We start from the raw sequence: 115,343 nt of genomic DNA on the forward strand, positions 1-115,343 counted from the left end.
TCTATATATGTCCCTTCTCCCTGTTTCGTTCTTAAAATAAACTGCCCACCTATTTCTTCACTTCTTTCACGCATCGTTTTCAAGCCATAGGAAGTTTGTTTTTGATCAGCCAAATCCCAATCAAAACCTTTGCCATTATCAGCTAGGTGGACAAATATATGCTGTGCTTCTTGCAAGAGTAGAATCTTTACTTTAGTCGCATTAGCATGACGCAATATATTTGACAATCCTTCTTGTATAATGCGAAATAAATGTTCTTCAGTAAACTTAGGTAAATGCTCAATATCATCCATCTTCATATTAAATTCAATCGCACATTTGGTTTTAAGTTCAGCAATTAAATTTGATATCCCATCGCGCAAAGACTGATCGGATAAATGGATGGGGCGTAAATGTAATAACAATGCGCGCATTTCTGTTTGGGCTTTCATTGCTGACTCGGCCACTTCCACCATCTGAGCGCGTGCCTTTTCAGGATTTTTCTCTAATGTTCTTAACACCGCTTTAGACATCATTGTTAATGCAAAAAGCTGTTGACTAACGGAATCATGCAAATCCCTTGCTAAACGCTGTCTTTCCTCTATCGTTGCCATTTTATGAGCCGATTCAGCAAAAGCTGCTTTTTCATCAGCTAAACGTTGCAAATAACGGACTTGATCATCAAGTTTTTTTGCTAAATCATTTAGCTCAGTACCAATCCGAGCAATTTCACCGTCTGTTTCATAATTAAAGCGCGAACGATAATTGCCACGTGACAACTGCATAATCATAACAGATAAATCATCAATTTCTGATTTCAAATGACCACTTGATCGAAAGCCAATCAAAACAGCAATCAATGACCCAAGAAAGAAATACGTCCCGGAAAGTAAGACGATATTTAGCTGACTCAGCCAAATCGGATTAAAGATAACATCTATGATTGTTAGAATGACAAGCATAACTAATGAAGTGAATAATATCGTGTAAAGCTGTGCTTGAATAAATCGATAGCGGATTGAATTGAGCTTATAGTACAAAATAAGCGCCCCCCTCTAAATTCGATCGATTCGTATCGACCCAGCCTTTAATTTTAAATCAAACGTTAATTTCCTAGTGGCCTCATCATATCCTGGTGTACTGTGCGATAATATTCGATTAATCCCCTCTGATCCATTATCAAGAACAGAAATATTTCCCGCCTTAACCGATGCTTTAACATAAAAATCTACGTGGTCAGGAATAATAATCTTAATATCACCTGCTAGACCATGGATCGTAATCGGTGTGTCTTGATCGGGAATAAAAGCCTTGGTAAAGTCCAATGTATAATCACCGACGGCATTCCACAGCTGAATGGGTTCAACTTTCCAATTCGGTGTATCATAACTATACTCACCGACGATAAACTTACTATATTTAGGCTTTTGATCATCCTCTTCACGGGAATGCGAATCATAAACAAATTTAAATGGCTTTTTATGCTTACGGGGCCACCCTAAAAAACGCAAACCGACAAAAATGAGAATGAGGGGCCATAATTTATAAACATCCCAAAAGCCAAATGTTAGATAAGTAAATTGATCTAATAATAGTAAACTACCAAAAATAACAAGAAAAACAGGGGTGCCAAATCCATTTAACCCCTTAAACGCTTGGTATATCCATTTAACTCCAAGTAATATGAAAAAGCTTGGATAAATATAATGCCACCAATCTCTCAACGACCACGTTAGTACGCCTATATTAACAAAAACTAAAAAAATCCCCAGCAGAATAATACTTATTGCAAAGACATTACGAAAGAAACGTTGTCTCATCTTCACTCAACCTTTCATCAATCGATATTTATTTAAATAACGCTTTATTAGTTTCTACTCTTCTTATTATACTCATTATACCACTAACCGTAACGACCGTAAGCATGGTTTCCTCTCCGCCTTAAGTTGGATATGTGCTATAATAGTCATATTAATCAAAGGAGGAAGTCGATATGTGGCAACAATTATTTAAGGAAGTTGATCAACACTATGATGAGATGGTAGCGATGAGACGACACCTCCATCAACATCCCGAACTATCTTTTCAAGAATATGAAACAGCAACATATATCGCATCATATTATGATCAATTAAACATCCCATACCAAAAGAACGTTGGTGGAACAGGAATAGTGGCAACACTTGAGGGGAAGAAACCAGGAAAAACCATAGCGCTCAGAGCCGATTTTGACGCCTTGCCGATCCAAGACCAAAAAGATGTCCCTTATAAATCTAAACGCCAAGGTGTTATGCATGCTTGTGGGCACGACGGACATACATCGATTTTGTTAACCGTCGCTAAACTATTAAAAGAAATAGAAAATGATTTATCAGGTACAATCGTATTCATTCATCAACATGCAGAAGAGTTAACGCCTGGAGGAGCGAAATCAATGATCGAAGCTGGTGCGTTAGCAAACGTTGATGTCGTCTTTGGTACACACCTGTGGTCAAGTACACCACTAGGTACGGTGCAAACATCACCAGCAGCGTTTATGGCAGGTGCAGACAAATTTACGATAACCGTTAAGGGGCAAGGTGGACATGGTGCAATGCCTCACGAAACAAAAGATGCGGTAGTTATCGGCTCGCAACTTGTTAATAACCTACAACAAATTATTAGCAGACGAATAAATCCACTTCATACATCTGTTTTAACGATCGGTAAATTTCAAGCTGGTGATTCCTTCAATATCATTGCCGACCAAGCCATCCTTGATGGGACCGTTAGAATATTTGATGCCGAACTTCAAGACCAAATCATTAACGAAATGGAACAAATAATCAAAGGGACCTGTCACGGTTATCAAGCGGATTATCAATTTGATTATATTAAAGGCTATCCACCAGTTGTTAATCATCAACACGAAGCAAATCTCGTTCTTGAAGCGGCTAATAAAGTTGATGAGGTCACTACAGCCGAGTTCAGTCAACCGACATTGACCGGTGAAGACTTTTCTTATTATTTATTAGAGAAACCTGGCGCCTTTTTCTTCACAGGTGCACAAATAGAAGGAAACTTCCAACCACATCACCATCCAAAGTTTGATTTTGACGAACGAGCCATGGTTATTGCAGTAAAAACCTTTTTACAGCTGATTAAACACTATCAATAACATGTGAGATCTTTTTTATGCTATTAAGCCTTTACCTTTTAGTTTATCTAGCCAAAACAATAAGCCTGGAATAAAGCCCAGCAAAAATAAAAAAAGGAATTCAGTCGATACTGGATTCCTTTTGCTTTACTAAATACATGCATTTTATAATGACTTACTTGACTTAAAGGTATCACGCTGCGGATGTGCACGCACCTAACTGTTCTAACTTCTAGTCGGTACCGGTAAATGGAGTCCCTCGATACCCGCTCCTACCTATTAAAGCCGCTAGTTTCTGGCGATTTTTTTTATCATATAAATACGTGAGAAACCTATAATAAAGACAGTTCCCACTAAAAATATTGAGGCAAACCCAAACCAGTCAGTCAACAATACAGCGATCACTAGATATACGAAAAGCTGACCAAATAACAAGCGCTCAACAACATGAACAAATGCCTGCTTACGCATCCCATTTGCAACGGGATAAAGATCAATCCATAAGCTTGTCCGATGATGATACCAAAGTGAAATAAGTTGAATGCCAGTTAAATAAAGAAATAAGACGCTTATCATTAAAATGAATGGAAGATACGTTAAATAAAGCAATACTACCCCACAAATTGCAGTCAATCGTAAATAAATGCCTAAATAATCTGCTGATCGTATAAAAGTAATCCGATATAAGTAATTATACGTTTCTTCCTGCCGAAATGCGATCGATTGGGTTGCTAAACGAACTAACCATGTTCTCTTTTTCACAGATGCTTTAAAATGGGGGACATCGGTAAACATGCTGGCTAAACGGTAGAAGCTCTGCATCCGTTGCTGATTCATTGCAATCAGTTGATCCCACGCCAGTAAATGACGATGTGTACGTACATATAAGTACAAAAACAACGTAAATAGTAGCAATGAAAAAATCACCAGTAACCAAACAAAGTTACCAATAAAACTATAGAAAATGAAAAATTGAATAACAAATCGACTAACCTTATCTAAAAATCGCCAGTGTTTACTTCTCAATCTTAGCGACCACCAAGTCATCATAAAGTGCCAAGCTTTAAATAAAACAAATAATACCAACAAACCACTATATGATTGTGCTGGATAACTTGTTTGAAAAAGAGGGGCTAATAAAGCAGCAACCAATGCGACGAGATAGAGTTGAATCAGAAAGCTATAGGCCAGTGTATAATTAAAATAACGATTCAACTGACTTTCAGCAGGTAATAAAAAAACCATATCCGCTTCTTTTAAGAAATTCTGAATCGGGTTATATAATACAACCATTGAAAAAGCAATGCTAATAACTAAAATCGTTGGAAAATCGTCGGGTAAATCCGCAAGCAGCTGTTGATAAAAAACAGCACCCGCTCCAATTAGAAAAAGCAAGGCAATAGCAATATGACCGTTAAAAATATATTGCAAATAACGAACCGTTTCTTTTAAATGGGCACGAATACGGCTTTCAAACAATGTTTTACTATCAATCATTGTGTCAACCTTCCTTTGTTAATTGAATATAGAGATCATCTAAAGTAGCCGCAGGCATTGCAAATTGTTTACGCAACTGGTCAATCGTTCCCGATGCTTTGATCATCCCATCATGTAAAATGATAAACCGGTCACAATAACGTTCAGCTGTTGCTAATATATGTGTTGACATCAATATACCTGCACCTTTTTGTTTTTGCTCTACCATTAAATCTAAAAAAGCTTGGATACCTAAAGGATCTAAACCAACAAACGGTTCATCGACAATATACAAGGGGGGCTCGATGAGAAAAGCACACATAATCATGACCTTTTGTTTCATCCCTTTTGAGAAATGAACAGGAAACCACTTCAGTTTTTTTTCTAGACGAAAGGCTTTTAACAAAGGGGGTAAGCGCATTTCAAATGTTTTTTGGTCTAATTGATAAGCCATTGCCATCATTTTCAAATGCTCATATAACGTTAATTCCTCATATAACAAAGGCATTTCTGGAATATAAGCAAACTGGGTGCGATAATAGTCTGGCGCTTCACGATAGGTTTGACCGGATAATTTAATTTGACCAGCGCGCGGTTGCATCAAACCAATTACATGCTTAATGGTTGTACTCTTACCAGCACCGTTCAAACCAATCATGCCAACAATTTCTTTTGGTTTAACTTCAAATGATACCCCATGCAATACATCTTTTTGTGTATAACCACCCGTTAGCTCTTCAATATGTAATAAGGCTGTCATGGCTAGTCATTCCTCCTATATGAATCAAATCCGTAAAGTGAACCTTCAATCAGTGGACGGAGGGCTACAGAACGTAGGTCATGCAGACGTGGGCCTACAGGATGTAGGTCATGCAGACGTTGCCACAGGACGTGGCGGTCTTAGTCTGTAATCCTTCTTAAAGACGTGGCGGTTTAGTCTACGATCTTACCCACCCGCTGATTGGTCGTTAAATGAATCAGGACATTAGCATCCGTTAGTTGTGATAAACACTCATGTCTATTTGAATTTTACCATCTTTTAGTATGAATGCAAATGTTAAGCGGGAGATATTTTGCCATCTATCAGTCATTAATGATAAAATAGGCTCAAACGAATTAGAGGAGTGAATGTTATGATAGCGTCCAATTGTATCTTTTGTAAAATCATTAATGGAGAAATTCCATCAGCTAAAATATATGAAGATGAGGAAGTTTATGCCTTTCTTGATATAAGTCAAGTAACAAAAGGACACACCCTTATCATTCCTAAAACACATACGAAAAATATATTTGAAACCAGTTCAGCAATAGCAAGTCATTTGTTTGCTAAAGTACCGATGGTTGCTAATGCTATTAACAAAGCCTTTAGTCCAGCTGGTATTAATGTATTAAGTAACACAGGTGAAGCGGCCGGCCAATCCGTCTTCCACTTGCATCTTCATTTAATTCCTAGATATGATGAGCATGATGGCTTTAATCCAAATTGGATTACACACAATGATCAGTACACGAGCAACGATTTAGCCGAAATAGCAGCAACAATTGCGAATAATATTTAACATTTACAACACGGTGGAATATGTTATACTATTTAAAATCCTTCGCATTTGGCAATAAGTGCACAAGTGGAAGAGAAAATGTTGAGTAGAGGAGAGACGAGAATGAAAACAAAAGAACTCGTATTAATGGCACTATTTATGGGGATAGGTGCTGTGTTGCATATGGTTGCCCCACCGATTTTGTTTGGGATGAAACCTGACATTATGCTACCCATGATGTTTCTTGGGATACTTTTGTTTCCAAAAATCCAGTATGTTCTTGTGTTAAGTTTGGCTACAGGCGTTATTTCAGCTTTAACCACAAGTGCACCGGGAGGTCAAATATCCAACCTTGTTGAGAAACCCATCACAGCTTTTATCTTTTTTGTATTGTTATTAATCATTCCTAAACAGATTAATATGAAGATAACCGCACCTATTTTAACTGCCATTGGCACAGCAGCAAGTGGTGCAATCTTCTTAACCATGGCTCTATATGTCATTGGTTTAATGGAAGGATCTTTTATCGCCTTATTTATCGGGGTTGTTTTACCTGCAGTTTTGTTTAATGTGATTTTTACCATTATTCTCTATCCAATCATCCAAAATATATTACAACGTTCTCATTTTACTTTTGCTATAAAATAACTGAATAAGACATAATAGCTTGAGATAATATGTTCTGTCGTTTAACGTAAGCTAAAAAAACTCCTTTTTCATAAGGGAGATTTTTTTATATCCAGCATAGTGAAATTGCTAAAACAGCGTACAATAAAACGAACCTTCAATCAGTGGGCAGTTTCGTGCTTCTCACACGGCTTGTTCGTTGATGAATCAGGGCATTAGCGTCCGTTATTACTCACCTCAATAGATTTAACTCTGTTCTCTATTTTGACAAGAGGCTTACGAACGATTATCTGTAAAAAAACCGAACCAACTGGCTACAGGATAAGCAAAAACGCATTTTTCAAATTTTTTAAATAAATTATGTTTGACCAGAAGAAATAAAGAGAAGATAATAGAATAGAGGAGAAAGGAGTGTAAGCGATGACTAACAGTAAATCATTACTACTTGGAATACTAGCTGGAGGGGTTGTTAGTGCAGCCGCTACTTTATTAAGCGCACCAAAATCCGGTCAAGAAACACGTGAAGATATTAAAAACCATGCAGAAAGTGTCAAGCATTCTTTGGAAAAAGTAAAAGTCAGTGGAAAGGTTTTATCAGACCAAATTATTAATACATCTAAAGAGGGTGCAGCACTGATCAAAGAACTTTCAGCAGATATGAAACATTCAGTTGAAAGCTGGAAAAACACGATTGAACCCCACCAAAAAAATATTCAACTTTACTTAACACAAATTGAAGATCGCTTAAAAGAGCTAGAAGAACAAACACAGGCCACTGAACAATAACAATTGATAATCTTTGCCTTAGCTCTAATAAATCCGCCCTTATTCATATTGAATAAGGGCGGATTGCGTATTTACCTTTGTCATCTATTTTGGGTTAGCATGTTACAGACGGTTAGCTATGATAAATCAATTGCCTTCTTGTTGGGGTTTTTATCATTAATCGGTTGATTCCAAGTCTTCAATCGATTCGATATCTACATAAGATGGGACAACAAACCCTATCTTTGCTCCTTCTAAATTTGCACCTAGATCTACAATTTCATCTTGATATTGTTCATAGAAAGCTGCGTGTGTTGCTGGTAACCAAGGTGCTGCTGAAGCATCTCCATCACCAGATGCTAACGCTTGAAACATAACAGATGGATCAACCGGTGTTTCAGTCACTTGATATCCTTGACGACTTAATATTTCTGATAATACAGCTGCAGAAGCTAGTTCCGTATCCCAAGGTGTCAATACCAGTTCAAAAGACTCCCCATTAACTTGTTCAACATCATCGGTCCATTCTGAAACGATTTCTTCGTTCTCTTCAATCCAGACTTTAGCCGCTTTTTCAAACGACAAACCATCTTCATGCGTCATCAACATCACTTGTTCCATGTCATCAACTTCCCAATAAAAACGATCTAAAATAGTAAAGGCTTCAGGCATATCTTCTTCAAGTCCTTGCCTTGTCATGGTATGAATCGATTCGACACCACCAAAAGTTTCTTTTGGATCATCTAAAAATTTCAAATCATACATCGCAAATTTCCAATGAGGCGTCCAACCCGTGACAACAATCGGCTCATCTTGAGCAATAGCTTCATTTAATGCAGCTAACATAGCTGCCGTGGAAGATTCTTCTAATGTATATTCAGTCAAATTTTCATATTCTTCTAACGCCTCTCTAGCTAATGTCGTCGTACCCGCACCCGGTTCAATTCCTGTAATGGTATAGTCAATCAACGCACCCACGTTATCATCCTTCACATCATCAGTAGTCCCACAACTCGCAAGGAAGATGGCAAAAACAGATAAAATGAGTAATACATTTAGTTTGGTTACCTTCTCTAGCATAATGATACACTCCTTTTCAATTAAACTTTAACAGGCGATAGCTTCAATTATGCTCTCTTCACATTCTGGACAAAAAAAGTGAAGCTACCTATTCATAGATAGCTTCACCCCATTAAATTAAATTATTCAATACCTGCTAACCACTCATCAACCTTGTCTTGGTTGTCTTCAACCCAAGCAGCTGCAGCATCTTCTGGAGATGTACCTGCATAAACATCAGCCATTACAGCTTCTAAGTCTGCTGGTTCCCAATAAAATTGATCTAAAATTTGATAAGCAACTGGACTATCTTGTTCAAATCCTTCACGAACCATTGTATCGATAGTCTCAGCATCACCAAATGAACCTTCTGGATCTTCTAAATATTTAAGATCATATTCAGCAAATTTCCAGTGTGGTGACCAACCTGTGACAACGATCGGCTCTTCATTCCCATAAGCTTCGCCTAAAGCAGTTGCCATCGCACCACTTGAAGACGTTTCAACAGACCATCCGTCAAGACCATAATCTTCTACAGCATTCTCTGCACTTTGAACAACACCAGCACCAGGCTCGATACCTGTAATCGTTCCATCAAATTCATCCGTTGCATCAACTAGGTCTTCAATAGAATTAACGTCTTCCATGTATTCCGGTAGAACTAAACCAATTCTAGCGCCTTCTAAATTATGACCTAATGACACAAGCTGATCTTGATATTGCTCATAAAGTTCACCGTGTGTGTTTGGTAACCATGCTGCTACCATACCATCTGCATCACCTGTTGCAACAGATTGCCACATCACTGCATTATCAAGTGGTGTAACTTCGACGTTGTAACCTTGAGATTCTAAAACATGAGCAATCACATTTGTAGAAGCAATTTCCGTGTCCCATTCTACATAGACAAGCTCAATATCTGTCTCCCCTAAATCTGCACCATTGGCAGCACCCTCGTCTCCATCTGCAGCATCATCTCCATCATCTCCAGCGTCACCACATGCAGCAAGAACAAGTGATACAGCTAGAACTAATACTAAACCTAAATGTTTCCATGTTAATTTTAACATTTAAACGTCTCCCCTTTTCTTTGATTTATCTATGGTAAACCTTATATTCATAAGGTTGCCAATACAATTAAGCTTTACTTTTATTTAAATTCTGCGTAATGCGGTCAATGATAATTGCTAAAATAACAATTGATAGCCCCGCAACAAAACCTGGACCTGCTTGAGCTCGTTGAAGTGCAGACAGAACCGGTCTTCCTAAACCAGGCGCACCAATCATCGATGCAATAACTACCATTGACAATGCTAACATAACTGTTTGGTTAATACCAGCCATGATGGTTCCTTTTGCCATTGGCAATTCTACTTTAAATAAGCGCTGGAAGCCTGTACTACCAAAGGCTTCGGCTGCTTCTACAAGTTCAGTTGATACTTGACGAATACCTAAGTTCGTAAATCGAACAGTTGGTGGTGTTGCAAAAATTAATGAGGCAAACACCCCTGGAACCATACCAATACTAAAGAAAGCAACAGCCGGAATCAAATAGACAAATGCCGGCATTGTCTGCATAAAATCTAATATTGGAAGCATAATGGCTTCAACTACTTTACTTTTTGACATAAGAATACCTACCGGCACTCCGATAATAACAGATAATAAACTTGAAATAAGGACTAAAGTAAATGTATTCATTAACTCATCCCATAATCCTTGATTGTAAACCAATACTAGACCTACGATTGAGAATATAGCTAAACCATATCGTTTTCCCGTTATAAAAAATGCTAAAACAGCAACAAGTAAAATAACAATTACTGGAGGAATCGATGCCAATTGATCAGCTGTCCATGACATAAAGTCACCAAATTGGTTTCGAATCGGATTAAAAATAAATGAAAATGTATTTGTTATCCAAACGGTAAAGTCATCGACCCAATCCGCTAACGGGATCTGTGGTAGAAAATCAAACATTAATTTGCACCTCACTTTCACCAGCTAAAGCAGCTAGTATTGAACCTCTTATAATAATGCCAACTAATTTTCCGTTGTCCACAACAGCAATTGGGATCGGAGAATCATAAATCATCTCAAAAATTTCTTGCATTGGTTTATCACGTTCAACGGTTGGAACGTCGGTTTTCAAAATTTCATTTAGATTACGAATCTCATTTTTACGTGCCCTTGCAGCGTCCTCTGCTGTCACGTATCCTTTTAACATCCGCTGATTATCCGTTACGTAAATACTTGATAGTCCTTCTTCACCCATACGTTCTAATGCAACACGCGGGCCGTGTTTATCAATATTAATCGTTTCAGGACGTCGCATAATGTTTTCGGCTGTTAAAACTTTTGATCTGTCTACATCCTCAACAAATCGCTCAACATAATCGTTAGCTGGATTAACTAAGATATCTTCAGGTGTACCGATTTGAACAATTACACCATCTTTCATTAAAGCAATTCGATCACCTATACGTAATGCTTCATCTAAATCGTGCGTAATAAAGAGAATGGTTTTCTTCATTTTTTGTTGTAGCTCTAAAAGTTCATCTTGCATGTCTTTTCTAATTAATGGATCTAAAGCTGAAAAAGCTTCATCCATTAACAGCACTTCTGGGTCATTTGCAAGTGCACGCGCTAAACCCACACGTTGTTGCATACCACCAGATAATTGTTTAGGATATTGATTTATGTAATCCCCTAAACCGACTAAATCTAAAGCATTTTTAGCTTTTTCAGCGCGTTCTTTTTTATCAATCCCTTGGACTTCTAAACCATATTCCGCATTTTCTAAAATTGTTCGAAATGGAAACAATCCAAAGTTTTGAAACACCATACTGAGCTTTTCTCGTCGAACACGACGTAAATCTTCTTTATTCATAGTCGCTAAGTTCTCTCCATCAATCATTACACTACCTTCAGTAGGTTCGATTAAACGGTTGACTAACCGAATTAATGTGGACTTACCACTACCTGATAAACCCATAATAACAAACACTTCACCTTGTTCTACTTCAAATGAAACACGGTTAACTCCAACAGTATCCCCTGTTTGCTTCAAAATTTCGTCTTTCTTCTTACCATCATCTAAAAGTTGCAAAGATTCTTTAACGTTTTTACCAAATATCTTTGACAAATTTTCCACTTCTATGATTGGCATTGCGTTCACCTCTCTTAATTCAATAAATACTAAATATTCACAAATACCTTCATAATGATTCAATCACTATATATTTGTCATTTAAATGCGCGATCATCCCATATTTAGCTACCTTAATACTATACCCTGATTTAGCATGATCATTCAAACAATGAAATCACTTAATTTCGGACATATTTTACGTACAGTTTAAACTGTACGAAACATATAAGTTTTTTACTTAGAATAACGGCAGATAGCTTTAATTTACTAGCCAATTCCACATTTCCAATTTAAGCAAAACTTGTGTAAGCTATGTTATAAGTTCATCATCTAATCGAGAAGGGAGCAAGATTCACCATGACATCGGAGCAAACCATCACAGATAATCTTATTCATGAATTCTCAAAGACCATTGAGATGTTTGGTCTCTCACCCGCAGATGCTCGGTTATTTACTACCCTCTATTTAAACCACCGACCAATGACTTTAGACGAGATGAGTCAAACAACTGGCAAAAGTAAAACTTCCGTGAACACGGGGATCCGTAATTTATCCGATCTAAATCTAGTCAAACAAGTATGGAAAAAAGGAGTCAGAAAAGATCTTTACGCTGCCGAAGATGATTTGTTTCATCGCTTTATGCACATGTACCTTGATAAATGGATTGGACACATCAATTTACAAAAGCGTTCCCTTGATCAGCTTAAAGAACACGTAAATAAACGTCCACAAGGCGAGTTGATTGAAGAAAAACTAGCGCATATGATTACTTTTCACGCTCTAATCGAAACAACCTTTCATTGTGTAAAAGAAGAAACCAATCATATGTTAGTAGACCAAAACAAACTTTAAAAAGCCAATTCATTCGCTCATCCTTGAGCAAATGGGTTGGCGTTTCTTATGCTTTGCACGTAAATTTCTTTGATAATATGCAACTTTTCTAATGTGCTTAGAAGACGAGTTAGTCCCTGATCAGATTAAATTATAACTCAACATTTTCGGTTTCACCAAGAAAGTATAAAGGTAAACCTCATAGTAAATATAAGCGTTGCCTTTGAATATAGACATCCACTGATTGGAATGTCATGTTAGCTCAAGTCACGCCCATGGAAAACGGAACATATCTCACCTGCGCGTCAAACGAAAAGTTTATCATAAATCGAAAATTAGATTTACACCATCTAGATTATGAAGACAGCGGAATGGCGTTTCGGAATAAGAAACTTCTTATGCTAGTAGCGTCACATCTTTTTCACTTTATTTCGTGCGGTCGGGGTTACGCATTTAGTATGAACCACCAGTCTAAGTGAAGATAAGCAATGGCGAAGACTTCTGCGGGAATAGGATGAGCTGAAGATCCACTTGAGGCGTGATCTTTGCGACTCAAGTTAGCTGAAGCCATCCCCGCGAAAAGCGAATCCATTGCTTTTCGGAATGAAATATTGTTTAAACGTATGAGAAGGTTGAATGACTATTTTCAGTATGCGAAAGTTGGGTTATAATTATTAATTCCCATTTAAAATAACCTAACTCACTAAAATTATGTAAAAACATAGGAATTTTTAATTTGAATGCTCTATTAGATAAAAAACTATGTTATATTAACATTTGAGAATAAAATAATAGACAAGTGAGTCTGAATAAAGTGGGAGTGTTACAAAATGAAAAAATTAGCTATCGTAGCAACACTTACAGCTACATTCGTAGGTTTAGCTGCATGCTCTTCTGATGACTCAGAAGTAGTTGTTGAGATGGATCAAGGTAATATTTCAAAGGAAGAATTTTATGAGGAATTAAAGAGCACAGCCGGTGAATCTGTCATCCAGAACATGGTTTACTTAAAGATATTAGAAGATAGATATGAAATTGATGAATCTGAAATTGATCAAGAAGTCGACAAGCTAAAAGAAGAGTACGGCGAATCATTTGAAATGGTATTACAAACAAATAATTTTCAAGATGAAGAAGATTTCCGAGAAAATCTAAGATTTCAAATCCTTCAAACAGAAGCTATCACTGAAGATATAGAAGTATCAGATGAAGAAATCGAACAATATTATCAACGACTATCAAATGAAATTGAAGCGTCTCATATTTTAGTTGAAGACGAAGAGCTAGCAAATGATTTATATGATCAACTTATGGATGGTGCTGACTTTGCAGAACTAGCCGAAGAGCATTCAACCGATACGCAATCAGCAGCTGAGGGTGGTAACCTTGGTTACTTCTCTGCCGGTCAAATGGTAAGTGATTTTGAAGATAAAGCATATAGCTTAGGTGTAGATGAAATTGGTGAACCCGTGAATTCTGATTATGGCTGGCATATCATTAAGGTAACGGATATACGCGAAAGTGAAACTGAGCTACCTGATCTAGAAGATATGCGTGCTTCCATCCGAAGAGACATCGCTACACCAATAGCAATGGCAGATCAAGAGGGCGCAATGAACAAAATGAATGCATTATTAGAAGATAGCAATATTCAAGTTAATATTGAAGAATTTGAAGCATTGTTTGAATCAGAATCAGAACCAGCAATTGAAGTAGAAGAAGAAGAAGAATAAACTACCTTAATAATATTAAGGTTAATCAATCTAGTAAAATCCCTCTCACTGAGGGATTTTATCTTTAACAACAGAGAAAAGGACACAGCTTACCGCTTTGGTGTAGCACTGTATAAGATAATGACTTATCTTATTTGCATTGCCTCACCCAAACAAAGCTGTGTTTTTTCAGTTCTAAACTCAATTATTACTTAATAGAATTGGCATTGCTTATTAGAGATAAACATCGTACGAACTTTCAATCAGTGGGCGGAGAGTCTTACAGGATGTAGGTCATGCAGACGTTGTCACAGGACGTGGCGGTTTTAGGCTACGATCTTACCTACCCACTGATTAGTCGTTAGGTCATTAGCGTTCGTTAGCTCCCTCCTAAATAGATGATCTTTGTTCTCTATTTTGAGGCAGAAGTTTTCCGAACAAAAAATGGGTATTCAATTCAACTTTACTAAGGTACAATGACAGTAATGCTAACGAGAAGGAGTGACTTGCTCATGCAAATTCAATCGCATTATTTTTTTGACGTGATACCGATTCAGATCGATATCGATGATGAACAAGCGGATAATATATTAAAAGACTTTCCAGCACCACCCTTACCAAATGGACAACAAACATTTGATATTAATCATCAAAGTGCTGGGGCTAATATTAGCGAACATTTATTACTCAATGACTACGAGGTTAGGCTAACAAGAACGAATAAGCAATATCTAAAATTATCATTTAGTAATAATAATGGGATTATTTCCGCTAAAATGTGGGATAATCAAGGTGCTATAGAAAAAAACTTACCATTACTTGAGAAATATACGCTATTTGAAGTACAAGGTGTAATTGATGCCTATAATGGACAGAAATCAATTACTGTTAATCAATTGACTGCTATCGATGGTGATATGAATCCTTTTACCCTTCTACCCTATACATCAGCATCTTATTCCGATTTAACGATCGAACTATTGTATTATCTCTATCAACTAAAACAACCCTTTCAGCAATTAGCTGTTGAGACTTTAAAAACATTTTGGCATGACTTTTCTATAGTTCCAGCTGCTAAAAGTCATCATCACAACTACTTAGGAGGATTATTAAAACATACGGTAGGTTTAATGCGTTTTGCGAATTATATTATTAATTATGATAAAGGGCATGTTGAAGGGTTATTTGCTCTAATTCAAATTGTAGAAAAAGCCTATAAAAAAGAATTATACTTAAATTATAAAGGAGAAAAAGATCCTTTTAAACGAGCAGTCTGGAATGATACCATTGATCACCTGTACCGAATGACAAAGGGAGCAATGACTTATGATATCAAACCAAACCGAGATGTTTTGATATTATCCATATTATTTCATGATCTCGGTAAAATGCTAGAGTATGATCATGCTGGAAAGTCATATCATGGTTTTGAACTGCTTTATCCGACTGCAGATAAAGCAACTTTACAAAAAAGAAAACAAGCAGGGATTACAATGGACCCCCTAGGTGTTCTTATTGGTCATATCCCCTATGGGGTTTTACTTTTTAATAAACTTATGGAACAGTTTAATATCACATTAACAATTGATGCGATCCATGAAATTAGTCATTGTATTTTATGTCATCATGGTTTACCAGAATGGGGATCTGCCGTTAGATCCCCACTGACGCTTGACGGTTACTTAATTCACATTGTCGACTACTTAGATAGTCGTTATGAGAATGTAGCTGAATAAAATCTTCATCATTGAGCATTTTCATTCTTCGCCCAATGATTGTTAGTTGAGTAAATCAAGCCATTAGCTTCCGTTATCGCCTAGCTAAATAGATTTGGTTTACGTTCTATTTTAAGCTGGGGGTTTTACGGGCGGTTAGCTGTGATAAAACGAAAAAACTTGAGCTCTTAGATGCTCAAGTTTTTTCTTATACTCATATTTTTTTATTGGTTCTTTTGATTTTCCTTCGGTACATAGTTAAAGATTTCACCAGATTCGACGACTTGAATAAAGCGCATCAGCCATCGATAGTAGTTCTGAGCATAACGCAGAAGTTCAATGTCATACGTTATTTTTTGCAGTAATTCCGGATCTTCAGTTTGTTGATAAAGAGCCTCCAACTCTTGTATCGCCTCATCTGCTTCTTCAATATTCGTTTCCGTATGATGACGCCATCTATTGCCGAAAAGTGAAGTGAACGATTTGTACCAATCCTCTTCAGATTTGTATAAGTCTTTTCGCATCCCTTTCCGAAAAGCAGGTTCAACCATTTTCATTTCGGCTAAAGCACGGACACCGGTAGACATACTGGTTTTGCTCATTTCCAATGCATCACGCATGTCATCTAGTGTCATTGGCTCTTGATTAAAATAAAGTTTACCGTATAAGCGCCCAACTGATGGTGCGATCCCATAAAGATTCATATTTTTTGCAATGACTTGAATAAACTTATCAACTGTTTCTTCATATAACTTCCACTCATTTTGACTTGACTGATTATTCATCAAAGTAAAACCTCCGTCACTTTCATTAACAAACTGCACAATTTATAATACGAACCTTCAATCAGTGGGTGCTTCTGTTCTTCTCCACTGGTTGTTAGTGGAGTGAATCAGGACATTAGCCTCCGTTATCACCCCCCTAAATAGATGTACTCTACACTCTATTTTGAAGGGGGGTTATGGACGGTTATCTGTGATAAAGCATACCGTACCACTCTTTCGGTTAACTTGTGAAGTCCTCTTCTCTATAATGTAATATATTTATCTTGATTAGCCAATCCCTTATTTGCAAAAATCTCACTTGATTTAGTGAAAAATATAATTTGGTGTTTACCTTTTAACTCTTTGATCATTTGATAAATCACCTTATAACGGTTTTGGTCAAAATGCACGAAGCCATCATCGATTAAGAAAGGAAGTGTGGCGTGAATAGCTAACCATTCACTGATAGCAAAGCGAATACTAATAAATAACTGGTCTAAAGTACCTTGTGATAATTCATCCAATTGGTAGCTTACACCTGTCGCTGTTAAAACATGTATACGCTGCTCATGGTCATCAAAAAATAAATGTTGATAGTTTTGCCCTGTAACTTTATTAAAATAATAACTGGCTTTTTCTAAGACAGTAGGTAAATATGAAATTTGGAATTTTTCCTTTGTTTTTTCAATCTGCTTTAAAGCTAATTGATAGGTAAGCCATTGTTTGGCATTCCATTCAAAGCTCTCTTTTAAATAATAATAATCATGTTTAACATCAACCAATTGTCTAGACTGCTCATGTTGCTTTAAAATCGCTTGCTGATCAGCGACTTGTTGACGTAGTTGGTTAAGTCGTTCATTTAATGCCTCTAATTGTCCTTGGCAGGTATTGATCTTATCTTCAATCGATGATAGCGAGACAGGATGACCACCTATCTTGAGCCATTCGCTTTGCTGTTCGGGTAAATGTAGTTTAATTTGTTGTGCGAGTTGCATTTGTTTTCCTTTTAATTGATGCCAATGTTCATACGCTTGAGCTTGTCCAATAAAAGCCTCTTCGTCTTCGACCGCAGCTTTTTCTAGTAGTGAATTTATCTCATTTTGAAAGGGACGCATTTTTGCCGTTAACGTCTTTAAAGCTTCCTCTTGATATGCCAAACGCTCGGTCAATGTTTCTTGCTGTTGAAGGAGCTTCTTTTGTTCAATTGAAATTGTTTTGAGTTCTTCCAAAGCATCAATGAAGGAAAGGGATTGGAAATCCAACATGCCAGCTAAACCTGTTTGAACCCTATCTTCAAACTCGCCCTGTTGATCAATCAAGTTTTGCTGATGCTCCATTAACTGATCTCGCTTTTTAATTAACTCAATTAAAGTGTGTAATCGATCATAAAGACTTGACCAGCGCTCAGGCGTTAACTGTTTTAACAAAGGGAATAATGACCTTTGCTCATCAATCGATTGATCAAGTATTTGCAATTGTTGCTCTACACGATCCAATTGTTGACCTACCTTTAATTGATCCGTCTCATTCCGTTCGACCACTTGTTCTAATAAAATAAATTGATCACGGTACGTATGGTGTTCATTTAGTTGATCGTCGATCTGCTTTTTCCTTTCTATACAAGCGGTAATCTCTTTTTGATGTTGATCTCGCCAGTCTTGTGTCATACTCAAGACATGACGTTCTATTCGTTTGTTATTGATTAACACTGTTGTCCCTAAGATCATAATGAAACCTGATAACCACCACCATTCAAAGGAAATGATAAGTGGACTGATTGCAACTAAAGTTAGACATGCAAATAAAATATACTGGACGCTTCGCTGCTTTGTTGCCAACTGATCAAGTTGCTCTTTAGAAAGCGATGACTTTGATTGTGTGATTGCATCCATCAACTGGTCTTTTTCATCTTTTAAGGTTTCGAGTTCAAATGAAGTTAATATATGGTCCTTTAATAATTGCCAGTCTTGACTTTGTTTATTATGCTCTTCTTTCAACTTCGTTAAGTTTTTCTGCAATATCGTCTTTTCTTCATTGAATTTAACATAGCGCTCACTAATATGCTGCCATGTTTCTCCTGTTCCATAACCAAAAGGCAAATTGAGCAATTCTGTCTCTGTAATGGCAAGCTTAAGTTGGTCTAACCTTTCATTAATCTCTTCTGTGTATTCATCGATTTGTTGTTTATGTTGTTTAATCCACGTTCGTTCCTCTAAGTAGGATTGGCTTTGCTTAAGCACTTGATCAATTTCTTGTTTGATTTGACTTGAGGTCATCTTATCTTGAAGGGCATTTAAATCCGTTTTTAGATCGGTTATTTTTTGCAAAGTCACTTCATACTCCGCTTCAAGTGGTTGCAACCCGTCCTTTAACTGTTTAAAACGAGCCTCCCCTTGCTCGGGAAATGGAAATGGATCAGGATACGCATTTAACTGTTCACTGACAAGCTGATAATTCTCTAGTGAAGGATAAAGTCTTTGCTGCTCCTTTAAAGCGACGAGAGAAGAATTTAACGACTGAAGCTCTTGTTCGGTCTGTTCAACTTGCTTCTGATATTCCCTTTTTAATTGCTGATGTCGAATATATACTGGGATATCATCTTCTAACTGTTTTACCTTGTCTGCTTGTTCATCTAATAATTCAATCATTTGATTTAATTGTGGCTTTCTACCCTGGGGTTTAAACTGACTTTGAATATGTTGCTTCAGATTTTTTTCGGCCTGATAAATCCGGTCTGATCCAGTCATACCAACACTTAATAATACTTGCCCTAATTGATCTCGCGTCAGTTGCTCACCTATTTGTAAACTAAGTACATCAAAATTAAAAATTTGATCAAAAAGCGCACGCGTCACACCGTTCAATTGTGTGAATAACCAATCCTTAGACAATAATTGACCGTTTGCGTTGTAGCAGACCGGTTCTGCTTGATTTCGGTCATGAATGCGTTCAATCGTATAGTCTTTATCATCAATAATAACGACTAAGCGCCCGCCTAGCTTACCACCTTGTTTAGGCAGATACCGCTGGCGCTTCTGTGGAGAGAGACCAAATAAAATAAATAATATAAATGCTCGTAAAGTCGTTTTGCCTGTTTCATTGTCCCCAATAATAGCTACAAATCCTTTTCCTTCCAGGTCAAACGACTTATCTTGCCATTTACCAAATCCATATATATCTATCCGTTTAATCTTCATATGTATCGTTCCCTGTCAATTGAAATCTTAATAACTGCTTCGCTTCCTCGGCAATTTGTTGTTTTTCCTCTTCTGTTAACCCATTAAGAAAACGACGTGCTTTTCTATGGTGCCATAATTCTGACATCACTTCATCCCAATCAATCGAATCAAATCCTTGAAACAATTCCTTCATAAAAGGATCTCGTGCTTCTAATGTCGTGTCGATCGATTTAGCTTGCTCTGTTAACGTCACTTGTTGAATCGATAGCCAATCTGACTGGTCTTGATATTGCTCATTAAGTACATCAATCAAATCCGCTATTTTCCCTTGATGATAAAGAGATAGTAACGCATCTTGATAATTAATTAATTTGATGAATAAGATCCGGCGTGCTTTTTCTAACTGTTTCATCTGATCACTAAGGATCTGATAGAGTTGGTCAATTTGTTGACAATGCCTTACATCAATCGTTAATTGATCAAATTGAATCGCATGTAAAGCTTCAAAGTGGATTTGTGCTTTTTTACTTTGATCTAATGATACAAAATAACATCCTTTTTTTCCTACCTCTTTAACTGAACGGCCTTGTGTATTACCCGAATAGACAACAGGTGGATCTTCACTTAAAATCGCACGCTTATGTATATGGCCTAACGCCCAATAGTCGAATGGTTTGTTTATTAAATCACTTAATTGAAAAGGTGCATAATGGTCATGCTCCTTTGATTGCTGGATACTCCCATGAAGCATGGCGATTTGATAGGGTAAATTAGGAACAGCTTGATACTGATCTGTTTTATTAATCGTAACCGCCCGCTCAAGATAACTAAAACCATGAATAGCTACTAAAGGTTTTCCATTTTTTTTAAATACTTTAGACGTCACTTGATCGCTATCAAAAAGATGAACATTATCCGGAAACTGCACAAAGCGTTGTTTTGTTTGATTATAATCATGATTACCGAAAGATAGATAGATCTCAATACCTGCTTGTTCGAGCTTTTGACAAGCCATTAAAAATTGCATTTCTGCATAAACACTTTGAATCGATTCATCGAATACATCGCCAACAATGAGAATAAAATCAACATTCTTATTTATTGCTAGCGCCACTAAGTTATCTAGTGCATCAAAAGTACTTCGCTTCAATTGTTGATATAAATGAGCAGGCAATCTGCTCATTCCTTTAAATGGGCTGTCTAAATGTAAGTCAGCACAATGAATAAAGCTAATCTTTTTTTCCATGAATAGCTCTCCTCTTATACTCGATTAAAGGCTTTAACTTAGCCTTTTATTTTACTTTGACGTAGGGAAAAAACGAACCTTTAATCAGCGAGTGTTTTACGATACTTATTAGTGATAAATCGGTTGCTTTATTTACTCTATTTTACCAGATCATAAAAGCGAATGCACGTTCGTTTTATTAAATACACTTTACTTATACGATTTGAGTTACCATTTCTTTATTAAAATGTTGTGCTTTCTACAGGCATTATAAACCAAGCCTTCAATCAGCGTGAGTTTTACGGACGCTTATCTGTAATAAAAGCCTGATCATCTATTTTTAATAGACAATCAGGCTCTTCTTTTATTTATCTTTTTTTGCTAACTGTAGTGCGCGTTTAAAATCTTTAAGCGAACTTCCTTTTCCGTACATGAGCACCCCACCGCGGTATACTTTAGCACCTATATAAGCTAACAGCAGTATCGTAAAGATTAAAATTCCAATACTCAACGCGACTTCCCATGCAGGAACCTCTAGTAAACCTACACGTAAAAACATCACCAATGGCGTGAAGAAAGGAATGTAAGAAGTAACAGTTACTACACTAGCCTCCGGCATATTGATGCCAAACATGGAGAGCATAAAGGCAACAACAATCAGCAGAATAACTGGCATCATTAATTGATTAACATCTTCCATCCGACTAACGAGTGAACCAAGCATTGCTGATAATGTTGCGTACAATAAGTAGCCGAGTAAAAAGAAGACGACCGCATAGACATAAGTAGATACAGCAATTTCAGAAAAGCCGAACACCTCAAAGAATCCACCGACTAACTCATCTTGCACGCGTTCAATCATATAATAACCTACTACAAAAAATAAACCAATCTGAGTTAATCCAAGTAAGGCTATACCTGCTATTTTAGCAAACATTTGACTGATTGGTGGTGAACTTGAAATTAATATTTCCATCACCCTTGATGATTTTTCATTAGCAATGTCCATAGCAATCATGTTTCCATAAGTTAAAACAGCGAAATAGAGTACAAATAGCATGACATAGACAAGCCCACGAGCTACACCAATTTCTTCTTCTGAGCGAGCCGTACGACCATCTGCTGTTTCTATTGCTACCGTCTCAAATACTATCGGTTGATAAATCGATTCAATCACTTCTTGATCGATCCCCGCTTCATTTGTGGCTAAAGCTATCTTATATTGTTGCAAGTAGTTATCAAGTTGATTTTGAACCGATTGATTGATCAATTGATCAGTGTGATAGTTGGCGATAAAATAATCTTGATCGTCTGCTTGTAATGACAGCACACCAACATATTCACCGCTTAATATATCCGCTTCAGCCTGTTCGACTGTCCCTTCAAAATCAACTAATTCAAAGGTGTGTTCACCTTGTTCAATCTGTTCACTTAGCCATGGGTAAATATCTTCTGTCTCGTCAATAACTGCTACTTGATCAGCACTTCCATCACCATCAAATAAATTCATAATAAAATCAAGGTTTCCGACAGCAATAATAAAGAGTAAAAATAAAGCCGTTGTAATCATAAATGATTTAGATTTCAAGCGAGATAAATACGAATGTAATAAAACGACACCAAACTTACGCATACGATTCACCTACCTTTTCGATAAAAATATCGTTTAAGGATGGTTCCTCTAAAGCAAATTTACGAACAAAACCTTTTTGGTGTAATTGTTCCAAAATAGCTTGAGAAACATCTTCATTTTTAATTTGCAAAATACAACCTTCAGGCGTTAATTTTTGATTGTCTACGCCGTCAATCGTTTTTAGAAAGCTTAAATCAAAATCAGCATGAATAAATAAATTCTTTTTACCAAAAGAGCGTTTGATCTCTTTTAATCCACCATAAACAATCGGCTTACCGTACTGCATAATGCAAAGATATTCGCATAATTCTTCTACCGTTCCCATTTGATGAGAAGAGAAAACAATAGTTGTTCCTTGTTCTTTTAATTCAACAACAGCATTTTTTAGTAACTCAACATTGACAGGATCTAATCCGGTAAAGGGTTCATCGAGAATTAATAATTTCGGTTTATGAATCACCGCTGAAATAAACTGGATTTTCTGTTGATTTCCTTTTGACAGCTCTTCTACCTTTTTTTCTAAATAATCGGTAATATTAAAGCGTTCTAACCATTTATTTAATTCTGTTAAGACCTCTTTCTTATCCATACCTCTTAAGCGGCCTAAATAAATAATTTGATCTTTAACCTTCAGTTTAGGGTATAAACCGCGTTCTTCAGGCAGATAACCAATTTGATCTGTCCTTTGATAATTAATCGGTTCGCCCTCCCACGTAATCTTACCTTCTGTTGCGTCAATCAAGCCTAAAATCATTCGAAACGTCGTTGTCTTCCCTGCCCCGTTAGATCCCAAGAAACCAAAAATTTGACCCTCCGGGATATCAAGGGATAGCTGGTCAACGGCTGTAAATTTGCCATAACGTTTAGTAACATTTTCTATATGTAATGACATCTCCATACTCCTTTCATCATTTATTGCTATGAAGCTGTCGCTTAATTGATCACTTTGATCATATAACATTGTCTTTATAAATCACAGATGATCGACAAAAATAAATGTCATATTGACAACTTTCCTTGTCAATATTGTAACGGATGACAAGAAAAGTTGTCAATAGCTCTGGTATATATTTTTTGTGAAATTAAAAGATAATACAAACTGCACCCTCCATTGTTAGTGACTAACAATGGAGGGTGCAGCTGACCTAAAGTGACGTTGTTTATGAAAAATTAAGACGGATTGGATAAAAAATTAGCTAAGACTTCAATCGCCTCTTGATCATCATCCCCATCACTAAGCAATGTAATGCTATCTCCATTAGTGATGGCTAAGCTTAGCAAACCCATAATACTTTTAGCATTAACACGTCTGTTTGCCTTTTCCAAAAAAATTTCAGAGACATAACTATTTGCCTTTTGTACAAATTCAGATGCGACCCCAGCCTGTAATCCTGGATTAACAGCAACAACCAATGTTTTTTCTACCATGGCATAAGCTCCTTTCCATTTGACACTCAAACGATAACAGCATATGTTCCATTATCCATTTTTATACCTAGCTGATAAGCGTGTAAGTACCTTCCCTGAAAAATGTCTTAGCATAAGTCTCTATCACCTTTACTCCATTTCTACTGTCATTAACCGTTGCAATCAGGACTGTTGTGTCGAATTACTTAACATATGATGCTCAGCTCTTAATTGCTCAGCAAATTGGTCAATCTTTTTCAAACGATGATTAATTCCTGATTTACTAATCTTCGTTCCACTAACAAGTTCACCTAATTCTTTTAATGAGACATCTTGGTGCTCGATACGAAGCCGCGCTATTTCTTGTAATTTATCTGGTAATGCTTCTATACCTACTACTTTCTCAATAAACTTAATATTTTCAACTTGTCTAAAAGCCGCACCAATCGTTTTATTTAAATTGGCTGTCTCACAATTAACAAGTCGATTAACAGAGTTACGCATATCTCGCATAATACGGACATCTTCAAACTTTAACAATGCTTGATGTGCACCTGTATAATTTAGAAATTCAGTAATTTTCTCCGCTTCTTTAATATAAGATATATAACCGTTACGCCGTTCAAGAATACGGGCATGTAAACCAAACGCATTCATTAATTGACATAACGAATCATTATGTTCTTGATAGGCATTAGCGATCTCTAAATGATAGGAAGATGTCTCTGGATTGTTTATTGAGCCACCAGCTAAAAACGCTCCTCTTAAGTACGCGCGTTTACAACACTCTTTCTTTAAATACTTGTCAGAAATCGTTCGAACTAATGAAAGGGGTTCAGATAAGATTGCTAAATCATTTAATAACGCTTTAGCTCCTTCTTCAATCCGGACAATGTAAACATTATTTTTTTTTAATTTCATTTTTTTTCGAACGAGTAACTTAATGGGGTAAGGATACAATGATTTAATTAATGTGTAAATGCGTCGAGCAATAGCAGCATTTTCAGTTTGAACATCTAACAGATAGGATCGTTTAGCAATCGATATCGCACCATTCATCCGTATAAGCGCCGCTAATTCTGCTTGTTGACAACACGGTTTATTATCAATTTGTGTCATTTCCTTTTTAATTTCTGATGCAAAAGACATGGCTTACTCACCTTTCTTTGTCATGCTCACTTTTAGTAATATCAATCAACGAACAGAGTAATTGGGCGACTTTATTGTTATCATGACGTAATAATCGTTTGTGTTCATCAATAATGTCAGCTTCAATAATTTCCATACCGAGAAGATCAAGGCGTTCTCGATCATAATCTACAGGCGTTGCATTTTCTTCTGCATATTTGATCCGCATTGACTCGGTAATGTCTTGATTATGAACCAAGATCTTATCGATACACCCTTCACCAACATGATCAATAATAGCCTGAGCATGGTCAGCGGCTGAATAATCATCAGTTTCTCCTGCCTGTGTCATGACGTTACATACGTAGACCACTTTTCCTTCTGCTTCTCTTAATGCATCAGCAATTTGAGGCACAACAAGGTTCGGTAATGTGCTGGTATACAGGCTACCTGGTGATATAACAACTAAATCCGCTTCTCTTACTGCTGTAACAGCTTCTGGCAAGGGTTCAATAGCTTCTGGTTCAATAAATACACGCTTAATTCTTTTCTTCGCCAATGGGATTTTTGATTCACCAGAGACTATTTCACCATCTAACATTTCAGCATGTAAAAACATATTTTGATTGGCAATTGGGTAAATCCGCCCTTTCACATTAAATACCCGGGCTATCTCCTTGATTCCATTATAGAAATCGCCGGTTACCGCAGTCATTGCGGCCAAGATTAAATTGCCCATTGTATGTCCCATTAGACCATTACCATTTTGAAAACGGTGTTGGAACAATTGTTCCATTATCGGCTCAACCTCTGCTAAAGCTGCAATTACATTTCGGATATCTCCAGGTGCTGGCATCGCCATTTCTGTTCTTAGCCGACCAGAGCTACCCCCGTCGTCTGCTACCGTTACAATAGCAGATAAATGGATTGGATAATGCTTTAACCCCCGTAAAAGGACAGGCATCCCAGTCCCTCCACCTAGTACAGCAACTGTTTTTTTATCTACTTGCATTTATCTAATGTCCCTTCCTTTTATCAATGTCACGATGTGCAACATGGGTAATATATTGATTGGAGAAATGTTTAGCAATGTGCTCCGCTAAGGCGACGGAACGATGCTGTCCCCCTGTACAGCCAATTGCAATAACGAGCTGAGACTTTCCTTCTTTCTTATATTGAGGAAGCATAAAAGCAAGCAAATCAAGTAGCTTTTCAATAAATTTCTGTGTTTCCGTCCATTTAAAGACATAATCTACGACATCCTTTGTTAAGCCAGTTAAAGGCTGAAGATGCTCAACGTAGTGAGGGTTTGGTAAAAATCGGACATCAAAGACGAGGTCAGCATCAATCGGCATGCCATATTTAAAACCAAATGACAGCGTATGAATCGAAAAGATCTGTTGTTCTTCTTCACCGTATTTCTGTACAATTTTTTCCCTGAGTGCTTTAGGTTTTAAAGTTGTCGTATCAATAAAATGTTGAGCCCGCCCCCTTAATTCACCCAATATTCGTCGCTCTTGTTGGATACCTTCTAACGGTAACCCTTCAGGTGCTAAAGGGTGCTGGCGTCTCGTTTCTTTATATCGTGATACAAGCATCTTATCTTGGGCATCAAGAAACAGGATATGTTCTTCTAACCATGACGAATCTGTTAAATGATCAAGGGCATCAAATAAAGAGTCAAAGAATTCTCTCCCTCTTAAATCCATAACAAGGGCTACTTTGTTAATATTATTCGTTGCATCTTTCATCAACTCTAAAAATTTAGGTAATAAAGCAGGGGGCAAATTATCAACACAGTAATACCCTAAATCTTCGAAACTTTGAACAGCAACTGTTTTCCCTGCACCTGACATTCCTGTAATAATAACGAGTTTCGTCTCATCTTTTCTAGCCATTTCATCACTCCCTGTCTTTAATTAACCTTGATTGACTCGATAGTTAATTAATTGATCATCTTCATCTAATGTAAAGGTTGCAAAGATCTGTTGATTTCGTTCAATAACAGCTCTATGAAGGACTTTATCACTTGGAGCAGTGGGAATGGTAGACAATTGTGCGAGATCAATCCATTCGAGCTCTCCTTCTAAGCATTCTTCCACTAACTCACCCGAGAACTGCTCCGCTTTAAAAGTAAACATCATCCACTCATTGGTGGGAAACTGCGCCGATTCCTTTACCATCGTTGCCACACTGTATAGTTGAGGGTTAATCAATTGCAACCCTGTTTCTTCTCTAACTTCTCTTATTACAGCTTCTTGAACTGATTCACCAGGTTCCATCTTTCCACCTGGCATCGCATACCAGCCATAACGTGGCTTTTTTAATAAGAGAACCTGATGATTATTTATAATTAAGCAATTGGTGACACGCTGCAAATCTATTCACTCTCTTCATTTATATTCATCCTTCATTATACTATAACAGTTAAACGCTGACTAGTGAACACGCTTTGACATGGTGTGAGTATTTCCTATAACTTAAGAGCATCATTTACCAATAATACCCCTATCTTAAAATGCAAAAAAAAGACACAGACTATGTCTGTGCGTCAATGTCATATATTTTAAAAAGGGGGGTTAATTAATTAATTTTAGTATACCCCATTAGTGTTTCATCCGTGTTACAGTGGCATTAAGATCAGGTAAAGATTGGTTACTTTGCACTTTTTTAATACCAAGCGCTACGTTCACTCATTTCATCTTATCACTACAAGCCCTTATGAGTTGACTTTTGCTAATTTTTCTTCTAACTCTTCAATAAATGCTTGTGCACTTTGTGCAGCTATACTTCCATCACCAGTTGCTGTTACAATTTGACGTAATTCTTTCTCGCGAATATCGCCAGCTGCGTATATACCTGGGATCTGCGTCTCCATCTTTTCATTTGTTGGAATATAACCATCTTCATTCGTGATGCCTAATGATTTAAAAGGGTCACTAAGTGGTTCTAATCCAATATAAATAAATGCTCCACCCGCAGGATGTTCATATGTTTCTTTCGTTTTGACATTCTCTAAAGTAACAGAACCAACTTTACCATTGTCACCATTAATGGATTTTACAACAGTGTCCCAGATAAAGTTAACTTTATCATTTTTAAATGCTCGATCTTGAAGAATCTTTTGAGCACGAAGTTCATCACGTCGATGAACAATCGTTACTTTGCTAGCATAGCGTGTTAAATAGACCCCTTCTTCGACTGCAGAATCGCCTCCACCGACAACGATCAATTCCCTATCTTTAAAAAATGCGCCATCACACACCGCGCAATAGGAAACACCTCGTCCGGACAGTTCTTCTTCTCCTGGTACACCTAACTTTTTATACTTAGCACCCGTTGCGATAATAATCGCTTTCGTCTTATACGTTTTATCTCCAGCCTTAATGGTTTTATAAGCTTCTCCATCAACGACTTCTTTAATGTCACCGTATCCATATTCTGCTCCAAATTTTTTAGCATGTTCAAACATTTTATTAGATAGATCGGGACCTAGAATACTCTCATAGCCAGGATAATTTTCTACATCTTCAGTGTTTGCCATTTGCCCACCTGGTATACCTCTTTCAATCATTAACGTATCTAAATTCGCACGAGAGGTATAAACAGCAGCTGTCATTCCAGCAGGACCAGCCCCAATAATGATGACATCATATATCCGTTCATTTGTCATTTTTCATCATTCCTTTTCTCAATTATTTCATAAAAACAAATCTTCAATCACTGGCGTTATTCTCCAGTGATTGGTAGTTGAGTGAATCAGGACATTACCGACAGTTAGCACTCACCTAAATCGATGAGCTTCCCTCATTATTTTGTGGTAGAAGTTTAACGGACGATTGCCTGTGATGAATCACAATTACTACTATACCCATTATCGTATTTTAAAGATAAATCGTCTATTTATCTGCTCATTTATTTTATATCCTAGACCATGGGGCGTTTTCTTTAGCTAATTCTGGATGAAGGTGACATCCTTCCATCCAAATCTGATTTGCATGGTCTTTATTATCATTTAAATATGCAACTTTAGCAAAGGCGCGAAAATAATCCAAATGATTGGATAACTTGGATTTTGTTAATAATTTAAAACGCTGATAGGCTTGAGTCAAATATGTTGTATAAGATAAAGCAATGGCAATCCGTAATGATTGTTCAACTTGTATCGGATATACATTAATCAACGCTTCTATAAAAGCTTCTGTTATATTAATATGTCCCTGTTCTGCATGAAAAATCAATAAATTTGTCTTCGACAAAATCGAAGTAGGTTCATTTTTATAAAACGTTTCTGCTAGACCAATTGCCTCATCACGTTTTCCAGAAAAGAATAACGCATAGTGATATTGATGTTTGGCCATCGCATAACTAGGAAACCTTGTCATCATTTCCTGCAAAATCGGTAATGCTGATACCCACTCATGGCGCTGGATATGGTAAAATGCTGTTTCCTGATAAATAAGCCATTCATCTTCTTCTGCAAATGATTCATCAGTTTCTTCATCTTCTAAACTGAGTTCTAATAATGTTAATAATTGTTCTGTTTCATCGTGAAACTCACCATCGGGATCTTTTTCCAAATAAAGCGAGGCATACTTTTGAGCATCTCTTAATAAGCCTAAGTGGGCATAATTGTTTGCAATTAAATAATAACAGTCATAATAGGATTCACCATGTTCTTTAATGATTGTAGTTAACACTTGATTAGCTGCATGATATGCACCTATTTCAGTATATATAATCGACATCTGTGCTTGATATAGAGCTTCTTTCGGATCAGTTTCTGCTGCTTTTTTAAGCCATTTTAATGCAATATCAAACTTTCTTTTATAAAAAGCATCTACACCTTTAGCGAAATAAAATTCACCTTCGGGAATGAACGGGATCACATTTTTATTTAGTTGATTCTCTTCGTAATTGTGCATTCTCGGCATGTGTTTCCCCTTTTATACAGGTTTTGTAATAACGCAAGCAGTATAACATATTTTACTGCTTCTTGACAGTTTTAATATCGTTTTATTGTGATTAGCATACGTTAAAAACCTATTATTCTATACTGCCTTTGTGTTCGCTTAACCAGAGGCGACATTCACGTTCGTAATAGGAACACTCCTCTTTTGTCCACGCGAGCGCACTGGCTAGCTGTTGTAAAAATGGCTTCAATTGTTGATTCAGGTCAAATGGTCTGTGCAATCGATATCTCATTCTTCTCGCTAAGAAATCAGTCGGTTTATAAACACCTTCATGATCTAGTGCATAGCAGAGAAGGAGCGAAAGCGCCGGCTCTAGTGAAACGGACTCACTGCTTTTTTCAATTTTATCAAGATAAGGAACAAGTTGTGTCGTATGATTACCATAACGGCTCACTAGAAACTCGATTTCTTTATTAGCGAGAAGTGTGCTAGATAAATAGGATTTAAAATTTAATTGATCAACTTGATCATCTGTAATAATTGCGAGTGATTTTGTCTCTGACTTTGAATAAAGAATATGATGCGTGCGCTTTAGATCTTTAACAATTCCGTCGACGACTTGACTAGCATATGAACGATAAAGTACAAGCGGTGCACCACTTGTTGTAATTAGTCCTGATGGGGAAGTGATAATATCACCTATTCTCCCACTTTCTTCACTAATTAAATAGGCTACATGTTGTTCAATGATCTGGCTTTGATCCAAGTAAAGATCTGGTATAACACGTTTCAGGGTGCGAACAATCTGTGTGAATTCATCTTCAGAAATCGTTTTCTGATGCAAGATTGAAGACGTTTGTTCAGAGACCGTCAGCATGATAAATTGTTGATAGGGTATCAGCGTTATGGTTTGCTGATCGTTGTCATCAGTAAATGTCATTGCATGGTTAATTGTTAAATCTGATTGCTTGAAAAAGAGTTGTACTTTTTTTCTATACTGAATAACAGGTTTTAACAAATCATCTGAACTGTCTAATCGACTGACTGCTTCAACTTGAGCTCCTGTAGCGTTAACAACCTTATCCGCATAGATACGCGTCATTTCTCCTGTTACTTGGTCTTCCGCTAAAATACCGGTTACCTGTTGTTCGGAATTATATGTGAATTGAACAAGTTTAAGATAGTTGATCATATCTGTACCAAACCGATTAGCAGCCTTCAATAGCTCAATTGTCATTAAACATTGATCAATAATACCGTCTTGATGCACAAAACCATACTTTAACTTACTTTCACTAACATTGGCTTCAAACTTTCTCACTTCTTTTTTTGAAAGTAGTTTTAGATGTTTAGGAAAATTAGAAGAAATTAAAGATTCAGACAATGTATCGCGTAACTTACTCAATAATGTTTGTTTTATTTCATAATCGAATAATAAAGTTAACATATCGACTGGTTTATAAAAGAGTGAGAGATGTTCATTTATTAACTGCTTTTCAGTGTATGCTTGATACCAAAGTTTCCTCGTTGGAAAATGGTGCGGACTTAATAGTGGAGCAAACTGGCCTGACGCTCCACTACCGTAGTCCCTTTGTTCTATCAAAGCTACCTTCATCCCTCTAGAACTCGCATCTAAAGCAATGCTAGCACCTGTCAAGCCGCCTCCAATAATCAATAAATCATAATCTTGATTTGCTAATTGGCGCTGTGTTTCTTCACGATTTCGATTAGATATCCCCATGCTGTCTCCCCCCATACGACGATGTCAAAACGCATATTTATAAAACGAACCTTCTATCAGTGAGCGGAGGTCTACAGGGTGTAGTCATGTAGACGTTGCCACACGATGTGGCGGTTTTAGTCTACGATCTTATCCGCTCATTGATTGGTAGTTGAGCGAATCAACACATTAGTCTCCTTAGCTCTCAACTAAATAGATTAATTCTACTCTATTTTGAAGCGAGTGTTTTATGGACGTTATCCATATAAACGACTCCACAAATACGGAATATCCCAGTTGATTTTTCATCGATACGACCATCGCTTTGAGGGATTTCCAACTGGTTATCGTCCATTTAAATCTTTGCTATTTCTCATTTTCATTTCTTCAGCTGAATAAATCACACGCATTGGATTGCCAGCAACAAAGGTTCCTGGCGCAACATCTTTATTAACGATCGTACCAGCCGCAATAATAGCTCGATCGCCTATTGTGACACCTGGCAAGACTGTACTGTTCGCTCCAATCATTACTTCATTACCAATATCAAGGGAGCCTAGTCTGTATTCGTCGATAAGATACTCATGTGTCAGTAACGTTGTATTATAACCAATAACAGAGTTACGCCCCACAGTAATCCGCTCAGGAAACATGAGATCAACCATAACCATTAAGGCAAAAGCAGTCTTATCACCAACTGTCATCTTCAATAAATGTCGATAAAGCCAATTTTTCACTGTTAAAAAAGGGGTGTAACGTGCGATTTGAATCACGATAAAATTTTTTACAACTTTAAAGAAAGACACCGTGCGATAGAGTTGCCATAATGAATTAGCACCTTCGACAGGAAAACGAGCTGTCTTTCGCATTTATTCCACCTCTAGTATCGTTAATAAATCAGACATATGTTCTAGCATATAATCCGGCTTTAATTTAACTAAAGATTCCCTACCTTTTATCGTCCAGGACACACCAGCTGTTTTGGTTCCAGCATTTTGTCCTGCTTCAATATCATGATAGTTATCACCAATCATTATCGTGTCAACTGGCGTTCGATCAAGGGCATGCAATGCCTTTATAACCGGTTCAGGATGTGGTTTAGCATGTTCAACCTCATCTAAACCAATAACAACATCAAAATAAGGAGCTAAACCTGTGATTTCAAGCCCTAATTTTGCAGTAGCGGTAATTTTAGTTGTCACAATACCGAGCTTATAACCCTGTTGATGTAAGATCTTGATTGTTTCAACTACAGTAGGATAAGCCTTCACATAAGCATCATGATTGGCTAAGTTATGTTCTCGATATGTATCCATCATCTCCTGTGCCCGCTCTGGGTTAACATGCTTCATGGTATCGATGAGTGGCGGTCCAATAAAAGGTAATATCTCTTCCTTTGAATAGTTATGATCTGTATGCTTTTTAAAAGTATGATGAAAAGAAGCGATAATCAATTCATTTGTGTCAATTAACGTTCCATCTAAATCAAATAAAAGTGTTTTAATTGCCATAATTAATCTGTTCCCTTCTCTGTTTTATCTCTGCTTTATTCCATAAAAACGCGATAGTAGCCGTTAGAATAATCGCTGTTGTTAAACGAATGATTAATAGTGGCCACACCGGTATACCAAGGGGAATAAAAATTAAAGTATCTTCGATGACAGCATGGCAAGCAACAAGGAAAATAAACGATAAATACATATCTTTCTTTGCCACCCCGTCTTCTCTTACTGCCTGAACCATTACACCCGCTCCGAACGCTAGACCTATTGATAAACCTGCCACAAGTGTCATCGATGCATTTGATTTAATACCTAGTAACCTTGTGAATGGACTTAATAGTGAAGAGATTTTGGTCATCCAACCTAACTCTCTAAAGTATTGCATAATGACCATTAACGGAATCACAATCGCGCCAAGTTGAAAAATACTACTAGTGGCCGTTCGCACACCTTCAATACCAATTTCAACCACACCAGAAGGAGAAGCTTGCGTGGATTGAATAAATCCATATTGTGCAACTTCCTCGCCACCTGACCAAATCAAGTGGATCAACAAGGCTGAAATACATGCAAGGGCCACTCTCACACCTATGACAATCGGCCAACGCACACCAACTTTTAATGCAACAGTTGACTCTACAAATAAATTATGTGAAAAAGATAACATCACAGCCATAATAAAAACTTCTTTTACAGTAAATTCAAATGAAACAATGGCCGCAATACCCGCATATAAGTTTAATGAATTGCCTAGAACCAATGGCACAGCAACTTCGCCTGATAGGCCAAAAATCCCCATAACTGGAGAAATCGCTTCAATCAACCACGGTAAAATCGGTGTATATTGGAGAATAGTAACAATAACTGTGATTGGAAAAATAACTTTACTTAATGTCCAAGCCACATGTAAGCCTTGCTTTAATCCTCGAATAAATGTAGCTTTCAAACCAACATCCCCACTTCATTTTTTTATTTCTAAATTTTCAGCGCCTGGTGACGCATGTTAAGGCTGCACTTGTCGGGTCTTATTTAAAGAAAAAATTAACCTCTTCCATTCCAACCATGTTGCTTGGCATATTGCTGCGTCAGCGACATTTTAACGAATACCCGTGAAACTCAAACTTTTCTGCCACACCATAGTGTTTAAGTTGAGCTACTCTTTTTATATTACTTATAGCTTCTTACCATTATAAGCAACGTTCACTTGTTTAGCTTTACGTCGATAAATAATTAAAGCGACACTGGCAATGATTAATACAATTGATAAGACTTGCGCTGTCCGTAATAGACCTAGTATATAAAGACTGTCCGTCCGTAATCCTTCAATGAAGAAGCGTCCAACAGAATACCAAATAACATAATTAAGGAAAACTTCACCACGTAAAGGATTTCTTCTTCTTAACCACAATAATCCTGCAAAAACAACTAGATTCCAAATCGACTCATACAAAAACGTAGGATGGTAAAGGATCCCATCAATCACCATATGGTTTTCTATAAAATCAGGTAAGTATTGAATAAAATTCTCATATACCACATCTGAGACAGGCCCACCGTGGGCTTCTTGATTCATAAAATTACCCCACCGGCCAATCGCTTGACCGATAATAATACTCGGTGCTGCTACATCAGCAATTTTCCAAAAAGGTACATCACGCTTTTTACTAAATATGTAAGCTGTAATAACAGAGCCAATTAAAGCACCGTGAATAGCAATGCCACCTTCCCAAACAGCAAACACCTTCCATAATGGTTGCTCAACAAAACGCTGCCAATCCCATTCAAAAATGACATAATATAATCGCGCCGAAAGAATTGCAATGGGTAACGCCCACATCAGCAAATCTGTATACAATTCCTTTGAAAGACCTAACCGAACACCCTCTTTTGTTGCTAACCAAAGCCCAATGACAACACCCGTTACGATAATAATCGCATACCAATAAATAGTTATAGGGCCAACCTCGATGAAAATAGGGTCTAATGTTGTATTAAAAATTGACACAGTATCTCTCCTCATATAATAAGTTATAGCTACTATCTGAACCTTAAAGATGAATTAGTTTCCAAAAAATTATTCTTCATCTTATCTATTATTACTCACATATCAATAGCCACGAGTAAAGCTACAAGAGTAGATCAGTTAGACATGATCAGATGGTCTTGGACGCCTTTTTACTATTAATCATAATCAACGCCTTTATCTATATTGGCCTTTTCCTGATCAATCATTTTCGTTAATCTAGTCGAAAACTCTTCCGCAGCATTAACACCTAATCGTTTTAAACGGAAATTCATTGCAGCCACTTCAATAATGACCGCTAAATTTCTACCCGGTCGTACGGGTAAAGTAGCTTTAGGTACATCAACATCAATAATTCGAATCGTTTCTTCCTCCATGCCAATCCGATCATATTGCTTCTTATCGTTCCAATTTTCTAAATTAATCACATAATCAATTTTTTTATGTGATCGGACAGCACTGGCACCAAACAAAGTCATGACGTTTATAATACCAAGTCCTCTAATTTCAAGTAAATGTTCAATCAATTCAGGAGAAGATCCAATTAATCGATCATAATCCTCCTGTCGAATCTCGACACTGTCATCAGCGACTAAACGGTGGCCCCGTTTAACCAATTCTAAAGCTGTTTCACTTTTACCAACACCACTTTGCCCCGTAATTAACACACCCACACCGTGAATATCAACAAGGACACCGTGCATGGCTGTGAATGGTGCAAATTTTGCTTCAAGAAAATTCGTTAATCGACTAACTACACGCGTTGTCTTGTAAGGCGATCGTAGTAAAGGGACATGCGCTTGATCACAAGCATCTATTAGTGGCCTCGGGATATCCAAGTCTCTTGAAATCACAATACACGGGGTGACATCGGTACATAATTTTTCCGAACGATCTCTTTGCTCAGCTTCTGACAATTCTCTAAAAAAAGATAATTCCGTTTTTCCAAGCACTTGAAGTCTCGCTTTAGGATAATAACGAAAGTACCCTGTTAATTCAATACCAGGCCTAGAAATATCACTCATAATAAACTCTCTTTCTAGTCCTTCTTTACCTGCAATGAGTTCCAATTTGAACTGTTCTAATAAATCTTTTGTTTGTACCTTAGCCATCAGGATTCCCTCCATCTATCATCTTCTCTAATTATCCTATATACGTATAACTATTGTAGCATTTTTTTTAATGTGTGGCACGATAACAGGTATTTTAGCGACTACCTTTCTTAGCTTTTTAAGTAAACCATTCGAAAACATGCTATGTCTTTATGATCTGTTCTCAATGCTAATATGGGTAAAACATTTAAAATCAATAAAACGAACCTTCAATTAATGGACGTTTTCGACCTTGTACCGCCACTATAACAGCATTTTACGGACGCTTACCTGTGATAGAAAATATTAAATGATTGATTAGCTTTACTCGATTGAATCAATAACGTTACCAACCTTAACCCACCCACGCACGGCATTAATTAGCCAGATACCATCCGCACGATGCAAGTCATTTTTGTAAAGTACTTTTTCGGTTATTGTCCCTTTTTCGAGTAAATGACCTCGAAATACTCCTGGTAGCAGTCCAGATTTTATCGGAGGTGTGACAAACTGCTGATCGAACTGTAAAACAAGATTACCAATCGTAAATTCTGTTAGTTCATCTCTTTCATTCCATAATAACGTTGAGAAATTGACAGACGCATCAACCTTTAACCGATCATATAAATCACGGTATGTTGTTTTGTGATAATAAAAACGGTTTTGTACGTCAATGGATTGCTTTGCTAGATAGCTATTAACGGGTTGATCGATAGGCTTTACCGGTATCGATTCTAGCTTGATATTGCCCGCTTGTGTTAAACGCAAGCGCACTTTATAGACACCCTTTGGATGTTGCTTCTTCAATGCCATTATTTGCTCTCTACATACTGCCCGATCAAAGGCGAAATTAAAATAAGTAGCAGATTGTTGAAGACGATCGATATGATATGAAAGAAGTGGTAAATCTCCATTTGATAATAGCATAGACTCAAGTAAATCAAAAGTTGGGTAACCCGTCGTTAACAAGCTAGCCTTTGTTTCCATTTCTTCATATTCACTAGCAGTAACTGAATCCCACGTAATACCGCCTCCTACACCATAACGCGCTTGTTGGTGTTCTTGATCAACAACGACTGTTCGAATCGGAACGTTAAAAGTCGCCTTATTATCTGGGGTTAAATAGCCAATCGTCCCACAGTAGACCTCCCGTGCCGTTTCTTCTAACTGCTCGATGTAAGCCATCGTCTTTATTTTTGGTGCTCCTGTAATTGACCCGCACGGAAATAATGCTGAAAACCAATCGACTAATTGACTCTCTTCTTTGAGTGTTGCTTTAACCGTGGAGGTCATTTGATGTACAGTCGGATAAGTTTCAACTGTCAGCAAATCTGGGACATGAACCGTTCCTTGTTTAGCTATTTTACCAAGATCATTTCTTAACAAATCAACGATCATCAAATTCTCCGCGCGCTCTTTTTCTGACTGCGTTAAATAGTGCTTATTTACTTGATCGTCAGCATATATTAAGCCACGTTTGCTTGTACCTTTCATCGGTTTTGTGGTAATCTCTCCTTGTTCAATTGCAAAGAACAGCTCTGGTGATGCCGATAGAATTTGAAATCGACCGATATCTAAATAAGCGCTATAAGAAGCTTGTTGATTGTTTTTCAGCATATAATAGAATGCTTCGGGATCTTGATGAAAGGGTGTCGTTAACCGTGTTGTATAATTCACTTGATAGGTATCCCCAATTCGAATGGCTTCTTTTATTGCTTCTATACTCGTTTGATAATCCGAATAAGAAGTCGTTTGTTTCCAAGTTAATGACTGATCCATGGACGCTACTAGCTTATCGCTTTCCACTTGGTCAGGCTGAGCAAAACTAGCAAACCATAAAAGAGGCATTGTCGTTTGGGCCTTCGTCCGATAGCGCTTTTCAAATGCTGGAGCTGCTTCGTAAGACAAGTACCCCGCTATGTATCTTCCTTTTTTCCTCTCTGTCTCTATCTCACGCAATAATGGTTTAACTTGATCGATACGATAAGTCGAGAACACATTGATCGGTTTAGAAAAATAAAGACGGTCAAGCGATCCATCCAGACTTTTAAAATCAAACTTTAGTACAATATCTTCGATTGTACTCACCTCAATTCTGTCATAAATAACATCCTTTGAAATCCTTTTGCTCGTTCACCCTTTAGCGGGTAAGGTCAAATTTATTATACTAACTTTTTAAAATTTTAGCTTCTCCACTTCGTACTTATTTGATCGCACTTTCCTTTCCTAAGGATATAACGAATTTTCAATCCGTTGACGGAGGGCTACAGGACGGAGGACATGCAGACGTTGCCACAGGACGTGGCGGTTTTAGTCTATGATATTCACCACCCTCTGATTGATCGTTAGGTGAATAAGGACAGTAGCGATCGGTTTGCGGACGCTTATTGTTGATAAAATAGAACAAGCATGGAGATCATCCCCATGCTTGTTGATCCTACTTACTCAATAATATCGTATCCTTTACTAATTTGTTGAGAAACAAATTAATAATTGAGATTACCACTGCTGCAACAATGGCTAAACCAAAGGTCTCGATAACAAAATCCCCACCTATAATTGATTGTGTTAACATAAGGGTAATCGCATTAATCACAAATAGGAACAACCCGAGTGATAATACGGTAATCGGTAAAGTTAACACAATAAGAATCGGTTTAATTAAAACATTTAGCACGGACAAAATAAAACTCGCAACAACTGCCATGCCAAATGTCGCAATATAGAAACCTTCAAACAATTGTGCCACGACAATTAAAGCAACTGCATCTAAAATTAATGATAAAATCCATTTCGTCATGTTTAGTACACATCACTTTTCGGGATAATAATGGCTGCTAAAATATAAAACAAAATAAAAGGAAAACCTGACGTGAAAATACCTAAAACAACATATACCAAACGTAATAATGTTGCGTCAACATTTAAGTGTTCAGCCACTCCACCCAGAACTCCGGCCACCATTATATCTTGATTTGAACGCGTTAATTTCCTTGACATTAACACCCCTCCTTGCGTACGTCTTTCCTAATTATAATTATTCCACTTTTTCAAAAAATAAAACTTAAGCTGATCGATTACACTTCATTAAAAGACCATTGATAAAATGCTTCATGTGATAACTTATCTTTAACAATTTGGTCTAAGCTTGCCGGCCCTTGGTTTAACCCACCCAAAATACCCGAAGCTTGTGATTTATGTGCGACAATAGCAGCTAATTTATCCTCAAATGTGTCGGTTATATCAAATTGGAGATCTGGTTCACCCAAATCTTTTTCTTTATCCTTTTTAATCGCCAATGCCCACACATCTGGCCTTTGATTCAGGTTTAGTCGGTTAACAGCTTCGATTGCAGCTGCGCCAAATGCATCGTGATCTGGGTGAACAGCATAGCCAGGATAATGTGTAATAACCAATGTTGGTTTAATTTTTTCAAGATAACGTAACAGATGTGTTGCTATACGGTCTTGATCTTCAAATTCTAGTGTTTTATCACGATACCCTAATTGTTCGAGATTGATGTCTAGAGATTGACAAGCATTCGTTAATTCTTGCTGGCGTATTTCAGGAAGTGTTTCTCTTGTTGCAAACGTGGGGTTACCCATGTTTCTTCCCATTTCACCTAGAGTACCACACAAATAAGTGACTGGTACGCCTTGCTTCCGAAAACGCGCGATCGTTCCAGCAGCCCCAAATGCTTCATCATCTGGATGTGGAAAGATAACCACTACATGTTCATCCTTTTTCATACAATTGCCCCCTTTGCACCTAATTTGTAAATGGTTGTAAACTTAATTCAAGCGTGACCAATAGTCTACCTTGATCATCATGACCCGCCAAGAGTAAACGTTTATGCTGATCGATCTGATAATCTCTTAAACCTTCTGCATAAATCCAACCATTTTCAGTTTTTAAGCCAACACGATAATTTGTTTCATCACCACTTATTTTTGCTTGAGAAAAAGTGACTTGAGCATTACGAATAAATGCCCCTACATTATAAGCTTCTCGGTTATGATGTGTCGCATAAGCACCATTTGTCGTTTCTAAATGAATATAAACAGGTCGATCAACAAATTGATTAAGATAATCTTGAATCAGACGAGCTTTTATTTTCTCCATCTTTACACCTCTACCTCAGTTATTGAGCTTTTATTAACAACTTCCGACATTCTTGCATGATCACGGTCTAAAATAGGTTTAAGATAATGACCTGTATAAGAACCGGAAACCGAAGCAATTTCTTCAGGGGTTCCAGTAGCTACAATTGTACCTCCACGATCGCCGCCTTCGGGTCCTAAATCAATAATGTAATCAGCTGCTTTAATAACATCTAAATTATGTTCAATTATAACAACAGTATCTCCATTTTCAACCAAGCGTTGCAGAACGAGCAAGAGTCTACCAATATCATCTACATGCAGGCCAGTTGTTGGTTCATCAAGGATATAAAGCGACTTACCGTTTGATCGACGGTGCAGCTCACTAGCTAGCTTAACCCGTTGAGCTTCACCTCCAGATAATGTTGTCGCTGGTTGACCTAAGCGAATGTAACCTAAACCAACATCAAGAACTGTTTGCAATTTCCTTTTAATCTTAGGGATATTTTTGAAAAACAACAGTGCCTCTTCAATGGTCATATCTAAAATATCAGCTATATTCTTCCCTTTATATTTTACTTCTAATGTTTCTCTATTGTAGCGTTTGCCATGGCAAACTTCACATGGGACATAAACATCAGGTAAAAAATGCATTTCTATTTTTATAATACCATCACCACGGCACGCTTCACAACGCCCACCTTTTACATTAAAGCTAAAGCGACCTTTTTTATACCCTCGTATTTTAGCTTCATTGATTTGTGCGAATACATCACGAATATCATCAAATACCCCCGTATAAGTAGCAGGATTCGAGCGTGGTGTTCTGCCAATCGGCGATTGATCAATATCAATGATCTTTTCTAAATGTTCACTACCTTTAATTGCTTTATGCTTACCCGGTTTTTGCTTAGCACGATTAAGTAACATTGCTAGCTTCTTATGAACAATTTCATTAATAAGCGTACTTTTACCTGACCCCGACACCCCAGTAACAGTTGTCATTAAACCGATTGGTATTTTGACATTAACGTTCTTCAAGTTGTTCTCACTGGCGTCTTCCACTTCGATGAAGCGGCCATCTGGTTGGCGGCGTTCAGCAGGTAAGGGGATAAATTTCTTACCAAGCAAATATTGTCCTGTAAGTGATTTCTTCTGGCGCATCACTTGTTTCGGCGTGCCACTGGCAATAATTTCACCACCATGTTCACCCGCACCTGGACCAATATCAATTAACCAGTCTGCTGCTAACATCGTATCTTCATCATGCTCAACTACAATTAAAGTGTTACCTAAGTCTCGCATCTGTTGAAGGGTATGAATTAAACGGTCATTATCACGTTGATGTAACCCAATAGAAGGCTCATCAAGTACATACAAAACACCAGTGAGTGCTGAACCAATTTGCGTCGCCAAACGAATACGTTGCGCTTCACCACCAGACAACGTCCCAGCTTTTCTCGATAATGTTAAATAATCAAGTCCGACATTCGTTAGAAATGTTAACCGGCTTTCCAATTCTTTTAAGATCATTTTAGCAATTTTTTGTTCCTTATTAGAGAGCTCTAATTTTTTCAATAACTCATTAGCTTCTGTAACAGACAACTGTGTAACTTGACCAATATGAAGGCCATTAATCAAAACCGACATCGCTTCCTTGTTTAAACGGAAGCCCTGACATGTTGGACAATCTTTTTGTGCCATATATTTCTCCATTTGCTCACGAATATAATCTGAACTTGTTTCTCGATATCTTCGCGCAAGGTTGTTTAAGACACCTTCAAATTCGATTTCAGTATCGCGCTTCATACCGTAATCATTTTCATAACTAAAATGGATTTTTTCTTTGCCACTGCCCCGTAGGATTTTGTCTAATTGCTTTTTAGGTAACTGACTAACTGGTATATCCATATCAATGCCATAGTGTTTACAAACACTTGTAAGTAATTGGGGATAATATTGTGAGCTCGTTGGTTGCCAAGCAACAATTGCCCCTTCATTTAAGGTTAGTGCCTTGTTCGGCATAACGAGATCGACGTCGACTTCTAATTTACTTCCTAAACCATCACACTGTTGACAAGCGCCATGTGGTGCATTAAAAGAAAATAATCGCGGTTCTAATTCTCCAATTGAGAAGCCACATATCGGACATGCGTGGAGTTCACTAAATAGCAATTCTTCTTCTCCAACAACATCAACAATGACCTGTCCTTCACTTAATTTCAGTGCTGTTTCAAGTGAATCACTTAGCCTAGCAGATACACCATCTTTAACCACAATTCGATCAACAACAACTTCAATGTTATGCTTATTATTTTTCTCTAGCTTAATCTCATCACCAATTTCCATCATTTCACCATCTACACGCAATCGAATATAGCCTTCTTGTTTAAGCTTTTCTAGTAATTTTACATGCTCACCTTTTCGTCCTGATACAACAGGTGCAAGAATTTGTAGCTTTGTTCGTTCAGGATAAGTCAGAATTCGATCTACCATTTGCTCGACGGTTTGTGAAGTAATTTCAATGCCGTGGGTTGGACATGTCGGATGTCCAATCCGTGCATATAAAAGCCTTAAATAATCATAAATCTCAGTTACCGTTGCAACCGTCGACCTTGGATTTTTACTGGTTGTTTTTTGATCAATCGAGATCGCAGGCGACAATCCCTCAATCGTATCGACATCAGGCTTATCCATCTGTCCTAAAAACTGACGTGCATATGCTGATAACGATTCAACATAACGTCTTTGTCCCTCTGCATAAATAGTGTCGAATGCCAATGACGATTTTCCAGAACCTGATAGCCCAGTGAGAACAACGAGCTTATCTTTTGGGATATCAATGTCAACATTTTTTAAATTATGGGCTCGAGCACCCTTAATTGTAATTTTCTTTTTTACCATCTATGCTCACCCTTCCGCTTTCAGTTCAAGAACAAGATCACGCAGTTCGGCTGCCTTCTCGAAATTTAATTCACGTGCGGCCTGCTTCATCTCTTGTTCCATTTCTTCTATAAGTTTTGTTCGTTCTTTTTTCGTCATCTCCGATAATTTCGGACGATCTGCTTGATAGTCGGCTTGATCTTCAGCTGCTATCGTTGCCCGAATGACATCACGAACCTCTTTATTAATCGTCTTAGGTGTTATACCATGTGCTTTATTATAGGCTTCTTGCTTCTCTCGTCGCCTTTGCGTCTCATCTATTGCTCGTCTCATCGAATCCGTGATCCGATCAGCATACATAATAACTTGTCCTTCTTCGTTTCGAGCAGCACGTCCCATCGTCTGAATCAATGAACGATCCGAACGTAAAAATCCTTCTTTATCAGCATCTAAAATAGCGACAAGAGACACTTCAGGAATATCTAAGCCTTCTCTCAACAAGTTAATGCCGATAAGGACATCATATTTACCTACCCTTAAATCGCGAATAATTTCAATCCGCTCCAACGTTTTAATCTCAGAGTGTAAATAGGCAACTTTCATGCCAATCTCTTTCAAATAGTCGGTTAAGTCTTCTGACATTTTTTTCGTTAATGTTGTGATGAGTGCCCGTTGATCTTTTTTAGTTCTTTTGTTAATTTCACCAATAAGGTCATCGATTTGACCATCAATCGGGCGAACATCCACTTCTGGATCAAGCAATCCAGTTGGCCGAATAATCTGTTCGGTCATCTTTGGCGTATGCTCTAATTCATATGGTCCAGGCGTAGCTGAAACAAAAATAAACTGATTTGCTTTTTCTTCAAACTCAGTAAACGTCAATGGCCGGTTATCAAGTGCTGAAGGTAACCTAAAACCATGATCTACAAGCACTTGTTTTCGCGCTTTGTCACCATTAAACATGCCTCGAACTTGGGGTAACGTTACATGTGATTCATCAATAACAATGACAAAATCATCAGGAAAGTAATCGATTAACGTATAAGGTGTTGAGCCCGCTTCACGAAGTGTTAGATGACGAGAGTAATTCTCAATTCCTGAACAAAAACCCATTTCAGCCATCATTTCCAAATCATAACGTGTCCGTTGTTCAATACGCTGTGCTTCTAATAATTTATCGTTCTCACGAAAATACTTGAGTTGTTGCTCTAACTCAGCCTCGATATTTTTCATCGCAATCTTTAATTTATCTTCACCGGTAACAAAGTGTGACGCCGGAAAAATAGCAATGTGCTCACGGTCGCCAATGATTTCTCCGGTTAATGCATCAACTTCACGAATCCGATCAATTTCATCGCCAAAAAATTCAACACGAACGCAATGCTCTTCACGTGAAGCTGGAATAATTTCTACTGAATCGCCACGCACACGAAAAGTACCACGTTGAAAATCTATATCATTACGCGCATATTGTATATCTACCAAATTTCGAAGCAATTGATCGCGATCTTTTTCCATACCAACCCGAAGTGACAATACTTGCTTCCGATATTCTTCAGGAGAACCTAAACCATATATGCAGGATACACTCGCAACAATCAGGACATCATCACGTTCAAATAGTGATGATGTTGCCGAGTGTCTTAATTTATCAATTTCATCATTAATACTGGAATCTTTTTCAATAAAGGTATCCGTAGAAGGCACATAGGCCTCAGGCTGATAGTAATCATAGTAACTTACAAAATATTCAACCGCATTATTTGGAAAGAATTCCTTAAACTCACTATAAAGTTGACCAGCCAATGTTTTATTATGCGCCATCACAAGTGTTGGTTTCTTGACTTCTTTAATGACATTTGAAATCGTAAATGTTTTTCCTGTTCCAGTTGCACCAAGCAATGTTTGAGCACGTTTTTTACGATTTATACCGTCAACGAGCTCAGCGATCGCCTTGGGTTGATCACCTTCTGGTTTATATTTCGATACTAATTCAAAAGCTTGTCCCATCGCTTATTCCTCCGATCTGTCTATTTACCTTTTTTCCCAACCGATTTATAGATAAACCTATTATACACAATTCAATCTATAAATGCGAACGAATATTCGCTTTTTTAGTGAATTATTACTTTTTTTCGTGGAAAATCCGCATGACTCACGAACGAACTCAATCCGCTTGATCGTGTTCAATAGAATCGGTACTCAATATCCTTGTTGACTTACTTCTGCATGGGTGTGCCACTTGCGACCTTCTCCTATATTTAGAACGTTATTTCGTTCCGGAAAGCGGAACATAGATCTCATGCATGTCTTGCGTTTTACCCTTATGCTATCTTTTCTGAACGTAAAATTCAGCTGAGAAAGTTTAGTTAATTATATAAGGTGAAAAATCATTAGGTTCTCTGTCAAATGTAGTAGTGTAATGTTCACTTCACCATTCATCTTTGTTAAAAGCTCTTTTTCCATAAAGTAGTGCTATTGCTAAGCCGCAGAGGGAAATATACTCGCTTTCCGCGGACGAACGCCCAAGCCTCCTCGCAAAGACCGCTGTGGGGTCTCGGTCGCCCGTTTTTCCGCAGGAGTCTCGCATATTTCCTCTGCTATGTACTATTTCAAACGAGAGTCTTTTTAACCTCTTGTTGCCATAATATGTTGTTCTTCTAACGTTGAAAATTTTTGATACCAAAACAGGCTTACTTGTATCACACGAACGCAAGTATTTCTCAATGGTCTCTACCTTTCGATCAGGTAAGATGTCAGTAATTTCTTTATTCTCCACATCCACCACATTCATTATAGAGCCATTCAGTGTAGAGCCAAAATTCAGATGAGAAAGTTGAATCACTAGCTAATTTAGGACAAAAAACTTGAGGAATATGCTTCCTCAAGTTTTGATTTAATAGGATTGATCATATTGATTAACTTCAAATAGATCAATTAGCTTTATATCTTTATGTTTATCCGTGAACCAACGTAATGCAAAATCATTTTTAAATAAGACTAAAAATGCACCTTCACGATCTTTCACTAATAAATTTCGTTCATCAAACAGGCTCGTGTCCACTTGTTCTAGCTCAAGCCAACGCGGAATCCTTTCTCCAATTGATTCTAAGTTCACTTCTACATTATACTCATGTTTCATACGATGTTCAAATACTTGATACTGAAGCTCACCGACGGCACCAATAATATATTGTTCAAATGGATAGCCCGTAAACAATTGAATCGCACCCTCTTGGACAAGCTGTTCTAAACCTTTCTTGAATTGTTTAGCCTTCATAACATTTTTAGCCGTTACGCGCTTAAACAATTCTGGTGGAAACTGTGGTAATTCATCATATTGAAAGGTATCTTTTCCTGATAATAATGTATCTCCAATCCGATATATACCAGGATCATAGATACCGATAATGTCACCCGGAAAAGCATGATCAACGGTATCACGTGATGACGCGACAAATTGCTGGGTTTGCGTTAATTTAATTGTTTTATTCAGTCGCGGTAATTTAACTGTCATTCCACGTTCAAATTCACCCGAGCACACTCTTAAAAAAGCAACGCGATCACGATGAGCGGGATTCATATTCGCTTGAATTTTGAAAATGAATCCAGAAAATGCTTCATTTTCCGGTTGGACGAGGCCTTCTGTTGTTCTTCGTGGCTTTGGATTTGGCGCCATCTCAATAAACGTATCAAAAAAGGTCTGTACACCAAAAGGGGCAAGTGCACTCCCAAAGAAGACAGGCGTTTGTTCTCCTTTTAAAACTGAATCTAAAGAAAAATCATCACCAGCTTCATCGAGTAACGCAAGCTCCTCTTCTGCTTCTTGGTATGTCAAATCTTCTGTTAATTCAGGATAACTTCCCTGCTCAAGTTCAGAATAAGGGATATACTTTTCTTCTTCATTCCCATTAAATTGAACAAATTGTTGGTGATAACGATCAAAAATACCTAAAAAGCGCTTGCCCATTCCAACTGGCCAATTGATTGGACACGTTTCAATTTCAAGTACTTGCTCAATTTGTTCTAATAATGCTAATGGATCACGACCCTCTCGATCCATTTTATTAATAAACGTAAAGATCGGAATCCCACGCATTTTACAAACTTTAAATAGCTTAATCGTTTGCGCTTCAATTCCTTTCGTTGCATCAATAATCATTACCACACTATCCACTGCCGTTAAAGTTCGATAAGTATCCTCACTGAAGTCCTCATGCCCCGGTGTATCAAGAATATTGACATGGTAATCTTTATATGGGAAATTCATCACACTTGATGTTACCGAGATCCCACGTTGTTTCTCAATTTCCATCCAGTCAGAAGTTGCGAACTTACCCGTTTTCTTTCCTTTCACAGTACCGGCTGATCGAATTAACTGGCCGAACATCAATAGTTTCTCTGTTAAGGTTGTTTTACCCGCATCCGGGTGTGAAATAATCGCAAATGTTTTTCGTTTCTTTACTTCTGTTTCAATTGTCATCTGACTACCTTCTATCTGTATTATATATTTTCATAACGCTATACCAATACATGCGTTTAGCTTTTGATATCCGTTTAGAAGTTAGCACACCTTTGTTTATAAAGTCAATTACTATTTGTTCAATTTGAACGATTAATTTTAGGATAAAACAATCCTTCAATCAGTGGAGGGAGGGCTACAGGATGTAGATCATGCAGACGTTACCACAAGACGTGCCGGTTTTAGTCTACGATCTTACCCACCAACTGAGGAACACAAGCTAACGTTTTCGCGTCCTGCGAAAACGCTTGTGTGACCAACATCCTGTTGGCACGAGTGAATCAGAACATTAGCGTCCGTTATTATCCACCTAAATAGATTTGCTTTACGAACGGTTATCTGTGATAAAATTTGTTATAATAGTGAGATACACATTTATTGTAGTTACTAAGGAGTTTATTATGTCACATTTATTTCTCGAAACAAAAGATATTATAAATATTACGGGGCAAAGGTTTTATAAACGTGGGCTTGACTATTTCAATAAAGGGCGTGTCCACAGCCTAAGTTATAATCCAAGCATTCAATCATGGAGTGCTGTTGTGAAGGGGGCTAACCACTATAATGTTAGAATATTTTTCTTTGAAAATGATGATTTAGAAGCAACATGTAACTGTCCCGCATACGAGACCCATTATACATGCAAACATATTGCAGCTGTATTACTTGCCATCACCACCAAGCAACAATCAGCTCAGATTATTAATGAAGAGGCGACAACCAACGGTACAGACCCCTTCCCCCTAAGGATGATCGACACCTTTAGTGAACCTGTTGATCCAACAGATACTGAGACAGAACGTTTGAAAATTGATTTTATTTTAAATGAAACAAGGCACGCTGCCAGTCAAGACCCTTTCTTTAAACTAAGTTTAAAAGTAGGCGAACAACAACTGTTTATCGTTAAAGATCTGCAAGGCTTTATTCAAGCCATTGACCATAAGCAATCAATTAAAATTACCAACAATTTCTCATATCAGCCGAAACGACATGAAATCAATCCAACTGATCTCGAGGTATTGAAATTACTTAAAACGGTAATTAATCATGCAAATATTTATGCCCATGACTATTTAGACATCGATAAACGTGAAGTTGTCCTACCACCATTTTTATTTGAATCATTTATCAAGCAATTAACACAGTGCTCATTCCTATTAACGAAGGAAACAGGTGAGGCAACGCATACGCTTACGATAGTTGACCAGCTACCCGAGATCAACTTTGCTATTGATTTAAAAACTGCACAAACATATACAATCGATTTTAGCCAACTTTTTGGTTATCAATTTTCACGTTACTATAACTATTTATATCGTAATCAACACTTCTATTTACTAACGGACCAACAAAAAGATACATTAACAAAAATATATTCAATTCTGCCTTATCAACAAAAAAAGGTTTATCAAATTAGTAAAGATAAAATGACTTACTTTGTTGGTCATGTGTTACCACAGATAAAACAGTTGGGGACGATTAAGTACAGTAATGAAGCACAAGCAACTATTGAACAAGCCTCACTAGAAGTGAAGTTGTACATCGAAGAAATTAAGCAAGCTTTAAGTGTAACGGTTACCTTTCAATACGGCGACAAGCAAATCAATCCATTCGAGAAACAAAACGCTAATGATACCGTGTTAACCCGCTCGTTTAACAAAGAACAGCGCATTATTAATCTATTGAAAAAATCAGGATTTCATTACTTAAATCAACGCTTTCAACTGTTTAGCTATGAGCGGATTTATCAATTTATCCATGAGCAGCTTCCTCTGTTACAAGATGAAGCGACTATATATCTATCTGATCAAGCCAAGACACTAAAAGCCGAACACCATCCATCACTGGCTACGACTGTTGACCATAATGCATTTACGGGGATGCTAGATATCCATTTTAATATCGACGGTATTTCAGATGATGAAATTAAAGATGTATTAAAAGCTCTGGTTGAGCGAAGAAAATACTATCGACTCAATGATGGGCCGTTAATCAAACTTAGCGATGATACCTTCCAAGCTTTTCAAACATTTGCTGATCAACTTCATTTAAAACAGTCAGAGCTACTCGATACACACCTGCACTTAAATGCCGCCCAAAGCATTCAAGTTGATCAAGCATTAGCTGACTATCAACCAAACTATTCGGACACATTTCAGCAATTAATTGGGGCGATTCAACAACCTCAAGCGATTAACTACCAATTGCCGTCAGCACTGCAAGCTGAACTCCGGGATTATCAAAAAATCGGTTATCAATGGTTTAAAGCACTGGCTCAATATCAGCTTGGTGGTATTTTGGCTGATGAGATGGGGTTAGGAAAGACTGTTCAAGCAATTAGCTTTATTGTTAGTGAGAAAGAAATAGACAATAGACAGCCTTCACTGGTAATCGCACCTGCTTCATTAATCTATAATTGGAAGAACGAATTTGAAAAGTTCGCACCAACATTAGCAGTCGAAGTGATCGCAGGAGGTAAGCAAGAGCGACAAAGCATGTTCAACTCAGAAACAAACCCAGATGTTTTAATTACATCATACCCTTTAATTAGGAAAGACATAAAAAACTATCAAGCTTTCAACTTTGACATCATGATTCTAGATGAAGCACAGGCAATTAAGAATCATTTAACACAAACAGCTAAAGCAACCAAAGCGATCCAAGCGAAGCAACGTTTTGCATTAAGTGGCACACCGATTGAAAACCGGTTAGATGAATTATGGTCCATTTTCCAAACCATCTCTCCAGGATTTCTTGGATCAAAGAGGCAATTTGTTCAACATGATAAAGAGTATATTCAACAAATAACACGTCCGTTTATCCTACGCAGACTTAAAACAGATGTTTTACCAGAGTTGCCTGAAAAAATTGAAATCGAACAGTATACTGAGCTTACTAAGGAACAGAAGCAAGTCTACCTTGCTTATCTTCAACGAATTCAGCAGCACGTCGATACCGCTATTGAAAATAATCAATTTGACCAAGGTAAATTAGAAATCTTGGCGGGTTTAACCCGTTTGCGTCAAATATGTTGCCACCCAGGCTTGTTCTTAGACAATTATCATGGCCAATCTGGTAAACTTGATTTATTGTTGACGATCATCGAACAATTACGTGAACAAGACAGACGCGTCCTAATTTTCTCTCAATTTTCTAGTATGCTTGAAATGATTGCTCATCAGGTCAATAAGCATGGCTATCAAGCTTTTTACTTAGATGGTCAAACACCAGTTAAAGAGCGCGTAACAATGGCAGACCAATTCAACAGTGGTGAGAGGGAACTGTTTCTGATTTCATTAAAAGCCGGTGGAACCGGATTGAACCTAACAGGCGCAGACACCGTTATCTTATATGATCTTTGGTGGAACCCAGCTGTTGAAGCACAGGCTGCTGGTCGTGCCCACCGAATTGGACAAAAAAACAATGTTGAAGTGATTCGTTTAATTACGAAAGGAACAATCGAAGAAAAAATATTTCAACTTCAAGAAAAGAAACGCAAATTAGTTGACGAAATCATTCAACCAGGGGAAACGTTACTATCATCACTAGATAAAGAAGAAGTCAAAGCTTTGTTAAGCTTTGACCGCTAAGCAAAATGCGTTTATTTCCTAGGAAATAAACGCATTATTTTATTTGAATAATAAAGTTTTTCTAGTGTTTTCTAGTTGAATTATCTTTAAATGGAGCGCTCAATATGCTAATTTTTTTTGATGATCAATCGTAAAAACAAGTCCCAATTGATAATGTTCATGTTCATAAAGCGCCCGTTGAACAAAACGAATTTCGCCTCTTTCATCAATAACATCCAACTTACAAAACGCTCGATTATTTTGAAGCGCCTGATAAAAATCATTCGGATCTGTTATTGGAACACCATTGACTTTAACAACAGTATCTCCAACAACTAAACCTAAATCAACTGCCGGCGAACCCGGCAATATCGCCAATACCTTTATCCCTTTTTCAGTCGGGTTAAACAAAGCAGGGAGTTGCTGATCTTTCATTTTTAATCGATACGCTAACCATTCCCGCCCAACTAAAGCAACAATGACACTCACAAGTGAAAAGAGGCCAATATAATAACCTAATAAGGCGGTGGCGATAACAAGTAAACCTAAAATAAATAAGTATTGACTAAAACGTTTGGCTGCCTTCGTTGGTAAAGTCGCACGAATAACATGTTCAAAGCCAATCACAAAGGGAAAGATCATCAAACCATAGCTTGTCCCATTTAATTCAATCACCGGCCACCAATCAGTAGTGAATTCTAAAGTACCAACAGGCCAGAACATTATGATTGGAATTAATGTAATCCGTTTTAAACGATGTTGTCCGATCACTTTACCACGTGCCCCCTTGAAAATTTCAGGGAAGGTTTGATCATGTTCAATCGAACGCATCATTAGTGCTTCAATAACAATAAACAGCCCCATAATTGTCGTGAAGGTTACCCAATCTAAAGCCGTTATCTCTCCTTGGAGGAAACTGGGTAACAAATCATGATAATAGGGAGAAAACAAAAGTATAATAGCAGTAAATCCAAATGTATAAGCACTTGATAACCAAGTAAATTTTTTATTTATTGAAAATAACATGGTAAAAAAGATAATAGCTAATAACATGAGATTGGGCAAACTTAACCCTAGCAACATGATAGCAACAGAAAGAATAAGGCCAAATAAAATACCATTTAAACGTTGACCATACATTTCATCAAAAATCGGATAAATCTTACTTCCAAATGACTGCCGTTCCTCTTTAATCCGTGTTAAGGAAGCTAGTGCCGTAATAATGATAAACCAATATAATAATGGATTCAGCAAAAAGCGACCTAATCCCTTTGCGATTTCGATAAACCATAATTCCATCCTTCTACCCCCACTTCATTGCTGTTTATGTCCTTTATATCCTTTATCGTTAAATAAACTTCTACTATATAATATAGCATAGATTAGCGGATAGAAGTTTTAAGATCGAAAAAAATGTAATGAATAAAAAAACCGCCCTTTGGCGGTTTTTATTCAAATAATGCTTCTAAAGCTGCTTCCATTTGTAAATCATCTTCCTTGTTACGAATCCGCTCAATAATATCGTAAGCTAATAATTCAGCAGTTTCTTCGTTAAGTTCTCCTGTTACAGATAAATCACGGTCAGTTTGATATTGAGAAATGGCATCTTCAGTTGCTTCACTAAAGTAACCATCCTCTCGATCAACATCATAGCCTAATCCGTCTAACATAATCTGAGCAAATTTGATGTTATCATCACTGTCATCATAAGATAATGTTTGATCAAGCTGAATTGGAGCGGTGTAATAATAATCAGGTTGAGCCACTTCTCGTGTTGGTGCAACACCCACTTCATCAATAGAATTGCCTTCTGGAGATAGCCACTTCAAAATCGTTAACTTAAGCGAGCTTCCATCTCCCATCGGGATTGTACTTTGAACCGTTCCCTTTCCAAAACTATTCATTCCAATAATGTCAGCATCAATTGTTTCTTTTAACGAGATCGCCAATATTTCTGAAGCAGACGCGCTCCCTTCATCAATCAGCACACTGATTGGATAATCTTTTGGCTCGTCTAAATTAGAGAAATAGCGTTCGACATTATCTTGACCATCAGCAATTTGCATATACGGTTGATCACTTGTAACGAACAATTTTAGTATATCTTCAATTACCGGCAGCAAGCCACCTGGGTTCCCACGGACATCAATCACTAAACCGTCTATCCCTTGTGCTTCTAAATCAGCTAGTTGTTCTTGAAATTCTTCAGCCGTATGTTCAGAGAAAGACGTTAATTGAATCATCCCTGCTTGCTGATCATTCATTTCCACCAATTCTGAATAAACGGTTTCTAATGGAATCGTGTCACGAACTAATGTATAAGTAATCGGATCAGATACACCCGGCCTTTCGATCTCTAATGAAACCTCCGAACCTTTTTCACCTCTAATTTTAGCAACTGCTTCAAATAAATCTAAACCATCTAAACTTTCATCATCAACTGATACGACTTGATCATTCGGTCTTAAACCTGCCTTTTCTGCTGGCGAATCTTTAATCGGTGCAATAATCGTCACTTTCCCATCAACCATACTAACTTCTGCACCAATTCCCTCAAATGATGATTCAATTTGTTCATTAAATTGTTCCATTGTTTCCTGATCCATATATTCACTGTATGGATCATCAAGTGTGGCTAACATACCGCGAACCGCACCTTCAATTAGTTGTTGATCAGATACTTCATTTAAGTAATTTTCCTGAATCGTACTAAATGCTTGCGTGACTTTCGGCAAAGGAATCTCATCTGTTAACTCTTCAAGCATTTCTTTATATTCTTCTTCTGTCATAGACTGTGCTGACTGCTCAGTTAATGGATTAGCTTGATCACTGGCGGTTAAATCAATAACAAAATAGGTTCCAAGCCCACCAATAGCAATAGCTAATGTTAACAGCAATGCTAGCATTCTTTTGTTTACATGCACATGCTTCACCTCAATAAATAATCTTGTTTATATAGTGTACCATAAAAGGCACCACCACGTATCGTGCGATGCCTTTGATTTATTTTATGAAATTTTCAAATGGATATTACGGTAAGTATGGCATTGGATCGATACCGTTACCTTGGCTCCACTGGCCATTATGGACCTCAAAATGTAAATGGTCACCAAACGATCTACCTGTATTACCCATTGTTCCAATTTGTTGTCCTTGACTGACGGTTTGACCTAGACTAACTCCTAATGTATGAAGATGGGCATAAACCGTTGACATATTAATATCAGGATGATAAATGTAAATGACGTTTCCATAAGACGTCGAATATGACGACCGTGTCACTCGACCAGCAGCAGCAGCATAAATTGGTGTACCTTGATTATTAGCAATATCAATCCCATTATGAAAGCTTCCCCCATTAAAGTCTCTCCAACCATGACCGGAACTTAATCTACCTTGAGCTGGCCAAATAAACGGAGCACTTCCACCTCCACCACCACCGGCTTGAGGTGAGTTATTTGAAGAATTATCTTCATCAGCTAATGGTTCAGCTTGACGTTCCTCTTTTTTACGTTCTTCCATTAATTGGTTTATCACTACTTCTTGATCAGCTAAAGCTTGACGCTCTTCCTCTATAGACATAGTAAGTTCTTCTAAATGGTTATGTTCATCTTCTAGCTCTGAAGCAACTTCCACCTGTTCGTTACGCTGTTGATTCAATTCTGCTTGTAATGTTGATAATTCTTCTTCTTGGTTAACAAGAATAGTGCGTTGACCTTCTAATTCAGCTTTTTCACTATCTAATTTTTCTTTGTCAGCAACAAGCTGTTCTTGCTTTTCCTCGACTGACGTACGTTTTATTTCAAGATCTTCTTTATCTGCTTGTTGCGCTTCCATAATATGACGATCAGAGTCCATAATTTTATTCACTGCAGTCGCGCGGTTAATAAAATCACCAAAATTTTGTGCGCCCAATAGTACTTGTAAGTAGTTAACATTGCCACCGTTGTGTTGAATTGAACGTAAACGCTCCTTAAGCAACTCATCGCGATCGGCAATTCGATCTAACAAATCTTCAATCTCTTCACTCAATACATCGATTTCATCTTCTGTTTCTTCAATATTTCCCTCTGTTTCAGAAATAGATGTTTCAATTCTATTTATCTCTTCATTTGTTAAACTAATTTCATTCTGTTTATCTACTAGGCTTTCTTCTGTAACCTCTAAATCCTCATCAATCTCGGAAATTCTGTCTGATACTTCAGCTTGACGACGTTGATTTTCGGCAATTTTTTCTTCAGCATCACTAGCATCCTCATCAATATTTTGTCTTTCCTGCTCGAGCTCCTCTAGTTCAGCTTCTAATTCAGAAATACTTTGCGCTGAAATAGATTCAGACAGCGGTAAAAAAAATCCAATAAGTAACAGAGTAGCAATTATATAGATCATTAACCTTTTCATCATAAAACCCCTCCACTTCAGCTTGAAAAATAATATGTTTAATCTATGTAAGAAAGACAGCTATGCCGCCATCTCTCACGTTATTTATCTTAAGTTTTATATTTTAATTAAAAGGCGAAGCCTCTTAAATTAAGAGACTTACACCTTAAGAAACTTACGAACACTCATTACACTACCCCAAACACCGATAACAGCACCTATTAGTAAAATTAAGCCGGCTAGCTGCCATACAAATGGCGTAAAAGGCAACAATTGAACAAAATCAAATTGATTAACAGCGCTCATATTTTGATCAATATAGTAGTAGCCTGTAAATAATACTGCAATAGGAAGAATACTTCCTAATATACCTAGTAACAGACCCTCAACGAAAAACGGCCATCTAATAAACCAGTTCGTTGCACCTACGAGTTTCATAATTTCAATTTCCTTACGACGGGCAATAATCGTAATTTTAATCGTATTCGAAATTAAGAAAATTGCGGTAAAGACAAGGGCAATAATAAGCACGGCTCCTACGATTCGCGCATAATTGTTAAATGTAAACAAATTTTGCACGAAATCTTGTCCGTAATTAACACGCTCTACATAATCAAAATCTTCGATGATCACATTAGCAATTGCAACCGTATCTTGTGGTTCTTCAGCAGTAACAACAAACGCATCATTTAATGGATTATCTTGTTCAAACAACCCCCACGCTTCCCCTTGGTCTCCCATACTCGTCATTAAATCTTGCCACTCTTCATCTCGAGAAGAGAAAACAACAGATTCTACATTATCTAAACCTTCTAATTCTTCACTAAGTTCTTCCATTTCTTCTTCATTAGCGGTTTGATCCACAAGTACTTTAATCTGCACATCTTCTTCAAGACCAGATGCAATATGATTTAAGTTAAATACTAGCGCTAGAAATACAGCCACAAGAAGCAGGGTTGTAGTAACCGCTGCAACTGACGCTAAGGTCATCCAACTGTTTCGCCAACTGTTTTTTAAACCTTCTTTAAAATGCCTTTTTAATGTTCTAAACTTCATAGCCATACTCACCTCTGTGTTGGTCACGAACAATTAATCCACCTTCAACGGCAATAACGCGACGCTTAATCGTGTTGACAATCTCTTTACTGTGGGTAGCCATGATTATGGTCGTACCTGTCCCATTAATTTCTTCTAATATTTTCATGATTTCCCAAGATGTATCAGGATCTAAGTTTCCGGTCGGCTCATCTGCAATTAATAGTTTTGGATAGTTAGCCATCGCACGTGCAATTGCCACACGTTGCTGCTCTCCTCCAGACAATTCATCAGGAATAAACCGGGCCTTATTCTTTAGGCCTACCTGATCAAGTACCTCCATGACACGTTTGCGAATTTGACGTGGTGACTCTTCAACCACCTCTAGGGCAAAAGCAACATTCTCATAGACCGTCATTTTTGGTAATAATTTAAAATCTTGATAAACAACACCAATCTCCCGACGTAATAACGGCACATCTTTCCATTTCATTTCTAGCAAATCTCTATTATTGACGCGAATCTGACCACTTGACGCTATCTCTTCACGAAAAATCAACTTTATGAAAGTTGATTTACCTGCACCACTTTGCCCAACTAAATAGACAAATTCTCCTGGGTCAATATTTATATCGATGCCATTTAAGGCAGTTACACCATTTGGGTAAGTCTTTTTGACTTGTTGCATCTCTATCATAAGTTTAATCACCTTTAAATTATTATTAGATTCTACATGCTCTGCATGGATTCAATCATATAAATTTGAATCACTGAATCTATTACATTATAACATCTATATCGACTTTTTTTACTGTTTTTTTTATTACAATTTCATTTCAAAACATGCTATAATTTGCTTATCTATAAGTGAAAGTAAGTATATAGACCCAGTTTATGTTATTTCTTTTGACCTAAAAAAAAGAAGCGTTTAGCTCTTGCTAAACCCCTCACCAATCACTTCACTTGCGTTCATAACAACGATAAACGCGTTAGGATCAATTCTTTTGATCAGTTGAGTCGTTTTACTAAATTCACTTTGATTAACGACACACATGACCATTTTCCTTTTTTCTTTTGTATAACCACCTTCGGCCTGCCAAACCGTTAACCCACGATCAACTTCGTTTAATAGCACCGCCCTAACTTCTTCAACAAAATCAGTAATAACCATAATGCTCTTCGATGTATTAAGACCGACTTGGACCAAATCAATCGTTCGACTCGTTACAAATAAGCCTACTAATGCATATAAGCCTTGTTCAACAGAAAAAACAAAAGTAGCCGCCAAAACGATAATTCCATCAAATAACGCGATACATATCCCAAATGGTAACGGAACAAATTTGTGAAGAATTTGTGCAGCTAAGTCCATGCCACCTGTTGAACCTTTGCCTCGAAAGACAATACCAATTCCAAGCCCACAAGCCATACCACCGAAAATGGCTCCTAACAAAGGATCAGGCGTTGCTGGTTGCCACTGACTCGTTAGCGAAACAAACAACGGCATCATTATCGTACCGACAAATGTTTTCAGTCCAAATTTCTTTCCTAATATGATCGTACCTAATACAAACAACGGTATGTTTATTGACCATTGAACAATGGAAGGTTGAAAATTAAATGATGCATTTAAAATCGTACTAATACCCGCTACGCCACCAGATGCAATGTTATTTGGTAATAGAAACAAATTAAATCCACTCGCAATAAAAAAAGCCCCTAATAAGACAAGTCCGTACTCGAGCACGAGGACTAGCTTAGTCGGCAACGGTTTTCGTCGATATCTAGCTATCATCCGGTCCACCTCTATTCTCTTTTGTTTAGCCTTAAGGAGTATACCATGATCGTGATCAGACGACAACTGTCTTTAACGCTCTATCACAATATAACGAACCTCCAATCAATGGACAGAGGACGGTCATGCAGACGTGCCACAGGACGTGGCGGTCTTAGTTTGTAATCCTTCTTAATGACGTGGTAGTAATCCTCCTTAAATCTGCGATGGTGTTAGTCTACGACCTTATCCACCCACTGATTGTTCGTTGAGTGAATCAGCATATTAGCGTCTGGTAGCACCCATTTTAATAAATTTACCTCTATTCTCTGTTTAGAGATGGATGTTTTATGGACAGTTATCTGTGATGAAAATGGCTGTTATTGGTGGGATTTTGTTGATGAGTGAGCGTCGTTTGTTCGCGATTATCTGCATCAATAAAGAAATCGAACGGTCAACGATCGTTCGATTTCTTTTTAAGCCAGATTAGTTATTCATTTGTTGGCGCAGATACGCGTCAATAAATGGGTCAAGATCGCCATCTATAACGCCTTGTGTGTTACCCACTTCAAGATTGGTACGATGATCCTTAATCATTGCGTACGGGTGGAACACATAAGAGCGAATTTGACTGCCCCAGCCGATTTCTTTTTGTTCACCACGTAATGCATTTATTTCTGCTTGTTGCTTATCTATTTCTAATTGATAAAGTTTAGCCTTTAACATCTTCATCGCTTGGTCACGATTTTTTATTTGCGATCGTTCAGACTGACAAGTAACAACAGTGTTTGTCGGTATATGTGTAATACGTACAGCTGAATCGGTCGTATTGACGTGTTGTCCGCCTGCCCCACTGGCTCGGTAGGTGTCTATTTTTAAATCTTCTTGATTTACCTCAGTATCAATATCATCATCCATCTCCGGCATCACATCACATGAAACAAAAGATGTATGACGTCGGCCTGAAGAATCAAAAGGTGAAATTCGCACTAAGCGATGGACACCTTTCTCAGCTTTCAAATAACCATACGCATTGTGGCCTTTAATCAATAAAGTCACACTCTTGACTCCTGCCTCCTCTCCAGGCAAGTAATCAAGTGTCTCGACTTTAAAATTTTTCTTTTCTGCCCAGCGTGTATACATACGTAATAGCATACTTGCCCAATCCTGTGATTCGGTTCCACCAGCACCCGGATGCAATTCCAAAATGGCATTGTTTTTATCATATGGTTCACTGAGCAAAATAAACAGCTCGAATTGATTTAGTTTTGCCGAAAGATCTGCTAATTCAGCCTCTAAATCAGCTTTTAAGTCTGGATCAGCTTCTTCCTTTACTAATTCATAACTCACTTCAGCGTTTTCTAGCGCCTCAACATGCTCGTCAAACGTATGAACCAATTCCTTAATGCCATTCGCTTCATTAATGATCTTTTGTGCGGCTTGTTGATCATTCCAAAAATCCGGATCAGCCATTTCAGCTTCTAATTCAGCGATACGTGTACGTTTCTCTTCTAAGTCAAAGAGACCCCCTAAAATCCGCAATTCGGTTATTAAACTTCTCTAACTCTTGTTTGATTTCAACTAATTCCATTTGCTCACCTCATATGAATATTTTGACAAGTTAGAATGGACACCCTTATAAGGATGTCCAAAATAAGTTACTATTAGCGCCCATGACATTGCTTATACTTTTTACCACTGCCACAAGGGCAAGGATCATTTCTTCCAACATGGTCGGATTTAACGATCGGTGTCTTTTTCTTTTGTTTCTTACTTTGATCTCCAGAAACAGCAGTTGCATTTTTAGCAACTTCTTGACGTTTTAAATTTTCACGGACTTGTGCTTTCATTACATAGCGGGAAACATCTTCATTAATCGATGCCACCATCGCTTCAAACATCGCAAAGCCTTCCATTTGGTATTCACGTAATGGGTCATTTTGACCGTAGGCTCTTAAGTGAATGCCTTGTCGCAATTGATCCATTTGATCAATATGATCCATCCATTTCGTATCAACCGTGCGTAGAAGGATAACTTTTTCAAATTCACGCATTTGTTCTGAACCCATGTCCGCTTCTTTAGCGTCATATTTCTCAAGTACTTTCGCCATAATAAGCTCGATCATTTGTTCAGAATCTTTTCCTTTTAGATCCGCTTCTGCTAAATAATTTTCTTCTATTAAATTAGCATGTGCATAATCAATAATCGCATGTAAATCCCAAAGGGTATCGTCATCATCCTGAGTATGTGCTTCGACAGTCCCTCTTACAACCGTTTCTATCATTTTAACAACAATATCACGTAAATTTTCTGAGTTAATGACATCATAACGCTGTTGATAAATAATTTCACGTTGCTCGCGTAACACATCATCGTAAGACAGAATATTTTTACGGGCATCAAAATTGTTACCTTCTACCCGTTTTTGGGCTGATTCTACAGCTTTTGATACCATTTTACTTTGAATCGGTTGGGAATCATCCATCTTAAAGCGATCCATCATTGCTTTCATATTGTCTGAACCAAAACGTCGCATCAAGTCATCTTCCATTGAAAGATAGAATTGTGTCACACCTGGGTCACCTTGACGTCCTGAACGACCTCTTAACTGGTTATCTATCCGGCGTGATTCGTGACGCTCCGTACCAATAACAGCTAGACCACCTAATTCAACAACACCGTCGCCTAGCTTGATATCCGTACCACGACCAGCCATATTGGTTGCAATCGTTACCGCACCACTTTGCCCGGCGTCTTCAATAATTTCTGCCTCGCGATAATGATTTTTCGCATTCAAAACATTATGTTTAACACCCGATTTTTTTAACAGTTGGGAAATCAATTCAGAGGTTTCAACAGCCACAGTACCCACTAACACAGGCTGTCCTTGTTGATGACGCTCTTTAATTTCTGCTACTAACGCTTTGAATTTCCCTTCCATGGTTTTGAAAATTAAATCTGGCTTATCCTCACGAACGATCGGTTTATTGGTTGGAATCGCGACAACATCCATATTATAGATATTTCTAAATTCTTCTTCCTCTGTTTTAGCCGTCCCGGTCATACCCGCTAACTTCTCATACATACGGAAGAAGTTTTGAAAAGTAATCGAAGCCAGTGTCATGCTTTCATTTTGAATTTGCAAGCCTTCTTTCGCTTCAATAGCTTGATGAAGACCATCACTATAACGGCGACCTTTCATTAAACGACCGGTAAATTGATCGACAATCACGACTTCGCCTTCTTCAACCACGTAATCCGTATCACGATGCATCGAGGCATGTGCTTTCAATGCTTGGTTAACATGGTGTGTTAGTGTCACGTGATTTAAATCGAATAAATTTTCCACACTAAAAAAGTTCTCAGCTTTGGTAATGCCTTCTTCCGTTAACTGAACCCCTTTTGTTTTTTCATCATATGAAAAATCTGTTTCTTTTTGTAAGGTTCGAACAAACGAATTAGCCTGTTGATAAAGTGATGCCGATTTACGAGCTGAACCTGAAATAATCAAAGGTGTTCTTGCCTCATCGATTAGAATCGAGTCGACCTCATCAATAATTGCAAAGTGCAATGGGCGCTGAACCATCTGTTCTTTATATAGCACCATATTATCTCTTAAGTAGTCAAAACCAAATTCATTATTCGTTCCGTAAGTAATGTCTGCTTCATATGCTTTACGCTTTTCTTCTTTCGACAAACTATTTACATTTAACCCGACTGTTAGGCCAAGGAATTCAAACAGCTGTCCCATTTCACGTGCATCACGATCAGCTAAGTACTCGTTGACAGTGATAATATGCACGCCTTTTCCAGAAAGGGCATTTAAATAAGCGGGCATTGTTGATGCTAATGTCTTTCCTTCACCTGTTTTCATTTCGGCAATATTACCGCCGTGTAAAACAGTTGCTCCTATTAATTGAACAGGAAATGGTCGCATCTTCAAAACACGTTTGGAACCTTCGCGAACAACCGCATATGCTTCTACTAGTAAATCATCAAGTGATTCGCCATCCTGATAACGTTGTTTTAATACTTCTGTTTTTGCTCTTAATTCTGAATCAGATAACTGCTCATATTCAGACTCTAATGCTTCAATTTGATCAACGGTCGTCTGAATCTGATTCAATTGACGTTGATTACCGTCAAACACTTTTTTTAATAATCCACGCATGCTCTACGCTCCTCTATTTAATAAAGATAGCTCTTGAAAAAGCCTATTTGTCTAATTTTTATCATAACACTTGCGATTGTCAAAAACAAGAATCATGGTGTCTGATTGGTTAAGATAATTAAATTACTTAATCAAAATTTATACTTTTAATATAAGCTAATCTACCGTTTAAATTTGCTCTTGTGATTTGTGGGGTTCTAATGTACCATATACTATTAGTAAAGAGAAGGAGAGAGACAACAATGACGAGAAAAGTACATGTATTTAACCATCCATTGATCCAACATAAACTTGGAATTGTCCGTGATAAAAACACCGGTCCTAAAGAATTTCGCGAGTTGGTCGAGGAGATTTCAAAGTTAATGGCGTATGAAATCACTTTAAATTTACCTTTAGCTGATGTTGAAATAGAAACACCTGTATGCTCTACTACCGTTAAGCGGCTTAGTGGTAAGAAGCTTGGAATTGTACCCATTATGCGTGCTGGTTTGGGCATGGTAGACGGTATTCTTAGTTTAATCCCTGTCGCTAAAGTAGGGCATATCGGTTTGTATCGAGATCCAGAAACACTTGAACCTGTAGAGTATTATGCAAAACTGCCTGAAGATATTGGGGAGCGTGAACTAATCGTCGTTGATCCGATGTTAGCTACTGGAGGGTCTGCGTCTGCTGCAATATCAGCAATTAAAAAACGTGGTGCAAAAAATATCAAATTTTTATGTTTAATTGCAGTACAAGAAGGCATCGATAAAATTCACCAAGATCATCCTGAGGTTCCTATTTATACGGGTTCATTAGACCCTGGTCTTAATGAAAAAAGCTATATTACACCAGGATTTGGCGATGCCGGTGATCGTCTCTTTGGAACGAAGTAAGTGCAATAACTTTTAGTGGTAGTCTCATGTTCCGCTAATCCATAATACTAGCCGATTCGCTCACCTTAGCAAATCGGTTAGCTTTTTTAAAACATAATCCTTTATTATTAGATCTTTCAACTGACTGAACTGATTATGCATTTGTTCTATCGAACAGTGTGATCCCCTCCAATAAGCAGGCATTTCCGCTCTTCACCCACTGATTGGTTGAGTAAATCAGGACATTAGCGTTCGTTACCTACCTCCTAAATAGCTGAGCACTACACTCTATTTTGAGCGGGTTTTACGGACGGTTATCTGTGATAAATAAAACACACTAAAAACCCCTAGTTGTCTAAATCTACACAGGGGTTTTTTCGTGGCTAGCTTCAATCACATGCATCTTTTTTTAATCTCATAATCCAGTTGGCAATCAGCCAGTGCTCACTCCACAATTACTCCATCCAACTATAACTTAATAAAGACAGGTCTTTCTTTTGGTGTTTGATTGGGCGCGTGGAACGTTAACAACCATTCTCCCTCAAATGTTTGAAAAATCATTCCATGTCCACCATCCCTTTCGATTAAGACGGCATCATCATGTTGCCAAGGACCAGCAACATTACCTGACAATGAGTGAGAGACGCCGATCGCATAACCATGTTCTGCCATACTGGACCAAATCATGGATAGCTTGTTACCTTGATGATAAAGAAAAGGACCATCTGTTACATAGACAGATTCTGACCGCTTAGCAGGTTTAGTCCATTTCGCTTCACTCGCACGAAATAACACAATTGGTTCAGCTATTGGCTGCTTTAAATCATCAGTTAGTTTTTGCGCACAAATCTTCCCGTCTTGAACTTGAAGCCATTCCCAGCAAAAGATCAGCCAGGGATGACCATCAGCATCAACATATAATGTGCCATCTAAACATTCCCACTGGCCAGGTGTCACAGGACCATTCGTTATGGAGTGATATGGACCCGAAGGATGTTTCGCTTTCAATATTTGCGTACCTCGGCAACGATTTTCTGCCTTAAAGCTCGCCAACATATAATATTCCGCTTGATATTTATGCACTTCAGGTGCCCAAAACTGGCGATCTGCCCAAAACGATTGATCAGGACGAAACGCTGGGAACGGTCCATCCCAATTTTGTAAATCTGTACTTGTATAATAGTCAAATCCCTCAGCACGTCCCGACCAAACGTTTCCATCGGTCGTCCCAAACAAATAATAAGTTTTTGTCTGACACTCTGGGAAAATAAATGGATCACGTAAATGAATTTGCTCTTTTTTTAACATTGGTTGATCTCCTATTCGACCATTATTTTTTTAATATTCCATAACCGAATGGTGCTAACATATGTTCACCAGCTTCGAGGATTCGATCATTCAATACACTTTTATAAGATTGATGTAAGTGAAACGGCTGTGCCTGATTTGAAAAATTAACGATCCAATACTGCATAACCTGATCCTTCGTTTGTCGAGGGATCGCAATGATTTGATTTGCTAATTCAAGCGATTGATCGATTTTATAAGCTTGCGCATAGTGATTAATGATCGCTTTCATCATGAATGAATCGGGGGTCGTACCTAATATAACAAGCTTACCCTTGCCAATCGTTTTTTCAATAAAGAAAGCTTGACCTTTTGCCTGGCCTCTTATCACTTCTCCGTGTACTTTAACATTATCTTCGACTTCAAAGAAGCTACTTAAACCGGTTAGCTCCGATTCATGGCCAAAAGCAGCCCCGTAATGACCGGTGTCAGTCACTGAAAATTGCATCATTGCTTTTATTCCTGCCCATTCCGTTAATGGGCCTAATCCCCCATCAACAGGCCAAGTATGTTCTGCTGTCCGATCCCCTGTCATTGGACCTGCTACCCAAACCCCTCCGTTCTCAATAAATGTTTGTAACCGTGATAAAAAGTGATCTGAAATATGATGGGCATATGGGGTAAATAGCAGATCACATCTGTTTAAATCGTGGCCCTCTGGAACAACTTTACGTGGAATGTTTAAATCTAAAAAGTGCTTATAAAACCCATTTAGTAAATCTTTATAAACATTGTTTTCACCTGGCTCAACATTTATAAAAGCACGCGCATGATCTGAATACGTTAGCGCAACACGCGGTTCAAATGCTTCAGTTTTGTGTAAATATGGGGTTATCTTGTTAATTAACTGATTTACATCAAGTACGTTCTGATAACCGATTGTTGGATCTCCCCAAGCACTTACAACCGAACCATGGGGTTGTTCACAGCCAGATCGTTGTCCTCTAAAAAGCCAATACGTGAAAGCTTGACTACCGGCAGCATACGCAGCAAAACTCTCTGCCTCAACATAGCCCGACTCATGTAATTTCCCGTACTGTTCAATATGACCATTATAAGAGTTGCTCGTTTCAAGAAGCATAAATTTTCTTGTATCGTTCTTAATATATTTCCATCTTTCTTGGTTAATCATAAAATTAGGGTATTTATCTGCTGGCGTATACGTATCAAAACTAATAAAGTCAAGCGCTTTAGCAAATTTTTCATTATCCAAATCAAAAAACATACTTGAATTATGCGTAACAGGAATATCAACATGTGAACGAATGATATTTGCTTGTTCTAGCGCAAATTCAGCAATTTTATCATGAGTAAACGTGAGGTAATTCTGCAATAATGAACTATTATGTAAAAATGGTGTCGGTAAGGGTTGAACAACTTGAGCGAAATCTAAGTAGCGCTGACTCCATATGTCAGTCCCCCATGCTTGATTTAGTACATTTATATCTGCATATTTCTGGTGTAACCATTCCGTCCATAGCGCCTTACAATGCTGACAGTAACATGGGCCAATATGACATTTGAACTCATTGTCTAACTGCACAGCAATGACATGATCATACCTTGCTACAATCTTAATTAATCGTTCTGTCATCATAGCTGCTCGTTTACGGAAAAACGGCTGATTTGTACAAATATGTTGTCTAGAACCATGATACATTTTTGACCGATCTTGATTTTGATGCAAACGTTCAGGATGCTGATCTGTCATCCAAACTGGCGGGGTTGGGGTTGGGGTACAAACGATGACATCCATTTGATGTTCAGCTAAATCATCAAGCGTCTCGATTAATACCGTGAAATCAAACTGATCTTGTTTTGGCTCAAAGGTAGACCAAGTAAACTCACCAATCCGAGCTAAATTCATGCCTATTCGTTTCATATGTTTAATATCTTTTTTTATTATTTCACGTTCCCACAACTCTGGATATAAAGCTGCACCATAATAGATTTTTTCCATATAACGATCTTCCTTTCTATGATTCAATCGAGACTAAACCAGCTTGATTTTCTATCTTTTTAAAGACTTTTAAGGCAATAGCCATCACCAGAGCACTTGGAATGCTAACTGAAAAAAATAAAATTAAACCCGGAAATGCCTTAAATAAAATGTAAGTTAATAACATCGTCAGCCCGATTAACAAAGTATAGTGAAAGTAAGATATGCTTATTAATAACGCATATTTAAAATAGTTAATAAAACTTGTTTGATAATGTGTAAAAGCTGGGAAAATAAAAACCATCATCATTAAAAATAAACTTATCACTATTATATAGAGGACTAACAATACATATAAAGAAAACACATTCAAATAAGGTAATGTCATTATGCCAAAGCTGACCATAGTGACAATAACCATTAATAATAAACCTAATCCATTCGCTTTTAAAAAACTTTTTTTGTATTCATGATAAAAGATGCGAAATATAGGTTGTTGCAAGTTGTTATCTCGATAAACTGTTCGCCATACATTAAACAATGAGGTAGTAGCTGGTGCCCAGCCAAATATGACTAAACCACTTAAGGTAAACACGACCCAAAGCAGATTAAGCCATGCTAATAACATCACCCATTCAAATATATATTGAAAACTCGAGCGAATACCGATTTCTTTCATTATAAACATCCCTCCCCATTAAATAAAACAAACCTTCAATCAGTCGGTGTTGTCATTGTTCGCCGACTTGATTGGTAGTTAAGTAAATCAAAACATGAGATTCTGTTATCTCCCGCCTAAACAGATGACCTTCGCTCTCTATTTTGAAGCAGGCGTTTTACGGACGGTTATCTGTGACAACCGTCCATTTCACTGTTGGTTAATTTTGATCCTTAGTATTAAAGCCACAAATAACTACTGGAATTTTAGCCGTGTATCAAACGAACTGTATCACAGTAAAACTCACTAGAAATCCACTCAAGTTAGCGTGCTTTTTAATTTTCTTGATTCTAACAGAAGTCACTTTTCAATGGGGAGCAAACCTTTAATATTATTTTAAGCCGGTTGTCGCAATCCCTTGTACGAGATGCTTTTGAAAGAAAGCAAAGATCAGCAATTGAGGTAAGAGGGATAATGACGACATGGCCAAGAGCGGCCCCCAAGACGTACTTCCTTGTGTATCCATAAAATTTCTTAATGCGATAGTAACTGTGTGAAGGCTAGCATCATTCAAGTAAATTAATGGCGCTAAAAAGTCGTCCCATGTCCACATAAAACAAAATAAAGCGACAGTAACGAGAGCTGGTTTTAACAAGGGAAGAATAATGCGCCAATAAATACCTAGCTTTGAACAACCATCAACAATCGCCGCTTCATCTAGTTCACGAGGAATACCCCTAATAAATTGAATAAGCAAGAAAATAAAAAACGGTTGTCCTCCCATTAATCCTGGTAAGAGCAGAGGATAAAACGTGTTTACCCAACCCACCTCATTAAAGATAATATATTGGGGAATTAGGGTGATTTGTATCGGTAGCATAATCGTAGCCATTAAACAAGCAAACAATATATTTTTCATTTTAAATTCTAATCGAGCAAACCCATATGCCACTATACTTCCTGTTAATAAGGTTCCAATCACCACAATTGAAGTGATAATGACTGAATTTCTGAAATAGGTGGCAAAGCCAATTCCACCAAAGCCAGCCCAACCACTTGGATAGTTATCCCAGATAAATTCACTTGGCCACAATGACACTGCATTATTGAAGATTTCTGTTGCTGGCTTTAGAGAGCTAGCAATCATCCATAAAATTGGATAAATCATCACAATTCCGATAGCTATAACAAATACGTAAAAGATTATATCGCTAAGAAGGCGCTTGTTTCTGTTCATCATTAACGTCCTCCTTCCGATTGATAAAACACCCAATACTTAGACGTCAAAAAGAAAACAAGAGTAATCACCGCAATAATAATTAAAAGGACCCAAGCCATTGCCGAAGCATAACCCATTCTTAAATATTCAAAAGCAGTTTCATATAAATATACCGCATAAAAAAGTGTTTCATCTAATGGGCCACCTCCGGTAATTAAATAAGCCTGAGTAAATGTCATAAACCCTTGAATCGTTTGCATAACTAGATTAAAAAAGATAACAGGTGTTAACATGGGTAATGTAATATTAAAGAATTGTCTCCATTTACTCGCTCCATCAACACTAGCTGCCTCATAAAGCTCAGTAGGAATTTGGCGTAATCCCGCCAAAAATATAATCATCGGTGAGCCAAATTGCCAAATGACAAGTAAAATAAGCACGGATAAAGCGGTGTCTGGATTCCCAATTAAATTGGCATCAGTAATATTCAATAACGATAATATTTGAGTAACGGCTCCCTGGCGCCCAAACAGTTGCTTCCAAACGACCGCAATAGCTACACTGCCTCCAATAATAGACGGAATGTAATATACCGCTGAGAAAAACGAACTTCCTTTTCTCCCTGTATTGAAAAGCATTGCTAGCGCTAAAGCAAAAATAAGCTTAAGTGGTACCGATACAAACACAAAAGTAAAAGTAACTTCTAATGATTTTAAAAATCTAGCATCACTAAATAAGTTTCGATAATTAGCCAATCCTACCCAACTAGGGGAAGATAATAAATTATAATCTGTAAAAGACAAGTACAAAGAAGCTAGCATAGGGCCAAGAATTAAGAGAATAAAACCTATTAACCATGGCGAGATACTTAGAAAACCAGCCAAATGATCTGATTTATCACGATTCGATGCTAAAGTTAAACTTGCTGGTATTTTTTTTGTTTTTGTCATTATTCCACCACCTCATCGTTAGTAGCTACACGAGCTAATGTTTTCATCACTTCAATTAGAAGGGTGACCAGGCTATCAGTCACCCTTTTATTTATGAATTAATTCAATACATTTTCTGCTTGTTGAACAAATTGGTTAGCTGCTTCTTCTGGGGTTAATTGATCATACTTTAACGATTCAACAATCCGACTAAAAGCACCACGCACTTCTGTTTCCCCCGGTGGTGAAAGTGGGTCAGCATCTGTCGTATAATCAGCTACAACTTCAAGATAATCAAATGTCTTTTGAACGGGTTCAGACACTTTATCACTTAAATGTTCACGAACTGCTGAAGAAATCGGCACCCCTCGCTCAGCTTGCAGCACCTCATTTGCTTCCAAATCGTTTGTCATAAAATCGATAAATTTAGCCGCTGCTTCTTGTTGCGCCGAATGCGCAGTTATCGAGAAAGACATACTTGGTCGAATATAATTGGCATGCACGCCATCCCACGCTGGTAATACCGCTAAATCTAATTCATATTCTGTACCCTGTGAGATCCCTATAATTTGATTACTTGCTGCTGTTTGCATAGCTGAAGAACCCTCTTGAACCATGGAGTTCCCCCCTTCGATATAAGACATCATAATATCGTGTGATGGTGCAGCACCATCAACGACCATTTCTTGAACCCATTCGAAATAATCAACCAAAACAGCTTCTTCAAAACCTAGTCCATTACCTTCTGTATTATAAAATGACATCCCATGTTGTCGAACATAATTATTTAATAGTTCATATTCTGCATTAGCAAAATCATAGCCGAAATATTCTTGACCTTCAGTTTCTAACGCATCTTTAATCGTTAAATTCATTTCAAACAGATCATCATAGGAAAAGCCAGGTTCAAGGTCAAAACCGTGTTCTTCTAACATCTCAACATTATAGACAAGTGCTAACGCATTTGCCCCTGATGCGACAGCTAAGACACGGTCGCCGTCATGGTTAATTTCTTGATAGACATCATCAACGTCGTCTAGATTAATCGTGCCCTCATCAATAAGCGGTGCCAAATCAACCAATAAATCATTGCTGTTATACTCATTTAAATATGAATTATCCATCGCAATTACATCAGGCAGATTACTACCAGCCGCTTGGGTGTTTAACCTTTCCCAGTAGCCGTCCCATCCGGTGTACTCAGGCTGAACACTAATATCAGGATAAGTTGATTCAAATAATTCAATCGCTTCTAACGTCATATCATGGCGCTCTTGATTTCCCCACCAAGCGACACGTATCGTCGTTTCACTATTATCCTCTTGATCTCGATCTCCTTCTGCATTGGTGGTGTCATCTTGCTCAGCACCATTACAAGCAACTAATAAAAATAAGACCAACAGCAACACATACCATAAATATTTCTTCATTTTAATCACCCCTTTAAAGTAATCGCTTACATAGTTGATTATAAAGAACAAATGCATGTGTTAGTAGATAAAAAAAGTTAAAAAACTATCGAAAAGTAATTGCTTTTTCAGTTTAAAACCCGAACTTGTCTTGATCAAAAACTGGACGTAGAACACCTATAAACAATGTTATTTTTTCATAGAAAAAAGCATATTTTATTGAAATATGCCCTAAGTAAATATTTAGACTATCAAATGCTGCTATTCAGTTGTTAAAATGAACAACTAAAAGCAGATTTATTCTAACCTTTTACGGATCCAATCAATAAGCCTTTGGCAAAATGTTTTTGTAAAAATGGATACACCATCATAATCGGCAATGTGGCAATCACAATGATTGCTAATTTCATCCCTTCTGCCGGTGGTACATAATCGGGATCCAAATTGCCTAACGCATTAGGGTCTGATGATATCGTCACTTGCCTTAACAATAATTGTAATGTCCATTTTGAACTATCGTTTAAATACAGTAACGGACTCATAAAATCATTCCAAATCGCCACGGCATAAAACAGTGCAAATGTCGCTATAATCGGTTTAGACAAAGGCAAAACAATCCGCCAAAAGATACCGATTTCAGATGCGCCATCAATTTTTGCGGATTCCTCTAATTCCACAGAAAAATTTTGAAAGAAATTTTTGATTATAATCAAATTAAAAGGATTAATCGCATTCGGCAAAATCAAAGCCCAATATGTATCTATTAATCCTAAACCTTGAACAACTAAAAAAGTAGGAATCATTCCTCCACTAAAAAGCATGGCAAAAATAACAATATTGATTAACAACTTTCTTCCACGTAATGCTCTTTTTGCTAATGGGTAAGCCATAGTAAACGTAAAAAAAAGTTGTACAGCTGTCCCTACTGCTGTTACACCAATTGTGATGACAATACTTCGAATAAAAGCCTCCGAAGTGAATATATACCGATAGGCTTCTAAAGTAAACGTCTCGGGAATGATAAAAAAAGCTCGTCGGGCAAGTTCAGATTCAGTCGCGAAAGAACCAGCAACAACATAGATAAATGGTAATAACGTTACAATTGCTGCCACCGCTAAAAAGATAACATTAATCAGATCAAATACCCGACCAGGCTTGGTATTGTGTAGTTTATGCATATCACTCATTATGAATAACTCCTTTCTTAAAGAAAACAAAGTGTGTCAGCTTGATTCCCATTCAATAGGTAAGCGAGCATATCAAAACGAACCTTCAATCAGTGGGGTTTTTCGTGCTTCTTCCACTGATTGATAGCTGAGTGAATCAGGACCTCTCCCCTAAATAGATCTGCTTACGTGCTATTTTGAAATAGGCGTTTTACAGACGGACATTATCTTTGATAACTCCTTATTCGTAATTATTTTGATAACACCACTATTTTTTGTCGTTGGCTAAAATAGACCACTCTCTTTATCTACCTTTTTAGCAATAAAATCCGTCGTTAAAATAAGAATAATGCCAACAATTGATTTAAATAGACCGACTGCTGTACTGTATGAATAGGAACCCCTAGTAATCCCAACATTATAAACATACGTATCAAACACATCTGCAACTGACCGATTTAATGAATTCGTCATCAAGAAGATTTGATCAAAGCCCGTACTAAGGACATTTCCCATCGTTAGAATGAGCATAATAACAACCGTTCCTCGAATAGCTGGTAACGTAATATGCCAGATGCGACGAAAACGACCCGCTCCATCGACAATCGCTGCTTCATACTGTTCTGATGATACATTAGCTAAAGCAGCTAAAAAAATAATTGTTCCCCAACCTGTTCCTTTCCATATCCCTTGTAAGATTATCATCGGTCTAAACCATTCTGGCTCGGCTAAAAAATTTATTCTTATACCAAAAATGGTCTCGACCATTTCAACGATCACTCCACCATTGATCGAAAAGAGTAGATGAGTTAAACCAACCACAATCGTCCATGATAAAAAATGCGGAATATAAATACAGGTCTGCACAAATTTCTTATACAATGCAAAACGCACTTCATTTAATAAAATAGCTAAGAAAATCGGAGCAGGAAATGCGATTGCAATACTAAGAAACGAAATCCATAACGTATTCCCTAACAATCGTAAGAAATCAGGGCTACTAAAGAATGCTGTAAAATGATCGAGGCCTACCCAACTACTTTCAGTTATCCCTAAATAAGGGACATAATTTTTAAAAGCAATAATAATCCCATACATTGGTGCATATCGAAAGACTAAAAAATATAAAACGCCCGGAATAAGTAATACATATAACCATTTATCCCTAAGCCACATTTGTTTAACTATTTCCACAAATGTTTTTCTGGGGAGCTGTTTATTCGCCTTTTGCAATAATAACGCTTTCATTCCCATTACCTTCTTTCTTTAATCAGGGTGACAAATGGTGCCACCCTTATTTGAATGCGTTGTGAAAGTGGCTCAATTCATCTCATCATATAATTGTGTTAATTCATCGACAAGTTCTTGACCGCCACTACTGTACCATAGTTCAACAGCAGCTTCCCAACCACTTTCGTCGATTTGACCTGCAATATATTGAACCCTTGCATCCTCAATAATGTCATCCAATTGTGTACCCCTTGTCGAATACACTTCAGAAACTAATGGTGCTGCCTCATTAAACACCGCATAGTTTCCGTTATCTTCCATTAGCTGATACCTTTTTTGTGGCAATTCCCCCTCTGCTTTCATTCGATGCATCCCATCACCAAACATTGAAATTTGCTCCATTGTATAAGGGTTTAATGCTTGTGCCTCTTCTGTCTCAAGGGGAACAAGGTAACCTTCATCATCCAATTGATAGTTAACGCCCTCAATACCATGATTAAGTAGATTAATTCCTTCAGGTGAACAAAGTACATCAAGGAAAGATAAGATTTCATGTAATTCTTCTTCTGTTTGAACACTAGTCTTTGGAATCGCTAAAAATCCTGCATAACCATCGGTAGGATGACCATATTCTTCACCATTAGGAGCGCGCAACGTTCCTGTTATTTCGACATAATATTGATCAGAATCATCACTTCCAGCTTCATCAACGAACAAATTATTAACTTGCATTGCTCGAGAATACGTATCGATAATAACGCCTCCAGCACCATTAAACATGGCATTATTCCAATCATCAGGACTTAAGGTTGTGAAATCTGGATTGACCAGGCCTTGATCAACAATGTGCTTTGTCCAATCCAAAGCTTCCCGATATGCCTCCGTCTCAAATGCAGGTACAAACGTTCCATCTTCAACACCCCAAACATTAGGTGCACCAAACCAGATTGATAATGTGTCGAGACTACCATACCAAGTTGGAATAATAAGACCATGTGTATCGTCAGCACCAGTATTATTAGGATCATCAAAGGTAAATGCATGAAGTACATCATAAAGCTCGTCAACCGATTCAGGCACGTCTAGCCCTAGGTGTTCAAGCCAATCTTTTCGAATAATCGCAGTCGAACGCATCACATCTCTTTCTCGATAAATACCATACACGCGACCATTAACGGAAGCATTTCTTAAGATATCTTCGTTGTATTGACCAAGATATTGATAGTCATCTAAATAATCTGTTAATTCCCAAAACGCTCCAGCTTCTGCTGAATTTAAAAAACCAGGTGTTTTTCCAGTAATGACCATCACTTCTGGAATATCATTAGATGCTAAAGTGACATTCATCCGGTCTTCATATGAGACATTAGGAACCCAATTCATATTAACCTTTTTCCCAGTTAACTCCTCAGTTGCTTGTTCCCATTCATTGTCTGCTGGTGGTGCTGTCGTTTCAAAAGTAGGAGCCATAATCTTAATCTCATCAAAATATACGACATTATCAGTGTCATTGTTACCATCAGGTTTGTCTTCACCAGAGGCTGGATCATTACTACAGCCAATCACGATCATTAACATTAACAAAACTGAAATGACCAATAATTCCCTTTTTCCAAATGAACCCATGAATCAACCACTCCTTTTTTTAACAGTTAGTTGAAACGATTACTATACAACCATTTCACAAAACATATATTAAAACGCTTACAAGTTTCCTGCAATGATAATTTTTTGCATTTGTGCTTTTCATAATTAACAGCGCATGTTTGGGCCAGAAACAGCTTGCATCTAGGTTATCTATCGAAATAAAGATAACCCGATAAGTCTTGATAGCGACGATGACTTATCTTTTCAGAGATTATCTCATTGTGAACACTTTACACCGGCAAACAGAAACCCTGCCCTAAACGATAAAAATGAAGTGATCATAAATCAATCACTCCATTTTCGTTTAGTCTTTTAAGTCATTTAGACATTTCCCAGGAAATATTTACGTTTTGCTACTCGCGATTTATTGAATAGTTAAGCTAACTAAGTGATAGCGCGTCCTTGTTTGGCTTTAGTATTTCTTCCATAGTGATTGGACCATCACTATTTATTTATTACTGTTGAATCAAAATTGATTTGTAAATCCTCAGCAATATATTGTAAACAGATCATCACATTAAGGCTCCATTGCGAAACAAGGTTAGTCGTGATCCAATCTATTTCATTAACCGCCTGCCAACCTGTGAAAGTGGTTTCTTTAACTGGTAGCGAAATGCCACTCCGTTCCTGATCCAACAATAATGTCCAGGCTTGTCGCGAGAGATCACTGTCTTGTTTGCGATGCGCTGCATAACCAATCAGCCCACTTGCAAACATTGGCCAATGAAAATGCTGATTGGATAACATACCATTAGAGAACGCCTGTTTTTCTTGTTCTGTCATCGTATAAACCATGCCAAATTCAGCAATCATATCTTTAAAAACATCGTCTTCAAGTAAATCAGCGAGTTCTATCCATACTTGCGGAGCCCCAAATGCAATAACCATATGATAGCCCCCTTCATTGCCAGTTGACTGATATATTAACGTTGATGTGGTTGGATCGTACTTAAAAGTTGGTCCAGATAATAGACGATGGGGGGTCTGTTTAATAGTATTTAAACCTATATTAATTTTCTTAAGGTATTGTTGCTCTTTTTTTCTTTCCCACCTAGATAACCAGTTTGAACAAAAGGCAGTCCAGTCAGGACCAATGCGCGCATGCGTCAAATGATTATCTCGATGGTAAAATTCTCGCATCGGATCCAATTTCGCTAACGCTTGATCAGCATCTTTTACCTCATCCAACAATTCAGCCATGCGCTGATCTGCCGTCAAATAATAGTAATATTTATATAAGCAAGCCATACTTATCCGCACTTCTTTACAACCACAACCCCAATGACTAACATTATGTCTAGACCCTAACCCCTTGTATTCTCCAAAATGATAACGGTCCACTTCGCTGTTATGTCTTGTCATTGCTTCAATCATCCTGAATATATCAGCATCGCCCGTTCGAAAAAAACTATACCATAACCATAAATTAGGTACCAACTCTGTATTCTGCCATGCATAGCCCCCAACATCATAAAACCATTGATGTCTTGCCTTGTCATAAGTATGCATAATATCACCATAATCCCAGAAACCATACCAATTGCGTTGGCTAATTTCACTTTTATAAAATTGAATCAATCTGGCTAATTGATCTTCCAGAAACCGTTTCGCATTCGTTGTCTTATCAATCAATGGCCACATTCCTGTTGCACCTGTCTGATAATAATAAGCGGAATCTGCTACTAATAAATAAGGACTTTGGCTATATTCTGCTAAATTGAATAAAGCTTGGTCAGATGGAACAGCAGAAAAAAAAGTTAAATAAGCCTCACTCGTATTCGCAATCCCCACTGGTGTTGCCCTATTTTCATCAAAACCTTCATAGGCACTCTGCACATGGGTCGCGTTTGAATAATGTCTTAAATCCATCGGTTCTTGGTCAGGTGACCAAAACCAAACAGATAGCTTTGTTTGATGCTTAGCTAAGTCTTTAACTGCAAGTTGGCTTGGATACTTTTCATTAAAGTCTTTTAAAGCAATTGCCACACCACCCTGTTCACCACCGGCGTATAACAAACCTTTTGTGTTGTGGATGCTTGGAATTTTCAACCATGCGTTCGTTTGAGCTGTTCGCTTTTGATATTGACTGTACTGATATGACGTTTGTGTCAATTTAAAATCCTGCCATACTGCATGTTGCTCTGCTTGTACGCGTACATCATTAACAGTTGACATATTTACCATTTCTCCCTGAATTTGCCTTTGATAAAAGGAAGATTGCCTGTATCGCCTTGAAGTCAACAATTGTGCTGGCTCATTATAAACGCCTGAATTCGTTGCTACGCGCACATGTCGATTATAGACTGGACCAACTAACTCGGTAGACAATTGTAAACCTATTCCTTTAACAAAATCTTGTTCAGGATCCCCATTATAAAGGAATGTATGCACGATTTTTATTCTTTCAAGTTGATAATAAAAAATAAGTCGAATAATAAATTTAAGCTTTTCATTCTCACCAAAAGTCCCTGTCACTTTAATCGTTACTTGGATATCTCCCTCGTGCTCAACTTGAACGCTACTAATCTGTCCCAAGTGGTCTTGTTCGATAAATGAGCGACAATCTCCATTTTCATGAATGCTTTGCATAACAGCAACTACCTTGACCTGATTAGCTATCATATGACCATTTACGTCTATCACTCTATCAATAATCGAGGATCCATTTTTATTAAGATAGTAAATGAAGCCACCTGTATCAATAATGATTTGATCGTTTTGATCTTTAATAACAATCCCCTGGTGATCTTGTTGTCTATCAGACTGCTGCTTGCTAAGTATCATGTGTTCAGAGGCATCTTGATTGATAACAGTAGCGTGACCCGTCCATTTCAAGCTTCCATCAGGCCAATAGGCAGTTGGCCAACTCTGTATCGGATAATGATCAAGGGCAACGTCTGATATTGTTTTTCGTTCACCCTTTTTCCAAGGCAAACCAAACGTAACACCTGCTTTTACCTTTGGAGCCGATTCAAGCCATTTTAATTTCATTTTTCATCTCCATTTCTGTCGTATTGAACGCTCTGATAACGTGGATAATCAACATCAGCTAACTCAATGACTCTATGTCTTTATCAAGCACCATCTGATCATTTCGAATAAAGCAAGAATAACTAATGCCCATGATGCCATACGCTAAGCTGCTCATTGTCAACAGCAATGAGAAAGGAAACAAACGATAAGTTAGATAACCAATCAACATAAGCCAAACTAGATTTAATACTGTTGGGACGGGGTGAGCAAGGGCGACTATCCACGATTTTAAGTAGTATACTTTAAGCGGTAGTTGATAGTGTACATATAAAGGGAACAAGTACGTTAAGATAATCACGGCTACAAATGATAACACGACAGTTGCTACCTGAATAAATTGAAAAACAATTTCACTTCGTGCGCTTGCATAACGATAATTAACAAGAAAGATAAAGAAAAGTACGATCAAGGAGAGCCCAATCAGATTACCAGTTATAAAATGGCGTTTATAAGCTGTAAAATAATGCTTAAAAATATCCCGATCTGATCCTAATTCTTTCCTTAACCATTTGCGATTGACATGATAAAGAGCAAGTGTACTTGGACCAATCCCAAATAAAATGCCGCCAATCAAACTAAAGGTGGTCCATAATAAGTTCAAGTAAACGAGTCGATAAATAAATTCGAAGCCAAGATAAACTTTCCCTAATGAACGATAGTGACTCAATTAAATACCTCCCCTCTTATCATTTTGTTTTTTTAATGGCCTGAGACACAAAAAATTGGCGATAAGCTGCTTTTAAAGGTGCCATTTGCCTGAAACCAATTTTACCGTTCTCATAAATGGGACCATAAGTGTTACCATCATCTTCCCATTCTAAAACAACTAAATCATTAACTGAAAATTGAATAATTTCTTGATATTTTACTAGTCTTAACTTATAGGACGCTATTACATCAGCAACAGTTGGTATCGGGTCTGCCCCCTGACTCACAAGATGAAAGCCTGCGCTTTTTCTAAGATTACATGTGCAAAACATACGCTCTTGCTCCCATTTACGCCTAAAGTAAGATAGATGAAAGGTATTGATGGCGCCGGAATGGTATTCAGGATAATGCCCCTGACGAGCCGGTAACTCTGGTGAAAAAATATCATCTCCTGTTTTATCAGTGGCTGCAAAAAATAACATCGCTAACCCAGGCTCTTGAATCGGCTCGAATTCCCATTCAATCATAATTTGATCAGGAAAATCATGCACGCACCATAATACCCAATGAGCAAAATCGCCATGTTGGTCTGAATCCTTACTACTTTCAAGGACTAAGCGCTGATTTATAAAGTTTAATTTAACCGGACCTTCCGCCTTAAAATCTTTTAAATCTTCTTGATCCATTAATCGATTTTGATAAAGGACATCACCTTTAGTAAAGTGATATTTATTCATACACTCACCTCTGCCTTCTAGAGTATCATTATCGTTTTATTGATTGTTTAACGTTAGAGATGAAATAACTCTATCGCACTCACCTCCTGATTACTTTGACGAAATTGACCTGGTGTCATTGTTGTATGTTTTTTGAAAATACGATTAAAGTAACTGTGGCGATAGCCAACTGAGCTTGATATTTCTTGTATTTTCATTGAAGTCTCAACTAACAATTGCTTTGCGATTTCTATCCGATGCGATGTCAAATAATCAATGAAATTAATTCCTTTCCCTTGCTTAAACCACTTACTTAACGTATACGTATTAACCCCACATTGATTCGCACATTGATCCAAGGAAATATCATACATGTAATTGCTATGAATATAGTCAAGTGCCTTCTTGATAATGACATCTTGTTTGGTCATGACTTTGTCCTTTACAGCTTTTACGTAAGGTGTGATCACATGATTTATTAACGTTGTCTTTAAGCACTCAATGTCATAACTGTGGATTAATGCTTTTAAAATATTTTTCCCTTCAAATAATTCAAATGGATAAAAACCCTCCTTTAGCATTTGCAATTGCACCGCACTATATAGCTGAATGCAGCTATATTGAATGGCGCGTTCATCTCGCTTACACAACACAGCGATAAATTGATCTATTAAGACATTAATTTTCGTTTGATCACCTAAGTCAATTGCTTCTATAAGCTTTTGCTCAATATGAAAAGGATAAAGATCCCCTTGTATTTGTGTAGCCTCAAATGTTTCAGGCATTCTAATTAATGTGGTTTGATCATGTTCAAGTTTCGTATATTTCTTCTGTCGTATTTGTTCAACAACACCAATTAATCCTCTTAGATCTGGAACAGTTTGACTTAAAAACATGACCGTTAACTCATGTTTCCCACTCGCCCTCACACTTTTTTCCATTACATTCAATTGTTGCTCTAATATATGAGTGTCGTCGAACAAAAAAATGATCCCCACGAATCGATCGTTAAAAGGAATCAGATAAAAAGAGCAACTAAAACAATGCTCAATTAAATCAATCATCAGCTGTTGCTGCTTTTTATTGATGGTCTCGACATCAAGGTAACGTATGTGCTTCTCCGTTAACTTAACATGATATTGCGCAAGGCGCGCACTCAATTCCCGCTCAGTCTGATCTTCTAAGAAACCTTCGATCAGTTGGAAAAAGAAATTGCTGATTAATTTATTGTTTAATCCATCCACGCGATTTTCTAACATATCCTTTTCTTGATTGAGCTTATGCCAGTTCGATTCGATCAAATCAAAGCCATCATTCTTACTTAAAGGATTCCCTTTTATAACCGCTAACAGTTTGTCAATCGGACGATAAATCGATCGAAACGTCACATTAGCAATTATAAACGAAAGAAAGAGGCCCACTAAGCTAATCACGATAATCGTTTGTGATAGTTGATTGATTGGTTCAGTAATAAAAGAAATCGGTACGACCGACATATAGATCCAGTCCGCATTCACGCGATTTATCGTTCCAGAAGTAACAGAATAATTAATCTCTGACCAAGTGGTGGTAAAAGAGTCGTCTTCAATTCCTTGGTTAATAACAACCTCATCAAAAAAGGCTGCACTTTTCTCATTTGACGAGATCATCATGCCGGTTTCTTGATCAATTAGAAAAGAGAAACCATCACTTGAAAGGCTAAGTCCATCAACCATTTGCATAACCATTTCTCTATTTAACTCAACAATAAAAGAGGCACTGTGGTGATCACGTTCTTCATTAAATGCTGGCATATTTTTAACGAGTACTAATGGAAACAAATGATGATCAGACTCGCCTTTTAATAAATGACGATCCCAAAAAAAGTTGTCTTGACTTAATAGAAAATGTTGATAGTTTGCAAGTTGGTCTTCGTTAACCCAACGGAATTGCGGGTTAAAAACAATCGGTTGATCAGCATTAATAAACAAACTGATGCTCTCAATTAAACTATTGCCATTTTGCTTAGAAAATAAAGAATCAGTAATTTCTCGCGCATGTTGATATTGATCTTGAAAATTAATTCGATCTAACTGATCAGTAAAAAGATGTTCATGTGACCAATAATTTAGATTCACCTCCAAGCTTTGCATCTGAGAATCAATATAATCAACTTGATTAATAATTTGCTCCTCATGTGTAGCGATCATTTCATCTTTTAAATGTCTCGCTCCAAAAAAATAAATTGTCGCTCCGATTAATAAGCTGGGTATACAAAGAATAAGTAAGAGGACGACAATACTTTTTTTATAGTAGTCATCCATGACAGAATCGGTATTTAACAACTGACGCCGAATATGGTTTAATTTTTTTTTCATAAAACCACCTTCCACTTACTTATTTTTTTCGAATTAAGTGAACAGGAGGGACAGGAATAGTCATGTGTGATTGATCAAAACCAATATAAAAACTTGGATGTGGCGGTTGATTATAGGCAACATTTTGCCAAGCAATCGCTACTCGATATTGACTATCGTGCATTAATGTGTAAAGACGGTGTTCACTTAGATCAGTTGTTGTGTATACTCGAAGTGCACTCGAATCTTCAAGTCGCCATATCACCTCTTCGCGCCAATCACCAAATAAATCAGCCTGTAAATTAGGATTACCTTTTGTACCGTTATTAGATAAAGTGCCGTCAGCTCTTAGTAATAAATCAGCTGTATGCGTTTCCCAATTCCACTTGTGAATCGTACCCACACCCGCTTCAATATTGCAATCATATTGATGATCTAAGATTTCTCTTCCTAGATCGCCGTCCCACCAAATCACGAAATTAGCTGGTAATACAGGTCCATCAATAGCTTTACCTTTACAAGTATAAAAACTTTCCGTTCCTTCAACACGCAGATGCCCCTCAGGTGCATACCCCCACAGTTGAGCCCCCGGATACCTTGGATCAATATCAGCAGCCACACCTCGACCGATATCCTCTGACGCTGAAGGGATACTGAACAGCACTTTCCCCGTCTTCGCATCATGCAATTCAAAACCATGTTGGTGTGGACTCTCTTCATGTGTCATAAATATTTCTAATCCAGGATTATCTAAATCAAAATCACCAACGTGCAAGGCATCACCGTGCCCGAATCCTGTTGAGTATAATAATGAACCATCATGATCAATAACAGCTGATCCGTAAACGATTTCATCGAAACCATCTTGATCAACATCAGCTACACTTAATGAATGCGCGCCTTGACCTGCTAGTTCCGGTTGATTTTGATCAGAGTCGATGCACCAACGCTCGACTAACTTTTTATTCATAACATCATAGGCTACAACAACTGCTCGTGTATAATAACCTCTACAAACGATGGCACTTGCCTTTTCTCCATTTAAATAAGCAACGCCTGCTAAATACCGGTCAATTCGGTTACCATCAAAATCCCCCCAACTCCCAGGTGCGCCACGATCCGGTTTATAATCTACTGTGTCTAAGGCTTGCCCTGTTTCTCCATCGAAAAGCGTTAAAAATTCAGGACCATCAAGGATAAAGCCTTGATCATTACGATAATCTTTGTTGATATCACCAATTACTTGGCCTTTACCATCAACCGTTCCATCAGCCGTCTTACAAATAAGCTCCGCCACACCATCACCATCAAAATCATAGACAAGAAACTGCGTATAATGCGCACCAGATCGAATATTGCCCCCTAAATCAATCCGCCATAATTTCTTACCTTCTAGTGTGTAACAATCCAAATAGGTAGGGCCGGTATAGCCTGAATGAGCATTATCTTTCGCATTGCTTGGATACCATTTCACAAATATTTCATATCGACCATCACCTGTTACATCTCCTATGGATAAGTCATTAGCCGAATACGTATAATGTTCTCCAGATAGTGTTATTCCATCAGCCGGCTTATCTAAAGGGATATCAAAAAAAGGATTTTCCAAAACAGACGCCGGTGATGACTGCTCATACTGATCACCTGTAATAGCTACCACTGTATATTGACTATCTATTTTACCTGCTCGATCTAAATAATTACTATTCTGTTCTTGATTAACCGTTGCAATCAATTGACCATCCCGATGAATTTGATAAGTTGTTGTCAAATATTCATTAATGGCAATTCGCCAACTCAAAAAGACGCCTTTATCAGTTTGAACAGCTATTAACCCACGATCTAAATCTTCTAAATTTCTTTTTTTAGCCATTATCTATGCCTCCTTATTAAATATGATCAATCTGAAATAAATCGAACCTTCTACCAGCGGGCGGAGGGCTACAAGATGTAGGTCGTGCAGACGTGGCGGTCTTAGTCTACGATCTTATCCACCGACTGATTATTCATTGAGTGAATAGCCTCCGCTATCACCCACCTCAATAGATTTACTTTTTTCCTCTATTTTGAGATGATTGTTTTACGGACGGTTATCCTTGATAAATTGAATCGTTTCTGCAGCCTCACCCTCTGTCTCAAAAATGATAAGCTGGTTTTCTCCAGTTATTAGCTTTGATGCGGGAACATAGAGACTACGCTGCGGTCCCTGTTTCCAAAAACGTCCTAAATTAAACTGATTAAGAAAAACAACGCCCTTACCCCAACCTGGTAACGTTAAATAAGTATCTGATAACTGATCAACATTAAATATAATTTTATAGAAAGCCGGCTGACCCTTATGGTAGCCTTTGTTAAAATCTAATTCATCTAAGTTCGTTAATGGTAACGGATAGTGCTCCCAACCGGTGTGAAAATACTCATCTAACATCACACCTTTATTAATTCCTTTTCTTTGTTGATCTAAATATCGGCCAAAATTCGCTCGCCCCATATTCTCTACTAAAATATCAAGCTGATCATTTGATCCATCAGACAAATTTAACGTTTGTTTCATGTTGAATGTCTCTTGATAGGCAGTAAATTGATGTTCTTTATTTAAAAACACTTGAGCGCGATCATTTGTATCAAGTAACTTGATCGTTTGCCTCCCCGTTTGTTCAGCTAATTCACTGCGATATAATACATAGCCATAAGCTTGATCAAGCGACTCCATTGTTACCGGGTGTTTGTGATAAACAGGTTGTGAAAGTACATCAATCACTTGAAATAAGCTAACCTTTTCAGAAACAGGCCATGTTCCAAGAGCCTTAACGTTCACTTGCTCATAATCAAGAGGAAGTTTGTTTTTTTGACCAGTGATTGTTTCAATCGTTTGTTTAAAAACATAAAATTTTTCAGTTAATTCCCCTGCTTCATTGATTGGTGCCTGATAATCATAAGAGGTTGTAGCAGGTGCATATGTTTCAGTTATATAGCTATCAACCACTTTCTCATAATAATTAGCCCCATTCATAAAGCCAAAATTCGTACCACCATGAGCCATATATATATTAATATGACCGATCGCTAACATGTCTTTTAAATCTTGATTGAGCTCTGATAATGATTGAACTTGATATTCACCACCCCAAACATTAAACCAGCCAACCCAGAATTCCATACACATGAGGGGACGGTTGGAAATAATAGTTTTTAATGCATCAAGTCGTTGCTTTAAATTCGCTCCACAATTAACAGTCGGGAGCGCCTTTTCCGGAATCGATCCTGCTTGTAAAATACTTGCTCGTGTGCTATCCGATGTTACCAGTGGAACGGTGATCCCAAGCTCTTCCATCATGTCAGCTAAGATAAGCAAATACTCTTTATCATTACAGTAATAGCCATACTCATTTTCTACTTGAATTAAAATAATCGGACCACCGTTGTTGATTTGGTACGGCGCAATAAGCGGGATAAGCGTCTCATAATATGATCTAACATGCTCTAAAAAGGGGCGATAACAACTTCTCACCTTCATATTTGGATCTTTAAGCAACCAGGCTGGTAAACCGCCAAATTCCCATTCAGCACATATATAAGGCGATGGACGAAGGATGATATATAAATTAAGTTGCTGAGCAAGTTCAAAAAATTTGATCAGGTCATATGCGCCTGAAAAGTGAAATTCACCTTTCTTAGGTTCATGAACATTCCATGCTACATAAGTTTCTACCGTGTTACAGCCCATCGCTTTTATCTTCTTCAAACGATCGTACCAGCTATCTGGATCAACTCTAAAGTAATGAATCGCACCCGAAATAATTTTTATCGGTTTTGCGTTGAGGTAAAAATCTTCTCGTATTTCTAAAGCATTTAGCATTTTAATTATCTCCTTAACTAAGAAAGCGCTTCCAATATTTATTTTTAGTATATGCCTGCCAACAAAATAAATCAATACAAAAAAAGAAAAAACAACTAAAAACAAAATATTTTTTATTTTACACAAGTATAGTATGAGGCTGGAACGAAACAAAAATGATTGTCTAAAACACGTACGGTTCTTTCAAAAAGTCATTGCAATATGAAATAGACGCGCTTTCTGCGGGCACGGCCCATAGCCGTCAAGCTAAGCAGTAAGGTTTAAATAGATAAAAAATACGTTACCCTAGCGGATAAGAAACATTTATCTGGAGGGGTTTACGATGCATTTCACGAAGAAAATTGAGCCATTTATTCAAGCTGTTCATCAGGTGTTATCTGTTTCTGAGATACGTCAATGGGCGCGTGAAACAGGTTTTGTTCAACGTAAAAATAAATGAATGCCAGAGGATTTCTTAAGTATCTGTGCCTTTTTACAACAAACAGTGGGCGCTGAAGGATTGAGCAAGCTGTGCGCAACGATCACGCGGTTATCTGGAACGGATATTTCTAAACAAGGTTTACATCAACGTTTCAACGAGAAAGGTGTTGCTTTTTTGAAGGGTATTTTTCTTCAGTTAGCTGAGCAGCAAAATCTTGTTGCACGTCCGTTATCTATCGATGATTTATTTTCTCGTATACGTATCTTAGACGCTACTTCTTTTGGTATACCTACAAAGGATCCTTCTCACCCGGATGGCGCTAAAATTCAATTAGAATATGAACTATATCAAGGGAATTTTCTGCATACATTGCTTTACTCCCAAACAGATAGTGACCAATATGCGGCACGAGAATTGGCGGATAAGATTGAACCAGGAGATCTTATGGTACGAACAATGAATGCAGAACGGTTTGAATGCCATTTATACGGTACGTTAATTCATATCCTTCTATCGTCTATGGTCGCCTTTCAATGTCGGGCTTATCTCTATCAAAAGCATCAGATTGAGGGGAGCGAGTACAAGTGTATCGATCATGCGAAAAGTGCGAACGAGGAGGATCAGCGCGAGCCCGCGGAAAGCGAATGCCTGGATCGTAAATCAAATGCAAGTTTAACAGAGCGATATTTTTTAAAAAAATAAATTAGCTTTCACTATACATGTGCTTAATTGGAAAATAATTTAATTTTGTGTAAAAATTATTAATTCCATACTTTTTTTAAATAATTCCCCCTTAGCTTGACGGCTATGGGGCACGGCCTCAGCTAACTTTAGAAGCAAAACCCGCTTCTAAAGTCGATCTTCGGACACGTGCTATTCCCGCAAGCGTCTCCTCTATTTCAATTGCTATAAAACGTGTGGTATATACAGATAAATTAGCCGAGCAAAAATAGTATATTAACTTTTTTTGTTCGGCTATTATATTAAGACATTTATTTTGTACCAAACTCTTGGAGATACGGCTTTCGTCTTTAAATCAATTGAAATGCAACAAACCTTTAATCAGTGATTTCTATGATAAATTCCTTGATCTCAATGATATTTGGTCGTTTACCGCAAGCTATTCATTTATTAATCATAATTTATATATTCCAGATTACACTAAATATAAACATATAAATATTCAGTTAAACACAATATCGCTAACGATTGGCCATAAGGCATTGTTGTCTGCTCAATTTGGCGATAAAACTCTAAATCCTCTCCCATCCCTGTACCAATTGATACTTTCTCTAATGCGCCTTCTTTATTGATTTCATTTATTATCCCTTTAATCGCCCTTTGTGCCACTGGTAAATAACTTTTTGAAAGGTAGCGTTTGCGAATTCCCTTTAAAATACCATAACAAAAACCCGCAGAGGCAGACGCTTCTAAATATGATGTTGAATCATCAACTAACGTATGCCATAACCCACACTCATTTTGATGTAGTGCTAACGCCTCCACTTGACGTTCAAAGGTATGAACGAGATAGTCATGGAGTGCTTCTCCTTCTGTTAAATCAAGTAATTCAATGATTTCAGGAATTGCAATGGTGGCCCAACAATTCCCCCTCCCCCATAAAGCAGAAGCAAAATTATGGTGTCCTTCAAAGGTCCAGCCATGAAACCATAATCCCGTCTTTTTGTCAGCCAAGTATTTAATATGCAACAGGAATTGTTTTTTCGCTTCTTCAATGTAGGATAGGCGATTTAATAATTTACCGATTTTAGCTAACGGCAAAACTGTCATCATTAATGTATCTGCCCAAAGTTGATTTTTGTTTTCCGGGCCATAAGTCATGTGTTGGAGCCCATCTTCATCTGTTCGCGGCATATCATACATGACCCAATCTGCCCATTGCTCTAGGTACGGTAAGTATTCGGTCACACGTTCTTCTTCATACAAATAGGCCATCGTCAAAAGAGGTGACATTGTATTGACATTTTTCGGTGGAGAGCCTTCGAGCAAACGTTGACTAAACCAATCTTTAAGGATACGAATCGCCGTCTCACTTCTAGTCATTTTCCAATATTGATATAGACCGTATAGCCCTACACCTTGAGGCCAATTCCAAACATGCCAACTTTTATCGTCGACAATTAAACCATCAAAATCTAATAGAAATTCACCAGTCTCATCTTTAATCTCCGATAAATTTGCAGCTAATTTTTCAATCTTACGCATAATTAATTCTTTACTCAATTGATCCACGATCTCGCCTCCATCTGTTAAATCGATTTATAAAACGAACCTTCAATCAGTGGGCCGAGGACTAAAGGACGTGGTGGTCTTAGTCTGTAATCCTTCTTAAAGACGTGGCGATTTTATTTTAGTCTACGATCTTACTCGCCCACTAATTCGTTATTGACTGAATCAGGACATTAACGTCCGTTACCGCCACCTCCATTGTTACCTTTGTCCTCTATTTTGAGTCGGTGTTTTACGGTGGTTATCCGTGATAAATTTGTGTCAACTTTGCTATACTTTGGTTAATATACGGTTCTTTCGTTTCTTCTAATAATATTGGAATCATCGGCTTAGCAGCTTTAATCTTAGTAAACAAATGAGCATAATTAAACTGACCGTGTCCAACGGGCACAATGTGAAGCTGATCTTCTTTTATTTGAAAATCTTTTGCGTGGATAATAGCGATCCGATCGCCAAACAATGAAAAGGCCTCATCAATTATTGACATTTGTCTTTGATAATTATCAATTGTTAAGTAGTTAACCGGATCAAATATAACCTGAAGGTGATTAGATCTCACTTTATCTATTAAACGCTTCATTAACTGCGGCGTATAAATAGGATGATTAACACCACCTTCAATACCAACGACGACACCAAATCGTTCAGCTTCTTCAACTAAGATTTGTACGCTGTCAACCACTTTTAAAAAAGCAGCTTCGGTAAAATTATCGGTTGTATAACCCATTTGCGAATGAACATTTCCGGTTTCTGATCCAACGATACTGCAACCAAAATCATGCGCTAAACGAAGATGGGCTTTAAAGTAACCCAACGCTTGCTCACGTTGCTCTAAATCTGGATCAATCATGTTAATATAACAGCCTAATACGGCAATATTAATCTTTTTCTCGTGGAAAACATTTGCAATATACTTAGCCAAACCTGTGTTTAAACTTGCTGTGGAAATCTTCCATTCTTTTACTGATTTCTTTAAAGCAAGTTGAATAGAGTTAATCTCTTTTTGATTAAGCTTTTGAGCCAAATCTGAGATATCTTTGTTTTCAACATCATGTGCTCTTATCCCTACGTTCATTATGCTCCTCCTTTTCAATATGAAACATTTCAGAAAGCTCAACTGTTTTTGGACGACGGTCTGAATTGGTCTCCATGATTGGTGCCATGTAATCCCACCATTTTTTATTAATTGGATCAGTAGCTAGCTGCTCCCATCTTAATTCATCTTCCACCTCAAGGTAGGCAAATAAATCACTTGTTTCATGATCTAAATAAATGGCATACTTGATCACACCATGATTTTTCATTAACTGAAGCAATTCTGGCCATAGATCCTGATGGCGTTGATGATAGGTCTCATGTTGATCCGGATACACTTTCATCTTAAATGCTTTTCTAAACATGATTAGCCCCTCCATCAAAAAATATTGAAAACCCTTACATCATTATATATAATAAAGATAATTATTTCTATATAAAAAACTAAATTTCTTTATAAGAAATCAACTATTTTGGAGGCAACTATGTGAAACTGTTCAAGAAGTATTCTTATAAAAACATTTTATTTTTTAGTTTATCCGTGTTTTTATTTTCCGTTTTAATGATAATCATTTACGTCAATTATCACGTATCCGTTAATGAAATAATCAATTTAACAGCAACACAGCAACAAACAAATCTTGATCTGATTAGTCAAAACATTGATGAAAAATTACGTTCAATTGAAAACAATTCTGTTGTTTTAGCGAGACAAAGCAGTTTGAATCAAGTTATAAATGGAAATAGAACGTACCACCAAGTCTATACGCTTACAACTGATTTTTCGAATTCAGTATATAGCAATGGCTCACTTCATTCGATCGAAATTTATTTAAATGATGCACCTACAAATAATATCCAAAATCCCGTTCGTTATTATGAACTCGATCAAGTTAATGGATTGGACTGGATCGACTCATTGGACAATCTATCTGCATCTTGGATTGGTATTCAAACAGTTGCAATGATCACGGGTGAAGAGCCTGTTATTAGCCATGCACGTGCAATTAAAAATTCTCGAGGACAAACGCAAGCAATTGTTATTCTAAACCTTGACCCATTAATTGTTGAAAGTTGGCTTCGCTCCTATTCAAATGCCTCCACCCTTTATTTAGTTAATGAACATTCACATGTATTAGCCAGTACTGACCATCAAGGAATTGGTGAAAACTACCACCCAACAGTTCCTTTACATACAACAAGTGATCCTTTTTTGGTTGAACAGGAGCAATTAATTGTATCTACTGAACTCGTTCCCTATCAGTGGAATTTAATTGGGGTCACACCTTATCAACAATTAACTGCACCTAGTAAAAAAGTGGCTCAACATTTATTAATCATGAGCACACTATTAATTATATTGACCTTTTTTGGCATTCGATTTTTAACGAGACATCTAACACAGCCTATCCACCAGCTTACAGATTTGATGAATAACTATCAACTTACGCGGACGATGCAAAATATACCTAATGACTATCAAAATGAATTTGCTCAGCTTTTTAACGGTTATCAAAACCTTATTAAAAGAAATGAGCGCTTGCATCATTCATTGATTAAAAAATATCGACAGCACAAACGAGCAGAGTTAAAAGCACTACAAGCAAATATTAATCCCCATTTTTTATATAATACATTAGATCAACTCAATTGGCGCGCAATTGAACGTGGTGATGATGATATGAGTTTGATGATTGAATTACTTGGTGATATGTTAAGAACTGGGTTATCAAATGGTGAAAGTATTTTGACGCTTGAGGAAGAGATCAACTATGTTAAAAAATATTTACAACTGCAATCGATTAAGTATAATCATGCCTTTCAATATACGATTGATCTCGACGAACACATTAAAGATGTTTGCATACCAAAATTAACTTTACAGCCCTTTGTCGAAAATGCAATTATTCACGGCTTTCAAGAAACGATAGATGGTAAAATTAGCATTAATATTTTTCAACGAAATAACCAAGTATTTATTTCAATCCGAGACAACGGTGTTGGAGCCACTTCATTTTCTAAAAGTAAACAAAAAGTAAAGACTGGCGGGTATGGGATTAAAAATGTGAGAGAACGATTAAATAACTATTTCAATTATAAGGCCACTATAATGATTTCGAATCGCGAACAAGGAGGAGTAGAGGTGCAATTAACCTTTCCGGTTATAAGGGATAAGAAGGCATTATCATTTATTTAATCACGCCAAGTAAACATTGTTTTCTACAAAGGAGGAGCAAAGATGGAATGGACAATTGTTATTGTAGATGATGATAAACAAGTTATTCATGGAATAGAATCGACAATTTCTCATATAAACACCCCTTGTAAAGTCGTTGGTACCGCAACAAATGGTGAAACGGGCGCAGAAATGATTTTAGCAAAACAACCCGATCTTGTCATTACTGATATTTATATGCCTAAAATGGATGGTATTGAAATGATCAAAGTACTTCGCCAACATCAATTCTTAAATGAGATTATTATCTTAAGTGGCTATTCCGAATTCAAACACGCTCAACAAGCTTTAAAGTTAAAAATCGCCGATTATCTCTCAAAACCAGCATCAAGAACAACGATTATATCTACGATTGAATCAGTCTTGCATCAACTTGAAAATAATCGTAAAGCTCAGCAGAATTATCAACAATATAAAACAAAAGTAAAGCAATATGATAGATATATAACAGAGGAATTAATTGAATTAGCCATTAAAGGACAACTTAATTTAACAACGTTACAGATGAATCAACAAAAAATCATTAATCAATGGGATTCGTGCCTTCACCTTCCAATTAAAATGAACTTCACATTTCTCAATCAAAACAATGGATTAGCACAGCATGATCAGCTAATGCATTTCGCGATTGCTAACATTATTAAAGATACGTTATATGATTTTGCATTCGATTATCATTATATTGAAATTGATCGGATTAATAGTATTTTGTGTTTACATACAACGTCAGATCAACATATCGCATTATCCAATCAAGTTCAAGCCATTTTAAATAAAATAGAAGTAAATTTACATCAACTGTTACCTGTTAAACTAGACATTGTTCTAGCTGACTATGTCAGCACATGGACTGAGACACTTTCTGAAATTCATAGTCTTTTAATGAAAGCAGCACAGCAACAATCATTTACGAAAGAAATCACACCACTAAAAAAACAATTGGCTCAGGCTATTCGCTCCACTGATCTTCAATTGATACAGAAAACACTAGAGAATTTCTTTGGTAAAATTAGTGACCAAGCTTTTTTACCATCGATCGCTCTACATGTCGGTATTGAATTATGGACCATATTTAAATATGAGTTACAAGACAATGGAATCAAAATAGCTAGTCAAGTCGATGCTCCTTTTAATTTATACCAACAATTTGTCCAATTTCGCTCTTGGCAAGAATTAGATCAATTTTTTAAGCAATTACTCGAACGTTTAAGTAAAGAAGCGCTTTTTCAAAATAATATTCGACACTCTAAATTAATCGAAGAGGTTTTGTGCTATATTGAAAATCATCTCTCAGATCCGATCACACTGAGTGAAATTGCCGAAAACCTATATATTTCAAGAAATTATTTAGGGCAACTTTTTAAAAATAAAATGAAAATCACCTTTAAAGCATATTTAACTCAAGTACGGATCGAGCATGCTCGTAAATTATTACTAACTGGGAATTATATGATCTATGAAGTTGCTGAAGCTGTTGGTTTTGATAATCCTGCTTACTTTACTGCCGTTTTCAAAAAAGAAATTGGCTATTCACCATCTCAACTTATCCAAGAAGATATCAAGTAAAGCATAACAATCTGATCACTCATTCCGATAAAGATAGTGACAAATAAAAAAGTGGCAGACGAACAACTTTTTGATATACTTGTGGATAATATTTTCATCATAATATGGAGGTCTTTATATGGCACAAACGAAACCACCTTATGGAAGTGTACTAATAAAAGCTGATCACATTCTTGAGTTTTTATCACGTCACAATAATCCACAAAGGTTAAGTGATATTGCAAAACAAACCGAATTAACCAATCCAACTGCTTTAAAAATTTTAAATACATTACTATTAATCGGATATGTCCAAAAAGACCCTGATACTAAAATGTTCAGTCTAGGTCCACGTTTAATTAAATATGCAAATAAAAGCTTACACCAAATCAGCATTAAGCAAATTGCTCAACCGCATCTTGAGCAATTACAAAAAGTAACAACGGAAACTGTCCATCTTGGCATCTACGAATTAGATCATATTAAATATATATCAAAAATTGAAAGTAAAAAACCCGTCTCTCTTTACTCAGAAATCGGAAAGTCAATCCCTTTGTACTGTTCTGCGATGGGAAAAGCGGTATTAGCTGATTTCACCGATCAACAGATTGAACACTACATTGATCATAATCCACTTATTAAAAAAACAGAAAATACAATTGTAACAACGCATGCACTTTATCAAGAAATTAACAAAATTAGAACACAAGGTTATGCATTTGATGATGGAGAACATGATTTTGAAGTATTCTGTATCGGTAGCAGCATAACGGTTGACGGAAAAAACTACGGGGCAATCAGCGTCAGTTTACCCAAATACCGGTTAACAGATGAAATTTTAGCGGATCTGATTAGCAACATCCTAATATGTAAAACTAATATTATTGAAGAACTAACGTAAACAAGTAAAGAGCTATCTTCGAATGGCTCTTTACTTGTTCATACTTATGAAGAGATGCGTGGTTAATTCGCTAATAAAACGCACTTTTAATTAGTGGGCATTTTTACGGACGGTTAGCTGTGATAAAAAGAGATACATCTTCCATCCATTATTAAAATGTGTTACACCTTATCTCGCCAACCATCCACCATCAATCGCTAAAATGTGGCCATTGACATAATCTGACGCTGGGCTTGCTAAAAATACAACGGTTCCCATTAAATCTGCCGGTTGCGCCCATCTACCAGCTGGGATTCGCGAGAGAATTTCTTGATTGCGTTTCTGATCAGCTCGAATCGGGGCTGTATTGGCTGTCGCTACATAACCCGGTGCAATCGCGTTGATTTGAATATTGTGTTCGGCTAGTTCATTAGCAAATGACTTTGTTACGCCAGCAACAGCATGTTTGCTCGCGGTATATGGTGGCACAAATTTCCCACCTTGAAAAGTTAACATCGAACAAATATTTATGATTTTACCACTTTTTTGTTTTACCATCGCTTGAGCTACTTGTTGACTTAATAAGTAAACCGCATTTAAATTAATCTCGATCACAGCATCCCAATCTTCTGGTTTATATTCTAATAATGGAGCACGGCGTATCGTTCCGGCATTATTAACAAGTATATCAACTTGACCATAAACATCGAGACAGGTGTCAACAACTGCTTTAATTTGATTGCGATCAGTTAAGTCCGCTTGAAAAAATTCAACCTTTCTTCCTTCTGCTTCAATTAATTCTCGTGTTTCTTGCCAATCCTGATCATAGCTCACGACAAATACATCTGCACCTGCTTTAGCTAAGGCAACGGCATAGCCTTGACCTAATCCTGTATTTCCACCTGTGACAATTGCTACCTTGTCTTTTACTGAAAACAAATCAAGTGAGAAGTCCTTTAATGATTCTACCATTCTCCCTACCTCCTATTAAAAGATTATTTTAAACGACTCATTTCAATGTGATCCATATCGTCATAAGTAATGTTTTCACCACACATCCCCCAAATAAATGTATAGTTATTCGTTGCAACTCCGGTATGAATCGACCAGCTTGGTGAGATAACCGCTTGTTCATTAGATAGTACGAGGTGCCGCGTTTCTTCTGGCTTTCCCATAAAATGAAATGCACGCGTATCTGCTTCCATATCAAAATATAAATATACTTCCATCCGACGCTCATGGGTGTGAGCAGGCATCGTATTCCACGCACTGCCTTTCCCTAGCACCGTATAACCCATTTGCAACTGGCAACTTTCACAATTATTTGGATGAATATACTGATAAATTTTACGTTCATTTAGCGTTTCGGCCGCACCTTTTTCTAGTGGTGTCATTTTATTAATGTCTAACTTTACCGTTGGGTATTTATGATGTGCTGGTGTTGAATTTAAATAAAATTTAGCGGGTTGGCTTGCGTCCTTAGAACGGAACAAAATATCTTTTGTCCCTTTTCCAACATAAAGACCATCACGATGGTTTATTTCGTATGTTTCACCATCAAGCACAACAAATCCGTCACCACCAATATTAATAATGCCGAGCTCACGTCTTTCTAAAAAAAAGTTGACACCAAGCTCTTTATCTAACTTAATCGTTAAGTCTTTAGACGCTGGTGTTGCTCCGCCAAAAATCATCCGATCATGATGTGTATAAGTTAGCGTGACTTCACCAGGTTTAAAAATGGTTTCTACTAAAAATTGCTGCCTCAATTCCTCTGTAGTTAATCGTTTTATCCCTTCAGGATCTGTCGCATAACGTGTTTCCATTGCTTATCATTCCTCCACCTTATTATCTTGAAATTTGATTACCATGACTCAACATATTAATGACTTCCGCTTCAGTTATCAAGTTGGCATCACCGTGAATCGTGTGTTTCAGCACAGAAGCAGCTGTCGCAAACGATACAATTGCATTAGGTTCCCATTGATGAATTAGACCATGAAGAATCCCTGCTACAAATGCATCACCTCCCCCAACTCGATCAATGATATGATCAATATGATAGACTTCAGATTGATATAATCCTTCATCCGAATAGAGATACCCCGTTAGCTTATTTTGTGACGCCGAACTATTTTCACGTCGAGTCGACATGCACCATTGTAAATTCGAGTAATCATTTTTTAATTGACGATAATATTGACGTAGTTTTTCCTCGTAGCCTAACTCATCTGGTAACTTGGGATAATTTAATAAATAAATCATGTCTAATTCAGCACAAGAGCAAATATCTACATATGGCAACAATCGTTTAATTACAGTTCCCGCTTGTTTTTGCGACCATAACTTTGCTCGATAATTGAAATCAAAACTAATCAGCACACCACGACTTTTCGCTTCAGAAAAAAGTTGTTCAACAACCTCTACCATATTTGCTGATAGTGCAGGGGTAATACCTGTAACATGAAGTAAGTATGCGTTTTCAAAAATAGCGTCATAATTCAGTTCTTCAATCGTTAAGCTTGAGAAACTCGAATATTTTCGATCATAAACAACTTGTGATCCACGGTTTCCGGCACCGACTTCAAGATAATAGGTCCCTAGACGCTCACCACCATATTGGATCTCGGCCGTTGATATATTTAGTGATTTTAAATAATGCATGACCCCCTTACCCAAGGCGTGATCAGGTAGCTTGCTAACAAACGACGTTTCATGACTAAATTGAGCTAAGGAAATAGCCACATTGGCTTCAGCACCACCATAATTTAGTTGTAATTGTTTAGCTTGGGTTAAACGTTCTCCTTGTTTAGTCGACAAACGCGCTAAAATCTCTCCAAAAGTAACGACTTTTTTCATGATTTAACACTTCCCAAAGTATTGACCTTTGAGACATAACGTTCAGCTTGCTCTGTGATCGCTTGATAAGAACCGAGCTTTTTCAATGACGTTAAATTACTTCCAATTCCAACCGCAACCGCACCATTTTCAAACCAATCAAGCAGATTGTTAAGATCAACGCCGCCGGTCGGCATAATTTGCAGATCAGGTAACGGACCTTTAACTGATTTAATATAAGAAGGACCAGCCAATTCACCTGGAAATAATTTAATCAAATCAATCCCCGCTTTGACGGCTGCCTGCATTTCTGTTATCGTCATACACCCTGGCAAATAAGGAATATGATAAGTATGACATAGCACTGCAGTATCTTGATCGAAACTTGGGCTAACAACAAATTGTGCACCTGCCAAAATTGCCACTCTAGCCGTTTCAGCGTCTAACACGGTTCCCGCACCAATAACCATGTCAGAATCTGAATAAGTTGATGCCAACTGTTTAATTACTACAGCGGCATCGTTGAGGGTAAACGTTTGCTCGATCGCTTTAATTCCCCCTGCAAAACACGCTTGTGCAATCTGCTCTGCTTCCTGCGCTGAATCCCCGCGTACAACAGCTACAAGTTTGGCCTCGGTCAACTTTGAGAGTATTTGATATTTTTTCAATATCACACCTTCTTTCTTATTTGGAAATTAATTTTATTATAAAGAAACTTTAAGTTTATTATAGCTAAACGCTTACATTTTTTCAACCAAAAACTTGATATTTTAAATACTTTGCTATGCGACTTTTTAGATTAGGACAAAACTTTGCAATGCGTATGTGTACTGATTGACTTATTTCATTGTTAAATAATTAGCAATTAGGTGATACCCTAATTACGTTAAATAAAGTTATTAATATTATCATAAAGGTAGTGACCAAGAGGATTTTCACTTTCTTCGTATCCTTGTAGCCTTAAAAGGGGATCGCTTTTCTGATGCACATGTTTTACTACTAGAGTCTAGTAATAGAATAAATATTGATAATATCGGATTTTATTGCTTTTATCAACTTTGGTGGCTTACGTATGCATTATGTGTAAAAGACTTTAAACTCGTTTTAGAGAAAATAAGTATATTAGAACAATTCTTTATAGAGCATCCTCTACAAAGAGAATATGGTTTATTTTTACTGTTGAAAGGATTTTATTATTTAAAAAATAATAAAACTAAGTTGGGCGTTGATCTAATTATCCAATCTTTTAATGTTATAGAACAAACAAAGTTTGTTCTACAAACACTTGTACTACTCTATATTGCTGATATACTGTTAAAGCATTTCCACCAAAAAAATGTTGATGAATTTATCTCATTAAAAAAAGAAGACATTTATGAAAAATATAATCTAATAATGATTAAAAAAAGAATAAATAGTAAATTTGAACATTCGCTCTGATATTCTTCTGACATTGAACTGATATCATTGATAACAGTTAGTTGGAAGGAATGAAGTGTATGACTCAAAATTTATTAAGAAAAGATAAAACGATATGGAATAATTCCATATTCATTAAACTTTTTGCTTCTTATTCTATCTCTATGTTTGGACATTGGTTTGACAGAGTTGCTCAAGTAGTTTTATTTGGCTATGTATGGAAATCAACTCCGATGGTTATTGCATTAATTCCTGTTGCTTATGCTTTGCCACAAGTCATACTTGGTCAGTTTGTTGGGGGAATAATAGAACGAAATCATAAAGTAAAAATAATGCTTTTTGCTGATTTGTTATCTGCGGGGTTGACTTTAATCCTGTTTTTTACAAATACCGCCTTAATGGCACTTATTATTATATCACTAAGGGCTGCGGTCAATGTCGTCCATAATCCAGCACAACAAGGCCTTATTAAGTTAATTGTTAATGAAAACTTAATTATAAAAGCAGTTACTTTAAATGGTACAGTTAATCAGCTATCAAAATTTATTGGACCTTTTATTGGAGCAGGGTTAATTGGGTTAACTTCTCCAAAACTCTGTATTCTTATAAATGCCATTGCATTCATCGTATCTGCGCTTTTTTTACTATTAATTTTATTGAATAAAGACATGATAGAACAAACTAAATCAACAAAAACAGACCAACCTTCTAAAGGACCGTTTTGGAATGACTGGTTACAAAGCTGGAAAATTGTTTTGCACAGTAAGATTGTTTTTATTAGTTTGTTAGCAACTTTTATTGGTCAATCGATCATTCAAATGGTGGACATTCAATTTCCAATATTATTTCGAAATTTAGCCCCAACTTTACCTGAGTTAACTGGTTGGTTAATGGGCGCGTCTGGTTTAGGTGCCTTAGTTATGATAATTAGTTTAAATCAGATGCGTGAGCTGAGAAAGTTTGGATATCTTATGGGTACAAGTATGTTATTAATCGGAGTAGGCTTTGGGGGCATAGGTTTTCTTCGAGAGGGTTTTACTATCTTATTACCTATAATTCTATGCTTTATTGCAGGTTTAGGTGTTGGACTATTAACAATTACTTTTCAATATATTATTCAAACAGAGCCAAAAGAATATGAAGTTGGACGCGTTTCTGCCATTAGTAATTCTGTAATGAACATTTCAGTCTTGACGTCACCTATAATTGGTGGATTACTTATACCATATTTAGGAATCAGCCTTATTTACATTATTTCAGGATTAACTTTAGCGATTTTCGGAATGAGCTTAATGTTGGGGAGTTCTTTGCTCTTCAAAGAAGATGTAAAAGAAGATGGCAAAGAAATTGTTGCTGAATAGAAACATGTTTCTCTCCACAATATTTTCTTTACAATCTGACGATGTTAATGTGTTACATTTTCGTTTTATTCAGTATTAGCCTATGAGAATAGAAAAAGAGGGATCCGGAAAGTTTATATAAGTTTTAAGAAATTTAAGATGTGCGGGTTTCCGAAATTACCCTCCCTAAATTAAAGCTTTTACTAAAATTCTATTTTTAAATGTTAGTTTAGATCTAATGACTCGCTAAATTTGCGTTTCACCTCAGGCAACCTACGCCTACTTGCCCAGCATTTCCTCTTTTCCAATCAACACCAAAGAATCTATAGCCACGTCTCATACACCAAATAGATGCTGCTGTCACTACCACAATAGCTAGTGCTGCTAGAACAATCAGTGCTACAATAGCCCATAGAGGGGGAGCATTATATCCTTCAATTCGATCGTACACTTTTTGAATCAAGTTATCTTTGAACCTCTCTTTTCTAAAGTACATTTGCACCATTGCATTCGTCATTTGATCTCACCTCCTTTCATTAAATCAGTGATTCCTTTAACAATCATGGCTCCATCTCCAGATATGGGGAAAAAACTAATTATATGAAATCCATAGCAAACTGCCAATAACAATAAAGAGATGCTAGTTGGCATTATATATGACCTAAGAAGAAGTAATGTTATCGAAATCAGCGTGCATAAAAGTGGCCCTGAACAAGCAACTACTATTGAAAGTAATCCTTTTATCGGTTTTAAAGGAACAATTTCGAATGTAAACCAATTAACTTGTATTCTGACATATCTATTGTTTGATATTTTCTTTATAACTAACAGGTGCATATACTCATGAATACTTAGGGATAATACGACACCTACAAGATAGACAGGGAAAAATAACCAAATTTTTGAGTTAATAAATAAACCAACGAATACTGTTAAAAGAAAGAGAACAAAGAAAAGATAATTCGCCCATTTCAGATAATGACAAACGTATTGAACAACTTTAATAAAGCTTAACTGTTGGATATCGATGGTATGATCTATCATTATGCTGATACTTGTTTACGTTTAATATTTAAGTAGATAATTGATAGCATATAATAAAGAATACCTACTAATAAAATCGTCAGCCAAACAGGTTGTAATCGATTATAGTTCAGACCAAATTGCATATATAAATCCCAATCTGGCGAGTTCTCGTTGATGTCTAGAAAGATAGCTCCGAAATAAGTAGTATCATACCCTATATGTTCACTACTAAATAACAAATGTATAAAACTAATCACTAAAATCGTCAACGTTGTGAGAACAGAAGCAACTAAACAGCTAAAGATTAGTTTGATTTTTCGCATAAATCACTTCCTCCTTTAATTTTTCTAAACCAACCCAACTCACATAAACCATAAAAAGATATATTCCTCCCATAATTATTTGGTTATAAATCTCGGATAAACCTAGAAATTGTAATAATAGTGTCATGGCCCCAGCAATAATTACCATAACCAGTACACCTACAAATGGCGAGAATGGATTCTCTTTTTTTCCCGGAAATAAAATTCCGATTAATGTAGAAAAAATATTGGCTAGAAAAAGGCTCAAAAATATGGACAGTGTTTCATTTATAGAAAATATCGTCTGATAAAAAAACAATTGAATCATCAATATTGGTACTGATATAAGTAATAAAAACAAGAATTGGCTAAAAATCATGCAGCTGTAGTCTTTGATAGCACTGTACTTCAATTGAAAGTATATTATTCGAATACGATCTGTTTGACTGTACATATACAGCCCTGTTGTTACATTCAAAAATAGCGCGTGCAAAGGGTTCATTATTTCAGATAAAAGAAAAAATGCTGATAAACAGTAGACAATAGTAACCGTTACGTAATTCTCAACTCGACGCGTAAGTTGCATGAAATATATATTTAATAAACCTAAAACGTTAATCAGTGGAAGTTTAAGCTTAATATAGAGATTATCCTCTGTATGTAGCTCGTTAGGAATATGCAAAATAGTAAATATTAATATAACAGATAACAACGCAAATACGAGTGCAGACCATGTGAAACCAACCATATTATGAAGCTCTACAAACCCTTGAGACCAGTGGCGAAAATCCCCTAAGTTCTGGACGGGCATAACAGCATTCATACTATCACGATATAAAAAATAGAGGAGTCCTGTGAAAAGCAAGAGCGATATAAACGATTTTAATTTAGTTAATTTTAAAAGTTCTAAAATACGTATGACTAGAACATAGAGTAATTGAAGGAATAAGTGTCCGATTATGCTGTTAAAAGCAATAATACAGATTAAGAGTGTGAGATAAGAAAAGCTAGAGCGTAATAAAATAGCAATTATATAAGACAAGGAAACCGAAGCAATTACTGTTAATGACATGATTAATTCAAACAGTAAAAATGAAACACTGCGTTCTTGATTAGTCACGGGGAGTTGAGAGGTTATTTTTAAAAAAGAACCTCGTTTCAAAAAAAGCATTTTAATAAGTAGGAAAGAAACCGCAGTCCATACAATAATGTTTAAACTTTGCATTTGGATAAGATAATACAAAAAATCTACTTCTTCTGTCACAAATGAGTCATCAAAAAAATGATAGAGAAAAATAGTTGTTCCTATTGTCAAAACAATGGCGGCTATGCCTGCAGCAACTCGAAATAACCTTTCTTTTAAAATCCCGACACTTAATACCTTACGAATGAAAAAGAGATAGTATAATTTTTGTAAATTAAAAATATTCTGTAATTTCATTTTTCATATCCTCATAGTTAATTAACTTTTTAAAAACGTTTATTAAACTGCCATTTCCTTTGACAATCTTAGACACCGCACTATCAACAGCGACTCTGCCTTTATGAATTAAAATTACTCGCTCTCCAATTTCTTCAACGAGCTCCAAATCATGTGTACAAAAGATTGTTGCTCCACCTTTATGTTGATAACGATTCAGTAAAAGTTTGGTAGCTTCTTTTGCTTCAACGTCAATTCCATTTAATGTTTCATCAATAATGAGAAGTGGTGCATCGATTAAAAATGCACTTAGAAGTTGAATTTTTTTCTTCATACCGTGAGAATATTCTTCTATCAGCTTATCTAGCTTGGTGTCTAAGGAATAATAATTAGCTAGTCGCGTCATTGCTTCTTGATTTAATATCACTTCGTACATATTACACAACATCTTGATATACTCAAACCCTGTTAAAAACTCTGGCAAATAATCTTCACTTGATAAGTAAACAACTGTTTTTTTGACTAATGGAAGATGATGAGGCACACCATCAACCATGATTTGACCTTCTTGAATTTTTAGCAAGTCCGTTATTAACTTGATAAGCGTTGTTTTCCCACTGCCATTTGGGCCGGCAATTGTTAAAAACTCCCCTTTATCCAATTGGAAGCTAATCGTATCTAACACCTTATTTTTTTTGTCATATGAATAATTCAAATCATTAATAGCTAACATCCAATTATCACCTTCAATTCTCCTTGTAATAAATTCAATTTAAAGTAAATATTTATTTGTTAATTACTAAAATAAGTATATTACACATATTACCTATAAACAAGATCATTTGTAAAAATTTAATAAATAATTCAATAATATAACATTTAAGTGTATGCTATATTTTTAAAAATCATGTCATTAAAAAAACTGACTTAGATGCCAGTTTTTTTGATCATGTTTTGTTATCGTGCAAAGAAAGGAGTCTTCCTTTATGAATAGTCTTTCAAATAGATGAGCTCTACACTTTTTTTGAAGCGGGCGTTTTACGGGCGGTTATCTCTGTGATAAATACTCAATTAAAGCTTGACTTTCTTCTTTATTCCTTCCAGATCCAGGAACGAAAAGATATGTATCATGAAAGGTTTGATGGTCTTTAAAAAAGAGCAAATTAGCTGTCGGTATACCATAAGCAACACCATCTATTTTCAACCATTCATGTCTTAGATCAAGCTGATTATGATTAATCAGATCGTCTAATCGAGCAATAATATTTTCATCGATTAATTGTTCAGCAAAAGGCGCGTTAGTGATTAGCAAATCAACCTGTCCGACACCAATTGTCATCGCTAAACGTTCTAACATTTCGTAACTGTCACCTTCCATAACACCAGCTTGGTGCTGGATATACTCAAACAAAATGTCAAAATCATTATCGGTATGCAAAAGTAGCTGCTCTTCAACCGACGTCAACTCTTCTATAGTCGCTTCACTTACGACGGTGATACCTAATGGCTGATCACCTTTCGTTAACAAACCGTCTATCAACATCCACGTAAATACTAGCAGAAAAATTGAACCAATGATATGAAGCTTATAGTATTCCCAAATGTACGCGACCTTTTCTCTTACCGTCATCCCTTTTAGCGCATCTCTTAGCTTGACCATGTCCCACCTCGCTAAACGATATTAGAGGGCGAGCATACTAAACATGCCCGCCAATCCTTACAATGTTAATGTTAATTTATTAATACCTTTAGCAACCGCCACTTTAACACCTGTTTCTGTTGTTTCTAATTGCCCTACCGTTGTTGACCGTATCTGTTCGTTACTTATCACTTCTACAGTAAAGGGTTCTTCAGTCTGAGAAGTCGTTATCTCAATTGAATCATTTTCTTTTACAACGGAGAAGCGCTTACACAAGATTCCTGCACTATTATAAATAGGTAACTCTACCCTGCTATTGTCTTGTAATTGATAGAGTCGTAATGTAATAGATGCTGCATAATCATATACAGGTTGGGTCTGATCACTTCCAATCGGCAAAATCGTGTTTTCTCGAACAAAGAGTGGCAAACTATAATAGTCATAGTGGGTTTTAACCCATGAACCACCTTCGATAACTTCCCCTGATAATAAATGTGTCCAAGTTCCTGCAGGTAAGTAAAATGAGCCAAGACCCATCTCATTAAAAATCGGTGCAACTAGTAAGCGATCACCTAGCATATATTGTCGGTCTAACGCCTCTGTTAGTGGATCTTCAGGGAATTCAAGCAGCATAGAACGCATAATCGGAATACCTGATTGACTGTTCTCAACAGCATGACGATACAAATAAGGCATCAGGCGATTTTTAAGTTCAGTAAAATGGCGTGCGACAGCAACTGCTTCATCATCAAAGCGCCATGGTACACGATAAGAGGCACTTCCATGAAATCGACTATGACTTGACAATAACCCAAATGCTGTCCATCGTTTAAACACATCAGCTGAAGCAGTGTTTTCAAAACCACCAATATCGTGACTCCAATAGCCAAAACCCGAAGTCGTCAAAGATAATCCACCACGCAAGCTTTCTGCCATGGCTTCATAAGTTGAGTCACAATCGCCACCCCAATGGACGGGGAACTTTTGACTACCAGCTGTAGCCGAACGAGCGAACACAATCGCTTCTTGTTCACCTTTTACTTCTTTTAATAAATCAAAAACAACTTGATTATAAAGGTGTGCATAATAGTTATGCATTTTTTCTGAATTTGAGCCATCATGATAAATAACATCAGTAGGAATTCGCTCACCAAAATCGGTTTTGAATGCATCAACACCCATATCAGTCAATTGTCTTAAATGCCCCTGAAACCATTGCACTGCATCTCGATTTGTAAAATCAACAATCCCCATACCCGCTTGCCAACGATCCCATTGCCATGTGTCACCATTCGGCTTTTTTATTAAATAACCTTTTTGATGTGCTTCGTGAAATAATGGTGATTTCTGAGCAATATATGGATTAATCCAAACACAAATCTTTAAGCCTTTATCCTTTAATCGCTTTAACATCCCTTTTGGATCAGGGAAGTTGTCACGATCCCAAATAAAATTAGTCCATTCAAACCCCTCCATCCAGAAACAATCAAAATGGAACACACTTAATGGAATCCCACGTTCTGCCATTCCATCAACAAAATGTGTAACGGTTTCTTCATTGTAGTCAGTGGTAAAGGATGTCGATAACCAGAGCCCGAATGACCAAGCAGGTGGTAATGCAGGACGTCCCGTCAGAGCCGTATAACGACGAATCACGTCTTTCGGCGCCGGTCCATTAATAAAATAATAGTCTAATGATTCACCTTCAACACTGAATTGAGCACGTGATACTAACTCTGAACCTAACTCGAAACTGACTCTTTCCGGATGATTGACAAAAATGCCATAGCCTTTACTCGATAAATAAAAAGGAATATTTTTATAAGATTGTTCTGAGCTTGTGCCACCGTCCTCATTCCAAATCTCTACAGATTGACCGTTTTTGACGAACGGGGTAAACCGCTCACCTAGACCATATAAATGTTCGCCGACACTCAATTTAAGTTGACCGCGCATATAAGGTTGCTGATCCGGGCCTTCGATCCATGCTAATCCTTTTTGATCAGCAACAGTTAATTGACCGGCGACATTGTCAAAAATCATTTGAAAATCTTGCTTATTCAGCTTAAGTGTCAGCGCACCACTTGAAAAGATCAGTTGTTGATCTGTTTCATCTATCTGTAAAACTTGATTTCGATTAGCAACAGCATAATTGGGATACTTCTCCTTCTCACCTTGGTAATGCCACGTTTGAACACGAATAACATCGTCCAGTGGTGCCGTTAATTTAATCGTTAAAAGCGGTCCATCTAGTGTATCGCCACGATGATTAATATATTTACATGGTGCAAATAGGGTTAGGGCTTTTTCTTCTACTTTAAAATCATATATCTCTTTGGGAAAATGAATATGATAACCTTCTTTTACTAACCAATTGCCATCAGTGAATTTCATTGTCTCTCCTCCGCTTCTCTATTCTTGTCTTTTTAATACGAGCACACCATGACCCTCAATCGTCGATAAACCATCATAGCATTGGTCATTTAAAAGATCAGCATAACGATACTCTCCTGTAAGAAAATGCGCTTGGTCATGATTATGATTGATAACAAACAGAAAACGTTGATCAACGTTTTCTCTAGCACAAACTTCGACACCAGGATCAGACACAAGGGTAGGTGTTAATTGCTTTTCATCTTGAAGGGTAGCCACGAAATCATCAATAAACCGTTGTTCAGGACTCGAGGCGATATAATAAGCCTGACCTTTTCCAAATGCATTTCGAGTTAATGCAGGCATTCCAGCATAAAAATCAGATTGATAAGTGGCGAGCACTTCTGCTCCTTTACTATGAATTAAATCAAACAATATACTACAGGTGTATTTTCCTGATAACTTTCCGTAGGGTTTATCAAAAGTCATCTGATTTTTCACCGTTGGGTCAAGTGCATCAATTTCCTCAACCCAAATCCCAACAAGTTCTCTAAGTTCACCAGGGTAGCCGCCTAATGTAACCAAATCCGTTTCATTAACAATTCCACTAAAAAAAGTGGTAACAAACGTGCCACCATTTGTGACAAATGTTTTTAATCGATCAGCATGGCCTTCTTTAACCATATAAAGAACAGGAGCAATGACAATGTCATATTGGTTTAAATCTGTTTCAACACCAATCATGTCGACGGGAATGTTACGCTCATAAAAGGCACGATAGTATTTGTGTACTTCTTCGACATAATCAAGCGCAATCGATGGACCGCTGGACAAATCAATCGCCCAACGATTCTCCCAATCAAAGATAATGGCTACCTTAGCTTTAACACGAGTTCCCATCGTTTGGTCACCTAATGTTTGCAATTCTTGCCCTAATTGGGCACATTCTTTAAAAACACGGGTATGTTCATGACCAACATGTTCAATGACAGCACCATGATACTTCTCAGTAGCTCCACGAGAACGACGAAGTTGAAAAAACATGACTGTATCTGCCCCATGAGCAATCGCTTGATAACTCCATAATCGCATGATACCAGGACGTTTTAGTGCATTATAAGCTTGCCAATTTTGCTGTGAAGGGGTTTGTTCCATTAACATAAATGGCTGACCGTCTTTTAAACCGCGCATTAAATCATGGGTCATCGCTGTCATACTAATCGGTGTCTGAATCGATGGATAGTTATCCCATGAGATGATATCAATTTCCTTGGCCCATTTAAAGTAGTCTAGTTCTTGATATAATCCCATTAAGTTCGTCGTTACAGGAATATCACTAACGTATTTCTTAATTTGATCGCGCTCTAATTTGTACGATTCTAACAAGCTATCCGATTGAAATCGACGATAATCGAGTGACATCCCTTGAAAATTACTGTTCTGACCGTTTTGCCATTCTTCGGATAAGCCACTTGGCGCAACAATCTCATCCCACTGGTAAAAAGTATGCCCCCAAAACGCCGTGTTCCAAGCTTTATTTAGTGCATCAAGTGTTTGATAGCGTTGTTTTAACCAAACCCTAAATTGCTTTTCGCACTGATCACAGTAGCAATAACCACTATACTCGTTTGAGACATGCCATGCGACAATGGCCGGATGACCGTGATAGCGTACCGCTATTTTCTCTGCTAAACGAGAAGCATACTTTAAATAGGTTGGACTATTTGGACATGAATGATGTCTCCCCCCATATTTACGCTTTCTTCCATCAAAATCTACTCTGCTAATATCCGGATAGTGCTTTGCCATCCAAGCAGGATGCGCAGCCGTACCTGTTGCCAAACAAACATAAATACCAGCTTGATATAAACGATCAATCGTTTGATCTAAATCGGAAAAATCATACGTTGATTCATCTCGTTGAATAAGTGCCCAACCAAAAACATTGATCGTAGCTACATCAATACCAGCTTTTTTAAACATCCGCTGATCTTCTACCCATGTTTCAGTATCCCACTGCTCGGGATTATAATCACCACCATACCAAATTTTATTTAACCGTTCATTTAGCATGCATATACCTCCTGTTATGTAAAGTTCAGAACAGCTTGAGCCTGGTTTCCAAATTGGAAAGCAGGCTCAAAAAATAAAACAAACCTTCAATAATGGGCGGAGAGCTACAAGATGTAGCTCATTTAGACGTGGCCCTACAGGACGCGGCGATCTTAGTCTGTAATCCTTCTAAAAGACGTGGCGTTTTTAGTCTACGATCTTACTCGCCCACTGATTGTTAGTTGAGTGAATCAGGACCATTTATTCCTTAAAACTAGTTAACTTCTCCACCCCATAATTCAAGTATGTTTTGCGTCAACTTTGTCATCTCTTGGTTTAATTTCTCTACATTAGCGGTTTCAAGTTCATCAAGCATCGCATTCCAAAGGTCATCAAAATCTTCTGGATCAGCTAAAATCGCTTGGGTAATTCGTTGTTCGGTAATATCATCAGCCCGCTGCTGGATAATCGCAATATCTGAGCCTGCTGGAATTGAGAAATTGTATGCTGCACCGTGATTAGATAGTTGCAATTCATCTTGGGGTGGGAACCAATCAATCCAAAGCTCCATATCATATTCTGCTAACACTTCTTTTTCCACATCAAGCTGATTTTCAATCACTTGTTCTCGTGTATTTACAGTAATCGACTGACCATTGGAATCGACAGCTCCTGTTCCCCAATTCGGGAACGGATGAATATAGTAACCAAAGCCGGTTTCTTTCGAGAAATTCCCGTCTGTATTCATTCGTTCACGAACCTCATCGAATAATACACGTTGTCCATCTACTATTTCATAATGTTCACCTTCAATCCCCCAGTTCAATAGGATTTGTGCTTCTTCTGAGGCCATCCAATTTAGAAAATCAAAAGCTAAGTCAGGATGTTCACTTGTAGACGAAATCGCAATCCCCCAACCTCCGGCAAAACCATAATCTTTTAAGGCTTGATGGACATGATCTTCACTTAACGTGACCGGTAATGGTGCATAAGTGCGTTCTTCCATATCATCTTCTATTAATGCAAAACGCGCATCATTTATATTCCAATCTTGATCAGCAACCGCTAATACTCTTCCGGAAGAGATTTTAGAAATATAAGTATCCTGTGTATGGGTAAAGGATTCAGGATCCAATAAGCCTTTTACATTCATACCATTTAACCATTGAAAATAGTCACGGTATTCTGGTTCTAAAAATTTGTAAATTGTTTCTCCAGTGTTGGTATCAACCGACCATTGGCCATCATCTGGAAAACCACCAGCAAAGCCTGCTGGGTTGCCAACTGTAATAAGCCAGCGCCAATCACTACCTTGTAACGCTAATGGAATCGTCTTTTGTCCATTAATTTCTGGATACATTTCAGTATATTCTGTTAAGGCATCTTCAAATTCTTCTAACGTGGTGATCTCTGGATGACCTAGTTCACGAAGGACATCTAATTGGATTTGGAAGGTACCTGATGTTTCTAATGGTTCATCGTGTACGCCATAAGTTCCTACATTATAAATATTAGGATCATCAACTGAATTGCGCAAACGATCTAATTGGTCGCCATACATCGCCTTTAAATGATCGCCGCGTTCTTCAATCATTTCATCGAGCTTAATGACACCGCCCGCGTCAATTAACATCCCTATATCACCTTTAGCAAAAATCAGGTCTGGATAATCCCCACTGGCAATCATTAATGGAATCGTTTCGTCATTTCCACCGACTGGATAATCAATATCTAAAATCACGCCCGTTGCTTCAGTGATTTTTTCTGCAACAGGGTCATCAAACGATTTATCTTCACCATCTTCATTATAGAAAGTAAGTGTCACCGGTTCGTCAGAGCTCGGTGTTTCCTCTGTTGATCCGCCGTCATCACCATCTGTGTTGGTTTCTTCATTATCACCTCCACATCCTGCTAAGAAAAGGAGACCTGACACGAATAACAAGATAAAAATTGATAATGTCTTTTTCATAATTACCCTCCATTTTTTAAATACTTATTTATATTAATTTTCATTAATATCATGTTTTTACTGCACCTAGCGTTAATCCAGTAACAAAATAGCGTTGTAAAAATGGATAGACAAGTAAGATCGGTACTGTGGCTATAATGGTAATTGCCATCTGAATCGACTGGGGATTAGTTTGACCGGCAATGATCTCTGCATTAGCTGATGTTACATCACCACTTTGAATATTCGTGTTATCCAGTATTTTCATTAGTTCAAACTGCAATGTCGATAAATTTGCATTGCCACGAGCGTATAAATACGTATCAAACCAGCTATTCCATTGTTGTACCGCTAAGAATAATGAAATTGTTGCAACAACGGGTAAACTTAATGGAATAATGATTTTCCAAAAAATAGTGAAATCATTAGCACCATCCATTTTTGCTGATTCGGTTAATGCAATTGGAATACCATCCATAAATGATCGAATCACAATGACGTTAAAAGCCGATAATAGCAGTGGTAAAATGTAAACTAAGAAGTTATTCATTAAACCTAATTCACGAATCAACATATATTCCGGTATTAAACCACCACTAACAAACATGGTAATGACAAGAATGATACTAATCGGGACATTAAAAATAAAATCTCGTCGACTTAAAGTATACGCTAACATGGTACTCGCAATAATGCCTGTTACCGTTCCAACGACTGTTCTCAATACTGACATGCCAAAGGCTGACCATAAATTATTCCTTCCACCGAATATCTCTTGATAGTTGGCCCATGTAAATTGACGCGGATAAATATGAAGCCCGCCTCTTGCTGTATCTGTCGCATCATTGAGAGAAATAGCCAAAATATTCAAAAACGGGTACAGTGTCACAATAATGACACCGATCATTAAAATGAGTAAAACAATATCAAAAACCGTTATCCGGCGCTTTTTCATGATGATACTCCCCTCTCAAAAGAACCTCTGTCTAAAATTTAATTAAAACACACGACCTTCTCCTACTTTTTTTGCTACACTATTTGCAACCACAATAAGAATAACGCTAATAACAGATTTAAAAATCCCAATCGCCGTCCCAAATGAATAGCGGAACATGCCAATACCGTAATTCAGAGCATATAAGTCAATAACAAGTGCACGTTCACTGACAATATTGTTTCCTAATAACATTTGTTTTTCAAATCCGATGTTGATTAGATTACCGATATTAAGAATCAATAATACGATAATGACAGGTCGGATACTCGGCAAAGTGATATGCCACATCTGTCGCCATCTTGATGCACCATCCACTTTAGCTGCCTCATAAAGTTGTGGATCTGTACCTGCCATAGCAGCAAAATAGATAATCGCATTCCAGCCCGTTGATTTCCAAACCTCAGCAGCCGTCACCACACCCCAAAACATCCCTGGTCTTGCCATAAAATTAATTGGTGAATCAACTAATCCGATTGAAGTTAACAGATTATTAACAGGACCACTTATTGATAGCATGGTCGTGACAATATTTGCTACAATCACCCACGAAACAAAGTGAGGTAAATAAGAGATGGTCTGCGTTAATTTTTTTAATTTGGTAAATCGCATTTCATTTAACAATAAAGCAAAGGTGATCGCTGCTAACGTACCGAATACTAATCCTAAAATCCCCATACCGATCGTATTTTCTAATGCACGATAAAAAGTAGGTTCATTAAATAAATCTCTAAAATGCTTTAGACCAACCCAGCTTTGTTCAAAGAAGCTATTCTGTGGTTGATAATCTTGAAATGCCATTGTCCAACCCAAAACAGGTAGGTAACGAAAGACGATTAACCAAATAACAAAGGGTAATGACATAAGAAGAAGCGCTTTTTGGTTCTTTAACCGCTGCCAACCATTTTTCTCACCAGGCGATCGTTTAGGTTGCTTTCCCTTCTTTCCCGTTTGATTAATCGTTGGTGTAACAGGCATATTCACTTCCGGGGTAACTGGTAATAAGTTTTTACTCATTATTTCTCTCTCCCTTGCTTTACTCGCTTTAACCCTTGCTACAATTATTATATAAGTAAACGCTTTCAATAAAAACATAACTATCTAGACATAAAAACAAGCAAAAATTAGACGTCTTATATTTCCCCAGTAGTAAACCCGTGAATCAGGACATTATCGTCCGCATCACTCACCTAAATAGATTACCTCTGTTTTCTATTTTGAGGGGGATTTACGGACACTATCTGTGATAAATAAAAACACACCCAGCAAGATATGTGGATGTGCTTCCGGTGAACGTTGTATCGTCATTGAACAATGTCAGCCATCGTGTTTAGCATCATATTGACGTCTTCTTTTTTGACAAGGAAATCACTTGTTCCATCAATAAAAGCAGCATAATGGTCTGTGTCATAGTTAACGAACGCTAGAGAAATGGTTTTTTCACCTTCACTTGTTAATAAGGTCGATTGAACAACAACCTCTGGCTCTTGGTAACTTGGATCATCAACGAGGCCTGCCACCGTTAATCCTGCCAATGTTTTATAGCCCTCTCGAACCTGTTGTTCATCGATCTGCTTATCATCTGCTTCAAACTGGAACGCCACTTGTTCATGGTGATTGATTGTAATGTTAATGTTATGATCTGCTGAAGTAATGATTAATTCACTGATCAAGTCCAGCGCTAAAATTTTTATGTAACCGTCATGGTATGCCTGTGCAGGGTGACTGAATGCGTCTAAAATATCGTTTGAAATGGTAAAAACTTGGTCATCTTGATCACGTTTTGCATAATAACTTTCTGTCGTAGCAGGATCACCAATAATTAATCGAGAACTACCCTCTCCATAAATAAAATCAATGGTGAAATGACTATCATCTAATCCATATGATGAAAAATCGGTGACCTGTTCTGCAACCAATTGGTCTATTGATAAATTATAGATACTATCAAGTAACACCTCAATCCGTGAGTATCGAGCATGGTAATGGAGCTGGAACGGTTTTTCAACAAACCAGCCAGTAATATTTGCTCGCGTTTCTTCCTCTGGATAAGGACTGTTTTTCGTTAAATGAATCACTTCTGTGCCATTATCAATCCTAATATGTTCAACGTCAGCCGCTTCCCAACTAAAGATAGACGTATCCAAAAAAGCATCGACATAAAAGGGAACCGCTTCGATCAGTGCGCGTTCTACAAGATAAATCGTTTCACGCTGTCGATCTTCAACATAATAACCGGAAGTGTCCGAACTTAGTGCCCCAATCATTAATCGTTGTTCTTCACCATTTTGATAATATAGCCGTACACTTAACTGTGGCGTCTCCAATCCCGTTTCTTTCCTACTTAAATCTATTTCTTCTCCAACCCAATTCGATAAATTGGTGATCGTTTCGTTAACTTGCTCTTGTTTGGTTTGTTCTAAACGCCCTTGCACGACCCATTCTTGATTGACCCACTCAATCTCAAATCCATGCTCCCCATTAACAACAAAGCTTGTTACCTGATCATTTGGGTCAATGAGTTGAGTCGCTTGGACGTCATCATTGAAGGCAAACACCAGCCAAATCATTAATGTCGAAACAGTGATAACAATCATACTTATTATTAGTTTCAAACATGTGATTTTCTTCATGGTTAGCACCTCTTTTGCTTATCTTTTCTGATCAATTCTGCACTTGTTGTTGATTGTTTATCACCCATTCAATTATAGTCAGCTTCAAAAGAAACCGTAATGAATGAATACAAACGCTTTTTATGGCACATGCTTATTATATTAGTAACCGTTCACAAAAAACACCTGTCTATTTAGACATAAAAATCATAGAAAATAAGAGATCTGTTATCTTCTGCAAATTAACTTAATCTCCAGCTTTCATTAGGCGACTGTTAGTTATCATTTTTAGAAAATTCTTGCTCCAATTGTTTAAATACGGTTTGCATATTGTACATCATAAAAAAACCAATTAAACTCATTAAAAATAGCACTGCTATCCCAGGATAAGCATAAAAGATAATACCGAATGCGACGATTGTTGATAGATTTAATAAAGTTGTCTTTAAATATTTGAAAATTGCATAGGTTGAAATAACGAAAAGATTCTTTAACTTCACTTCAAATTTCGTCAAAATAGGGAAGGTGTAACACATTAACACTAAACAAACCGCAATAAACATTAAGAAAATAGGTGCTAACATTGGCATATAGAGATTAGCATAATGGATATCAATAATTAAAATAACGATAATCGTCCATTGAACAAACCAATATTTCCACGCTAATTTAAAATTCTGACCAAAAAAGCGCCAAAAATCTTTAGTAGGCTCGATTATTTTTTCATTGACTAGCTTATCCATTGTTTTTAATAAAGCAGCAAATCCCGGACCAAATGGTATTAAAGCAAGATAAAAAAGCAAAATATTTTGCACCGTAAACTCAGCGAGATAAAAAACCATCATAAACGGGCTAATTAATAACATAAAGTAAAGATTGGTTACAAAAAATGCATAAATATAATTTACCATGCGATAAATAGGACGATCGATTATTGTTTTAGTCATAACGTTTCTCCACCTCATCTATTAAGTATGTTGTTCTTGCGCTTTCTTTTGATATTCTTTCGGACTC

The 115,343-nt window shown here is 37.2% G+C and carries 91 protein-coding genes (2 of these 91 cut by a window edge); 14 read left to right on the forward strand and 77 right to left on the reverse strand.

Annotation, left to right across the window (positions count from 1 at the left end; genetic code table 11):
• Together B494_RS0110770 and liaF are read right to left on the reverse strand one after the other, a co-directional pair.
• On the reverse strand, positions 1-1,019 hold the 5' portion of the coding sequence (locus B494_RS0110770; protein ID WP_017472408.1) for a sensor histidine kinase. It extends 40 nt beyond the left edge of the window; 1,019 of the gene's 1,059 nt are visible here — the first part of the coding sequence; it begins with the start codon at positions 1,017-1,019; the stop codon falls past the left edge of the window.
• Between the two features lie 15 nt (positions 1,020-1,034).
• Positions 1,035-1,799 (reverse strand): cell wall-active antibiotics response protein LiaF, encoded by a 765-nt coding sequence (liaF, locus tag B494_RS0110775; RefSeq protein WP_017472409.1) that lies wholly within the window; start codon positions 1,797-1,799, stop codon positions 1,035-1,037.
• A 173-nt stretch (positions 1,800-1,972) separates the two neighbouring features.
• Here liaF and B494_RS0110780 point away from each other — a divergent pair, with 173 nt between their 5' ends.
• Positions 1,973-3,136, forward strand: coding sequence for a M20 metallopeptidase family protein (locus B494_RS0110780; protein ID WP_017472410.1), 1,164 nt, complete (start codon positions 1,973-1,975; stop codon positions 3,134-3,136).
• 267 nt (positions 3,137-3,403) lie between these two features.
• Here B494_RS0110780 and B494_RS0110785 read toward each other — a convergent pair whose 3' ends face one another.
• Both B494_RS0110785 and B494_RS0110790 read right to left on the reverse strand, forming a co-directional pair.
• Positions 3,404-4,612, reverse strand: coding sequence for an ABC transporter permease (locus B494_RS0110785; RefSeq protein WP_017472411.1), 1,209 nt, complete (start codon positions 4,610-4,612; stop codon positions 3,404-3,406).
• Positions 4,613-4,616: 4 nt separating this feature from the next.
• Positions 4,617-5,351 carry an ABC transporter ATP-binding protein gene (locus tag B494_RS0110790; RefSeq protein ID WP_017472412.1) on the reverse strand — a complete coding sequence of 245 codons (735 nt, stop codon included), beginning with the start codon at positions 5,349-5,351 and terminating at the stop codon, positions 4,617-4,619.
• Between the two features lie 373 nt (positions 5,352-5,724).
• Between B494_RS0110790 and B494_RS0110800 the strand changes: the two genes are divergently transcribed.
• The 3 genes from B494_RS0110800 to B494_RS0110810 all read left to right on the forward strand — a co-directional run bounded on the left by B494_RS0110800 (position 5,725) and on the right by B494_RS0110810 (position 7,542).
• On the forward strand, positions 5,725-6,150 hold the full coding sequence (locus B494_RS0110800; RefSeq protein WP_017472414.1) for an HIT family protein: 426 nt from the start codon (positions 5,725-5,727) through the stop codon (positions 6,148-6,150).
• 102 nt (positions 6,151-6,252) lie between these two features.
• On the forward strand, positions 6,253-6,777 hold the full coding sequence (locus B494_RS0110805) for a tryptophan transporter (RefSeq protein ID WP_017472415.1): 525 nt from the start codon (positions 6,253-6,255) through the stop codon (positions 6,775-6,777).
• 399 nt (positions 6,778-7,176) lie between these two features.
• Positions 7,177-7,542, forward strand: coding sequence for a YtxH domain-containing protein (locus B494_RS0110810; protein ID WP_017472416.1), 366 nt, complete (start codon positions 7,177-7,179; stop codon positions 7,540-7,542).
• A 156-nt stretch (positions 7,543-7,698) separates the two neighbouring features.
• On the opposite strand, the gene B494_RS0110815 is transcribed toward B494_RS0110810, so the two are convergent.
• The 4 genes from B494_RS0110815 to B494_RS0110830 form a co-directional block, all read right to left on the reverse strand.
• Complete coding sequence (locus tag B494_RS0110815; RefSeq protein WP_017472417.1) at positions 7,699-8,601, reverse strand: glycine betaine ABC transporter substrate-binding protein; 903 nt, start codon at positions 8,599-8,601, stop codon at positions 7,699-7,701.
• A 122-nt stretch (positions 8,602-8,723) separates the two neighbouring features.
• Entirely contained in the window at positions 8,724-9,650 is a 927-nt protein-coding gene (locus B494_RS0110820; protein WP_017472418.1) for a glycine betaine ABC transporter substrate-binding protein, read from the reverse strand.
• A 67-nt stretch (positions 9,651-9,717) separates the two neighbouring features.
• A complete protein-coding gene (locus tag B494_RS0110825) occupies positions 9,718-10,560 on the reverse strand; it encodes an ABC transporter permease (RefSeq protein WP_017472419.1) in 843 nt (280 codons plus the stop codon).
• Positions 10,553-11,749: a quaternary amine ABC transporter ATP-binding protein gene (locus tag B494_RS0110830; RefSeq protein WP_017472420.1), complete on the reverse strand. Its 1,197-nt coding sequence runs from the start codon at positions 11,747-11,749 to the stop codon at positions 10,553-10,555. Before B494_RS0110830 ends, B494_RS0110825 begins: the two co-directional genes overlap by 8 nt.
• A 339-nt stretch (positions 11,750-12,088) precedes the next feature.
• Between B494_RS0110830 and B494_RS19260 the strand changes: the two genes are divergently transcribed.
• From B494_RS19260 to B494_RS0110845, 3 genes are all read left to right on the forward strand, one after another.
• Positions 12,089-12,583 carry a GbsR/MarR family transcriptional regulator gene (locus B494_RS19260; RefSeq protein ID WP_017472421.1) on the forward strand — a complete coding sequence of 165 codons (495 nt, stop codon included), beginning with the start codon at positions 12,089-12,091 and terminating at the stop codon, positions 12,581-12,583.
• An 809-nt stretch (positions 12,584-13,392) separates the two neighbouring features.
• Entirely contained in the window at positions 13,393-14,295 is a 903-nt protein-coding gene (locus B494_RS19265; protein WP_017472422.1) for a peptidylprolyl isomerase, read from the forward strand.
• Between the two features lie 491 nt (positions 14,296-14,786).
• Positions 14,787-16,010: an HD domain-containing protein gene (locus B494_RS0110845; protein ID WP_017472423.1), complete on the forward strand. Its 1,224-nt coding sequence runs from the start codon at positions 14,787-14,789 to the stop codon at positions 16,008-16,010.
• A 203-nt stretch (positions 16,011-16,213) separates the two neighbouring features.
• On the opposite strand, the gene B494_RS0110850 is transcribed toward B494_RS0110845, so the two are convergent.
• The 26 genes from B494_RS0110850 to B494_RS0110980 all read right to left on the reverse strand — a co-directional run bounded on the left by B494_RS0110850 (position 16,214) and on the right by B494_RS0110980 (position 48,040).
• Positions 16,214-16,774, reverse strand: a complete 561-nt coding sequence (locus B494_RS0110850) for a GbsR/MarR family transcriptional regulator (protein ID WP_017472424.1) — start codon at positions 16,772-16,774, stop codon at positions 16,214-16,216.
• Between the two features lie 242 nt (positions 16,775-17,016).
• Positions 17,017-19,950: an ATP-binding protein gene (locus tag B494_RS0110855; RefSeq protein ID WP_017472425.1), complete on the reverse strand. Its 2,934-nt coding sequence runs from the start codon at positions 19,948-19,950 to the stop codon at positions 17,017-17,019.
• Positions 19,940-21,178 (reverse strand): metallophosphoesterase family protein, encoded by a 1,239-nt coding sequence (locus B494_RS0110860; protein WP_017472426.1) that lies wholly within the window; start codon positions 21,176-21,178, stop codon positions 19,940-19,942. The genes B494_RS0110855 and B494_RS0110860 overlap by 11 nt, the downstream gene beginning before the upstream one ends.
• Positions 21,179-21,521: 343 nt before the next feature.
• On the reverse strand, positions 21,522-22,790 hold the full coding sequence (locus tag B494_RS0110865) for an ABC transporter permease (protein ID WP_017472427.1): 1,269 nt from the start codon (positions 22,788-22,790) through the stop codon (positions 21,522-21,524).
• Positions 22,783-23,682, reverse strand: coding sequence for an ABC transporter ATP-binding protein (locus tag B494_RS0110870; protein ID WP_017472428.1), 900 nt, complete (start codon positions 23,680-23,682; stop codon positions 22,783-22,785). Before B494_RS0110870 ends, B494_RS0110865 begins: the two co-directional genes overlap by 8 nt.
• A 278-nt stretch (positions 23,683-23,960) precedes the next feature.
• Complete coding sequence (locus tag B494_RS0110875; RefSeq protein ID WP_017472429.1) at positions 23,961-24,218, reverse strand: HPr family phosphocarrier protein; 258 nt, start codon at positions 24,216-24,218, stop codon at positions 23,961-23,963.
• A gap of 162 nt (positions 24,219-24,380) precedes the next feature.
• The gene (gene whiA / locus B494_RS0110880) at positions 24,381-25,346 is read right to left on the reverse strand and encodes a DNA-binding protein WhiA (protein ID WP_017472430.1); all 966 of its coding nucleotides are present in this window, start codon (positions 25,344-25,346) and stop codon (positions 24,381-24,383) included.
• Positions 25,347-25,353: 7 nt separating this feature from the next.
• Positions 25,354-26,337: a gluconeogenesis factor YvcK family protein gene (locus tag B494_RS0110885; protein ID WP_017472431.1), complete on the reverse strand. Its 984-nt coding sequence runs from the start codon at positions 26,335-26,337 to the stop codon at positions 25,354-25,356.
• 4 nt (positions 26,338-26,341) lie between these two features.
• Complete coding sequence (rapZ, locus tag B494_RS0110890; RefSeq protein WP_017472432.1) at positions 26,342-27,223, reverse strand: RNase adapter RapZ; 882 nt, start codon at positions 27,221-27,223, stop codon at positions 26,342-26,344.
• A 21-nt stretch (positions 27,224-27,244) separates the two neighbouring features.
• Positions 27,245-27,703: an 8-oxo-dGTP diphosphatase gene (locus B494_RS0110895; protein ID WP_017472433.1), complete on the reverse strand. Its 459-nt coding sequence runs from the start codon at positions 27,701-27,703 to the stop codon at positions 27,245-27,247.
• A 341-nt stretch (positions 27,704-28,044) separates the two neighbouring features.
• Entirely contained in the window at positions 28,045-28,998 is a 954-nt protein-coding gene (gene trxB, locus B494_RS0110900; RefSeq protein ID WP_017472434.1) for a thioredoxin-disulfide reductase, read from the reverse strand.
• 247 nt (positions 28,999-29,245) lie between these two features.
• Positions 29,246-30,259 (reverse strand): tetratricopeptide repeat protein, encoded by a 1,014-nt coding sequence (locus tag B494_RS0110905; protein WP_017472435.1) that lies wholly within the window; start codon positions 30,257-30,259, stop codon positions 29,246-29,248.
• A 112-nt stretch (positions 30,260-30,371) separates the two neighbouring features.
• Positions 30,372-31,979: an FAD-dependent oxidoreductase gene (locus tag B494_RS0110910; protein ID WP_017472436.1), complete on the reverse strand. Its 1,608-nt coding sequence runs from the start codon at positions 31,977-31,979 to the stop codon at positions 30,372-30,374.
• 323 nt (positions 31,980-32,302) lie between these two features.
• Complete coding sequence (locus tag B494_RS0110915; RefSeq protein ID WP_017472437.1) at positions 32,303-32,827, reverse strand: acyltransferase; 525 nt, start codon at positions 32,825-32,827, stop codon at positions 32,303-32,305.
• Positions 32,828-33,469, reverse strand: coding sequence for a pyrophosphatase PpaX (gene ppaX, locus B494_RS0110920; RefSeq protein ID WP_017472438.1), 642 nt, complete (start codon positions 33,467-33,469; stop codon positions 32,828-32,830). It lies immediately after the preceding gene.
• A complete protein-coding gene (locus B494_RS0110925) occupies positions 33,459-34,406 on the reverse strand; it encodes a nucleoside recognition domain-containing protein (RefSeq protein ID WP_017472439.1) in 948 nt (315 codons plus the stop codon). The genes ppaX and B494_RS0110925 overlap by 11 nt, the downstream gene beginning before the upstream one ends.
• Positions 34,407-34,631: 225 nt before the next feature.
• Positions 34,632-35,465, reverse strand: a complete 834-nt coding sequence (gene lgt, locus B494_RS0110930) for a prolipoprotein diacylglyceryl transferase (RefSeq protein ID WP_017472440.1) — start codon at positions 35,463-35,465, stop codon at positions 34,632-34,634.
• A 176-nt stretch (positions 35,466-35,641) separates the two neighbouring features.
• Positions 35,642-36,595, reverse strand: a complete 954-nt coding sequence (gene hprK / locus B494_RS0110935; RefSeq protein WP_017472441.1) for an HPr(Ser) kinase/phosphatase — start codon at positions 36,593-36,595, stop codon at positions 35,642-35,644.
• Between the two features lie 303 nt (positions 36,596-36,898).
• Positions 36,899-38,662, reverse strand: coding sequence for an aminodeoxychorismate synthase component I (gene pabB, locus B494_RS0110940; protein ID WP_017472442.1), 1,764 nt, complete (start codon positions 38,660-38,662; stop codon positions 36,899-36,901).
• A gap of 349 nt (positions 38,663-39,011) precedes the next feature.
• A complete protein-coding gene (locus tag B494_RS0110945) occupies positions 39,012-39,374 on the reverse strand; it encodes a phage holin family protein (protein ID WP_017472443.1) in 363 nt (120 codons plus the stop codon).
• 2 nt (positions 39,375-39,376) lie between these two features.
• Positions 39,377-39,574 (reverse strand): PspC domain-containing protein, encoded by a 198-nt coding sequence (locus tag B494_RS0110950; RefSeq protein ID WP_017472444.1) that lies wholly within the window; start codon positions 39,572-39,574, stop codon positions 39,377-39,379.
• Between the two features lie 77 nt (positions 39,575-39,651).
• Complete coding sequence (gene bshB2, locus B494_RS0110955; protein ID WP_017472445.1) at positions 39,652-40,323, reverse strand: bacillithiol biosynthesis deacetylase BshB2; 672 nt, start codon at positions 40,321-40,323, stop codon at positions 39,652-39,654.
• Positions 40,324-40,342: 19 nt separating this feature from the next.
• Positions 40,343-40,696 carry a YojF family protein gene (locus B494_RS0110960; protein ID WP_017472446.1) on the reverse strand — a complete coding sequence of 118 codons (354 nt, stop codon included), beginning with the start codon at positions 40,694-40,696 and terminating at the stop codon, positions 40,343-40,345.
• A 2-nt stretch (positions 40,697-40,698) separates the two neighbouring features.
• Positions 40,699-43,578, reverse strand: a complete 2,880-nt coding sequence (gene uvrA, locus B494_RS0110965; protein ID WP_017472447.1) for an excinuclease ABC subunit UvrA — start codon at positions 43,576-43,578, stop codon at positions 40,699-40,701.
• A gap of 6 nt (positions 43,579-43,584) precedes the next feature.
• Entirely contained in the window at positions 43,585-45,567 is a 1,983-nt protein-coding gene (gene uvrB, locus B494_RS0110970) for an excinuclease ABC subunit UvrB (RefSeq protein ID WP_017472448.1), read from the reverse strand.
• 886 nt (positions 45,568-46,453) lie between these two features.
• On the reverse strand, positions 46,454-48,040 hold the full coding sequence (locus B494_RS0110980) for a peptide chain release factor 3 (RefSeq protein WP_017472450.1): 1,587 nt from the start codon (positions 48,038-48,040) through the stop codon (positions 46,454-46,456).
• 440 nt (positions 48,041-48,480) lie between these two features.
• On the opposite strand from B494_RS0110980, the gene B494_RS0110985 reads away from it, so the two are divergent.
• Entirely contained in the window at positions 48,481-51,669 is a 3,189-nt protein-coding gene (locus tag B494_RS0110985) for a DEAD/DEAH box helicase (RefSeq protein ID WP_017472451.1), read from the forward strand.
• A 99-nt stretch (positions 51,670-51,768) separates the two neighbouring features.
• Here B494_RS0110985 and B494_RS0110990 read toward each other — a convergent pair whose 3' ends face one another.
• The 8 genes from B494_RS0110990 to secA all read right to left on the reverse strand — a co-directional run bounded on the left by B494_RS0110990 (position 51,769) and on the right by secA (position 63,009).
• Positions 51,769-52,947: a PDZ domain-containing protein gene (locus B494_RS0110990; protein ID WP_017472452.1), complete on the reverse strand. Its 1,179-nt coding sequence runs from the start codon at positions 52,945-52,947 to the stop codon at positions 51,769-51,771.
• Between the two features lie 149 nt (positions 52,948-53,096).
• Positions 53,097-54,572: a S41 family peptidase gene (locus tag B494_RS0110995; protein WP_017472453.1), complete on the reverse strand. Its 1,476-nt coding sequence runs from the start codon at positions 54,570-54,572 to the stop codon at positions 53,097-53,099.
• A gap of 106 nt (positions 54,573-54,678) precedes the next feature.
• Positions 54,679-56,052: a murein hydrolase activator EnvC family protein gene (locus B494_RS0111000; protein ID WP_017472454.1), complete on the reverse strand. Its 1,374-nt coding sequence runs from the start codon at positions 56,050-56,052 to the stop codon at positions 54,679-54,681.
• Positions 56,053-56,187: 135 nt separating this feature from the next.
• Positions 56,188-57,084, reverse strand: a complete 897-nt coding sequence (gene ftsX / locus B494_RS0111005) for a permease-like cell division protein FtsX (protein ID WP_017472455.1) — start codon at positions 57,082-57,084, stop codon at positions 56,188-56,190.
• Positions 57,074-57,760 (reverse strand): cell division ATP-binding protein FtsE, encoded by a 687-nt coding sequence (ftsE, locus tag B494_RS0111010; RefSeq protein WP_017472456.1) that lies wholly within the window; start codon positions 57,758-57,760, stop codon positions 57,074-57,076. Before ftsE ends, ftsX begins: the two co-directional genes overlap by 11 nt.
• A gap of 231 nt (positions 57,761-57,991) precedes the next feature.
• Complete coding sequence (locus tag B494_RS0111015; RefSeq protein ID WP_017472457.1) at positions 57,992-58,858, reverse strand: YitT family protein; 867 nt, start codon at positions 58,856-58,858, stop codon at positions 57,992-57,994.
• Between the two features lie 465 nt (positions 58,859-59,323).
• Positions 59,324-60,428 (reverse strand): peptide chain release factor 2 gene (gene prfB / locus B494_RS0111025; RefSeq protein ID WP_144032220.1). Its coding sequence is split into 2 segments (ribosomal slippage): positions 59,324-60,355 and positions 60,357-60,428, totalling 1,104 coding nucleotides; the frame shifts between segments, so codons are not numbered across the junction.
• Between the two features lie 73 nt (positions 60,429-60,501).
• Entirely contained in the window at positions 60,502-63,009 is a 2,508-nt protein-coding gene (secA, locus tag B494_RS0111030) for a preprotein translocase subunit SecA (RefSeq protein WP_017472460.1), read from the reverse strand.
• Positions 63,010-63,251: 242 nt separating this feature from the next.
• Here secA and upp point away from each other — a divergent pair, with 242 nt between their 5' ends.
• The gene (gene upp, locus B494_RS0111035) at positions 63,252-63,884 is read left to right on the forward strand and encodes a uracil phosphoribosyltransferase (RefSeq protein WP_017472461.1); all 633 of its coding nucleotides are present in this window, start codon (positions 63,252-63,254) and stop codon (positions 63,882-63,884) included.
• Between the two features lie 447 nt (positions 63,885-64,331).
• On the opposite strand, the gene B494_RS0111040 is transcribed toward upp, so the two are convergent.
• The 15 genes from B494_RS0111040 to B494_RS0111110 all read right to left on the reverse strand — a co-directional run bounded on the left by B494_RS0111040 (position 64,332) and on the right by B494_RS0111110 (position 85,999).
• Positions 64,332-65,171: a glycoside hydrolase family 43 protein gene (locus B494_RS0111040; RefSeq protein ID WP_017472462.1), complete on the reverse strand. Its 840-nt coding sequence runs from the start codon at positions 65,169-65,171 to the stop codon at positions 64,332-64,334.
• Between the two features lie 22 nt (positions 65,172-65,193).
• Complete coding sequence (locus B494_RS0111045; RefSeq protein ID WP_017472463.1) at positions 65,194-67,170, reverse strand: beta-galactosidase; 1,977 nt, start codon at positions 67,168-67,170, stop codon at positions 65,194-65,196.
• 16 nt (positions 67,171-67,186) lie between these two features.
• Positions 67,187-67,828 carry a YesL family protein gene (locus B494_RS0111050; RefSeq protein WP_017472464.1) on the reverse strand — a complete coding sequence of 214 codons (642 nt, stop codon included), beginning with the start codon at positions 67,826-67,828 and terminating at the stop codon, positions 67,187-67,189.
• 370 nt (positions 67,829-68,198) lie between these two features.
• On the reverse strand, positions 68,199-69,047 hold the full coding sequence (locus B494_RS0111055; RefSeq protein WP_017472465.1) for a carbohydrate ABC transporter permease: 849 nt from the start codon (positions 69,045-69,047) through the stop codon (positions 68,199-68,201).
• Entirely contained in the window at positions 69,047-69,976 is a 930-nt protein-coding gene (locus tag B494_RS0111060) for a carbohydrate ABC transporter permease (RefSeq protein WP_017472466.1), read from the reverse strand. The genes B494_RS0111055 and B494_RS0111060 overlap by 1 nt, the downstream gene beginning before the upstream one ends.
• Before the next feature lie 98 nt (positions 69,977-70,074).
• Positions 70,075-71,385, reverse strand: a complete 1,311-nt coding sequence (locus B494_RS0111065) for an extracellular solute-binding protein (RefSeq protein WP_017472467.1) — start codon at positions 71,383-71,385, stop codon at positions 70,075-70,077.
• A 281-nt stretch (positions 71,386-71,666) separates the two neighbouring features.
• A complete protein-coding gene (locus B494_RS0111070) occupies positions 71,667-72,551 on the reverse strand; it encodes a carbohydrate ABC transporter permease (protein ID WP_017472468.1) in 885 nt (294 codons plus the stop codon).
• A gap of 264 nt (positions 72,552-72,815) precedes the next feature.
• Positions 72,816-73,784 carry an ABC transporter permease gene (locus tag B494_RS0111075; RefSeq protein WP_026065229.1) on the reverse strand — a complete coding sequence of 323 codons (969 nt, stop codon included), beginning with the start codon at positions 73,782-73,784 and terminating at the stop codon, positions 72,816-72,818.
• A 66-nt stretch (positions 73,785-73,850) separates the two neighbouring features.
• Entirely contained in the window at positions 73,851-75,386 is a 1,536-nt protein-coding gene (locus tag B494_RS0111080) for an extracellular solute-binding protein (protein ID WP_017472470.1), read from the reverse strand.
• Between the two features lie 465 nt (positions 75,387-75,851).
• Positions 75,852-78,398, reverse strand: a complete 2,547-nt coding sequence (locus B494_RS0111085) for an exo-rhamnogalacturonan lyase family protein (protein ID WP_017472471.1) — start codon at positions 78,396-78,398, stop codon at positions 75,852-75,854.
• A gap of 58 nt (positions 78,399-78,456) precedes the next feature.
• Positions 78,457-79,107, reverse strand: coding sequence for a YesL family protein (locus B494_RS0111090; protein WP_017472472.1), 651 nt, complete (start codon positions 79,105-79,107; stop codon positions 78,457-78,459).
• Between the two features lie 19 nt (positions 79,108-79,126).
• The gene (locus B494_RS0111095) at positions 79,127-79,825 is read right to left on the reverse strand and encodes a DUF1961 family protein (RefSeq protein ID WP_017472473.1); all 699 of its coding nucleotides are present in this window, start codon (positions 79,823-79,825) and stop codon (positions 79,127-79,129) included.
• Positions 79,826-79,878: 53 nt separating this feature from the next.
• On the reverse strand, positions 79,879-82,161 hold the full coding sequence (locus B494_RS0111100; RefSeq protein WP_017472474.1) for a helix-turn-helix domain-containing protein: 2,283 nt from the start codon (positions 82,159-82,161) through the stop codon (positions 79,879-79,881).
• Positions 82,162-82,180: 19 nt separating this feature from the next.
• On the reverse strand, positions 82,181-84,013 hold the full coding sequence (locus B494_RS0111105) for a rhamnogalacturonan lyase (RefSeq protein ID WP_017472475.1): 1,833 nt from the start codon (positions 84,011-84,013) through the stop codon (positions 82,181-82,183).
• Between the two features lie 207 nt (positions 84,014-84,220).
• On the reverse strand, positions 84,221-85,999 hold the full coding sequence (locus B494_RS0111110) for a glycoside hydrolase family 35 protein (RefSeq protein ID WP_017472476.1): 1,779 nt from the start codon (positions 85,997-85,999) through the stop codon (positions 84,221-84,223).
• Positions 86,000-86,498: 499 nt separating this feature from the next.
• Between B494_RS0111110 and B494_RS0111120 the strand changes: the two genes are divergently transcribed.
• Positions 86,499-87,122, forward strand: coding sequence for a hypothetical protein (locus B494_RS0111120; protein WP_144032223.1), 624 nt, complete (start codon positions 86,499-86,501; stop codon positions 87,120-87,122).
• Positions 87,123-87,581: 459 nt separating this feature from the next.
• Here the strand turns inward: B494_RS0111120 and bglB are convergent, their stop codons facing one another.
• The 3 genes from bglB to rhaM all read right to left on the reverse strand — a co-directional run bounded on the left by bglB (position 87,582) and on the right by rhaM (position 90,070).
• A complete protein-coding gene (bglB, locus tag B494_RS0111125; protein ID WP_017472479.1) occupies positions 87,582-88,673 on the reverse strand; it encodes a beta-galactosidase BglB in 1,092 nt (363 codons plus the stop codon).
• 238 nt (positions 88,674-88,911) lie between these two features.
• A complete protein-coding gene (locus B494_RS0111130) occupies positions 88,912-89,745 on the reverse strand; it encodes a sugar phosphate isomerase/epimerase family protein (protein ID WP_017472480.1) in 834 nt (277 codons plus the stop codon).
• Positions 89,720-90,070 carry an L-rhamnose mutarotase gene (rhaM, locus tag B494_RS0111135; RefSeq protein ID WP_017472481.1) on the reverse strand — a complete coding sequence of 117 codons (351 nt, stop codon included), beginning with the start codon at positions 90,068-90,070 and terminating at the stop codon, positions 89,720-89,722. The genes B494_RS0111130 and rhaM overlap by 26 nt, the downstream gene beginning before the upstream one ends.
• Positions 90,071-90,192: 122 nt before the next feature.
• On the opposite strand from rhaM, the gene B494_RS0111140 reads away from it, so the two are divergent.
• The 3 genes from B494_RS0111140 to B494_RS0111150 all read left to right on the forward strand — a co-directional run bounded on the left by B494_RS0111140 (position 90,193) and on the right by B494_RS0111150 (position 94,387).
• Positions 90,193-91,902, forward strand: coding sequence for a sensor histidine kinase (locus B494_RS0111140; protein ID WP_017472482.1), 1,710 nt, complete (start codon positions 90,193-90,195; stop codon positions 91,900-91,902).
• Between the two features lie 42 nt (positions 91,903-91,944).
• Complete coding sequence (locus B494_RS20165) at positions 91,945-93,507, forward strand: response regulator (protein WP_017472483.1); 1,563 nt, start codon at positions 91,945-91,947, stop codon at positions 93,505-93,507.
• A gap of 118 nt (positions 93,508-93,625) precedes the next feature.
• Positions 93,626-94,387, forward strand: coding sequence for an IclR family transcriptional regulator (locus tag B494_RS0111150; RefSeq protein WP_017472484.1), 762 nt, complete (start codon positions 93,626-93,628; stop codon positions 94,385-94,387).
• Positions 94,388-94,555: 168 nt separating this feature from the next.
• Here B494_RS0111150 and kduD read toward each other — a convergent pair whose 3' ends face one another.
• The 4 genes from kduD to B494_RS0111170 are packed head-to-tail and all read right to left on the reverse strand — an operon-like array spanning position 94,556 to position 97,872.
• Positions 94,556-95,338 (reverse strand): 2-dehydro-3-deoxy-D-gluconate 5-dehydrogenase KduD, encoded by a 783-nt coding sequence (kduD, locus tag B494_RS0111155; protein WP_017472485.1) that lies wholly within the window; start codon positions 95,336-95,338, stop codon positions 94,556-94,558.
• Between the two features lie 23 nt (positions 95,339-95,361).
• Complete coding sequence (gene kduI, locus B494_RS0111160; RefSeq protein WP_017472486.1) at positions 95,362-96,192, reverse strand: 5-dehydro-4-deoxy-D-glucuronate isomerase; 831 nt, start codon at positions 96,190-96,192, stop codon at positions 95,362-95,364.
• Positions 96,193-96,214: 22 nt separating this feature from the next.
• Complete coding sequence (locus B494_RS0111165; RefSeq protein ID WP_017472487.1) at positions 96,215-97,225, reverse strand: sugar kinase; 1,011 nt, start codon at positions 97,223-97,225, stop codon at positions 96,215-96,217.
• Positions 97,222-97,872, reverse strand: a complete 651-nt coding sequence (locus B494_RS0111170; RefSeq protein WP_017472488.1) for a bifunctional 2-keto-4-hydroxyglutarate aldolase/2-keto-3-deoxy-6-phosphogluconate aldolase — start codon at positions 97,870-97,872, stop codon at positions 97,222-97,224. The genes B494_RS0111165 and B494_RS0111170 overlap by 4 nt, the downstream gene beginning before the upstream one ends.
• Positions 97,873-98,703: 831 nt before the next feature.
• On the opposite strand from B494_RS0111170, the gene B494_RS0111180 reads away from it, so the two are divergent.
• Complete coding sequence (locus B494_RS0111180) at positions 98,704-99,984, forward strand: MFS transporter (RefSeq protein ID WP_017472490.1); 1,281 nt, start codon at positions 98,704-98,706, stop codon at positions 99,982-99,984.
• A gap of 238 nt (positions 99,985-100,222) precedes the next feature.
• Here B494_RS0111180 and B494_RS0111185 read toward each other — a convergent pair whose 3' ends face one another.
• From B494_RS0111185 to B494_RS0111250, 13 genes are all read right to left on the reverse strand, one after another.
• On the reverse strand, positions 100,223-100,480 hold the full coding sequence (locus B494_RS0111185; protein WP_017472491.1) for a hypothetical protein: 258 nt from the start codon (positions 100,478-100,480) through the stop codon (positions 100,223-100,225).
• Between the two features lie 526 nt (positions 100,481-101,006).
• Complete coding sequence (locus tag B494_RS0111195; RefSeq protein ID WP_017472493.1) at positions 101,007-101,312, reverse strand: hypothetical protein; 306 nt, start codon at positions 101,310-101,312, stop codon at positions 101,007-101,009.
• Positions 101,287-102,732, reverse strand: a complete 1,446-nt coding sequence (locus tag B494_RS0111200) for a hypothetical protein (RefSeq protein WP_017472494.1) — start codon at positions 102,730-102,732, stop codon at positions 101,287-101,289. The genes B494_RS0111195 and B494_RS0111200 overlap by 26 nt, the downstream gene beginning before the upstream one ends.
• A complete protein-coding gene (locus B494_RS0111205) occupies positions 102,710-103,444 on the reverse strand; it encodes an ATP-binding cassette domain-containing protein (protein ID WP_017472495.1) in 735 nt (244 codons plus the stop codon). The genes B494_RS0111200 and B494_RS0111205 overlap by 23 nt, the downstream gene beginning before the upstream one ends.
• A 315-nt stretch (positions 103,445-103,759) precedes the next feature.
• Positions 103,760-104,371 carry a hypothetical protein gene (locus B494_RS0111210; protein WP_017472496.1) on the reverse strand — a complete coding sequence of 204 codons (612 nt, stop codon included), beginning with the start codon at positions 104,369-104,371 and terminating at the stop codon, positions 103,760-103,762.
• A 57-nt stretch (positions 104,372-104,428) separates the two neighbouring features.
• On the reverse strand, positions 104,429-106,744 hold the full coding sequence (yicI, locus tag B494_RS0111215) for an alpha-xylosidase (protein ID WP_017472497.1): 2,316 nt from the start codon (positions 106,742-106,744) through the stop codon (positions 104,429-104,431).
• An 18-nt stretch (positions 106,745-106,762) separates the two neighbouring features.
• Positions 106,763-108,796 (reverse strand): beta-galactosidase, encoded by a 2,034-nt coding sequence (locus B494_RS0111220; protein ID WP_017472498.1) that lies wholly within the window; start codon positions 108,794-108,796, stop codon positions 106,763-106,765.
• Between the two features lie 253 nt (positions 108,797-109,049).
• A complete protein-coding gene (locus B494_RS0111225; protein ID WP_017472499.1) occupies positions 109,050-110,744 on the reverse strand; it encodes an ABC transporter substrate-binding protein in 1,695 nt (564 codons plus the stop codon).
• A 49-nt stretch (positions 110,745-110,793) separates the two neighbouring features.
• Positions 110,794-111,678, reverse strand: a complete 885-nt coding sequence (locus B494_RS0111230) for a carbohydrate ABC transporter permease (protein WP_017472500.1) — start codon at positions 111,676-111,678, stop codon at positions 110,794-110,796.
• Positions 111,679-111,720: 42 nt separating this feature from the next.
• A complete protein-coding gene (locus B494_RS0111235; protein WP_017472501.1) occupies positions 111,721-112,734 on the reverse strand; it encodes an ABC transporter permease in 1,014 nt (337 codons plus the stop codon).
• A 287-nt stretch (positions 112,735-113,021) separates the two neighbouring features.
• On the reverse strand, positions 113,022-114,350 hold the full coding sequence (locus tag B494_RS0111240; protein ID WP_017472502.1) for a DUF4340 domain-containing protein: 1,329 nt from the start codon (positions 114,348-114,350) through the stop codon (positions 113,022-113,024).
• 254 nt (positions 114,351-114,604) lie between these two features.
• Positions 114,605-115,276 carry a DUF624 domain-containing protein gene (locus B494_RS0111245; protein WP_017472503.1) on the reverse strand — a complete coding sequence of 224 codons (672 nt, stop codon included), beginning with the start codon at positions 115,274-115,276 and terminating at the stop codon, positions 114,605-114,607.
• Between the two features lie 21 nt (positions 115,277-115,297).
• Positions 115,298-115,343 carry the end of a response regulator transcription factor gene (locus B494_RS0111250; protein ID WP_017472504.1) on the reverse strand. Its footprint extends 1,466 nt past the window's final position, so the window shows 46 of its 1,512 coding nt (coding positions 1,467-1,512); its start codon lies beyond the right edge, outside the window; the stop codon is at positions 115,298-115,300.

The sequence above is a fragment of the Amphibacillus jilinensis Y1 genome, assembly GCF_000306965.1.
GTDB classification, from domain to species: Bacteria; Bacillota; Bacilli; order Bacillales; family Amphibacillaceae; genus Amphibacillus_C; species Amphibacillus_C jilinensis.

Coding starts and splice junctions, on each gene's coding strand:
- B494_RS0110855 (WP_017472425.1), bottom strand. CDS start 19,950: ATGAAGATTAAACGGATAGATATATATGGATTTGGTAAATGGCAAGAT.
- B494_RS20165 (WP_017472483.1), top strand. CDS start 91,945: ATGGAATGGACAATTGTTATTGTAGATGATGATAAACAAGTTATTCAT.
- B494_RS0111240 (WP_017472502.1), bottom strand. CDS start 114,350: ATGAAGAAAATCACATGTTTGAAACTAATAATAAGTATGATTGTTATC.
- B494_RS0110990 (WP_017472452.1), bottom strand. CDS start 52,947: ATGGAATTATGGTTTATCGAAATCGCAAAGGGATTAGGTCGCTTTTTG.
- yicI (WP_017472497.1), bottom strand. CDS start 106,744: ATGAAATTCACTGATGGCAATTGGTTAGTAAAAGAAGGTTATCATATT.
- B494_RS0110830 (WP_017472420.1), bottom strand. CDS start 11,749: ATGCCAATCATAGAAGTGGAAAATTTGTCAAAGATATTTGGTAAAAAC.
- B494_RS0111075 (WP_026065229.1), bottom strand. CDS start 73,784: ATGGGAATGAAAGCGTTATTATTGCAAAAGGCGAATAAACAGCTCCCC.
- B494_RS0110985 (WP_017472451.1), top strand. CDS start 48,481: ATGTCACATTTATTTCTCGAAACAAAAGATATTATAAATATTACGGGG.
- B494_RS0111180 (WP_017472490.1), top strand. CDS start 98,704: ATGACTCAAAATTTATTAAGAAAAGATAAAACGATATGGAATAATTCC.
- B494_RS0111230 (WP_017472500.1), bottom strand. CDS start 111,678: ATGAAAAAGCGCCGGATAACGGTTTTTGATATTGTTTTACTCATTTTA.
- B494_RS0111130 (WP_017472480.1), bottom strand. CDS start 89,745: ATGAACGTAGGGATAAGAGCACATGATGTTGAAAACAAAGATATCTCA.
- B494_RS0110820 (WP_017472418.1), bottom strand. CDS start 9,650: ATGTTAAAATTAACATGGAAACATTTAGGTTTAGTATTAGTTCTAGCT.
- B494_RS0111220 (WP_017472498.1), bottom strand. CDS start 108,796: ATGCTAAATGAACGGTTAAATAAAATTTGGTATGGTGGTGATTATAAT.
- B494_RS0110810 (WP_017472416.1), top strand. CDS start 7,177: ATGACTAACAGTAAATCATTACTACTTGGAATACTAGCTGGAGGGGTT.
- B494_RS0111150 (WP_017472484.1), top strand. CDS start 93,626: ATGGCACAAACGAAACCACCTTATGGAAGTGTACTAATAAAAGCTGAT.
- B494_RS0111015 (WP_017472457.1), bottom strand. CDS start 58,858: ATGATAGCTAGATATCGACGAAAACCGTTGCCGACTAAGCTAGTCCTC.
- ftsE (WP_017472456.1), bottom strand. CDS start 57,760: ATGATAGAGATGCAACAAGTCAAAAAGACTTACCCAAATGGTGTAACT.
- B494_RS0110950 (WP_017472444.1), bottom strand. CDS start 39,574: ATGTCAAGGAAATTAACGCGTTCAAATCAAGATATAATGGTGGCCGGA.
- B494_RS0110815 (WP_017472417.1), bottom strand. CDS start 8,601: ATGCTAGAGAAGGTAACCAAACTAAATGTATTACTCATTTTATCTGTT.
- B494_RS0111095 (WP_017472473.1), bottom strand. CDS start 79,825: ATGAATAAATATCACTTTACTAAAGGTGATGTCCTTTATCAAAATCGA.
- B494_RS19260 (WP_017472421.1), top strand. CDS start 12,089: ATGACATCGGAGCAAACCATCACAGATAATCTTATTCATGAATTCTCA.
- B494_RS0110870 (WP_017472428.1), bottom strand. CDS start 23,682: ATGTCATTACATATAGAAAATGTTACTAAACGTTATGGCAAATTTACA.
- uvrB (WP_017472448.1), bottom strand. CDS start 45,567: ATGGGACAAGCTTTTGAATTAGTATCGAAATATAAACCAGAAGGTGAT.
- B494_RS0111045 (WP_017472463.1), bottom strand. CDS start 67,170: ATGGAAAAAATCTATTATGGTGCAGCTTTATATCCAGAGTTGTGGGAA.
- liaF (WP_017472409.1), bottom strand. CDS start 1,799: ATGAGACAACGTTTCTTTCGTAATGTCTTTGCAATAAGTATTATTCTG.
- B494_RS0110885 (WP_017472431.1), bottom strand. CDS start 26,337: ATGCAAGTAGATAAAAAAACAGTTGCTGTACTAGGTGGAGGGACTGGG.
- hprK (WP_017472441.1), bottom strand. CDS start 36,595: ATGGCTAAGGTACAAACAAAAGATTTATTAGAACAGTTCAAATTGGAA.
- B494_RS0110980 (WP_017472450.1), bottom strand. CDS start 48,040: ATGACAATTGAAACAGAAGTAAAGAAACGAAAAACATTTGCGATTATT.
- kduI (WP_017472486.1), bottom strand. CDS start 96,192: ATGGAAACACGTTATGCGACAGATCCTGAAGGGATAAAACGATTAACT.
- B494_RS0110825 (WP_017472419.1), bottom strand. CDS start 10,560: ATGTTTGATTTTCTACCACAGATCCCGTTAGCGGATTGGGTCGATGAC.
- B494_RS0110850 (WP_017472424.1), bottom strand. CDS start 16,774: ATGAATAATCAGTCAAGTCAAAATGAGTGGAAGTTATATGAAGAAACA.
- B494_RS0110805 (WP_017472415.1), top strand. CDS start 6,253: ATGAAAACAAAAGAACTCGTATTAATGGCACTATTTATGGGGATAGGT.
- B494_RS0110860 (WP_017472426.1), bottom strand. CDS start 21,178: ATGGAAAAAAAGATTAGCTTTATTCATTGTGCTGACTTACATTTAGAC.
- B494_RS0111185 (WP_017472491.1), bottom strand. CDS start 100,480: ATGACGAATGCAATGGTGCAAATGTACTTTAGAAAAGAGAGGTTCAAA.
- bshB2 (WP_017472445.1), bottom strand. CDS start 40,323: ATGAAAAAGGATGAACATGTAGTGGTTATCTTTCCACATCCAGATGAT.
- whiA (WP_017472430.1), bottom strand. CDS start 25,346: ATGTCTTTTGCATCAGAAATTAAAAAGGAAATGACACAAATTGATAAT.
- B494_RS0111165 (WP_017472487.1), bottom strand. CDS start 97,225: ATGAAAAAAGTCGTTACTTTTGGAGAGATTTTAGCGCGTTTGTCGACT.
- B494_RS0111100 (WP_017472474.1), bottom strand. CDS start 82,161: ATGAAAAAAAAATTAAACCATATTCGGCGTCAGTTGTTAAATACCGAT.
- uvrA (WP_017472447.1), bottom strand. CDS start 43,578: ATGGTAAAAAAGAAAATTACAATTAAGGGTGCTCGAGCCCATAATTTA.
- B494_RS0110790 (WP_017472412.1), bottom strand. CDS start 5,351: ATGACAGCCTTATTACATATTGAAGAGCTAACGGGTGGTTATACACAA.
- B494_RS0111225 (WP_017472499.1), bottom strand. CDS start 110,744: ATGAAAAAGACATTATCAATTTTTATCTTGTTATTCGTGTCAGGTCTC.
- B494_RS0111200 (WP_017472494.1), bottom strand. CDS start 102,732: ATGAAATTACAGAATATTTTTAATTTACAAAAATTATACTATCTCTTT.
- B494_RS0111050 (WP_017472464.1), bottom strand. CDS start 67,828: ATGAAAGAAATCGGTATTCGCTCGAGTTTTCAATATATATTTGAATGG.
- B494_RS0110800 (WP_017472414.1), top strand. CDS start 5,725: ATGATAGCGTCCAATTGTATCTTTTGTAAAATCATTAATGGAGAAATT.
- B494_RS0110960 (WP_017472446.1), bottom strand. CDS start 40,696: ATGGAGAAAATAAAAGCTCGTCTGATTCAAGATTATCTTAATCAATTT.
- B494_RS0111235 (WP_017472501.1), bottom strand. CDS start 112,734: ATGAGTAAAAACTTATTACCAGTTACCCCGGAAGTGAATATGCCTGTT.
- B494_RS0111105 (WP_017472475.1), bottom strand. CDS start 84,013: ATGGCTAAAAAAAGAAATTTAGAAGATTTAGATCGTGGGTTAATAGCT.
- rapZ (WP_017472432.1), bottom strand. CDS start 27,223: ATGGCTAGAAAAGATGAGACGAAACTCGTTATTATTACAGGAATGTCA.
- B494_RS0111060 (WP_017472466.1), bottom strand. CDS start 69,976: ATGACAAAAACAAAAAAAATACCAGCAAGTTTAACTTTAGCATCGAAT.
- B494_RS0110875 (WP_017472429.1), bottom strand. CDS start 24,218: ATGGTAGAAAAAACATTGGTTGTTGCTGTTAATCCAGGATTACAGGCT.
- B494_RS0110945 (WP_017472443.1), bottom strand. CDS start 39,374: ATGACGAAATGGATTTTATCATTAATTTTAGATGCAGTTGCTTTAATT.
- B494_RS0110865 (WP_017472427.1), bottom strand. CDS start 22,790: ATGCGTAAGTTTGGTGTCGTTTTATTACATTCGTATTTATCTCGCTTG.
- B494_RS0111040 (WP_017472462.1), bottom strand. CDS start 65,171: ATGTTAAAAAAAGAGCAAATTCATTTACGTGATCCATTTATTTTCCCA.
- B494_RS0110780 (WP_017472410.1), top strand. CDS start 1,973: ATGTGGCAACAATTATTTAAGGAAGTTGATCAACACTATGATGAGATG.
- B494_RS0111245 (WP_017472503.1), bottom strand. CDS start 115,276: ATGACTAAAACAATAATCGATCGTCCTATTTATCGCATGGTAAATTAT.
- B494_RS0111000 (WP_017472454.1), bottom strand. CDS start 56,052: ATGATGAAAAGGTTAATGATCTATATAATTGCTACTCTGTTACTTATT.
- kduD (WP_017472485.1), bottom strand. CDS start 95,338: ATGGTAGAATCATTAAAGGACTTCTCACTTGATTTGTTTTCAGTAAAA.
- B494_RS0111065 (WP_017472467.1), bottom strand. CDS start 71,385: ATGAAGAAATATTTATGGTATGTGTTGCTGTTGGTCTTATTTTTATTA.
- trxB (WP_017472434.1), bottom strand. CDS start 28,998: ATGACAAATGAACGGATATATGATGTCATCATTATTGGGGCTGGTCCT.
- B494_RS0110910 (WP_017472436.1), bottom strand. CDS start 31,979: ATGGGGATATCTAATCGAAATCGTGAAGAAACACAGCGCCAATTAGCA.
- B494_RS0111110 (WP_017472476.1), bottom strand. CDS start 85,999: ATGCTAAATGCTTTAGAAATACGAGAAGATTTTTACCTCAACGCAAAA.
- ppaX (WP_017472438.1), bottom strand. CDS start 33,469: ATGGCAATTAAAACACTTTTATTTGATTTAGATGGAACGTTAATTGAC.
- upp (WP_017472461.1), top strand. CDS start 63,252: ATGACGAGAAAAGTACATGTATTTAACCATCCATTGATCCAACATAAA.
- B494_RS0111055 (WP_017472465.1), bottom strand. CDS start 69,047: ATGATGAACAGAAACAAGCGCCTTCTTAGCGATATAATCTTTTACGTA.
- B494_RS0111205 (WP_017472495.1), bottom strand. CDS start 103,444: ATGTTAGCTATTAATGATTTGAATTATTCATATGACAAAAAAAATAAG.
- B494_RS0111085 (WP_017472471.1), bottom strand. CDS start 78,398: ATGAAATTAAAATGGCTTGAATCGGCTCCAAAGGTAAAAGCAGGTGTT.
- B494_RS0110915 (WP_017472437.1), bottom strand. CDS start 32,827: ATGCGAAAGACAGCTCGTTTTCCTGTCGAAGGTGCTAATTCATTATGG.
- ftsX (WP_017472455.1), bottom strand. CDS start 57,084: ATGAAGTTTAGAACATTAAAAAGGCATTTTAAAGAAGGTTTAAAAAAC.
- B494_RS0111195 (WP_017472493.1), bottom strand. CDS start 101,312: ATGCGAAAAATCAAACTAATCTTTAGCTGTTTAGTTGCTTCTGTTCTC.
- B494_RS0111080 (WP_017472470.1), bottom strand. CDS start 75,386: ATGGGTTCATTTGGAAAAAGGGAATTATTGGTCATTTCAGTTTTGTTA.
- rhaM (WP_017472481.1), bottom strand. CDS start 90,070: ATGTTTAGAAAAGCATTTAAGATGAAAGTGTATCCGGATCAACATGAG.
- B494_RS19265 (WP_017472422.1), top strand. CDS start 13,393: ATGAAAAAATTAGCTATCGTAGCAACACTTACAGCTACATTCGTAGGT.
- B494_RS0110785 (WP_017472411.1), bottom strand. CDS start 4,612: ATGATTGATAGTAAAACATTGTTTGAAAGCCGTATTCGTGCCCATTTA.
- B494_RS0110845 (WP_017472423.1), top strand. CDS start 14,787: ATGCAAATTCAATCGCATTATTTTTTTGACGTGATACCGATTCAGATC.
- B494_RS0111210 (WP_017472496.1), bottom strand. CDS start 104,371: ATGGTCAAGCTAAGAGATGCGCTAAAAGGGATGACGGTAAGAGAAAAG.
- B494_RS0110905 (WP_017472435.1), bottom strand. CDS start 30,259: ATGCCGAGAATGCACAATTACGAAGAGAATCAACTAAATAAAAATGTG.
- secA (WP_017472460.1), bottom strand. CDS start 63,009: ATGCGTGGATTATTAAAAAAAGTGTTTGACGGTAATCAACGTCAATTG.
- B494_RS0111070 (WP_017472468.1), bottom strand. CDS start 72,551: ATGAGTGATATGCATAAACTACACAATACCAAGCCTGGTCGGGTATTT.